This window comes from Streptomyces sp. NPDC054794 (assembly GCF_053611585.1).
Genome location: NZ_JBSHAQ010000010.1, coordinates 90489 through 202219, shown reverse-complemented (window position 1 = coordinate 202219; position 111731 = coordinate 90489). Strand labels below are relative to the sequence as shown.

Here is a 111731-nt window from a genome sequence, read left to right as displayed (position 1 = left end):
CGATGTTCTCCACCCCGTCCGACCCTCGCACGGCGGACTACATGGAGGGCCGCTTCGGCTGAGTCGCCCCTACAGGGCCGCGATAGCGGGGCGCAGAAAATCCGTGGCGAGATTCGAGCGCATGAGTTCCCTGCCCGTCTCGGCCCGGGAACGCCGCTCATCGGCATGCTCGATGTAGTGACGACAAGTGTCAGTAATCTTGGCGTAGTCGGTGAAAGCCAGACCCGCAGCGTACTGGGCTTCCTCTTCGGCGTCACAGCCGTGCTCGGACACTACGAACCTGCCGTTGGCCAACAGGTAGGAAACCCTGACGATCTCAAAGATCTTGGCTTCGTAGAAGTGAACGTTCAGCACGACCTTCGCTCTGGCCATCAGCGCATCGCGCGCTTCGCCGTACAGACCGAACAGAGCGACGGCGTTGAGCCCCTCCGAGGCAAGGTGCCGAATCGGAGCGAGGCGTCGTTCGTTCAATGAACCGATGAAGAGCACATCAATGTCCTCCTCGGCCGCTGATCGCACTTGCTCCAACTCCGGAACATAGCCGATGGGGACATGCTGGACGCCGTCCACACCCATCCGCTCCAGTTCGGCGATGTTACGAACGCTGTAGTCCCAGGTTCTATGCTTCCGGAACAAGTCCAGTAGACCCCGCGTGATCCAAGGGGAATCAGGGGAGATCTGATCCAGGTTGTACAGAATATGGTCCTCTGGAAAGAGATCGATCGGGTTCGGGTGATTTGCTAGAAGATTGGATCCAAAAATAATGTGCCTGCGTCCGGGCAGTCGAGGGTCATGGGTCAGTACGCTGTCATGCCCAAGGCGCAACAGTGCCAAATGCACGGTTGTGGCGACCTCTTTGAACGCTTCCCAGTGCTGATACCCGGCCGGGCGAAGAATAGTGACTGCGAATCGCACGAACCGCTCCTTCTAGGTAGCTCCATTTGCAGTGCCAAGCTTCCTATCGGCGGTAAGCCGATCCACCTTGAATGGAGTCCGACGGGGCGAGCCAGTGGCTGACGACCGTCGGCCAGCCACCTCGGAGCCTCTTGCCGCACAAGTGTGGGTCTTTGACGAGGACTTCGCTCGAGTGCTGCTGGTTCATCACCGCTGGCGGGGCGGGGTTCCTCCGAGCGGGCGCGTTGAGCCGGAGCAAACGCCCCGAGAGGGAGCACGCCGCGAGCTCTGCGAGGAGACGGGCGTGGAGGCGGAGCTACTGCCGCAACCTGCGGCGGCGACAGTGCGGTCCTGTCGCCCCGAGTCGTCGGCGACTCTTGGACTGTCGTTCGTTGCGATCGTGGACGCGGGAACGCCTTTGGCGACGGAGTGTGGACAGCCGGCAGCCTGGACAGCCCTGGATGAGGACTGGGCCAGCTACTTCCCCGAGGACGCATCCCGCGTCCGCCGGCATGCGCGATGGCTGGTCTGGCCGGAGGGAGATGAGCCGGCGGCTCGGAACGCGGCGTAGTGGGCGTGGAAGATGTGCCACCACCCCTCTCCATGCGGACCGGCGTGAGGCAGCCCTCTGTCCCGGGGCGACAGGACCCGCCTCCGTTGCTGACCTACCGCCAAACTCGGGTGCCTGTCCCAGCCGACGCTGTTACGGTGCCGCATCGTGAGTACGGACATTCATGGCGGCATCGAGTTTCGTCACCCCGGCGTCGACACCGACTACTACGAGGGCGAGCCGTGGGTGGCCGCCATGGATCTCTGGCCGCTGTACGACGAGACCGACTACGCGGCCTTCGGCTGTCTCTTCGGAGTGCGCAACTACGCGGGCTTTCAACCTCTCGCACCAGACCGTGGCCTTCCCGTCGATCTGTCGAGCGGGATGCGCGAGCACTTGGGGAGCTGCGTTGCAGAGGGCAGCCTGTACGGCGCGAGCTGGGTCAGCTGGGCGGAGCTGGCATCGATGGATCTCGCGGCCGTGTCGCCCACGGATCTGCACAGCGTGACGGAACGCGTGGAGCGGACCGCCGACGGAGGGATGTGCACGTACGAACCGCGGACCGTCGGTGCTGTCCTGGGTCCTGGAACGGACTGGCCGCACGTCTTCGCCGTGATGAAGGCTCTGGCGGGCCGCTTCGGTGACGACGGCGTCCGCCTGGTCGTGGCGTTCGACTGACCGGACAGAGCCTCCTCATTTCACCCAACGCCCTGGGTGACCGCCGGGGCTGGGCCCGGCGGTCACGTGGGACGCCGTACGCGGACCGGGTCAGGCCTGCCGTCAGGCTCTCAGCCGCTCCCGGTCCCCCATCACCACGACGGGGTGAAGGCGGGGATCAAGGGTGTGCAGCAGGGTCTTCATCGCGGACTCGGGAACGGTGACACAGGCAGACGTGCCGTCGCCGTGGTCCAGGTGCAGCCATATGCCGCCACCCTTCTCCACTCCCTGGGGACGGCTCCAGTCGAACGGCGGGACACCCTTGAGCCGGTTGTAGTCGATGGCGATGACGTAGTCGAAGTCGTGGGCGTGCTCGTCGCCCTCCTCCGTCATGGACGCGAAGGCGTTGTCGTCGTACCAGTAGGGCAAGCGGCTGCCCGGATCCCTGAGAGACCCTCCCGCATCCGTCAGTGAGAACGCACCGACGGGACTGCGCTCGTCGTCCATGCGATGGTCGGTCGTCCAGCCCAGCCTGCCGTTGTGCGCGGGCCAACTGCCCGCACGTTTCCAGGCAGTGCCCTTCTTCTCGTAGAGCACGACGGTGCTCTCGGCAGAGTTCCGGCCATCGCCATAGACGACCACCGCCTGGCGGGTGTCGGCCGGTACGCGCTTCCACATGCGGCTTCCGACACCCGGAACGCGCGGGCCCGCTTCCGGGCCGGGGGAGCCGGGTGCCGCCGGGTTGTTGACACCCGGTGCGCCGACGCGGCTCGTGTGCTCGTCGGATCCGGCGCATGCCGAGGTGCCGGCCAGCAGGACACCGCAGGCAAGAGCCGCAGAAAGGGCATGACGCGCGCCGCCGCGCCGCGCCGCCAGAGGACAGGGCCGTATGAGAGTAGATATCCGCATGATCAGGATCCTGTGGCGGGACGGCCCCGGCACGCATCCGGAGACGGCAACCGGCCTAACGGCCGCGCTGTGCCCGGCGCCATCGCCTCGGGGGCGACGTGGTCGGCCATTTCGCGGGTCGTGCGATGATCTGGATCGTGACCTTTGGCGCGGGATCGGGTGCTGTGGCCCGCGGTGGCGAAGGTCCTGGTGGGGCCGGGGTGGTGGTTCGTCAGGCGCTGTTCGATCGGCTCCAGGGGTCGGCTCGGGTCACGGTGGTGTCCGCGCCCGCAGGGGGTGGCAAGACGGTGCTGCTGCGGTCCTGGGCAGGACAGGTGAACCTGGCGGGGCGAGCCGCGTGGGTCGCGGTGGGGGCCGATGAGCGGGATCCGCAGCGGTACTGGTTGTCAGCGGTCGGCGCGCTGAGGCGAACGGGTCCGGGAGCGCTGTTGGTGCGAGCGGTGTCGGCGGCACCAGACCTCGACGGCTGGGCCATGGCAGAGCGCCTGCTGATGGACCTGGCGTCGCTGGAAGACCGCGTCTGGCTGGTCATCGACGACATCCACGAGCTGGGCCCGGAGGTGCTGCGGCAGCTTGAGCTGCTGGTGCTGCGAGCGCCGCCGCAGCTGCGGTTCGTCCTGGCGTCCCGGCACGACGTGCGGCTGGGGCTGCACCGGCTGCGGCTCGAAGGCGAGCTGTCCGAAATACGCACGGCCGACCTGCAGTTCAGCCTGGCCGAGACACGGCAGCTGTTCGCGACGGCGGGGGTGGAGTTGCCGGAAGCGGCGGCGGAGCTGGTGCTGGAGCGAACGGAGAGGTGGGCCGCAGGGCTGCGGCTGGCGGCGCTGTCGCTGACCGGGAGCCCGACTCCGGGGCAGCTCGCCATCTCCGGCAGCGAGCGGACGGTCGCCGAGTACCTGCTGGCCGAAGTGCTGGAACGGCAGAGCGCACAGGTGCGGCGGCTGCTGCTGCGCACCAGCGTCCTTGAACGGGTGAACGGGGAACTCGCCGACCTTCTGCGGCTGGAGCTTCGGCGGACCTGGCCGACTGAGGTCACCGGCCTGCATCGCACCGCCGCCGGCTGGTTCGCAGGGCACGGTTACCCCGTTCAGGCGATCCGGCACGCCCAAGCCGCCCAGGACTGGGACCTTCCGATCGGCCCATCGGACCCCAGCAATCTGATCGCCGCTTCCGCGGTGGCCTCGTCCACATCACCGTAGGACGTCTCGCGGATCGCCGCGTGACTGCCTGCGTCGCCGGTGTCGAGGCGTACGGCCCCGACGACCAACGGGTCGGCCACGAGAAGAGACGAGCTGGTCTCGCCCTCGTTCTCAGGGCTGGCCGAATACGCGGCGGCCGCACCCTGGACGGGGGCGAAGGCGCTTACGTACATGAGATGGGCGAACAACGACGGCTCCAGTTCAGCGGCTGCGGTGGCGACAGCACCGCCCATGCTGTGCGCCACCACGACGCAGGGCTCACCGCCGCCGATGACCCCGGATCTGCTCGACGAGCGTCGCCGCGGCGGACGAAGCCGTGATGGCGGACGTGCCGGACGGCTCAGCGGCGAAAGCGGCCGGATCGAACGGCCGACGCCAGCGCGACGCGGGCGACGCGGCCTTTCAGCCCGTGACCGTCCAGATCGACGGCCACCGACGCGATGCCCCTCGCGGCAAGCTGTTCCGCGACCAGGCTCCAGCACCAGCTTCCGTGCCAGAAACCGTGGACGAGAATGACAGTGGGCGTCTGATGACTCCTGAGGGTCAGCGCTGGGGACGGCGTCTCGGGCGACAGCCTGCAAGCGCCCCATGTGACTGGGCCATCGCATAGTTCAGGTGGTGCCGCCAAGTGCCGGACCTCACATCGCCCTGCCTGCCACGGCAGAACTCCGCGACGGACGGCATGAAGTCCACGCCGCGGTCGCATCTGACCCGCCAGACCGCCGTCGTGGCCGGTGCCCTCAGCCGATGCGTGCTCCCGTGCCGCTGACGCGAACGCGCGGGTCGCCCGTGCGCAGTGTCACCGTGAGTTCTCCGGGGCGGCCCAGGTCCTCGCCCTGGTGCAGGGTGAGGACGGCGTCCTGGGGGACCAGGCCGAGATCGCGGGTGTACGCACCGAACGCGGCGGCCGCGGCGCCGGTCGCCGGGTCTTCGACGACGCCGCCGACGGGGAACGGGTCACGGACATGGAAGACGGTGGCCGACTCCCGCCACACCAACTGGACCGTGGTCAGGTCCAAGCGATGCATGAGGGCTTCGAGACGCGCGAAGTCGTACGCGAGATCCGCCAGGCGCGCGCGTGTTGCCGCCGCGAGAACGAGGTGGCGGGCGCCGGCGAACGCGATACGGGGCGGGTAGGCGGGGTCGAGGTCGGTGGCCGGCCAGTCGAGCGCGGCGAGCGCCTCTGCGAGGTCGGCGTCGGCGATGTCCTCGATGTGCGGCTCGACACTGGTGAGGGTGGCCTTGACCGTCCCGCCTTCCTCGACCACCTCCACCGGCACGGTGCCGACGGGCGTCGCGAACAGCAGCTTGCCGGGACCTGTCCGCTCGGCGAGCGCGACGGCGGTGGCGACGGTGGCGTGCCCGCAGAACGGCACCTCGGCCTTGGGGCTGAAGTAGCGAATGCTGTAAGCCCGTTCCTCCTGGCCGCCGAGGCCCTCCGGGGGCGCGGTCAGGAACGCTGACTCCGAGTATCCGAGGTCGGCGGCGATGGCCAGCATGTCGCTGTCGTCCAGGTCGGTGGCGTCCAGCACGACGCCGGCGGGATTTCCGCCGTCGGGGGTGCTGGAGAAGGCGGTGTATCGGAGAACCTCGGGCCGCGGTGCGTTCGTCGTCATGATCGCGGTAACGCGGGGCGGCCGCGAGGCTATTCCGTGACGTCGACGGAGCCTGTGGGCGTGACGAGCACGCTGATCGAGGGCAGCCCGCCCGGCTGGGTGTCTCGCGGTCGTTCCCGGCCGGGCGGTCACTCTTCGCCAGCGGTCAGCTGACCGTGTCGAAGTACCAGTTCTGGTTGGGGTTGTAGTAGCAGTCCCAGAGCCGGGCAGGGGCGCCGTTGTCCGTGCGCCAGTCGGCGATCTCCAGGCACTTGTTCGCGGCGTAGGACCACTCCGGGTGGATCAGCCTCGGGGAGCCGGCGTTCGCGACCCAGGTCTGATTGGCGCCGTAGTGGCAGTCCCACTGCCGGGCGGGGGCGCCGTTGTCCGTGCGCCAATCGGCGATCTCAAGGCACTTGTCGCTCCACACGTTCTTGAGCCAGTAGACGTCGGAACGGTTGGTGTCATACACGTACCTCCACTGCTGGTTGGGCTGGCCCGTGCAGGGCCACTGGCGCACCGGTGCGCCGTTGTCCTTGCGCCAGTCCGCCACCTCCAGACACATGCCTTGGGCGTGCGCTGGTCTGATCTGGTAGACCGAGTTCGAGTCGTAGTAGGCCTGGGCCGGCGCCACGGACAGGCCGAACAGCGCGGCGAACGCGGTGACGAGTACGGCGAGGTAGCGGCGCACGGATGTGCGTGAGTGCAGCGACATGTTTCCTCGGTGGATGACGAGCCGTGTCATACGACCGGTTTCGTATGATCATTTTCCGACGCCGCATGATCGCATGCCGGGGCGCGTGTGGTGATGCCTTTTGATCAGCGCGGTGTGGCTCAACGACCCGCGAAATTAGGCGTGTTGGCGGAACTGTTCCCTCCGGGGCTTGCACACTGCCTCAATTCCCTGGTCCGGCCTATGGCGAGGGCTTTCTGTTCGGGACCGAAGGGACGTTCATGTAGACGTCCTTTCGCTTCGGGTGGTGCGGGTTGCCCGTGGAGCGACCTTGGGAGTGCGGTGGCGCCGAGTGAAGTGGCGCGATGTCGGTGCCCTCGTCCCGCGGTGCGCGGGATGAGGGTGGTATCCAGGAGTGAGCATGAGACGCCCCGCTGTCAGGGTGATCATGACCGGTCACCCTGGGTGGAAGGTCGCGGAACGTCGACGATCCCGCCCGAAATCGGGCAGGATCGGCAGTGTTCGGCTCGCCTTTGCACGTTGGCTGCGGGCGTGGCGTCGGCGGGCGTCGGCGCTCCACTGTTTCAGCGGGAGCCCTCGGGTATGGCCGGCCACCCGGTCGCCGGCGTGAGTGTTCTGCGTTCGCCTCACCCGAACCGCGTAATCAAATGCAGCCGGTTTCGGTTGCAAGGTGTGGGATGGGCAGTGCAGGCAGACATGGCCTGCGCGGCCGTCCAGGCCGCAGCGTTTTCAGCATGGAGGATTGAAGCGTGGCGCAGGGAACAGTGAAGTGGTTCAACGCGGAGAAGGGCTACGGCTTTATCGCCCAGGACGGTGAGGGCCCGGACGTGTTCGTGCACTTCTCGGAGATCGAGGGAACCGGGTACCGGGGCCTGGAGGACAACCAGAGAGTGGAGTTCGAGATCACGCAGGGCCAGAAGGGTCCGCAGGCGTCACGGGTCCGGGTGATCTGATACGCGCTCTTTCTGTTGCCGCGTCGGCGCAGACTGCGAGGTCCCCTCATCACGGTTGTGGTGAGGGGACCTCGGTGCGACGGGTCGGAGGTGGCTAATCGTTCGACGTGAGGCCTGGGTTGGGGGAGGATGCCCCGGATGACTGAACGAACTGATACGCCTCCCACGTGGGACGAGCGCACACAGCTGACGACGTTTCTCGACTATGCCCGTGACACGGCGCGGGCCAAGTGTGAGGGGGTGTCCGCGGAGGACGCCCGCAAGGCCCCGTTGCCTGATTCACCGCTGATGACGATCTGTGGCCTGATCAGCCATCTGCGCTGGGTCGAGCATCACTGGGTGCAGGTGATGTTCTTGGGGGAGGAGCCTGTGGGGCCTCTCACCGAGGCGACGGACGCGGATCCGGATCCTGAGATGCGGCAGGCGGTCGACATTCCGTTGCCCCGTCTTCTTGCCGAGTACGAGGAGCAGAGTGCCCACTACCGGCGCTTGCTGGCCGAGCGCGACCTGAACGCGACAGCGAGCCGTCCCATCAGCGACGGCCGGCATGTGGATCTCCGCTGGATCATGCTGCACCTCATCGAGGAGATCTCGCGTCACAACGGGCACCTCGACATCGTGCGCGAGCTCGTCGATGGGGAGACCGGCGTCTAGGCGTTCCATGGGGACTTCGCCGTTCCCGCTGGGCAGAGGCCGAGGCATGGCTTCGAGCCCAGCGGGCTGACGGTAGGTCAGGGGTCGCCCTCGGGGGAGGGTCTTCCGTTGCGCATCGGGGCGTCGGCGTGAACGGCGAGCGGACCGTGAGGCCGGCGGCGCGTGCCGACGCTCCCGCGCCCGCGCCGGGCAGACGTAGCCCCCAAAGGTCACCGCGGCCGCCAGCACGGCCGGCGCCCCCCGGTCGCACCCACCGGCTCGGCACGGCGAACGCCGCCGCCACGGCGTACGGCCCCCCCCGTCGGCACGATCCGGGTACCGGCGCTCCCCAGGTCGACGTCCCTGCCACGAGTACTCGTACTCGGCCCACCGGCCCGTCGCCCGTGCCGGATGTCACTGAGAACCGCTGAAGCTTGCTGCGAGTGGTCTGCGTCACTGTCGGGCTCGACACCGGATCTACCCGCCAGGCCGCCATCAGCGCCACCCTGCCCGCCAACGGCTACCTGACTGGACGTCAGCTGGAGCCTGCGGAGCCACCCTGAGGGCCCCCTCCTTTGGCTGCGGTGTGTGCCGTGTCACGGCCTGAAAGTGCTGTCCAAGTTGTCTTGGTCACAGCGCAAATGTCCCTTTGGCGTCCATGCTCGGTCCACCCACTTCCGAAGTGGAGCTCATCGGCATTCTCTTGGGCGCGAAGTCCCAAGTGGCCCAGGACACAGCACTCGTGCCGTCCTCCTAGCTCCCCCAAGAAAGGTGCGCATTATGGCCGCTTACCTCTGTCCTCCTGCCGTGATACACGGCAAGCATGCGGTGGAGACCAGCCAGATCGTGGCGGAGGTGCGTGACCGGCACCCGGACGCGGCGTGGGCGCCGCGGATCGACGGCATCGCGGCCAGTACGGGCATCCAGAGCCGTGGGTGGATGCTGCCGCTGGAGACCGTCGTCGCGCCGGGCAAGGGCTGCGGCCTGCGGGATGTCGGCGCCGGGCCGGCCCAAGAGGCGCTGGCGCGCGAGGGGTTCACCCAGCAGGACGTGGACCGTGTGATAGCCACCCTTGAGGCGATACCCGCGCCGCAGACCGTCCAGGAGCGCACCGCGCCTGCCTGGGAGGCCGTGCAGTCCTACGGGGAGCAGGCGGCGCGCGGGGCCCTGCAGATCGCCGGGCTGGACGTCGCGGACGTCGACTGCCTGATCACCAGTCACTCCACCACCCCGGCGCTGCCGGGCCTGGACGTCGCCCTGGCCAACAGGCTTTCGCTCCGCAACGACGTGATGATGCTGCCGGCCACGCAGTGGGCCTGCATCGCGGGGACCCGCTCCCTGGCGCTGGCGGCGGAACTCGTGGCCGCGGACCCCGACCGGGTGGTCCTGGTCGTGATCTCGGAGGCGCTGAGCACGACCTACCAGCCCGCGGACGACACCCTTGAGTCCCTGATCGTGCGGTTGCTGTTCGCGGACACCGCGGTCGCCATGGTGGTCACGGGCCGCCAGAGGCGCGAGTCGGTGCTGCGACTGGACTCCGCCTGGCACCACACCCTGCCCGGCACCCAGGACCTGCACCGCCTGGAGACGCGGTCGGACGGCACCCACTTCGTGATGGACCGGCGCGGGCCGCGCGCCGTACAGGAGACGGTCACCGCGATGTGGGAATGGCTGCGCGTCCGTTACCAGGACGACCCCGAGTCCTGGCACCCTGACGTGCTGCTCGCGCACCCCGGTGGCACCCGGGTGCTGGAGTACATGGAGCAGACGATGCCCGATGCGTGGCCGTCTGGGCTGCTGAACTACAGCCGGGACAGCTATACCACCGGTAACCGCGGAGGCGCCGCCGTGTTCGACATCATGCGGAGGGCACACGACGCCGGGCAGAAGTCAGGCAGCCGCGCCGTCCTGTACGCGGCGGCACCGGGCCTCAGTGCCACCGCCCTGGAGGGGGAGTGGCTCTAGTACGAGGCCGTCTCACCCGTACCGGCAAACCGCGCTGCTGATCCGGCAAACCAGCCGCCCGCATCACCGGACACGACACCCGTACCGCTGAGGGCGCCGTCGGTGGCGCCGGCCGACGGGCGTGCCGCCCGTACCCTCGCCGTGCTCCCACGCGTCGGCGAGGGCCCGCCCCGCGGCCGCGTCACCTCGCGACTTCCGCCCAGACCACCTTGCCGGTATCGGTCCACCGCACCCCCCACCGGGTGGTGAGCCTGTGCACGATGTACAGGCCACGACCGCGGTCGTCGAGGAGGTTGCCCCGGCTCAGGCGCGGCCTGCCGTTACCGGTGTCGCCCACCTCGCACAGCAGGCCGTGACCGGCCCTGATCAGCCGTACCGTGACAGGACCGGTGGCGAAGCTCACCGCGTTGGTGACCAGCTCGCTGATCAGCAGCGACACGTTGTCCACGGTGTCGTCCCTGGTGTGCCATTGCCGCAGCAGCGCGGAGACCAGCGCGCGTGCACGGGCGGGTGCGTCGTCGCGGGCGGGCAGCCGCCAGGTCGCGGTGTCCTCCTTGCGATAACCGATCATGCGCGCGAGCAGCAGGGTCACGTCGTCGCGCTGGTGCACGGGCGCCAGCGTGGAGACGACGCGCCGTGCGGCCTGCTGCAGGGTGTCCCAGGGGTGCACCGCGGACACGGCGTCCGCCAGCCTCCCGATGCCCTCGTCGATCGACTCGGCCGGATCCTCCACCAGGCCGTCGGTGTAGAGGGCGAGCAGGGAGCCCGGGGGTGCGTCGAACCTGTGCACGTCGAACGGCTCCCGCAGCGCGAACTCGGCGCCCAGGCCGGGATGAGGGCGGACCGCGAGCGGCCTGGCGTGCCCGTCCGGAGACACCAGGACCGGCGGGAGGTGGCCGGCGCTGGACAGCGCCACGTGGTGGCTGACCGGGTCGTACAGGGCGATGCAGCAGGTCGACCCGAGGGCGCTGTAGCCGGCCGCCAGCCCGGACTCCGCGTCGTCCAGCAGCGTCACGGTCTCGTCCAGGTGCTGCAGCACCTCGTCGGGCGCCAGCCCCGCGGACAGCAGCGCGCGGGCCTCCATGCTCAGCTGGCCCATGGTCGCCGAGGCTCCCAGGCCGTGCCCGACGACGTCACCGACCACCAGAGCGGTACGGCCGTCCGGCAGCGGAAAGCTGTTCACCCAGTCGCCGCCGACGCCCGCGCTGTCGGGGGTGGCGGGCTGGTAGACGCTGGCGATCTCGATGGTGTCGCCGCCGGTGCGGGGCAGCAGCCGACGCTGCAGTGCCAGCACCTGCGTGTGCTCGCGCTGGTGCTGACGGGCCAGGTCGACGTGATGCACGGTCCTGGCCACCAGTTCCTGCAGGTCGTACAGCTCGCTGTCGCGGAAGGGGTGGTCCGCCCGCCGCCAGACCTCCGCCACGCCCAGCACGACGGGCGGCGGGCCGTCCAGGACCAGCGGTATGCACGCCACACCCGCCGACCGGTCACCGGGCACCAGGGCACGTACCACCCGAGGACTGCCGAGCACTCGCTCGACCGCCTCCCGGTCGGGCATCACGATGGCCTGCGGGGCATCGTCCCGCCGTACCGCCTGCGACAGCATGCGACTCGCGTCGCTGGGAAGATCGTCGCCCGGAGTCACGTAGCCCTCGGGCCACGCCCGGTCCGGCACCAGGGCCGCCCGCCGTAGCCGGATGCGCCCCAGCGTCTGCTCGGTGACTCCCTCGCCCGTCCACACGGCGAAGTCGAGGTCGACGGCGGCCACGTCTCCCCAGGCCAGCAGGGACTCCGCCAGCGACTGCGCGGTCTCGCCGATGTCCAGCGAAGTGCCGATCGCGGTCTCGGCGGCGTACAGGTGCAGCCTCTTGGCCATGGCGATCACGGAGACGGTCAGGCCCTCCTGAGGCACCGCGGCGGGCAGGATGCTCAGCGAGACCACCAGCTCCGACCCGTCTCTGCGCCGCAGGCGCTGGATCCGGGCGACGTGCGCCTCACCGGTCTCCAGGACCTGCCGCAACCGCCGGGTGATCGTCGGTACGTCCCCGGGAGGCAGGAGATCGACGAACGGGCTCCCGATCTTGGCGTCCAGACCCGCGAACACGGGGGCGTCCAGATTGCAGCGGGTGATTCTCAGATCCCGGTCCAGGTTGACCGCGCCGAGAATCTGCTCCTGACGGCCCGCCGCCGGGTCGGGTACGCGTGGACCGGTGGTGCGGTCGCCCTCCGCGCCTGCGGGGCCGGCGGCCGCTGCCGCTTTGCCGCTCGGGATGTAGCGCCCCAGAGCGCCGCTCACCAGCTCGAACGGCGAAGAAGACGAAGGGGAGGGTGTGGAGTCCATGCGGCTCTCTCAGCAATCCCGGGCGCAGCGCCGGGGCCGTGCCCGGACCCGTCCGACGGGCCCGAGATCCCTGACGACACACCTCATTGAATAACACCGGGAGTCGCTTCGCCCACATCAGCGGATCACGCGGCGAACGCGGACTGTGAGGGACGCCGGGAACGTCGGGGGCGCCTTCGGCTCCGGTGAGGTCCCGGCACGTTCCCGGACCCGGTGTCCGGGCCTTCGCTCTCTCCGCATGAGTGCCGGCGGTGATGTCTGGACGGCCCGACTCCCGCCGCTGGATAGGGTCGGGACGTGGACCGCAGCAGCAGAGAGCCGGACGACCCGTTCGCCGCGGAAGCGCGGGGCGAGCTCTCGCCCCGGGTGGCCCGGGCGCTGTGGTGGGGGTCGGCCGGTCTGGTGCTCGCCGTCCTGGGCACCTCGGTGCTCGTCGCCGGCACGGACCAGGGCCGGCGCCTGCCCGTGGCCCTGGCCCTGGTCCTCGCGCAGGTCTGCGCTCTGAGGTGGCAGGCGCGCGCCCCGGTCGCCGTACTCGCCGCGAACGTGGCGACGGGGCTCGCGGTGTGGGCGCTGCTGCCCGTGGTGACCTTGACGGGGGCGCTGCTCGCGGCGCAGGTCACGTTGTGCGTGCTGTCGGCCACCAGACCGCGACGGGTGTCGGCGCGGGCGCTCGCGGCGATGTGCCTGCCGGCGCCGCTCGCATTCGTGGCAGGTGGTCCCGCGCGTCTGGCGGTCTATCTGCTGACGGTGGTCCTGGCATGGACCGCGGGGCAGTGGCGCAGGGCGCAGCAGGCACGTACGAGGGCTGAGACGCGCCGGGCCGTGGTGGAGGAGCGCGCGCGGATCGCGCGCGAGGTCCACGACGTCGTGGCGCACACCCTCTCGGTGGTGGTCATCCAGGCGGGCGCCGCCGACGACGTGTTCACCGAACGGCCGGAACAGGCCCGTCAGGCGCTGCGGGCCATCGAGACGGGCGCCCGCTCCGCGCTCGGTGAACTGCGCCTGCTGCTGCGCGCGTTCCGGCCCGACACGGAGGAGGACGGGACAGGGGAGACGCGCGAGCCAGGGCCCTCCCTCGTGCGTCTGGACGAGCTGGCCGACACCGTGCGCGCGACCGGGATGACCGTGCACGTGCACCGCCAGGGCGACACCGACGGGCTGCCGGCCGCAGTGGATCTGGCGGCTTACCGGATCGTCCAGGAGGCCCTCACCAACACACTGCGCCACGCGGCAGGCGCCGACGAGGTGAGCGTGCGCGTGACGACGGAGGAGGACTGCGTGCAGGTCACGGTGATCGACAACGGGCTGGCGTCCCAGGGCCGTTCGGCCGTGGCGGGATCGGGACGCGGGCTGGTGGGGATGAAGGAGCGCACACGGCTCGTGGGCGGCAGCCTGCGCGCTGGTCCGCTGCCCGGAGGCGGGTTCGAGGTGGCGGCGCGGCTGCCGGTGGAGCGCGCGTCATGACGCTGCGCGTGGTGGTGGCCGACGACCAGGCCCTCGTCCGTACCGGATTCCGCATGATCATCGACGCCCGGGACGACCTCGAAGTGGTCGGTGAGGCGTCCGACGGCCAGGAGGCGGTGCGGCTGACGCGTGAACTGGCTCCCGACGTGGTGCTGATGGACGTACGCATGCCCGTCCTGGACGGCATCGAGGCGACCCGGCAGATCGCGGAGTGCGGCGGTCGGGCCCGGGTGCTCGTGCTGACCACCTGGGACGTGGACGCGCACGTCGTCGCCGCCCTACGGGCCGGGGCGAGCGGCTTCCTGCTGAAGGACATGCGCCCCGCCGGACTCGTCGACGCGATCCGCCTCACCGCGCGCGGCGACGCGCTGCTGGCGCCGACCGTGCTGAGCCGTGTCCTCGACCGGTTCCTGCGCACCGCACCCGACCCTGCACCGCCGCCCTCCTTGCAGGACCTCTCCGGCCGTGAGCGGGAGGTGCTCACCCTCATCGGGCAGGCGCTGTCGAACGCGGAGATCGCCGAGCGGCTGCGCCTGTCGGAGGCCACCGTCAAGAACCACGTCACCGCCGTGCTGCGCAAACTGGGCCTGCGCGACCGCGTCCAGGCGGTCGTCGCCGCCTACGACCACGGCCTCGTACAACCACGCCGCCCCTGACTTCCACCGCCTCCTCCTCAAGGAGGAGGCCGGGCCTCGATCCTCCTGTGCTCCCAGCGCCGGACCGCTCCCGCGGCCGATCCGCGGCCGGGATGGCCGGCCCTAGCGTCGAGGTGTGAACGACGACCTCGCCTGCCTGATGTATCTGCTCGCCCACGACGACGCGGCCGAAGGCCCGTACGACCGTTCCCGCGCGGAGCTGCTGATCCGCGCTGCCGCTCTGGTCGACCTCGCGTTGCGCGGCCGGCTGGGGGAGGACGGCGGCACGGTCACCGTGTCCGACACCCGGCCGACCGGCGACCCCGTCCTGGACGGCGTGCTGCGCGACGCCGCCGCCGGGCACGGTTGGAAGCACCTCATGCGCAGCCACCGCAAGCGGACCCTGACGGAGGTGGAGGACCGGCTCGCCGCGGCGGGCCTCCTCACCGTGAAGGCTCCCCGCACCCGCTTCGGCAAACGGCGGCTGACCGTGACGGACCGCGCCGTTCCCGCTTCCCTGCACGCGCGCGTGTACGCGGCGCTGAACGGGGACGCCCCCGTTCAGGAGATTCCCCCCGCCGACGCGGCACTGCTCGCGCTGGCCGCCGCGGGCGGCGTCCACTCGGTCGTCTCCCGGCAGGACCACAAGACCTTCCGGGCCCGCATCGACGCCTGCACGGGGATTCTCGCCGCCCTCGGGCCCGGCCTGGAGAAGGCTGTACGCGCGCTGCCGACCACCATGATCGCCGCGCAGGGCGGCATGGGCGGCAGCTGACCGAACGGGGAGACGATGACCACGCACCGCGTCCTGACCACCCTGGGCTGCGCCCTGACCGCCGTACTCGCCACGGCCTGGTCCACAGCCGCCCCACCTGCACAGCCAGCCGTCCGACCGGTTCGGTCCGCAGTACCACAGCCCGCCCGGTCGACCGCAGCCACGACCGTACGCACCCACGACGGCCTGGTGCGCGGCGCCGCCCACGACGGCTACCGCACCTTCGAGGGCATCCCCTACGCGGCACCCCCGGTCGGCAGGCTGCGCTGGGCACCGCCCCACCGCGCCACCCCCTGGTCCGGGGTGCGCGACGCGACCCGGCCCGCGAGCGCCTGCCCACAGCCGGCCGGCGAGGTACCCGGCGGCAGCATCGACGAGGACTGCCTCCACCTGAACATCACGACGCCCGCAGGCGCGGCACCGGCACACCCCCGGCCGGTGATCGTGTGGCTGCACGGCGGCGGCTTCACCACCGGGGCGGGCAGCTCGTACGACGCCCACCGCATGGCCACCCGCGGCGACGTCGTGGTCGTCACCGTCAACTACCGCCTCGGGGCGCTCGGCTTCCTCGCACACAGCGGGCTGCCCGGCTCCGGCACCTTCGGCCTGGCCGATCAGCAGGCGGCGCTGCGTTGGGTCCGCGCCGAGATCGGCGCCTTCGGCGGCGACGCGCACCATGTGACGCTGGCCGGTGAGTCGGCGGGCGGTTACAGCGTCTGCGCCCAGCTCGCCTCACCCGCGGCCGCGGGCCTCTTCGACCGGGCGATCATCGAGAGCGGTCCGTGCACCGGCCGCCCCGACCGTCCGTTCGCCCCGTCCTCCGTCCCGCTCTCCACGGCGCGGGACGCGGGCGCGGATCTCGCGAAAAAGGTCGGCTGCGGCTCCGCCCATCACCCGATGGCCTGCCTGCGCCGCGTGCACGTCTCCCGTCTGCTCGCCGCCCAGGACACCGGTCAACAGCCCGCATACGCAACCCCGTTGCTGCCCAACGACCCAGCAGCGGCGATTACCGTCGGCCGCTTCCACCGCGTTCCTGCACTCATCGGCAACAACCACGACGAGGGCAACGGCTGGGCCGCCGGAATCATCCAGGCCGGCCAACCCGTCACCCCCGACTCCTGGCCCGACGTCGCGGCCACCTTCTTCCCCTCCCCAGGACAGGCCAAGGCGATCGTCCGCGAGTACCCGCTGCACCGCACCGACGGCGGCCCGGTGTTCGGCGCGGTCATCGGCGACGCGAACTTCGCCTGCCCGACGGGGCGCACCGAAAGCCTGCTCGCCGCCCAAGGCCCCGTCTGGAGCTACGAGTTCGCCGACGAACACGCTCCGCCGCTCACCCCGGGCACGCCACCGTTCCCGCTCGGCGCACCGCACGCGAGCGAACTGCCCTACCTGTTCGACCTGGGCCGCCGCCCTCGCGACCTGACCGCGGCACAACGCCGGCTCGCCGACACCATGATCGACTACTGGACCGGCTTCGCCCGCACCGCCGACCCGAACGGCCCTTCCCTGCCGCACTGGACCCGGCAATCGGCACTGTCCCTGGCGCCGGACCACATCGTCCCCACGCGCACGGCGCAGTCCCGCCACCACTGCACGTTCTGGGATGCGATCGGGTGACGGCGGGCGCAGGTCGGCCTGCCTGAACCCGGTCATGTGACCGCCAGTCCCGGTGGCCCGTCCGGGTGGCGGACTGCCCCGGACGGCAGAGTCACCGACGCCGCACAATTGTGATCATGAAGTCACCATGAACCACTTACTGCATGATCAGACACACGATGCGTACACTCTGCGCCGCCGCCCTCGTGGCCGCACCCCTCGCCCTGACCGCGACGCCTGCCCAAGCCCTGACCTCATGTACGGTCAACGGCAGTCCCGTGTCCGGTACGACCGTCAGTGGTACTGCCGGTGCCGACTACATCAGCTGCGGCGCCCTCGCCGTGGGCGACAGCGTCAACGGCTTGGGCGGCACCGACTACATCGTCATCAACGGCACCGTTGCCGGCACCGTCGACGGTGGCGCCGGCAGCGACTCCATCACGGCCCACGCCGGTACCACGGCGAACGGCAGCATCCTCGGCGGCGCCGAAGGGGACTTCATCTCCGTCGGCCCGAACGCCGGCACCGTCGACGGCGGACTCGGGTCGGACTTCTGCCGAGTCGCTTCCGGGAACCCGCCCATCAACTGCTGACCGACAGCGGCGCGTTGGTTCGGCCCCTGCCGCTACGAGGAGTTCGACGGTATCGGGATGGGGCCCGTTGTTCGCCCAGTCCAGTGGGGACCAACCTGTGCCGTGTTCTTCGCACAGGTTGGGGTCGGCGCCGTGTGCCAACAGTTCCCGGACAGTGTCGGTGTGTCCCCAGCAAGCGGCTGCGCACAATGGTGTGCCCTCCGAGCAGGCGCCGGCCTCCATGAGCAAGCGGGCTACTTCGGCTGCTCCCTGTACCGATGCCAGGTATAGAGGGGTGGTGCCGTAGTCGGCGAGGCTAGTTGTGGTGTCAGCGCCCGAACCACTCGCGCACATCCCGCAGTCGAGGACGATCCGGTAGTCGCTCCCGGCGGTCCAGCTGATGGGCGGTTGGCCGCCGAGCGCTGCGCGCGGCCGCTCGTGGTCAGTGGTTCAGGAACTCCGCGAGTGCGACGCGGCGTTCATGCGCGGTTGTGTAGTCGCGGACGTACGCCCACTCGCGGGTGAGCGTCCCGTAATACCTTTCCACCTTCCCGTTCGTGCGCGGCGTGTATGGCCTGGTCCGCTTGTGCTTCGTACCGGTCGCGGCGAGGGAGTCAGCCCAGGTCGTAGACCGGTAGGAGGCGCCGTTGTCGGTGAGGCAGCGGCGGTCGGTGTGATGCCGTGGGTGGCGAAGAAGGCAACGGCCCGGTGCCAGAAGGCGACCGCGGTGACGGCCTTCTCATCGTCCGGGGCCCCGGTGTGGGCGAGCCGGGAGTGGTCGTCGAGCGCCGAATGCAGGTACGTGTATCCGACCTTGCCGGTGCCGGGACCGGTGCGTCTGGAGGCGCGGGGCTTGGTCTGCCGCCGCAGCGCCTCCACCAGGTCGGCGATGTCCTCGGGCTGGTGGCGGGGCGGGAGGAGTGGTCGAGCAGTCCGTTCTCTCCGTGCGCGCGCCAGCGGGCGTACCACTTGGCCAGACAGCGGCGGGAGATCCCGGCTCCCGCAGCGACGTGCGCGATCGGACGTCCGGCGCCGATCCGCAGACACAAGCGCAGCCGTCCTTCGGGAGTCAGCGGTGCGTTCCGATGCCCCCTGCTGGTGGCGCTCCGGGACTCGGCCGCCGCGTCACGGGAGCCCTGGGATCTCAGGGCTCCCGCGTGAGCGGCTGCAGCGACGTGTCAGCGTGCGAACCTTTCGATGGCCGCCGGGGTGACGGGGGTGAAGAAGTTGACCAGGTTGCCGTCGGGGTCGCGGAACAGCAGCGACCGGTTGCCCCAGGGCATCGTGGTGGGTCCGGTGACGAAGTCGGTGACGACGCCGGTCAGGTTCTGGTGAACGCGGTCCACGTCGTCGACGAGGAACTCGGTGATCACGCTGTGGTTGTCAGCCGGGCGGGCAGAGCCCGGGGCGAACAGCGGGACCGTGCGGGTGCCGGCGATCGCGAGGGTGGCGCCCGCGGTCCTGAGTTCGGCGAAGTCCTCGGTGGCCCACGTCGCCCGCGCCCCTGTGGCTCGCTCGTAGAAGTCGACGAGGCGCGCTACGTCGCCGGTGATGATGCGGATCGAGACGAAGTCCATGGGAATCTCCTTGGCCGTGCTGGAGGCGTGCACGTCGCAGGCTAGGAGAAATAGTGGACAGAATCGGTCCTGTATTCGCGTTAGGCTGCGGACATGCCTCGACCCACCGGCCGCGTGCTGACACTCCTGGAGCTGCTGCAGTCGGGCGGCACCCGGACGATGGCCGAACTCGCCGACCGGCTCGGCGTCGAAGGGCGCACCGTGCGCCGGTATGTGGACCAGCTGATCGACCTCGGCGTGCCCGTGGAATCGGTGCGCGGCCGCTACGGCGGGTACCGGCTCGCCCCGGGGTACCGCTTGCCTCCGCTCATGCTCAGCGACGACGAGGCGCTGGCCGTGCTGCTCGGCCTGGTCGCCGGCCGCCGAGCAGGGTTGACGACGACGGAGCACACGGCAAGCGAGACGGCATCGGCGAAGATCCGGCGGGTGCTGCCCCAGCACATCGCCCGTCGGCTCGACACCCTCCTGGAAGCTCTCGCCTTCACGGATCAGCCCGGCGAGTTCGCCACCCCGGACGCCGGGCTCCTGCTCACCATCGCCGATGCCGTGCGCCACCACCGCCCGGTCTCGATCCGCTACACCGACCGTGACGGACGGCGTAGCGAACGCACGCTGCACGCGTACGGGATCGTCGCCCATGCGGGCCGGTGGTACGTCACGGGCAAGGACGCCCAGATCGGCGAGGACCGAACCTTCCGCCTCGATCGCATCGCAGACGCGCGGACCCTGCCCGGCTCGTTCGAAGCGCCCGTGGGTCCCGCTCCGGCGCAGCGCGTGTTGTCAGGATTCGCCACGGCCGAGTACCGGCATGAGGTGACCTTGCGGATCCACGGGACGGTCGGGCAGATCCGCGCCCACCTTCCCGCCGGCGTCGCGAGCCTGGAGGAGTACGCGCCCGCGGCGGGCGAGGACCGGGCGACCGAGCGCTGGTTTCGCGTCGAGCTGCGCGCGGAGAGGCTCGACTGGTTGCCTCCGGTACTCGCGGCACTCGACCGGCCGTTCGTCATCGAGCGCCCCGATGAGCTGCGCGAACTCGTCATCGCGCTCGCCGATCGCCTCACGTCCTATGCCCGCCGAGCCTGACAACGAGGAACCAATGTCATGAGATGGCCCAGCTAGCGCTCTGACCTAGAAGGCTCGCCGGGATCAAGCAGTCGGACGCGGGCCTGCGCCGGTGACCGTGCCGGTCCACCAGTCCGGTCGATCGGATTCGCGCCACAGGACCCCGAGTTGTCTGCGGGTGAGTTCCTCTGTCGTCCGGAGGAGGGCTGCCTGCGCCGTACTCGGCTCGGACGAGGAAACGGGATCGGCGAGTGCGCCGTCGGTGATACCGGCCGGTTCGGTGAAGTAGACGGCGTACCGCCATCTGTCTGCGGTCCGGTACAGGACGAGGGTCGTCGGTGTCCCGAGGGTGCGCCAGTACGGCCGCCGCTTCCTTGCCATGCCGGCACGGTACTTGAACGCGATCGTGAGCAGTGCCGTGATCACCGGCAGGTGTTGGACTTACGGGCCGCGGGGGCGCCGAACGACACGCCTCGACAGCACGAGACCGCTGCGGTCAGCGGACCAGAGGCAGGAACACCGTGTCGACGATCTCTACGAGGACGTGGTCGGGCACGGGGGCGAAGGTCGTGAGGAATTCGTGGCGCAACAGGTCGAAGGGGAGGGACTTGATGCGTTCGGTGAGGAGCTCCGTCTTGATCTCGCCGCGGTCGACGGCGCGGTCGAAGATCCTGTCGAGGGCTTCCTTGCGCCCCGTCGCGAGGGGGTCGCGCAGATCACCGGTGCTGGCGCCGGTCTCCTGGTGGTAGCCGGCCAGGTGCACGCTCATGACGGTGACGAGTTGGACGCGGGTGGCGTTGATCGCCCGCATCAGGGTGAGGACGTCCTCCCGCAGGCTTCCCGTGTCGGGAACGTCGAGGCGGTGCTCCTTCAGGGTGTGCACGATGGCTGCCCGGACGAGTTCGTCGCGGTCCGACCAACGGCGGTAGAGAACGGGCGGGCTGGTGCCCGCGCGCCGAACGACGGCGTCCATGGTGAACCTGGCGTAGCCGGTCTCCGTGAGTTCTTCCCATGCCGCGTCGAGGAGAGCCTTCTCCAGTGCCGCTCCGCGGCGTCGCTCGGGCATCCGCCCCTCCATAGATAGACTTGCCTTTCTTATTCTAGCGCCCTAGTCTGCCGACCGTAAGATAGACCGCTATATCTTAAGGTGGCACTTCGTGAGCACTCCGAAAGGGACCGGATCCGCGCCCGTGGCAGCGGACCCCGACCGTGTGGACCCCGCCGTGTGGCGTCTGGCGATCACCGTCATCGTGGGCGCCCTTGCCGTCGTCTTCGACACCACCATCGTCAGCGTCGCCCTCAACGACCTGGCGAAGGAACTCGACGCCCCGCTGTCCACCATCCAGTGGGTGAGCACCGGCTACCTGCTGGCGGTGTTCGTCACCATCCCGCTCGCCGGATGGGCCCAGTCACGGCTGGGCGGCAAACGTCTGTGGATCGCGTCCCTGGGCGTATTCCTGCTCGGCTCGATCCTGAGCGCGCTGGCGTGGAACGCGGCCGGCCTCATCGCCTTCCGCATCATCCAGGGCATCGGAGGCGGCATCATGATGCCGCTCACGGCCACGTTGATCATGCAGGCCGCCAAGGGCCGCAACATCGGCAGGGTCATGGCCATCATCACCGTGCCCACCGCGCTCGGTCCGATCCTCGGTCCGGTCCTGGGCGGCCTCATCCTGCATCTGGCCGACTGGCGCTGGCTGTTCTTCGTCAACATCCCCTTCTGCGTCGTCGGCGGCCGGCTCGCCTGGCGCAACCTGCCCGACGACCGACCCGCACCCGACAGCCCCCGCGCCCGCCTGGACGTCATCGGCGTGCTCCTGCTCTCGCCGGGCGTCGCCGCCCTCATCTACGGACTTTCCCGGGTCGAGGGAAGCGCGGGGTTCGCCAGCGCCACGGTCCTCATCCCGCTGATCGGCGGCCTCGCCCTGGTCGGCGGCTTCACCGCCCGGGCACTGACGCGCACCACCGGCGCCCTGGTCAACCTGCGGCTCTTCCGCCACCGCGCGGTGGCCTCGTCCTCCACCTTGCTCTTCCTGGGCGGCATCTCCCTGTACGGGGCGATGATGCTGCTGCCCCTGTACTTTCAGCAGGTCCGCGGCGAGGACGCCCTCGGCGCCGGACTGCTGCTCATACCGCAGGGCGTCGGCGCGCTCCTCGCACGCGGCCTGGCAGGCAAGTACACCGACCGCGTCGGCCCCCGCTGGGTGGCCCTCGTCGCCTTCGCCGTCGTCGCCGCGGCCAGCGTCCCGTTCGCCTTCGTCACCGCCGAGACCAGCGAGGTCCTGCTCATGGCCGCGCTGCTCGTCCGGGGTATCGGCTTGGGCGCCGCCATGATCGCGCTCAGCGGCGCCGCCTATGTCGGCCTGGAACACGAGGAGATCCCCGACGCCAGCATCATCACCCGCGTCGCCCAGCAACTCGGCGGCTCGGTGGGCATCGCCGTCCTCGCCGTCGTCCTCCAGCAGAGCACCGGCGACGCCCGCACTCCGGGCGCCCTGGCCGCCGGTTTCGACGACGCCTTCTGGTGGGCGGTGGCCTTCACCGCCGTCGCCGTCCCACTCAGCCTGCTCCTGCCCGGACGCCCCGGGCCAGTGGCCCCCGCCGACAAGGCCGAAGCCGAAGCCGCCGTTGAGGTCTAGTTCCTCCGACTGCCTGTGTGCCGCGCCAGGGGCACACAGGCAGGCCGAGAAGGACGGCCACCAAGCCGCCCTACTCCTTGGGCGGCTCCTGTTAGCCAGTCGTGGCTATCCGCCGTCGTCCTTGTCAGGTGGGGTTCACCGCCCACCAGAGGGACCTGACGTGCTGCACGGCGACGTGATTGCCAGCCGCAGCGACCGGCGCGTGCGCGGTTCCGGCAGCGACAACCCCCATACCGCCACCGCGACCGCCAGCACCCACCCCCAGCGCTCGTGGGCCGCGGCCCACCGCGGGTCGGCCGGCCAGACGAACAGCGCCCAGCGGCTGGGCTGCATCACGGGCACGAGGATGGCGGCGGTGACGAGGCCGACGGCCACGGTGCGACCGGGGTCCGTCCTGTCCGTGTGGCGTACGGCGACCGTCGCCGCTGCCACGGCGACGGCGAAGGCCGTCGCGGCCTCCAGGGTCAGGTCCCCGGCCGGAGGCCCGGCCGGGCCGGTGACCAGGAGGAGCGCTGCCGTCCACCACAGGGCGGCGACGGGCAGCACCAGCACCACCCGCAGCACGGTGCGGGCAGCCCGTCCCGTCGGGACCGGGGCCGTCGTGTGCCGGGCCGTGTCGTCCAGGAGGAAGGCGGCGCCCAGGGCGAGGGCGAGCGCGGCGAACCTCAGCAGGCTCAGAGCGGACGAGCCGCCGGGTTCGGCGCCGAGCAGGCGGCAGAGCGCGGCCGGCAGCAGACCCACCGTCCCTGTCGCGCCCAACGTCCGCCACGGCAGGGTGCGCCAGACCGCGGGCGCCAGCACCAGGGCCACCCGGCGTGTCATCACCGGCCTCATGCGTCGCACCTGTCCGGCCCGATGTGGGCGGGCACGTCCAGCAGTTCGGCCGCACGGGCCGTCGTGACCCCCCGCGATGTCAGCTCGGTCCAGTGCGCCTTCACCTTCGCGGCGACGCTGAAGAAGGGCTGGTGGAGCAGCGCGCGCACGACCTTGGTCTGACCCGCCGTCATGGTCAAGGGCTCGGTCCGGGAGATGACGACCGCGGAGCCGGACAGGCTGTCGTCGAGGCGGACGTGGCGGAGGACGGACTCCGGGCTGGGCTGCCAGGCGAGGGACAGCCACATGATGGTGACCATCCGGCCGTCGCAAAGGCGACTCGCCGCCTTCTCGTTGCCCGCGACCAGCACCGAGGCCACGGCCGTGGAGAACTCGGGGACGCGGTTGCCGCCCCAGGCGGTGCCCACGGTCACCTGGTACGGGTTGGTGGACGGGGCGAGCGCGGCGTCGTCGAAGAGGCCGTACCGTGCCTCCACCCGCTGCCTTACGAGGAGGTGCTGCCCACGCGCGCTGCCTCCTGTGAGGGACTGGACCCGTTCGGCGACCCGCGCCCAGTCGCCGATGCGCGGTGTCCACTCGGGGAAGGCGCAGTAGTCCGAGCGGCCGCGCAGCACACACGTCTGGTCCCGTTCCGGGGTGAGCGAGGCGCGTATCCGGGCCGCGGTCGTCACCGCGGGGATGCCGCCGGTCTGGGCGACCCCGCCCAGCACGGTCAGGGCCAGCGCGCCGGCGAGGGCGGCCCGGAGGGTCCGGGCACGGCCGCCCCCGGCGACCAGGACGGCGAGCACGGCCGCCGTCAGGGCGAGGCCGGCGAGGTAGAGGGCATGCCAACCGGCCGGGCGGCCCAGCAGGGCGGAGGGGAGGGATTGGGCGCCGGTCCCGCTGACCACCGGTGCCAGCCAGGCGGTTCCGGTCTCCCGCCCGGCGGAGGGGTACATGCCGCCCACGAACAGCAGGAAGAACACCCCGACGAGCAGCGGCGCCGCCACGGCCGAGGACACCAGCCGCGCGAGCAGCACCCCGATCGCCCCGAACACCAGCACCGTCAGTGGCCCGGCCAACAACTCGGCGACCGAACCCCGCCCGACCACACCGGGCTTGAGGGCCTCCCAGCCGAACTGGGCGGCCACAGCGACCGCGGTGAGCAGCGCGAGCGGTACGACAGCCAGCGCATGCGCCGCCGTGCGGTGTGCGGGGGAGAGCACCAGCACTCCGAAGTGGCGTTCGGTGTCCCGGCGCAGGGAGCGCAGCGCAGCCTGGTTCGCGCACAGCAGCGCGACGAGGCCGACGAACAGCGGACCGCCCTGGGTGGCGCGGTCGACGTCCTGCAGGGCGGGGTAGTCGTCCTGGGGCTGCAGGGTGCGCCACCCGATCCAGGCGCCGTATCCGACGAGGGCGACGACGACCGGGACACGCAACAGCAGCCTGCGGGTCTCGAAGCAGGCCAGGGCGAACACGGCCGCCCGGGAGCCCCGGGACGCGGAGCGCGTGGCGGCTGCCGGGGTGGCCTTCGTTGCGACCAGCGCTGTCACGCCGTCACCTCCGCGCGGTCGCCGTCGAGGGTGAGTACATAGCCGTCCTCCAGGGTCGGTTCGAGGAGGTCGGCTCCCTCGGGTGGGTCGCCGACGTTGCGGAACGCGCCCGTCCCAGTGCGCCAGCCCGCCTTCGCGCCGGGATCGCGTTCGCTACTGCTCCACACCCGTCCGGCGGCCCGTGCGCTGAGCTCGGCGGGGGTGCCGTCGAAGCGGATGCGGCCGCCGGCCATGACCAGTACGCGGTGGCAGAGCATGGCCACGTCCTCGGTCTGGTGGGTGGACAGCAGCACCGTGCGGCTCTCGCCGGCGGCGGCGATCAACTCCCGGAAACGCATGCGCTGTTCGGGGTCAAGCCCGACGGTCGGCTCGTCCAGCACCAGGAATCCCGGGTCGCCGACCAGGGCCGCGGCGAGCGCCACCCGCTGCCGCATACCACCGGACAGCTTCTTGATGCGCTTGCCGCGCACGTCGGCGAGGTCGACCTCGCCGAGCACCCGCCGTACCTCCTGGTGCCGTGCGGCCCGGTCGGTCAGCTCCTTGAGGATCGCCACGTAGTCGACGAACTCGAAGGGCGTGAAGTCGAGGTGGAGGCCCGGGGTTTGCGGCAGGTAGCCGAGCCGGCGCCGTACCTCCTGCCGGCCCCGCGCGGTGGCCGGGTCGTGCCCGAGCACGGTGAAGGCGCCCCGGTCGGCCGGCAGGGCGGTGGCGAGGACCCGCAGCAGGGTCGTCTTGCCCGCGCCGTTGGGTCCGAGGAGCCCGGTGACCCCTCGGGTCAGCCGGAGTGACACGTCGTCGAGGGCACGGGTGCCGCCGTAGCGCAGACTGAGTCCGGAGGCGGAGACGGAGACAGGGGCCGAGGCGGTCACAGGGTACTCCCGGGGAACGGACGGAACAGAGGCAGAAGAAGCCGGAGACGGGGAACGGCCGCGGTCATCGGACACCGCTCGGGGACAGGTCGAAACGGTCACGGACCAGGAGGAGCAGCCCGGCGGCGAGTACGGCAACCGCCGCCGCCACGCCCTGTCCGGCCGCCGTGAACGGCACGAGCACTTGGTCGGCGCCGGTTCGGTACGCATGCGCCCCCAGCAGCAGCGCGACCCACGCGCCGCCGGTCACGGACGGCGCGAGGACCGGGCCGAGCCTGGGGGTCAGCGCGAGCCCGGTCGCGCTGAGCGCGAGGGCCGGCAGCAGCCATCCGAGGGCATCCAAACCGTACGCGGGCAGGGCGAGGGCCGCCGCACCGCTCAGGCCCAGCACGGCGACGAGCACGGCGACCGTCCGGATCATCAGCAGGCGAAATCCGTGCATGGGCGAGACGACCGCCATCTCGTGGGTGGGATCGAGCACGGGCCCGTACGACAGGGCGACCCCGGCGAGCGGCAGCAGCGGGGCGACGGCAAGGAAGGCCGTGGTCGAATGACAGGAACGGGCGGTCAGTACCGACACCGCCAGCAGCGAGACCACCGCCGTCAGCCACGAGCGGCGCAGCACCGGCGTCGCGGCCAGCAGCCGCGCCGTGTGGTCCGCCATCCCGAGCCGTACCAGGAGCCGTTCGAACAGGCTCGGCCGTGGCGCGTCCAGTTCGGCGTCCAGCCGCTCCCAGGCCGCGTCCAGCGCAACGGGGTCCCAGGCCTCGGCCAGCAGCGCCCGGCAGTCCGCGCACGCGGCCAGGTGGGTGTCGGCGGACCACAGCAGCGGCGGCGCCAACTCCCCGCGCACATAGGCACGCAGGTCGTCCTCGGCGACATGCCATGTCATGCCGGCACCCCCCGCTTCTCCTCGGCGGCCCGCATCGGCCGCACACCCGACATCGGCCGCACGCCCTCGGCGCGCACGAACCCCGTCATGCCAGTGCCTCCCGCAGTTGCTTTCGGGCGCGCATCGCCCGCGTCTTGACCGTGCCCGGCGGAATACCGAGCAGGACGCCCGCCTCCCGGGTCGTCAGCCCGTCGATGACCGTCGCCTGGAGCACCGCCCGCAGCTCCGGAGAGAGCCGGACGAGCGCGCCCGCCAGGTCCCCGTGCTCCACCCCCGCGAGCACGCGATCCTCGGCGGACGCCTCGTCGCGATGCCGCAGCCGGGCCAGCGCGTGTCGCAGCCGTCCTCGTGCTCCGTCGCCGCGCAGCGCGTCGACCAGCCGACGCGAGGCGATGCGCCACAGCCACCCGGCCACGTCGCCGTCCTCGCGGTAACGCGCTCCGCCCCGCCAGATCGCGAGGAACGTCTCCTGGACGACGTCGTCGACGACCCCGGCGTCGGCGCAGCGGCCGCGCAGGCGTGTGGTCAGCCAGGGGGCGTGGCGCCGGTACAGCTCCTCGAAGGCGCGCCGGTCCCGGTCCGCCGCGATGGCCCGCAGCAGGTCCCCGTCGATTCTCGTCTCGCTCACATCTCTTCATCGGACGGGCGCCGCCGATCGGTTCACGCATTCGCGTCCAATTTTCCGGCCGCTTTCCACCCGACCCTCGATCATGCCGCTGACCTGGGGCTCTGTGATGTCCTGTGTGGAACCGCGCCCGTCCCGCGCCCCTCAAGCACGGGGCACCCACCACCCACGAAGGGGAGGAGACACCTGCGAGCCGCGAGTGCCCTCACCGAGCTTGGTGATCCGAGGCCGTAAGGGGTGGTGCGCTGATCGGACGAGAGGCTTGTGGACGTTGAGAGGGTGGGTTCCTGCACGGACGAAGTCTTGCCCCCAATGCGGTAGATGTGTCGTTCTGGACTGCCGGCGAACGGGACATCGGCCGTCTGGGGCCAAGGGCGGGGTTTCACACGTTGCAGAGGGGGCTTCGTGGTCTTCAATTTGGTGTCGCTGGTCCTGTCCATCGTCGCCGTGGTGGCATCCACGTGGGGAATCTCCCGCCAAGTGGCGCGTGCCAGAGCAGACAGCGATTTGTCCATGACCACCGAGCTGCTGCTCACCCATGTCAGGGACGCTGCTTTCCAGCAGGACCAGTTGTGGGTGCTGAGCGAGCTTCCGCACGAGTACGGCCCTGAGAACGGGATCGAGGGGTTGCCCTATCCAGCCAACTACCGCCTGTGGAACGTCGGCATCGTCTATGAATCAGTGGCGATCATGCTGCGATTCGATCTCACCAACCCCGTCATCCTGCTCAGCCTCGCGCAACACCGTCTGATCAAGACCTGGGAGACGATGCAGCCCTACATCGAGGCCGAACGCGCCAAGCGCGGCCGTGTCGTCTTCCCCTTCTTCGAAGACGCCTACGTCTTTGCCAAAGAGGTCGACGCCAACGTCCTCTACCGGGAGATCGCGCTTCGGCATGCAGACGGATCCCTGCGTAGTGCGGTGCCCGGGGCAGCGGGACCAGGACGGCAATTCGCCCGGCAGTGGCGTCGTTGGGCAGGCCGACGCGAACCGCGCATGGCACGCGCCGTCCGGCGTCTTCGGACAATGGACCCTCGGCAGTGATCGGGACGATCTTCAGCGATCACGGTTCATCCGGCACGATCCACGGTGACGTTCAGCCGCGGAGGTTGCCGCCGAAGCCGTTTCGCCTCTGGCTCTCATTCCGGTGGCTGAAGCAGATCGCCGACATGGGTCGGGCCCGCCTCTGATCGCCTCGTCACCGGCTGACGGCCGCTCCGGAGCCGACGCACCGTGGTGGCGTCCTGGTAGCCGACCCGCTGTGCGATGTCTGCCACCGGCAACGCGGTGGTGGCTCGGAGGTGTTCCGCCCGCTCCGCCCGCAGCGACCTGATGAATGCGTAGGGAGACGTACTCAGTTGGTCCCGGACATGACGTTCCAGAGTGCGCCGGGTGACCCCGAGGGCCAGTGCCGCGTCGGCCACTCCGACGGGGCTGTGCAGATGCGCACGTACCCATGCTTCGAAGTCGCTGACCAACTGATCGTGCCCGTGGAGATAGTCGGCCACCGCCCCCGTGCTCGGTGTCGGCCGCTCGTCGATGAGCAGGGCACCCGCGGTCTCGGCGGCGAGCCGGGGGCTGACTCGCGCGACGATGCTGAGAGCCAGATCGATGTGCGCAAACGCCGCGCCCGCTGTGACGACGCTCCCGTCACGTATCACCATCCGCGACATGTCCAGGTGCACAGCGGGATAGCGACGCCGGAAGATATCGCGCAGCCACCATGTGGTGGTGGCCTGCCGCTGATCCAGCAGCCCCGCCTCGGCGAGAACAAAAGTTCCCGTGCAGGCCGCCGCAAGTGCGCCTCCACCGTCCGCCCAACGCCGCAGTGCCGTGCCCACAGCCCGGATGTCCTGCCTCATCAGGGCATCGACCATGGTCGCGGGACTCTGCGCGGCCAGCGCGGGAACAAGGATCAGGTCCAGGTCTTTGGTGGCCACACACTCGTCGATCGAACGGCCCGCGGGTATCAGCAGCCCGCCCGCCGTGCGGACCGCCTCGTCCGTCGCAGTGACAACCACGCACTCCAGCGCAGGGATGGTGGCATCGACGCGTGTCCGGGCAGCATCGGCCGTCCGCAGCACATCAAGCACAGCAGTCACTCCTGAGTCCCAGCATCCGCCGAGTGCCACCACACCGATCTTCATGTCGCAAACTCCCCTGCCTGCGTCGCATTCGGCACTACCGCCCTACCTACGGTGAACCACATGGCACCCACACAGCAGGCAGCCGGCGGCCCGCACACCGACACCGCCAAGGTACTGGTCGAACGGGACGGTCCCCTTCTGCGCATCGCGCTCAACCGGCCCGAAAAGGCCAATGCCCTCGACGCGGACATGATCACCGGTCTGTCCCATGCCCTGACCCGGCTCACGGACGACACTGCCCTGCGTGTCGCGGTCATCCACGGCAACGGCAAGCACTTCACCGGAGGACTCGATCTCGCTTCCCTCGCCCCGAGGCTGGCCGTCGGCGATGACGGCATCATCCCCGAGGGCGGACGCGATCCATGGGGCCTCTACCGGGAGCCCCCCACCAAGCCGGTCATCACGGCCGTCCACGGCCGCTGCTTCACCGCCGGCCTGGAACTCGCCCTCAACAGCGAAATATGCATCGCGGCGGACGACACGGTCTTCGGTCAGCAGGAGGTCACACGCGGCATCGTCGCACTTGGCGGGGCAACGATACGCCTGCCGCACCGCGCCGGCTGGGGCAACGCCATGCGCTACCTCCTCACCGGCGACCCGTTCGACGCCCAGGAAGCCTGGCGCATGGGCATCGTGCAGGAAGTGGTACCGGCAGGCCACGAACTGGACCGCGCCCTGGAGTTGGCGCACCGTATCGCCGCCCAGGCCCCGCTTGCCGTGCAGGCCACCCTGGCCGACGCGCGCAGTGTGCTGGCACCGCACATCGCGGCTTCTGCCGCCGGCCTGCGCAACGACGTGGGCCCACGACTGTTCGCGACGGCCGATGCCGCTGAAGGCATTGCCTCCTTGATCGAGCGGCGGGTTCCCACTTACGAGGGCATCTGACAGTGCCGCGACAGGCCCATCAACCGGACGCAGCGGGTCGCTGCGCCGACCACGCAGAAGCCGAGGATCTCATGCACACACTCATAGGGGACCAGCCGCGACACTACGAGCGGTTGAGTCTCATTCCAGGTGTCATCCAGCCCTGGGAAGAGGGACTACGTACTGACCCCGCAGCCGGAACGTTCGAATGGTGGTACTGCGACGCCCACCTGGAGGACGGCTCCACACTGACGGTGGAGTTCCACACCAAGCCTCCCTTCATCTCACCCAAGTCCCCCCTCACACCCTTCGTCCTGCTCACACTCACCCGCCCCGACGGCATGAGGACAGACAAGACCTGCACCGCGGAGCCCAGTGCGTTCTCCGCCTCCTCCGAGCGCTGCGACGTCGTCATCGGTGGCAATACCTTCCGTGGAGAACAGGGCAAGTACCTCGTCCACGTCGAGATCGACGACATCGTCCTCGACCTGGAACTGACCGCGCAGGTACCGCCGTGGCGCCCAGCCACCGGCCACGCCTTCTTCGGCGCTCAGGAGCAGTACTACATCGCCTGGCTGCCTGTTGTGGCCCGGGGATCCGTGCTCGCCACGCTGACCGCCGATGGCACCACCCGAACCCTCACCGGCAGTGGGTACCACGACCACAACTGGGGCAACATCGCCCCGCGCAAGGTACTCGACCACTGGTACTGGGGCCGTGCCAGGATCGGCGCCTACACCGTCGTCACCCTCATGTTCGTAAGCCACGAGCAGTACGACAAGGCGAAGCTGCCCGCTGTACTGGTCGCTCACGACGACGAGATCCTGGTCTCCGCGGTCGGTGACGAAGCGGTCACGTTCACCGAGCGCGACGTCCGGGTCCATCCGACCACCCACGTCCCCGTCGGCGCTCACCTCGAATACCAGGTGGCGGACGACGCCCACACTTACACCGTTTCCTTCCAGCACGAGCAGGACACCTTCCTGCTCGACTTCGGCACGGCCGGCGCCTACCACAGGTTCCTGGGGACCGTGTCGTTGAGGCGCAGGGGAGCCGGCAGCACCGACACGCTCCAGGACCGGGCCCTTTGGGAGCTGTTGCACTTCGCACCCAAGAAGCCGACCGACGAGGCCGATCCACTGAGCGAATCGGGGCACATCCCGCCCATCGGACACCAGGCCTGAACATCGCCGTGAGGTTGGTCGGGTCGATCGTTCTTCCCCGGGAAGTGGTGAACACGTGTCCGCTGCGTTGCCACGAGGTGCCTGCGGCCTCCTGCTCGCGCTGCTGCTGTTCGCGGTAGCGCTTCAGTGACTTGAGGCAGGGGGTGGGGAGGGCGATGAGGCGTTCGGAGGCGCGGGTCTTGGTGGGGAGCGTGGTGAGCCCGCCGGTGCTGGTGCGTTCAAGTGTGCGGCGTATAGCGGCGGTGCCTGCGTCGAGGTAGAGGTCTTCCCCGTGCAGGCCGAGGAGTTCGCCCTTGCGGAGTCCGGTGGGACGGCGAGTTCGAACAGGGCGTGCAGCCGATGATTTTGTGCGCTGGTGAGGAGCTGGCGGGCTTCGTCGGCCGTGAGGGGTTCGAAGCGTCGGGGGCGGGGTGTGCCGGTGCGGACGTGGCGGGCGACGTTGCGGGGGATCTCTTCTTCGCGGACGGCGTGCTCCAGGGCGGACTTGAGGGCGGAGTGGATGTAGGTCAGCGTCAGTGGGAGGAGCAGCTTGGAGCAGCAGGTTCCGGCGGCGCGGCAACGGGGCTGAGCGGGCGGCGTCGATGCCTCGGGCACAGCATTGGCAGGTGGTGCGGAGCTGGTTGAGCCAGGTGCGCACGTCCTTGGCGGTGAGCTTGGTGAGCTTCTTCTTGCCGAGGCCGAGGCTGAGATAGCGGTTGACGCAGGCGGTGTAGCCCGGCGTGGGTGTTCTCGCGGAGCTGGTGGACGGCGACGGCCTCCAGCCAATCGGTCAGGTACGTGACCACGCTGCCATGCGTGGAGGGGATGGGGAGGCCCACGGTTGCTGGTGGCGATCTTCGCGGTGAGCTTGGCCAGGGCTTTCTTCCGGGCGGGGTCGACGCAGGTGGGCGGTGAAGCGGCGCCACAGCGGGCCATGCCCTGGGGGCACCGTCAGCAGCTCCGTCGCCCTGCTCGGCTCCTGGCTGTGTGCGGTAGCTCAGTGCTTGATCGTCAAGGTACGTCGTCGGAGAGCTTGCCGCTCAGTCGGACTGCCGAATCGAGTTTCCCCTCCATGATCAGTCTCTCGACGTCGGCTGGCGCAAGTCCCCAATCCTTCAGCGCCCGTGTCCACGCGCCAGGCGTTCTCCCCGTCGGCCTGTATCCGCATCCTCTTCCCGCTGCTGCGGCAGACGGTCCGGCTCCTGATTGCTGCCCGGTCATGACGAACACCTCAGGCAGGCGCGGACTTCGCGGCCGCTGCGTGTCTGGTGGATCTCCGTTGACTGGGCGAGGTACTGGACGATGCCGGTGCCGCGACCGTGTTCGTCGGGGGCGTCGCTGGGGTGATGGCGGTCCACGGCCAAGCCGAAGTCACTGACCACAATGTGCAGAGTGTCGTGCTCGAGTTCGAGCAGCAGGGTCATACGCTCGCGGCCGTACTGGGCCGCGTTGGCCGCGAGTTCGCCGACGATGAGAACGGCGGAGTCCCGCTCGCTCACGGGCACACTCCAGGTCTCCAGCAGATCGGCCGCGAAGTGACGAGCGGCGGAGACGTGCGCCTCCTGCGCTGGCAGCGTCAACAGCGCGTGGCCGCGGCAGGGCTGGTCGAGCAGTGAAGTCGGGCTGGGGGAATCGGTCACAAACATGGTCTTCTGGCTCTTCTGTGGATGTACGGAGACCGGAACGGAGTGCCTGCCGACGAGTTCGGGGGCGTTCGGTAGGCCGGATCCTGCATAGGCGTGCTCATTCAGTTCCACGGACGACGCATGCCGGACGGTTCGAGTTATTGGCACTTTCTGTCCGAATTTCTGGCCATTCATGTCTATGTCGGCGGCCTGGCTGGGCTCGGTCGCCTCTGCCAAGAGCTTGCTGCCGTCTCACCCATCAAGTCGGTTGAGGGCTGGGCCGGTTCGCCGGAGCCGGGGGCGAGGGTGACCAGAGCCCGGAAACCGTCCGCGCGCTGACGGGAAGGGTCAAAGCCCACGAGCGAGCTGCAGAACTGCCCTGGTGCCGACACGGACCCCCGATGACGGCTTGTGCAGGCGAAGCAGCCGTACTACGTGACTGGCCCCGCGATGTGTGGCACCACAACCGAGGCCGTCGCGCTCATCGGCCCGGTGCCCGGGTCGGACAGTCGTGCCGATCCCGGACTCGTGCGGTGTGGTGGCATCGGCCGACGCCGGTCATCACGATCATGCCTTTGCGGCCGATGTCGCGAGCAGATTCGCCCGTGATGGCCATCGGCTGGAGATCCTGGGCGGTCAGGCGCCTCCGTGCCATGACCACCCTGTCATCGCCTCACGCCCGCATGGTCACCAGCTTCTGACCGTTCCCTGCGAGGATCTCAAAGTGCTCGATGGCCCCCGGCGACAAGGCAACCGCCCCCGGGATCGTAGTGCCGGGAGGGTACTCGCCTGCGCGCCAGGAAGCGCCGTCCTTTCTGACCCCGCCGGGCCCGACCGCCTGCAGCCGGCAGGTGATTCCGGCGGGTGCCCCGCCGGCGGAGACCTGCAGGGTGCTGCCCCAGGCGGTGGGCGAGACCTTCACCGAGGCGGTGACGCCGGTGGTGGGATCGCTTCCGGAGAAGGTGCGCCAGGCGGCGGGCGCGGTCGGACCGGGCGGCGTCGCCTGACTGCCCACGGATCCGACGGTGGCCAACCAGGTGCCGCCGACCGCTGCCGCGATGAGCGTCAGCGAGGCAGCGGCGCCGGCCAGTTGCAGACGCCAGGTTCGGCGGCGCCGGGCCACGGCCTGCTGGAGCAGCTTCTCCAGTACTCCCTCTTCCGGCGCCTTGGGCACCGCAGGCGCGGCGGGCCGCTCAGGCAGAGAGGCCTGCGCGCTCTCGGCTGCCCGTGCCACCAGCCGGTCGGCCGCGTCGCCGTCGGCCGTCGGCACCGTCTGGCCCGAGGCTTCGGCTTCGGTCACCGTCGCCAGCAGCGCGGGCAATCCTGCCAGCTGGGTGTGTTCGGCCCGGCATTCGGCGCATTCTTCGAGATGGAGGCGCACGCGTTCCATTTCCGCCGAAGGCAGAGTGCCCAGGACGTATGCTCCGAGCGCCAGCCGGAGGGCGTCGTGTTCCGCGTTCATGGTCGCCACCTCCTGCCCGCAACGGTCATGGCGTGATCCCCCGTTCCTGCAGCGCCAGTCGCAGGGCGTGCAGGGCGTAGTACGTGCGCGACTTCACGGTGCCCAGTGGGATGCCCAGCTCCTGTGCGGCCTCCGTCATGGTCTTGCCCCGGTAGTAGGTCTCCAGCAGGACGGCGCGGTGGTCCGGGGACAGTGACCGGACGGCGTCGGCGACCGCCCAGCTCTGCAGTGCCTGCTCGATCTCGTCTTCGCCCGGTTTCTGCTCGGCGGCTCGCTCCAGCGCATCGCCGCCGACCTCTGTCGGCCTGGCCTGCCGGGCCCGGTGGGCGTCGATGACCAGGTGCCGGGCGACCGTGCACAGCCATGCCCGGGCCGGGCCGCGTGCGGGGTCGAACGCGGCGGGATGCTGCCACGCTCGCAGCAGTGTTTCCTGCACCACGTCCTCCGCCCATTGCCGATCTCCTGAGGTCAGTCGCAGCGCGTAGTGGAGTAGGGCTCCTGCGTGATCCGTGTACAGAGTGCGCAGCAGTTCCTCGTCTGCGTTCGAAAGGGTCCCTTCACCAGAGACACGGTGCACGGAGCGATCCGGATCGGTCCGTGGACCACGTTTTCGGGAACCCCAGGGCATAAGTCGATCATCGCGCATATGTACTGCTTTGTCCTGTAACCCGCGGCATGGCCCAGGTGACACTCCGCGAGCGGTGTCGCGGGCCCGCGTCCCCGTCAAGCCTCAGGGCGCCATCAGGGCCAGCCTCGGACACCGCCAGGGTCAATCGTGCGCAGCGCCCGGGGGAGGTCAGCTGATCTGCGGCGATACCAAGAAGTCCCACAAAAGTGCAGATCTGCCGAACCGTGGGACCCCTGCCATCCGTGGAGCCGGACAAGAGCCCAATTCGGGGCAATTCCTCAGCGAATCCCATTCAGTGAAGGATGGATCAGAGGTGACCCACATCCACCACGCGAGGCATACGTTCCCGCCGCCGACCACGCTCCGCCGCCCCCGTACATCGAGGTCGGCGCCACCGCGCAGCGCCGGCCCGTGCCCAGCCCACATCGCGACGACGGTGCTACGCACACAGCGATCGAGGGCTGCGCAACCACCGGGGGAGATCTCCATTCGGACCGGTGTGCGCACCATCCGTACGGGGCGACACCGACCTGCTGCCCCGAGTCACTCGCGGCTCCCCGCGCGACGAACTGCCGTATGCCGCCTGCGTCTTCGCGGTGCGCATGGGTGGGTGCGCGGCGCGGGACACGTCGAGCCGAGTGGTCGGCACGGGGTGATATCCATGCCCGCTCGCCGGGTCCGCGCGGGCCATGCCCCCCTGAACAAGGCATCCACCACACATCCCTGCGGTTGCGTGCGCCCGGTCGGCGCAGTTCCCGTCTCCGCCTGAGCCGTGAGGAACGGACACCATGTATGTGAACTTTCGCCTGCCAGGTCGGCGATCACGCGGCGCGGCCGGGCTTGCTGTCGTCACCATAGCCACCGCCGGCGCGCTGGGGCTCCTCAGCTCATGCGGCCCGGCCTCGCATGCCTCGTCCACCGCGGCCGACGCCATCACACCCGGTCCGGAGCAGCACCAGATGGCAGGGATGCCCGGTGATACGGGGCCGGGAAACAGGGAGGGCACCGCTCTCGGCGCCTCGCCGATGCCCAGCAGGGCCATGCCCATGAGTCCCTCAAGCACACGGGCGGCGGATGTGCCGGTGAGCGGGAACACCGTGGCGATCAAGAACTTCGCATTCTCCCCGGCCACGCTGAAGGTGAAAGCGGGCACGACGGTGACCTGGACCAACCAGGACAGCGACGCCCACACCGTCACCAGCGCCGGATCGGGCGGCCCCTTGCATTCGGCTGCCCTGGCCACCCACGCCACCTACAGCTACACGTTCACCAAGCCCGGCACCTACGCCTACCTCTGCACCATCCATCCGTTCATGACCGCCACCGTGGAGGTGACCTGATGTCCGACTACTACGACAGTCACGACGCGCTCCCGGCCGACGACACCGGCCAGCCCCAAACCGAGCACGGTATGACTCGACGTCAACTCATGCGGCACGCGGGATGGTTCGGCGGTGCGGTGGTGCTGACCGTGGCCGGCGGAGAGGTGATCAGTCACATCGCGGACTCCCGGGACCTCAATGCCGGGACCGCCGCCGCAGCCGCCGGGGCCGCCGCAGAGGCAAGCGGAGCGCTGCGGTTCGTGCAGGTCTCGGACAGCCATATCGGGTTCCAGGGCCCGGCGAACATGGACGTGGCCGGCTCGTTCACCGAAGCGATCAACCAGGTCAACTCACTCGGATTCAGGCCGGACTTCGTCATGCACAGCGGCGACCTGACCCACCTTTCCACGGCCGGGCAGTTCGACCAGGTCAAGCAGATGATGACCGGAATGAAGACGGACCGCGTCTTCACCGTACCGGGCGAGCACGACTCCATCGGCGATGCGGGCCGCGCCTACCGGCGGACCTTCGGCATGGGCACGCTCGGCGATGGCTGGTACAGCTTCGACACCCATGGCGTGCACTTCATCGCCCTGGTCAACACCCTGAGCCTGGAGAAGCTCGGCCACCTCGGCAACGCGCAGATCGACTTCGTGCGCAAGGACCTCGCCGGGCTGTCGTCGGACACCCCCATCGTGGTCTTCAGCCACATCCCGCTGTTCGCCATGTACCCGAAGTGGGGCTGGAGCACGGACGACGCCCTCAAGGTCATCGCCCTCCTGCGCCGCTTCTCCTCCGTCACCTGCCTCAACGGGCATGTCCACCAGCTGTTCACCAAGACCGACGGCAACATCACCTTCCACTCCGCCACCACCACGGCCTACCCCCTGCCCAAGCCGGGCCGGGCCCCCGCCCCCACCCCCCAGGTCGTGCCTGCCCGGCAGCTCAAAGACGCACTCGGCATCCGCAGCGTCGGATACCGCCAAGGCGACCGCGAACTGGCCATCAAGGACCAGAGACTGGCATGAGCACCCAAAGACTCCTCGCCCCCGCCTTGCGGTCGGCGACCGCCGCAACCCTCGCCGCCAGCGGATACATCCACGCCCAGCTCTACGCCGACGGGTACCGCTCCATCCACATCATCGGCCCCCTGTTCCTGCTCCAGGCCAGCGCGTCCCTCGCCCTCGCTGCCCTGTTGCTGTTCGGGACACCACCCCTGCTGCAGAGGATCGCCGCGGCAGGCGTTGCGCTCGGCGCTCTCGGCGGCTTCACCGCTTCGCGCACCGTAGGCGTTTTCGGATTCACCGAGCACGGTCTGCAGCCAGCACCGCAAGCCGCCCTCAGCGTCCTCGCCGAAACGGGCACGCTCCTGCTCCTCGCCATCTGGCAGGTGACTGTGACCAGACAACACCGCGCGGTCCGACCACCCTTCAGTACACCCACCCGGGACCGGGCGCGCCTCAAACGGGGGTCGCCCAGCTGCTGACGTCCTTCAACCGCTGGGAGCCAGAGGGCCGGTGCACGCTGTACGCGCATGCCTGGTTCAGTTCCACGCGACCGCGGCTACTCGATGTCACGACATTGTCAGTGTTTGAAGGAGTCCTTGGACCTCTCTTTCGCGCCCCGCATCTTGCCCCGCGCTTCGAGAGCGGCACCCTTTGCCGCGAGGGTGTCCTTGTGCACCGCGTGAGCCATCTTCCGCACGATCTTCCCTACAACCTGCTCGGCCTCTGCTTTGGCCTTCTCTCCGGTACTCATCTCAGCACCTCCGCACTCAGGGGCCGAGTGCCCTTGAGGCAGGGGGGAAACCCTGTGAGCGGATCGTCGGGCGGCAACGCTGGGCACACCAGCCGATACTCCCGGTGAACACCTACTTCGCCGCCCGGCCTCCGGTCCTCACATCCCGGCCATACCGCCACCAGTGAGGCCCGGAGCCAGCTCCGGGACCCAGAAGACGGCGACGGCCAGGGCGATCGATACGATCCCCACGGCACGGGCCACAAGGTGGCCGGCCGGAGCCAGCTTCTCGGCGGTGATCACGCCGGTCAGGATCACCATGGCCCACAGGTTCATCACGCCGAACGCCGCCAGCAGCACCATCAGCGACCAACAGCAGCCCAGGCAGAACGACCCGTGGTGGGCTCCGGCACGCAGATCGCGCGAGGGTCCCGGGTACGAGCCGTAGCGCAGCATCATCCCGATCGGCGAGCGGCACCTAGCCAGGCAGCGGTCTTTGAGGGGCGTGAGCTGGTAGACGCCGTTGAGGGCGAAGATGGCCGCGGCCACTGCGGTCCCCGCTACGGAGGGAAGTCCGGCAGCCCGGCCCAGCCCGGCGGCCAGCGCGTAAGCCGGCAGCCCGGCCGCGGCCCAGACAAGCAGGTAGGCGATGGTGAAAACGACCATGCGCGGCGCCCGGTGCACCGTGATGGTGCGTGCGTACAGCGCGGCGACGGGCGCCGTGGCGGGCAGCATCATCGCAGCGATCATCAGCGTCCACACGGCCAGGAAAGCGGGCAGGGCCAGGCCCATGGTGCCAGGCATCCCCGGCATGCTGCCGCGGCGCGTCACCAACCAGACCCAGGCGGCGGCCGCCGCGACCAGCAGCAGTCCGGCGGGGCCGGCCGTGCGGCGGACCGTGACCAGCCGACTGGTCACGTGGACCACGTAAAGGGCGCAGAGTGTCCATTGCCGCCGGAGAAGTCCCAGGACCTGCCGTACACGCCGTCGCCCGTCGCCCGGATGGACCTCGCAATGGTCAGCGTGCTGTTCACCGGGTGGAACATGCCGGTCAGGCCCATGACCGGGCCGTCCTCGCCGAACTGCGGGGCAACCTGGTCCTCGATCTCGATGTCGATGGCATCGCCCACCCGCACCGCGTGATGGCGGCCGTCATCGCGGTAGTCGATGGGGACGCGCTCCACGCCGAGGACCTCGCCGATGAGCGGAGTGAGCGCCGCCATCGGCCCGCCGGCTTGGCCGGAGAAGACCTTGCCCAGCGCCTCGGCCTGGCCGTCGTCGGCCGAAGCGTCGACGTACAGCGCCACCTGCCAGCCGCCGTCGGCCATCACCCGGGGCGCGTCGATGAAGACGGCGACGCTGCGGTCGGAGACGTCCACGCCGTCCACGTTCCCGCTGTCCACGTGGAACGCGAAGGTCACCTGGCAGCGCTCGTGGTCGGCCGGTGCGGTGAGGCCCGAGGTGGTGCAGGGGCACACCACATCGCAGTTGCAGCTCTCCAGATACGTGCCGCTCAGATTCCAGGGCATGGCTCTTCGCCTCCCTCTTCTACGTCCCCCTCGCTGAAGGGAGTGCATCGGGAGAGTCCGTTCCGTCCCGGTGCCGCTCCTGTCCAGGCTATTCCCGATGACCCCCGTCGCGCAGATCCGCTGCCGGCAGCGCTCACCGTCCTATCGAGCGGAAGGCCGGACCGGTGGTCAGATCTTCGGAGCGAGGCGGTACCGATTTGGATGAGCATGAAGTCGCGGTGAGGTGAGAGCCAGGGCTCGGTTGTCGCGTCCGGCGGCCATGTGGTCGAGCCATCGTTCGTACCAGGCCAGGAAGTCCGGGGCTGAGGAGACGTTCGGGCCCCAGAAGCCGTCGGCGTTGCCGATGAGTATGCGCCCGGTGAGAGGGCCGGTCACACCTATGAGAACGAGATCGCTGCAGCCACGTTCGATGACGTGCAGGAAGAGGTGACCCTCACGTGTGGGGCGGTAGGCCCGGTTGAATCCTCTCGTGCCGGTGCCGGCAGCTCCGGGGTGCATCGTGAACAGGGTGCAGCCTTCCAACGGGATCAGTCCGTAGTACGGGGACGCGCCACTGCCGCCCATGTTCGTGACGAAGTCTCGATAAGGCTGTGGGAGTTCCACGTCATGCTCGGCTGCGAAGGCGTCTGCCCGCTGTGTGGGCAGTTGGGGGCCGAGAGAATTCGTGCCGCTCTTCGCCGAAGGAATGGCTTCGGCTGGGCGCGTAGGGGATGCGTGCCAGCTTGCGTCACAGCCGCGGGATGCGGGAGTCCATGCGAGCTCTTCTCTCGTGTTGCCCGTAACCTATCGCGCGGCGCGGGAGATCAACCTGCGAGTGGGACTCGCTGGGAACCTCTGGCCTGGGGAACCTTTCGCGCCGGGCCCACGTCTTCCTGCGCGACCACAACCACACGCCCCAGGAGAACAGACCGTGGCCGACCAGGACGTTGAGCAGACCGACGAGCGGGCTTACGTCCCAGAGCACTGGTGGGCGGACCTCGGGACGTGGGGGGCTGTCCTAGTGATCGCCCTCGGGGGTCTCGCGGCAGTGTGGGCCTATTTCCGGCTGCCCGGCACCCCGGACGAGCTGGCGTCCGGCTACTACGGCGCCGCTAAGCTCATCGCCATCGGCCTGGTGACTGTGGGATGCACCTTGCTGGGCCGCCGTCGCGCCCGGGCCGCGGCCATCGAGGAGACGAAGGAGCGGGAACGCGTCTGACACCACCGGCTGGTGAGCAACGTCAGATGGCGGCGACTTCCTGAACCCCGCAAGGGCTCTCGTACGTTCATGATGCCCGGCTCTGACATGACAGCCGGGTTCCCGAAACGGCCCCGTGTCCCGCTTCGTACGCCGTGCGGGGCCCGTTTCGCCAAAACGTGGACACGGCCACCTTCGCCAACACGTGGGCACGGCCACCGAGCATCGCTCGGGACGGGACGGCCGCGCCGCTTCTTCCAGGTGGGCCTGCCACGTCATGCCAGGATCCGCCACCCGGGATCTGCCTCAGCGCGGGCCACCTCCGCGTCGTACTCGTTGGCGTCGAAGTCGAATTCCGGCAGTCGGCCATCCCCGTGAGGAACCTGCCAGCCCGACCACTGGACGACATTCCCCATCCGCTGCACGGCCACGGAGAGGAAGCCGCAGCACTCCCCGGTGCACTCCGGCTCGCCCAACTGCACACGGCGCGGCTCCGACGTCGCCCGCAGCGGGCTTGGGAGCTCGATGGGCAACGCTTCGGCTGCCAGTGGCCCACGGCCCCCGGCGCCTACCGCCTGCTCCACCACGTCCTCGCCGTTGACCCAGAAACGCAGTTGGGCAGGGAAACGCGGTCCCGGCGGCAGCACCGTGATCTCCAACCGATCGAACACCAAGCCACCTTATGGCCACCCGTTGAACATCCTGACAGTGAGGGCGCCGGCGCCCACTGCCACCACGGTGCCATGCGTGTCTCCCTGGCGATGGTGTGGGACCACACCGCCCGATGATCCGGTCATCTGCGATCCCGAAAAGAATCCCCAGTCCGATGCAACCTGGCTCCGCGCCCGTGCGTAGAGGAGGCGATGACCACACTTATCTTGAGAGGGGAAGTCATGTACGTGGAGTGTTCTGCCAGTTCGACCGCTGGCCGTCTCAGCGCCGCTGTTGCGGCACGTGTTGCCCGTGACTCCGCAGTCGGGAGGCCGGCATGAGCGGGATTTCGGTCCGGGGTTTCGCGGTGGCCTCGGCCACGGCGGTCACCGCTGTGGGCGCCGTTACTGGTGTCGCCTCAAGCAACACCGGCCAGCCCGGAAGCGAGGCCGAGGCGACGGCAGGGGACACGACGCTTCTCGCTGACATTCCGGCGGGTCAGCAGGCTCAGGTGCAGACCGCGTCCCTGACACAGCAGGCCGACGTACAGGCCATCGCCGCCGACGCGAGCGCCAAGAAGGTCGCTGAGGAGTCGGCTCGCAAGCAGGCCGCCGCCGATGCGGTGGCCAAGCAGAATGTCGCGCGGAAGGCTGCGCAAAAGGCCGAAGAGGAAGCCAAGGAGCGCAAGCAGCGTCAGGTGGGCCGGGAGACGGCTAGCCGCTCCACCTCACGCGAGACCTCCGGCTTCCCGGTCCGCAGCTCCTACACCGTCGCGCAGGTCCAGGCGATGGCGCGTCAGATCGTCGGCGCGGGCCAGTTCCAGTGTTTCAGCAACATCGTGGACCACGAGTCCACCTGGAACTATCGGGCGGCCAACCCGTTGGGCGCCTACGGTCTCGTCCAGGCATACCCCGCCTCCAAGATGTCGAGTGTGGGCGCCGACTGGCGGACCAACCCGGCCACGCAGATCAAGTGGGGCCTGAACTACATGAACCAGAAGTACGGCAGCCCCTGCGGGGCGTGGGCGTACTGGCAGGTGCATCACTCGTACTGAGTTGTCCGTCAGTTCGAGCGCGACCGCTCATCCTCTCGGAGCCCCGCACCGTCTTTGTGGTGAGGGGCTCCGATGGGTGCGCCCGGTTGAAGTCGATATTGCTGCCAGGGAACGCATGACGGGACCGGTCTCGCTTGAGGCCTGGCCTGACTGGGGCGGAGTTCTCAGCCGCTGTGAGGGTCACAGCGTGTCAGGCGGTGGATCGCGGGTGGACAAGGTGAGGGTGATGGACGGGCCTCATGAGAAAGGGGCGAGAAATGCCTGAAGTCACGACCGCGTACCCGACCGGCACGCCGTGTTGGGTCGATCTGATGGCGAAGGACCAGCAGGCCGCGCTGGACTTCTACCGTGACCTGCTCGGCTGGCAGGGCCAGCCAGGTCCGGCCGAGTTCGGCGGGTACGCGGTCTGCGAACTGCAGGGAAAGGCGGTGGCCGGCATCGGTCCGGCGATGGCCCCCGAGGGGATGCCGGAACCGCCGACCGTCTGGACCAGCTACCTGGCCAGCACCGACGCCCAGGCCACCCAGGACCAGATCGTCAGCGCGGGCGGCACCCTGCTGGCCCCGGTCATGGACGTCGGCAACCTCGGCCGGATGCTCATCGCCTCCGACCCCCAGGGCGCGGTGTTCGGTGTCTGGCAGCCCGGCGAGTTCTTCGGCGCGCGATTGGTCAATGAGGCGGGGGCGCTGACCTGGAACGAGCTGCACACCAGCGACGTGCCCGCCGCCACCGCCTTCTACGGCGAGGCGTTCGGCATCGAGATCGAGCCGCTGGAAGGCGCGGACTCGTACTGGGAGTTGCGGGTCGGCGGCCGCGCGGTCGGCGGCGTCACGCTGCTCGCCAACGACCCGCCGGGCACCCCGGCGCACTGGCTGACCTACTTCGCGGTCGACGACGTCGACCCCACCGTGGACGCCCTGGTCAAGCGCAACGGCTCGGTCCATGCCCCGCCGTTCGACATGATGGCCGGCCGCATGACGGTGGTCGCCGACCCGCAGGGTGCCCCGTTCGCGATGATCAAACCGACCCCGCTGTAGACCGCACAGCACCGCAGTATGTCCCGCCGGCCGGGGCATCCCGAGCGGGCACGCACACGCGAGGTTTGCTCACCCCTAATCCACCATGCGTTCCGCGTCGTCCGGAACCCAGGCAAAGGGGACTTGGGGCCATCGTGCGGAGGCCCACGCGTCGACATCGACAGCGAGAACAGCATCGATGAAGGCCTGCGGCGGCTGATAGCCGTGGGTGGTGATGTAGTGAGTGATGAGGAACGGAGCGGCGTAGGCGATGCCGGACTCACCCGGGATCCGTACCTCGCCGTTCCCCTCGGGACCCTCTCCCTCTGGACACAGGTCGCACTCGTGTACCCCCAGGCACACGTTCATCCACTGGACTCGCTGAACAGCGTTCAGCTTCTCCATGAATCCCGCGGGTACCACTCCCGCCGTGAATGGCTTGCCGGCCTCCAGCCACCCGATGTTCAGGCGGGTGTACGCCGGGCGGTACCAGAGCCCGTAGAAGCCCGACTCCATGTCGGTGAACGAGTCATTGTCCAGGTAGTCGTACTCGCTGAGATCTTCGTAGAACATCCGCACATCATCGCCCCACCCAGTCGAAGATCGACCCGAGAGGAGTTGGCCGACCTGTGGACGACTCTCGAAGAGGGGCGACGCTTCCGGTGCCAGCGCACGGTGAGAATCAACCTGTTCAGGTGGTTTCGCCTTATGGCCGGCGTTTCGCCTGGCTTTGGCTGTCACCCTTGGCGTAACGGGACTTCTCTCCGGCTCGGGGGCCGACATGACACTCACGGTTGTCTTCGTAGGGACAAAGCCCATCACCACACCCGGTCTGGGGGAGGGGTACGCCGTCTGGTCGTACACCGTCCAGCCGGGCACCCCGCTGGAGCTACCGGTGGGCGAACGCCTCGCGTTCGCCCTGCCCTCCGGGCTCGACCTCAAGGACCCCCGGCTGTTCCCCGGTGTTCCGGAGCTGGCGGACATGTTCTTACAGGTGGACGCGGCCGCCAGCCGTCAGTACGCGGGGCGGGTGATCGCCCAGCCCGGGCCGCAGTCCGTGGCGTTCGTCGGTCCGGACGTGCGGGGAACGTGCGAGGCGATGCTCGTCCGGCGCGCGGCCGCGGCCACCTCGTGGACAGCGCTGACGTTCGCGGTCGGCCCGCCGCCTGTCGGCCCGGCCAACATCGTCCAGATCATCACCTCGCCGCCGCTCCGCACCGGGCCGCCGGTGACCAACGGTCGCCCCGTGACGGACTTCGCCGGCACGCTGCCGTACGCCACCGAGCTGTTCGGGGTGTACCAGCCGCTGGCCGGCTGGCTGGGCCGCAGCAGCGCCCAGGTCCGGCCGGCCCTGGAGTCCGCACCCCGGGAACTGCTTCCAGCCGCCGCCGGGCTGCTGTCACCGGTCGGCCTGGTGAATCTGTTCCGGGAGTACTTCTTCGAGTTCGACACCTTCCTGGGAGCTCCGGCCGGGCACATCTGGATCAGTCCCGGGGGCACGGTCGAGGTCGTCGAGAGCAGCACCCGGCGGACCCTGGTGGAGCGGACGGCCGAGCAGTCGCAGGAGGACTCCCGCAAGGTGGAGGAGAGCCTCACCCAGCAGGACGACGTGGCCGACGCCGTCAAGGAGGACAACGCCAACGACACCAAGCTCGGCGTCACCGCGAGCGGCGGCGGCAGCCTGGGGGTCTACCACGCCGAGGCCAGTGCGAGCTTCAGCACCCAGAGCACGCGCAAGACCTCGGCGGAGACCACGCACAAGCGCTCCCGCATCCAGACCTCCAAGGTCACCAGCGAGATCAAGCGGAACTTCAAGACCACCTTCAAGACGGTGACCGAGACCACCGACACGACCAGCCGCCGCTATGTCGTGCAGAACACCACCAGTCAGCTCGTCAACTACGAACTGCGTCGCAAGATGCGCAAGGTCGGGGTCCAGCTGCAGCACATCGGCACCCGGCTGAGCTGGCAGGTGTTCCTGGAGGCGCCGGGTCGTGAGCTGGGGCTGGGCGATCTCGTCCATGTCATCCCGCCGCCGGACCTGACCTCGGTCCAGAAGCCGGACGTCGTCCCCTACCCGGCGGCGCGGCAGGAGACGTACCACCTGTCGGTGCCCTTCGTCCTGTACCAGGGCGCCGACCACGACGCGAACAACACCTACCAGACCTCCGACGAGAACCAGGACCACGGCATCTTCCGGCCGGACGTCGGCGCCAACGACATCGTCCAGTTCAGGTTCGACTACCCGCTGCCGCCACCTCCGGACGGCTTCCGGCTCAGCCGGATCGGCGCCCTGGACTTCCACGGCGCTCAGGTCCGCTACCTCACCGACTCACCCGATCTGGGCACCAACCCCGACCCCGTGGCCAACAAGCTCGCCCTGCGCCTGACCTACGCGAACTGGGGCGGCCAGCGCTCCATGCCCTTCGACGCGGTCATGGTCTACGAACCGACCAGCGAGGCCAAGGCCGCCATCGACCAGGCCAACGCCCAAGCCCAGGGCGCCTACCAGAACCAGCTCACCGCGCTGCGCCGGCAGGCCTACGGCAACGCCGTACGCGAGCGGCTCAAGCTGGCCGCCGGGATCGGACCGCGCCCTTCGGACGACCTGCGCGCCGAGGAACGGCAGACGGTGTACGGGAAGCTGGTGCGCCGACTGGAGCTGACCACCGATCCGCACCTGGACTCCGAGCTGATCCGGCAGATCTTCGACGTGGACGAGATGCTCTACTTCGCCGTGCCGGAGTACTGGCGTCAGCTACCCGCGGGCACCGACCCCGACACCGCCACCACCCCCGGCGAGTTCTCCCTGGGGCGCTATCCCGTACCACCGGCGCCCGATCCCTCGGCGGCCACCGACCCGGCGCACCCGCTCGCAGGGCAGACCGTCGCGAGCTGGTACAGCAACACCGACACGGACAACGCCTGGGACGCGCGGCACCACGCCACGCCCGAGTGGCGGGTCGACTACCTGATCACCGAGGACACCCGGCCCGCCCCGATGGGCAGTTCGCTGGGCTGGCTGATCCAGCTGGACGGCGACGAACGCCGCAACGAGTTCCTCAACGCCGCCTGGGCCAAGGCGGTGCTGCCCGTCCGGCCGGGTCATGAACTCGACGCCCTGGCCTGGCTCGCCCAGGCCCAGGTCGAGGGCGAGGCGGGGCTGGACCAGCCGTATCCCTTCCAGCCGGGAGACCCTGCCGAGTACCAGGGCAAGACGCTGGGCCAGGTCCTGACCCTGCTGGCCAAGGAACTGGAGACGAGCAACGGCGACATCGCCAACGCCCTCGCGACCGAGAGGGTCTTCGAGCACGGCTTCGACCCGCTCGACGGCGGCTTCCGGCCCGCCCAGCCCTATCAGATCTTCGACCAGTGGACCGAGGTCCTGCCGACCGACCAGGTCGTCGCCGTGCAGGTGCAGTACGACCCGCGAACCGGCCAGCAACTGCCGCAGGCGTAGGGCGGCCGGGCGCATGGGCTGGCAGATCGTCGTCAAGGGCCGGGATGTGCTCGGCCATCCGGTGAACATCACCTCGGTGAAGGCCGCCTTCACCCCGGACGAGAAGGCGCCGCAACTGACGCCGCCGCACTTCGAGATGCTCAGGGGCTGGGTCGTCGACGCGGACGTCACCACCCCGCGGGACGGCATTCCGACCGACGGGGGAGGCTTCGGCCGGATCGAACTGACGCTGACCGCCACCGGTTTCGCCCCGGTGTCGGTGAGCCTGGCACCGCAGACCTTCCCCGACCCGTGGCAGTGGAACAACGGGGCGTGCATGGCCGTTTCCGGCCTGAGCATCGTCGATCTGACCGCCACCTTCATCCGGATCAGCGCCGCGCCGCCCGCCACCGTGTCCGACGGCGAACTGCTCAACGCCGCCCGGAACCGCAAGACCCGTGCCGTCACAGGGGTCCGTCCCCGCGGCTGGCTGGGCGAGCTGCCACCCCGTGGCGAACCCCAGCCGCGGCGCCGGAGGCTCACCGGCCTCCAGCACATCCACCTGCCGGAGCCGCACCTGCTCGGGGACCCCGGTGGCAAGGCCTTCGACCGGTTCCGTACCGTCCCCAAGGACGGCGACCCGGGGAAGTCGGGGCGCTTTCTGTGGGTGGAATGGGGAGATTCGGACGCCCGTGCCTTCGCCGAGCGCCGCCGCTTTCTGGCCGCCGTGTGGGCGCCCTTTCCCCGGCTCGCGGGAAAGGGTCTGCCGGTGGAGACCGACTTCGTCCTCTGGTTCGCGCCGACCACGGCCAAAGCGCCCTTCACCGCCGCCGACTATCCCTACGGCGTGTTGATCGACGACACCGACCTGCCGTTTCAGCCGTACGCCGATCTGGCCTACCGTCATCTGTTCAGCCAGCACCACTTGGCCGCCCAACTCCTGGCCGCGGGCCGGCAGGCCGTCCTGGTCATGCCGATCGCCGCCGCCGGCGACCTCGGCCCGTTCGCGTCCACCAGCGGCTGGCAGCGTTTCCTGCTGGAGCTGTCCACGCACCTCGCGACCACGCAGATCTTCCCCCAGGACATGCCCATCAAGCAGCCGCAGCCACCCGGCGTCGGCCGCATCGTGGTCGCCGCCTTCAGCAGCAGCGGCTCCATCGCCACGATGCTCCTGACCCACGGGACGAAACTGCCAGACAAGCTCCCCGACACGGCTTGGGGCGCCGGGCCCGGGGCCGACACGGACTTCCACACCCATTTCGCCGAGTTCTGGGACCTGGACACCTCTTTCACCGACCTCCCGAAAGGCGCGTTCGAGAAGCGCCGTGGCACCGAGGCGGCCTGGCTCGCCGACGGCGGCGGCCGCAGGCGGCTGCGCTTCTACCACTCGGTGACCACCATCGGCGGCTGGCTTCCGGACTCCTCGACCGAGGCCGATCCCGGCTTCCGCAAGCTCCTCGAATCGGGCGGACGTGTCGGCTCCAGGGCCGTGACACCACGCGGCGACTGGGCCGAGCAATGGGAGGACGGCTCCCGCAACTGGACGATCGTCCTGTTCTCCGACAACAACGACGCCGTCACCGCCACCACCGGCTACCTCGGTGGCCCCGGCGGCATCGACCCCCCGTCCGGAGCCGGCCACGAGGTCATTCCCCAGCTCGCCTTCGGCCACGCCGCCTCACTGAGCACGCTGGCCGCACCCAGCCCTCCCTCAAACTGAAGCGACAGCGTCCCGGGACAACACGCCTGGCGCGCCACGCGGTAGCCGAGGTAGACGACTCTTGAGCTGAACGTGCGGGTCTCGACGAGTTCGAGATCCACGCGGCGCTCGTGCTGGGGAAAGAACGGGATGCCACCGCCGACCAGCACCGGGTAGACCCGGGCCAGGTACTCGTCGATCAGACCCAACGCGGCCGCCTCGGCGGCGAGGGTCGCGCCGCCGATCGCGATCTCGCCCTCACCCGGCTCGCTCGCAACCGTTCGATCTCCTCCGCCAGGCCGCCGGAAGCCAGGCGGGCGTTGCCCTGTACGGCCGTCAGCGTGGTGGAGAACACCACCTTTGGGAGGGGCTTCCAGAGTGCGGCCCACTCGAGCATGGAGTCGTCGAGCGATGGATCCTGGTCGACTTCTCGGATCTCGTCGGTGACGAAGCGAAAGACCTCCTCGTCGGGCGCGGTCCAGGCGGAGCCGCCGTCCGGCCCGACGATGTAGCCGTCGAGTGAGACGCCCCTCGAATAGGTCACGCTGCGCATCAGAAGTCCTCCTCGGCATTGGGCTCGACAGCAAGACCGCCGGATGCCGTAGAACTCATCGCGACTCGCGGAATTGCTGGTCGGAGCCTTACCGTCGCGCGCTGTGCTGCCGGCCGGCGGCTGATGCGTCAGCTGTCGGCCTCGTCCTGCGGTTCGGGCGCGTCGCCGATGGCGATGCGCAGGTCATGGATGCCTTGCAGGATGTCGATGAGGGCTTCTTCCGCCCCACTCAGTGCGTGTCGGGTTCCCACCGTATCGCCGCGTTCCGCGTGCAACTGGGCGCTGAGGGTGTACACCGCCGTCATGACGGCGGCGAAGGCGGCCTCCTTGCCGGGTGGCAGTTCTTCGCCGGGTGGCAGTTCTTCCGCCTCGGGTTCGGAGACCTGCACCGCCGTGCGCTGGAGCCGGTTCGTCAGGACGTTGACCGCGAGGCCGGGATCCTCTCCCACCTGCTCCTTCCAGCCGAGCAACGTCTCAAGGACGTCCTCGATCTCCCCTTCCTCGGTCAGGCGGGTCGCCACGGTGATCTCGAGTTCCGTCTTCGCCAGCAGACTGCCCAGCAGGCGCAGGCGGTCTTCTTCCCCCGGCCCCTCGGATCGCTTCTCTGGCTCTGCCACCGGCCCAGCCGCCAGAGCGGCCAACGCTGCGGAGATCTGCTCAGCACTGACCTGGCGCTCGCTACGGTTGCTCACATCCTCAGCTTCACCCAGCGAAGCCGTACCCGCCTGTCCAGTACGCGCGAGCCCCGGGCGAGTTCCTCCACGCAGACCAGCGCGTGGCCGAGCAGATAGAAGAAGCTCGGCGATCGTCCATTGGTGAGTCTGCGGCGACTCCGCCACAAGACGCGGCACGAAGGGACACCCATCCCGACGCGGTTCCACCTGGTCGGGATCGGAGTCCTGGCTGTCGGCATGCCCGTCCCCGGGGGCCATCTCAAGTGGCCCGGCCGAGGCGGTCGCCTTCATGGCTGACTGGATTTGGACAGAGAATCGGATGTCCGGGTGGCGGTGCAGTCACGGGTATTGAGAAACGGAAGGGCCCTGATCGGTGTTCCCTCGCCCGGCTCACCGACGACTCTCCCGAGGACTGGCTGACCGTGGCCTGGAACAACTGTCCCGTCGCCGAACGCTACGTCCTGGACCTCGCGTACAGCCGAGGGTGACGGGGATCGCTAGCGTTCGCCATCAGTCGCGCTCAGGGGGCGGCGCGCGGGTCAGAGGCGCAGGACGACCAGGGCGATGTCGTCGCGGGCGCCACTGCTGACACCGAGCTGCGCGAGCAGGGCGTCGGCGAGGCGTTCGGGGCTGCGACGGGCGTGGCGGGCGAGTGCGTTGGTGAGGCGTTGCAGGCCGGCGTCGATGTCCTCGTCACGGCGTTCGATGAGGCCGTCTGTGTAGAGCACGAGGGTGTCGCCGGGGGTGTAGGGCAGGTCGGCCTGGGGACGGGGGAGGGGTTCGGGGCGGGCCCCCAGTGGAGGATCGGTGGCCTGGTCGAGCAATTCGCCGGTGCCGTCCTGGTGGAGCAGCACGGGCGGCGGGTGACCGGCACTGCTGTATGTAATGCGGCGGGCGCGGGTGTCGACGACCGCTTGCACGACAGTGGTGGCCATCGCACCTTCCACATAGCGGGCGTACAGGCCCAGGATGTCCAGGGCCCCCGCGGGCTCTCCGACGGCCCGAACGGAGGCGGAGAGCGCGCTGCGGAGCATGCCCATGACGGCGGCGGCCTCCAGGCCGTGGCCGACGACGTCGCCCACCGAGACGGCGAACCTGTTCTCGGGCAGGTCGACCACCTCGTACCAGTCGCCGCACACGTTCAGTGACCCGGCGGCGGGCAAGTAGCGCACCGCGGTGTCCCGATGCCGGGCCAAATGGGGCGAGTGGAGCATGGCCTCCTGCAGGGTGACGGCGACCTGGCGCTCCCGGGCGTGGGCCTGGCGCAGTTCCTCGTTCACTCGCCTGAGCTCGCGTGCCCGCGCGTACAGTTCGACCTCCATCGCCTCCGCGTCGCTGAGCGCTGTGCCCTCTCGCGGGGGACGCTGGGACAGGATGAACGCGGTCACATCCTCCCCCCGGTGGATGATCCACATCACCTGCCCGTCCGGCCCGAGGACCGGGGTATTGATCGCGGACCACCAGCGTTCCTCGAACACGCCGGGCTGATCGGCCACGGGAATGTCGTACTTCTGCGGCGCCATCGTGTCCGGTTCCTTCGAGCGCAGGACCCACTGCAAGGAAGCGCGCAGATTTCGTACCCCTTCAGCACCCGGGTCCGCCGGATTCTCAGGGAAGGCGTCAAAGAGGTACTGACCGAGCAGGTCCTCCCGGGTACGCCCGGTCACCCGGCAAGCCGCCTCGTTGACGTCGGCGATCACCAGGTCCGGGCCGAGCACCATGTACGGGCTCGGGGTGACAGCGAACAACGCCTGGTAGTCGATCCCTGACCTCGTCACGCGCTGCGGCCGTGCATCCTCGTCAGGGAAGTTCCCGTCCCTCACCCCTACGTTCTACCGTGCATGAGCGTCCTCGGCACTCTCGCACAACGCCTGCCTGCGACCCGTCTCACCCTGTGATGTGACCCCCAGGACGACAACCTCCAGGGAGCGCGTAGCCGCCAGCGCAACCGTGTCGAAACCGGGCGCTTGCCGGGCAGGATCATCCGCCGAGCGTGGTCGGGCCGAGCCCGGAAGGCAGGTGACGTACTGCCGCCGCCACGGCCTATCTATTGCGCCGTGGCGAGTCGTGGCCGCCGATGACCCTGCCCACCTACCTGTCGCCGCTGTTCGCGTTCAGGCACGGTCCGACGACGGTCGGGTCCGGGCGGGTGGTGGTGGAGAAGCGCAGCCTTCAGCCTCGGCCCGGAGTGCTGTGACGAGACTGCCGTCGGCCGTGCGATCGGGGCAGGGGACGGCGGGATCAGGCGGAGTGGGGACAGCCCTGATCCTTGCACTGGCCGATTCGCCGGCGGTCGAGGTGATCGAACTCGGCGGGCGGCTGCGGTACTCGAAGAAGGCGTTCCTGGGCAGCGCCGCCTGGCAGCAGTTGCCGTCGATCACGCCGAATGTGGGTTTCCTCGCCGCGGACCGACTCGTCGCCGGGCGTGGCCTTGGGCGCCGACGCTGGAGCAGGCGCGACTGAGACACGTGCTGCCGTACGCGGGCACGGACCGCGATGGTGCCGACCGACCACTCAAGCTCGGCCATACACCCTGGCCGTGGATGAGCAGGCGGATCCGGCGGCGGTGGCGCCGGTCCGGCCCGACGGCGGCACGGTGCTGTTCGTGCCTGTCACTTCCGCTCCAGCGCGGCCAGCCGCAGCTCAAGCTGGTCAACCCGGTGCCGTAGCAGGGTGACCTGGGCTTCCAGGCTGACTTCTCGCTCCGCCCTGCGCTGAATGCGCGGTGACGCGGCGGCGCGGTCGATCACCGCGTCCAGCCGGACCAGGCGCTGCGGCCCGTTCGGGCCGTCCACCAACCGGGACTGGATCTCGCCGTTGCGGTACCAGGACCGCAGGGCCGAGCGGGAAACGCCGGTCTCGGCTTCTGCCTTGGCCAGCGTGACCCAGGGCGTCTCGTCCAGCTGCTCGAACAGCTCCAGCTCATTCCGCCAGCGCGCGAGCCGGTCCTCCCACTCCGACGGTGTCCCCATCACACCCTCCCTGCAGCACGGTGACCCTGTCAATAACAGTGTATTGACATGGTTGAGAGCATGGAACCATGACTTTTGAACGGTTCACGGTGAAAGCCCGCCAGGCGGTCGTCGCGGCCCAGGAGCAGGCGAGGCTGCTCAAGCACCACCACATCGGCACGGAGCACATCCTGTTGGGGCTGCTCGACGTGCCGGACAGCACGGCGGCGAAAGTGCTGCACCGGCTCGGGTACGACAAGGAGACGGCGCGGGTCGACATCGCCGCGGTGGTCAAACCGGGCACGGAGGCGCTGAGCGGTCATATCCCGTTCGCGGCGCCCGCGAAGAAGACGCTGGATCTCGCCCTGCGCGAGGCGCAGCAACTGCACCACAACGACATCGGTACGGAACACATCCTGCTCGCCCTGGTCAGGGAGGGTGAGGGCGTCGGCGCGAAGGTGCTTGCCGAGCGGATCAATCCGATCAGCAAGGTCCGTGCCGCAGTGCTGGCATCAATGGAGGGATCTCAGGACGTCGCGGCCGGCCCATGGCCGGTCGGCACACCCGCCACCGAGGACACCATGTCCACCGCCACCGCACTGGCCGGCGGCGCACCGGTCGGAAGTCATCACCTGCTTGAGGCGATGCTCCGGGCGGAGAACAGCATGGCGGCCAGGGCGCTGCGCGAACTCGGGGTCGACCCGGACGCGGTAAGCGCCAAGATCGACGAACTGGATCCCGAGACGACCACGGACGCGAACCCGGAGGAGGCCGCCGCGCGCAAGATGGAGATCCGGCTGGTCGACGATGAGGTGCACCTGATCCTGCGGGACCCGACAACGGTCACGATCGCCAAGAAGGTCACCGAGCTGTCCAATGGCCCGATCCAGGGCGTCGGGCCGGTCGCCGGCATGTTCGTCCCGCTCTGGCGGTCGACCAACCAACTGCTGGGGCAGATCCAAGGCACGCTGGGACCGGAGCCCGAAGAAGACGACGGCTCCGCAGCGAGCAAGGCGGCCAAGACCGTACGCACGGTGCTCGCGTCCCGGCTCCGCCGGTGAACCGGCTGATGAGCGGACCGGAACCCGTCAGTGGGACAGACGGGGACGGGGGCTTGGTGAGCGCAACCATCACCGTCGTCGGAGCCGGCTTGGGCGGCCTGGCCCTTGCCCGTGTGCTGCACATGAACGGCATCGACGCCGTCGTGTACGAACGTGAGTCGTCGCGGGACGCGCGCGGTCAGGGCGGCATGCTTGATCTGCACTCCGGGACCGGGCAGCGGGCGCTGCGCGAGGCCGGCCTGATCGACCAGTTCCACGCGATCGCCCGTCGGGAAGGCCAGGACCTGCGTCTTCTCCAGCCGGACGGCACCCTGCTGCTCCAGGAGGACACGCCCGACGACGCCCCGCTTGAGCGCCCTGAGGTCGACCGCGCCGATCTGCGCAACCTGCTGCTGGACTCTCTCCCGGAACGTGGGGTGCGCTGGGGGCGCGCGTTCGAATCCGCCGACGACGGCCTGCTGCACTTCGCCGACGGCAGCAGTGCGACGTATGACCTGCTGGTCGGCGCCGACGGCGCGGACTCCCGGGTCCGCGCGCTGCTCACCGACGCCCGACCGGCGCACACCGGCCAGAACGTCGTTGAGCTCGGCATTTCCGACGTCGACCGCACCCACCCCGATCTCGCGGCGATGGTGGGGCGTGGCAACTACTGGGTGCTCGGCAACGGACAATCCCTGTCGGCGCAGCGCAACGGCGACGGCCGCGTACGCATCTACCTCAGCTTCAACACCGCCGAGGACTGGTTCGCGACCAGTGGGATCCCGTTCGGCGACCCAGCTGCCGCCCGGGCGCGACTGATCGACCTGTTCTCCGGCTGGGACTCACGGTTCACCGCACTGATCGCAGCCTGCGACGACACGGTCCTGCCACGGTCGATCACCGCTCTCCCGGTCGGCCTGACCTGGCCGTCGAGACCAGGCGTCACGTTGCTCGGCGACGCCGCGCACCTGATGCCGCCGGTGGGGCAAGGCGCCAACATGGCGCTGCTCGACGGCGCCCTGCTCGGCCTCGCGCTGGCCGCGCACCCGGACGACTTTCCCGCCGCCGTCAAGGAATACGAACGCGAGATGTTCGCTCGGACCAGCGCCGTCGGCCGGCAGTCCGCGTACGTCCGGGAAATCCTGACGTCGCCTGATGCCAGCCGGAAAATGCTCGCCTTCTTCCAACCGGGCTGAAGGCGACGTGCGCTGTGGTGGTAGAGCGTGCGGATACCGGGGCTTCGGTCCGCCGGGGCGACGTGTGGCGACGCAGCGCGAAATTCGGCCTGTGTATACGTGGGTTGCTCAGGTGGTCGGATACGGGTCGTAACAGTCAAGTGCCGGGTGATAGAGCACCTGCCAGGTACGGCCCTCGATGACACCGCTCGGCGGCAGGCCGTGACAGCCCTGGATCCACTGGATCTTCCTCAGCATGACGGAGTCGAAGACCCCATTGAGGACGAGCTTGGGGGGCTGACCTCCCCACACGTTGCTCAGGCATTGCGCCTGCCTGACTGCCCGACCGGTATCACCGTACGTAACCGCGGGCCGATACGTCGAGGGCGCGTAGGAACAGCTGGCGGGGGCGGCTACGGCCACACATGGCACGGCCAAGCCGATTGTTGCGGCTGCGGACAACGCCGTGCCCAGGGCGACCCATCTGCTCTTTCTCATGCCGCTCCTTCCGGTCCGGCCAGTTGCTGGGGAACACGACGTCCGGAAGCTGAGAATATCTCCATTTTCATGCAGATTGGGCAAGGTGCGCGAGTTGTGCTCCGGCAGATCGTGGATGACTGACGGTTCACATGAAGTGACAACCGGGCCGACTACGACCTCCCCAGCGTCGCCGAAGCCAACCTCCACCGGCTCAAGCAGTGCGCATACCAGAACGTCCGCGACCCGACACTGAAGAACTGACGGCTCGCCAGGGGCGGGGAGCGCGAGTGCGGCGGCGGGGTCGGGCGCGGGCTCGTGCCGCTACTGGTACGACGCGGCCTCTGGGTGGGGCTGCCGGGCCTAGGTGGCAGGGCGGGCGGCGGGGGCGGCGGTATGACGGATTTGGTGGAGGTGGAGTCTCACACCGTGGCCTGCTCCGGCGGGTTGAATCGGGCCGGTTGTTGTGCCGCGGTGCACGGTGCCGTTGGCGTGAGCGCCTGTTGGCACCGTGCATCGTGTGTGGCGTCGGGTCAGGCGGGGGTGATGTTCTCCGCCTGGGGGCCCTTCTGGCCCTGGGTGATGTCGAAGGTGACGGCCTGGCCTTCCTGGAGCTCGCGGAAGCCGCTGGCGTTGATGTTGGAGTAGTGGGCGAAGACGTCGGGGCCGCCTCCGTCCTGCGCGATGAAGCCGAAGCCCTTTTCGGCGTTGAACCACTTGACGGTACCGCTGGCCATGTCTGTGCCTTCCAATCGATGGCGGGTCCGCACCGCGCGGACCCGGAGGTGGTCGTCCTGGTCCTCGGGCACTGCACAGCAAAACGCCCGCGCAGTAGCGCGGGCAGGTCCTGCGAACCACGACATCTGAGGGCGACGTTACACTGCGACTCGGGTCCGTTACCAGTGAGTAAGTGCCACTGGATCAGTCAGTGTCGCGCCGTGGGCTGAGCAGGTCCGGTCGCCGAGCCGGCCCGCCGTACAGGAATGCCCCAAGAGCGTGTGCTGTCCTGGGGCACCCCTTGGCATGGGACTAACCCATACGGTGGGCCTACTCCTGGCCCGCGAAGTCGGCTGCCCGGTAGCCGATCATCATCGTGGCGAGGTTGGTGTGGGCACGTGGAATGGTCGGCATGATGGAGGCGTCGGCCACCGTCAGCTGGTCAACGCCCCTCACCCGCAGGTGTTCGTCCACGACGCTGTCACTGTCGTGGCCCATCCGGCAGGTGCCCACCGCGTGGTGGTAGGGCAGGACGTGTGCGCGACAGACGTGTGGAGCTCGGGAGACAGGCCGATGCGGCAGTGCACGTCGACACCGCGGGACAGCAGCGGGGTCAGCTTGGGCAGTACATGGACCGAGAGCAGATCGCTCGGCGCACCCAGCAGTACTGGGGCAGTGGCGCCGGGTGGAGGCAGCAGGAGTGCGTGTCAGGCCCGGCAGCGAAGGGACCGCGGCACAGACCCTGGACGCGCTGGGCAACCACCACGTCGGCTCGGTGATCCTCCTGGGACCGAATGGCGCCGGCGTCTCGGCGATCAAGGCCGGGACAGGGCGTGTGGGCCTGCTCGCCCAGACCGTCGGAGACGATCGCATCGCCCCTCTGATCTCGACGGACCAGGAAGGCGGCCAGGTGCAGCCGCTGCGAGGACCAGGCTTCACCGACATTCCGAGTGCTCTGGACCAAGGCAGCTGGAGCGAGCAACGACTGCGCCGGCGGGCGGCAGCTTGGGCGGCCGAACTGCGCGGAGCAGGCATCAACCTCGACCTGGCCCCGGTCGCCGACGTCGTCTCCTCGGACATGGGGCGGGCCAATGGCCCCATCGGTCGCCACGACCGCCAGTTCGGGTACACCGCCGAAGCCGTTTCCAGCCACAGTGCCGCGTTCATCGAGGGATTCCAGCAGGCGGGCGTGCTGACCACCCTCAAGCACTTTCCCGGCCTTGGCAGTGTCCGGGGCAACACCGACACGACTCCGCAGGTCACGGATACCGTGGTGGGCCGCGATTCCCGAGACCTCACCGTCTTTCGAGAGGGCATCGCGGCCGGCGCCCGGTTCGTCATGGTCTCCCTGGCGACGTACACCCGTATCGACCCCGCGCGCCAGGCGGTCTTCTCGCCCGTCGTCATCGAAGGTGCGCTGCGCAGGGACCTCGGATTCGACGGGGTCGTCATCTCGGACGACCTGGGGAACGCGGCCGCCGTGCAGTCCATGCCTCCGACCCAGCGCGCTCTGGCCTTCCTCCGCGCGGGCGGGGACCTCGTGCTCACCGTGAATGCCGACCACATCCCCGCGATGACCTCGGCGGTCCTCGACGCCGAACGCGATCAGCCGGCGCTCCGGGCGCACGTCGAGGCGAGCGTACGGCGGATCCTGGCAGCCAAGAGGGCGGCCGACCTCGTTCACTGCGCGCACTGAACCCGCGGCCCATGGTGGCGCCGACGGCTTCCGGCCATTCCGTCCCTTGCGGAGAACCATCGTTCTCGCTAGTGTGCCGGAAGCGGGGAACGTACGTTCTCGCGAGGTGGTGGCTCCGTCGTTCGGCCGGGGCGCCGCCGCGGAAGTGGCAGTCGCTCATGGCGTGAACCTGAGCCTGACCGAAGGAAATGACATGACACACGAACCGCGCCGTCCGTTCCCCCCGTTCACCCGTGAGTCCGCGGTGGAGAAGGTCCGGCTGGCGGAGGACGGCTGGAACTCCCGAGACCCGGAAAAGGTCGCCCTCGCCTACACGGTGGACTCTCAGTGGCGAAACCGCGCGGAGTTCGCCACCGGCTACGACGAGATCGTCTCCTTCCTCACCCGGAAGTGGAATCGGGAGCTCGACTACCGCCTCATCAAGGAGCTGTGGGCCTTCGGTGGCAGCCGCATCGCGGTGCGGTTCGCCTACGAGTACCACGACGACTCGGGCAACTGGTTTCGCGCGTACGGCAATGAGAACTGGGAATTCGGTGATGACGGGCTGATGCACCACCGTTACGCCTGCATCAACGAACTGCCCATCAAGGAGTCGGAGCGCTTGTTCCACTGGCCCCTGGGTCGTCGCCCCGATGGCCACCCGGGCTTGAGTGACCTGGGTCTGTAGAGTCTCGTCGCCGAAGTCGGCCGGCGCTGCGGGTCGACCACTCGGTGGCTGTGGCGCGGAGAATCGCCGTTGAACAGCCCTGAGAACGATGATTCTCTGCGCCCCGGCTGGGCCCTGGCGTCGTCGTCCAGGGGCACCGTAAAGCAGTCGCACGACGTGAGCCGGTCCCGCTCAGGGGCCTGTAGTTCCGCGGGGCACTCTCATGATCCTCTCGTAAGCCACTGTGCCACTCTTCCTTCACCCTCGGATTGCCCGGCACGGCATGATCGCCCTCCCGGCCGAAGACCGCTGGGTCTGCGCGGCCCGCCACTTCGCGACGGCACTGCTGATGCACTGGGGCGTCTCCGAGGACGACCGGGACTCCATCCTGTTGATCGTCGGTGAACTTGCGGCCAATGCGGCCCGGCACGGGCGCGCCGACATGACCGTCGGCCTCACGCTGGAGGAGCGGAGCGTGCGCATAGAGGTCGCCGACTGTGGAGCCGGTCCTGCTCCTGTACGTTCCCGGCGCTTCGGTACCTGTGAGGAGCACGGCCGCGGCCTGGACATCGTCGAGTGTCTGGCGGAGTGGTCCGAGACGCGCAGGGGACGAGACGGATGGCAGACCCGCGCCGGTTTCCCTCTCGCCTCCACCGACGTCGCGATGCCAGGCCGTACGGGGATGCCACGCGGTACGGGCGAGAGCGAGTCCGTCCCGGCTGCGCACGCGGTATCGTAGGAGAACGATAGTTCCCCCGGAGGATGTGACTGAAGTGGAACGCGAAGAGGCCGAGCAGCGAGTTCTTGACGCAGCCGAGGAGCTGTTCTACGGCCAGGGCATCCGGGCTGTGGGGATGGATGCGATACGGTCCGCCTCCGCCGTCCCGCTCAAGCGCCTCTACCAGCTCTTCCCCTCCAAGGACTCTCTGATCGAGGCCTACCTGCGACGGCGGGACGCGCGTTGGTTGAGTGAGCTGGCCCAGTACGTGGAGACCGCCGAATCGCCTACACAACGCATCCTGGCGGTGTTCGACTGGCTGTACGGCTGGTTCAGCGAGCCGGACTTCCGCGGCTGCGGTTTCATCAACTCGTTTGGGGAGATGGGGGCGACATCGCCCGCCGTGGCCGACATCGCAAAGGCTCACAAGCAGGCGTTCCGGCAGTACGTCGCCGACTTGGTGGCTGCTGCGGAAGCGCCCAACTGGCTCACCGACCACCTCGTTCTTCTCGCCGAGGGCGCGATGACCACGGCAGCCATCTACGGTTCCCCCGAGCCGGCCCGCCAGGCCAAAGATGCTGCGCGCACCCTGCTGCAGGCCTCTCGTGCGGGGGCCGACATCCCTGCCTGAGGCCTGTGGCCGACGAGACCTCCACGTTCGAGTCATGGCTCGTGCATGGGGCGAGCCTTCGATGTCCGAGGGGGCAGGCACGAAGGCACGAACAGGCACTGGGGACCGCAGAGTGTCGTGCCCTGCGTGGGTCCCGGCATCACCTTGACCGTCGTGGAGGCGCCGCAGGACCGTATCGAGGCCGATCTGCTCGTCGACGATCTCGACCTCGGTATCGCCTTCAGCGGCAGTCACCCGTCCGGCATCAACGCCACCCCACTGTTCGCCGAGGCCCTCATTCTCGTCGCCGCAGCCCGGCATACCGCCACCGCCGACAAGGATCCCGTACCGGTCCAGGCTCTTAGCGGGCAACAACTTGCTCTGCTCAACGGTGACTTCGCCACGCGTCGCCACGTCGACGCGTACTTCTCCAGGCATCGTGTCCGCCCGCGCATCACCGTGGAGGCCAACTCCGTGCACGCCCTTGCCGAGATCGTTCAGCGCACCCCCCTGGCCACCGTCCTGCCCCACGCCATCGCCTATGACCACGCCCGTCCCGTCTCCATCCCCCTCGACCCGCCACTGCCGACCCGCACGGTCACCCTGCTGACCCGGGCGGACGCCTACCAATCCGCAGCCGCTCGCGCCTTGACCCATCTCATCCACGGCCATGTAAGGGCCCGCGCTTACGATCCCGGCTGGGCACCTGCGTAGCCGGTTCTGTTTGATGTCTCGGTCCAAGACCGTGAAGGGGAGGAGGAACGGCTCACGGGCCTGGACGAGACAGTCGACCCCCGGATGCGAAGGGCGTGAGGGCCGACGAGGTTGCCCAGCCCTTCCGGACTCCACTCCCTGCGCCAGGTGCTTGCGCGCTTCCAGAAGCGTGCCCAGCAGGGGTGTCCTTGCTGATGTCCACGCCCTTCGGCGCGGCGTCCGGGCCAGGGCTGCACTGAGGTGACCGCGCTGCTCTTCCGCCTTCCGCCGCCTGCGCGGCACTGCCCGCCCGAGTTGCTCGTCAGGCGTCGTTGCTCAGGTGAACTCCGCCCGCGGCCGTGTCGAAGACACGCCGGTAGGCCTGCCATTGCGCGTTCGGTGCGGAGAGGTAGATCACGTACTGGGTGTCGTCCGCGGTGGCGAAGGCCAACTCGGCTGCCCGGTACTTGCGTGCTCGGCCGTCGAAGGTGAACTCCCAATACCCGGCCGGTCGTCCGCGGAAGGTCGTTGCGGCCATCCTCACTCGCTCATAGCCGGGGTTGTCACGTCGGGTCTGGTCCTCTTCCGTTTCACGCCAGTGCCGCAGCGGATCGGAGCCCGCGAACCGGACGACGTTGATCCTCAGCCCCACCAGGCCGGATGGATCAATGTAGGCGACCTCACCACCGGGCAGCGTCTTGCTCGTCCAGCCGTCCGGCACGGGCACCAGGATGCCGCTGTCCGCCTTCTTGAGGTGGTATCCGTCCGGGACCGGCGGCAGGGTGGGGCTGGCAGCCGGGGTGGAGACGGAGGGGGATCCGGCGGCATGGCGACTCGGTGTGCCGGCAGGGTCCTTGAGCCACCACAGTGCCCCGCCTGCCACGGAGGTGACGAGTGCCGCCGCCACGGCCGATCGCAATACTGCGCGACGGCGGTTGCCGCCGGCCTTTGGTTCGGCAGGCATGAGGTCGCCGATACGGGCGGGCCGCGTGGGGGAGTCGACGGGAGCGGTTCGGGTACCGGTGATCACATCATCCAGGCGGCGTTCGACCTCGTGTACGTCCAAGCGCTCGTCCGGGTCTTTGACGAGCAGGCCCTCGATCACCGGGGCCAGGTCCCCAGCATTGCGCAGCGGTTCGTACGGTTCGGTGGCGATGGCGTAGGCGATCTCGATCGGGGTGTCACGCAGGAACGGGTGCCGTCCCTCGACCGCCTGGTAGAGCATCGCGCCGACGGACCACAGGTCACTGGCTGGTCCTGGCCCGGTATTTCCGCTTTTGAGGCGTTCGGGCGCAAGGTAACGGATGCTACCGATCAACTCACCGGACTTTGTCAGTGAGGACGTTCCCGACTCAAGGGCGATCCCGAAGTCGGTGAGGACGATCCGCCCGTCGTCGCCCAGCAGAACGTTGGCGGGTTTGACGTCCCGATGCAGCACCCCGGAGTCGTGGGCGGCGCGCAAGGCGGCTGCCACGGCACGGCCGATCCGGGCGGCTTCCTCGGGTGGCAGCGCACCCCGACGCTTGAGAACGTCACCCAGCGTGAGTGACGGTATGTACTCCATGACGATGCAGGGCAGGCCCTCGTCATCGACGACGTCGTGCACCACGATCACGTTGGGGTGGGCGATTCGGGCGGCACTGCGGGCCTCGCGCCGGGTGCGTTCGTGGAGCGTCTGGACCTGGTCGTCGTGCAAGTGCGGCGGGACGCGCAGCTTCTTCACGGCGACATGACGGCCGAGCACCTGGTCCTCGGCACGCCACACGGTGCCCATGCCACCGCTACCCACCCGCTCCACGAGCAGGTACCGGCCGGCGACGAGCCGCCCAAGATCGGACACCGGGTCTCCTTCTATGCTTCCCATTCGCGAATGGGACAGGTCGGCGAAGCACGATAACCCATTCGACTCAATCGCGCAGGGCCCGAAACGCCTTCCTTGTTGCGGGTGCCGACAGCTGGCTGCAGTCACCGGTGACTCGCGGGAGCAGACCACTTCCATTTCATCCGGAAATCGGTCGATACGTGGTACTGGCAGCAACCAGAGGCTCGCACCGGCTTGTGTAGGTGACTCACCTGATGGCGCGTCAGGGGTTGTTTGACCGGACCACCATTCCAACGAGTGGAGTGAGAACTGGCAGGACTCCTGCCCGGGCCCCTCGGGTGCGCAGTGCCAGTATTCCGGTATTCCGGACTGCCTGGTGTACCAAGAGCCGACCCCAGCCGTGCCGACCACCGCTCAGGAGTACGGCCAGTTACTTGCCTTGACGGTCGCTGTGTTGGAAGCCCGACGCCGGGCCCTATTCGTAATTGGTGTGAGTACTATCCAGTAACGCAATGGCAGGTGATTCCGGCAGGGAGGGCCAACGTGGCTGACATTCAGGACGACATCGCCAATCTCAAGCCGCTGTATGCGGCGCGGTTGGCGGAGGACTTGGAGCGCAACGCTCTGGAGCAGGAGCGGTTGGTCAGTGAGGTGGCTGCTCTGCAGGAGCGGTTAGAGACCTTGAGGGGTAACCAGGTCCTGTTGGTCAATATGCAGCAGGCGCTTGGTGAAGTGGAGGGATCCGGCGGGACGTTGTCGCAGGCCAGCCCCTCGGAGGTGGATCGGATCGAGCAGTCAACGTCCGAGCGGGCGGTGTCCTCGGCGGTATCTGCCGTCGTCGCTCCGGGTGGGAGGAGTACTCCGACTCTGCGTGATCTCGTGGTTGGGTATCTCAGTGAGCAGGGGCGGCCCTGTTCGGCTCTTGTTGTCACTGATGCTTTGAGTGATGCGTATCGGGATCGGGGTATCAAGATCACGGTTGTGCGCAGCACGCTTGAGGCGATGGTGGCCAAGGGGCAGGTCCGGCGCAGGAAGCAGGGCAAGTCTGTGTTCTATACCGCGGTTGCCGCTACGGCGACGGACAAGGACCTTGTCGCCACCTGATCGTGCCCGCCGTGTGGCGTGGGGCCCGACCGTAGTAGGGAAGACCCTGGTGCATGGGCGTCGATGCACTGCACCTGACGCTTTGCCATACAACCCTGCATCGCGCCGTGGGATCTGACTGACGGTGCGCGGCGCCAGCTGCCATGCGTGGCGCGTAAGCACGCACCGCCGTCTTCGGCGTGGCTGCCACTCAGTTGCGAAGTGACTGCCCTCGCACGTCCAGACAGTTCTCTGCACGGTGAAGCCCTCGCGGATTCCGTTGCGCCGAATTGCAGCCGTTGCGGCAGGTGCCGCGGGTTCACCTGGACGCCACCGAGCACGACGCAGCCTCAACTGGCCCTGCGCATTGCGGAGTTCTTACCGGCGTGACGCCGGAAGAGTTCACCCTGTACTGCAACCGTTGCTCGTGTCCGTGCCCGATCGATGGGTGACGCGTTGGTGTGCCGATCAACGCCGTGACGCACTGGGGTCGTTCGCGGTGCCGTTCCTGGCCCGCGAGGCAGTACGCGGGGATCACCGGGCAGATCGAGAACTACCAGGTCGCCGTGTTCCGCGCGTACGCCACCGACACCGGGCGGGCATTGATCGACGGTGAGCTGAACCTGCCCGGTGACCAAACCTGAGCTCGCCCCGGTCGACGAGACCGTGCACACCCAGGCCAAGGGACCGCGCTCCTACGACCGGGCGCCGGCCGAAGTAACCTGGCCCGGCGGCGCCGAGAACGGCCCGAGCCACGGCTACGTCCATCTCCTGCTCGTGCGCCGCTCGATCACCGACCCCACCCAGATCACCTACTTCGCCGTGCACGGCAAGGCCGGCACCCCGATCGGCGAGCTCGTCCGCGTGATGGGCTTGCGCCGGAGCATCGAGGACTGTTTCGAGACCGCGCAGTCCGACTGCGGCCTGGACCACTACGAGGTCCGCACCTGGGACGCCTGGCACCGCCACATCACCCTGTCCATGGCCGCCCTCGCCTTCCTGACCCTCACCGCCACCCGCACCCGCAACTTCGAAGATGGCTGTAGTACTGGGAACGCTCCGCTCCGACTCCCTTGCTGTCCGGCACATCATCAGCGGGAGCGGCACGCGGATTCGGTGGAGGTGGAGTCTCACACCGCGGCCTGCTCCGGCGGGTTGAATCGGGCCGGTTGTTGTGCCGCGGTGCACGGTGCCGTTGGCGTGAGCGCCTGTTGGCACCGTGCATCGTGTGTGGCGTCGGGTCAGGCGGGGGTGATGTTCTCCGCCTGGGGGCCCTTCTGGCCCTGGGTGATGTCGAAGGTGACGGCCTGGCCTTCCTGGAGCTCGCGGAAGCCGCTGGCGTTGATGTTGGAGTAGTGCGCGAAGACGTCGGGGCCGCCTCCGTCCTGCGCGATGAAGCCGAAGCCCTTTTCGGCGTTGAACCACTTGACGGTACCGCTGGCCATGTCTGTGCCTTCCAATCGATGGCGGGTCCGCACCGCGCGGACCCGGAGGTGGTCGTCCTGGTCCTCGGGCACTGCACAGCAAAACGCCCGCGCAGTAGCGCGGGCAGGTACTGCGAACCACGACATCTGAGGGTGACGTTACACTGCGACTCTGCTCTGTCACCAGTGAGTAGGCATCATCGGACCAGGCAGTGTCGCGATTTGCGGTGAGCCGTGCGGCACGGACAGCGGACAGTCCCCGGGCTGCTGCTGGTGGGACGAGAGCGGCTGGAAGAGGGGGACGCTGCCGATCGACCGCGGTCCGTGTGTCCCGATCGCTCCCACCTGCTCGTCAGGCATTGCCCCTGCGGTACCGGCCCGGTGCCACCCCGTACTCCCGCTTGAACGCCTTGGCGAAGGCGAACTCCGAGGTGTAGCCGGTGCGTTCGGCGACCTGGCGGAGCGAGAGGTCGTCGTGGCGCAGGAGCCGGCCGGCCGTGGTCATGCGCCACCACGTCAGGTACGTCAGCGGCGGCTCGCCCACCATGGCGGTGAACCGGCGGGCGAAGGCCGCGCGGGACAGGCCGCCGGTGGCACCGAGCTCCTCCACCGTCCACGGGTGTGTAGGGTCGCTGTGGATCGCGCGCAGCGCCGCCGAGACCGCCGGGTCGGCCAGGGCGGCCGCCCAGCCCCGCGGGCGCCCGGCCTCGCGCTCGCTCTGCCACCAGGCACGCAGGATGTAGAGCAGCAGGGTGTCGAGGAGCGAGGTGACGATCGCGTCCGCACCCGGCTGGTTCTCCTCCAGTTCCATGCCCAGCAGCTCCACCGCGGCGCGCAGCGAGCGGTGCGTGCCGACCCGTGCGGGAAGATGCACGACCTCGGGCAGTTCGGCCAGCAGACGGCCGGCGCGGGACCGGTCGAGCCGGTAGGTGCCGCACAGTGTGACGGTGTCGGGGCAGCCCGAGGACGGTCCGGCGGCCGGTCCGCTCGGCGGTGACTCGCTCCAGCTGCCGTCCGGCAGGAGCCGTACCTCCCGCAGTGGTACGTCGAGACCGCTGGCCAGCGAGTGCCCGTGCCCGTGCGCCAGGAACACCACGTCGCCCGGTGCCAGGGCCACCGGCTCGCCCTCTGCCGGGATCAGCCAGGCCGACCCGCGCAGCACCACATGGAACCCGGCCTCGTCCGCCGCGGCGAACCGCAGACCCCAGGGCGCGTACTTGTCCCTGCGCGCGGAGTGCGGTCGGCCGGTGCGCATCGCGGCGACGACGTCGCTGAGCACGTCCATGCTCCCACCGTAGCGCTGGAGTCCGAGATGGAAGACGTACGGACATGAAATCGAGCTCGATGGACATGGATCGTCCTCGGCCCACTGCGTAGCGTCGACGGCATGTCAACTTCCGCACGTGCAGTGCTCTTTCATGAACTCGGCGGCCCCGACGTCCTGACCGTCGAGGAGGTCGAACTGGCCGTGCCCGGACCCGGCGAGGTGCTCGTCAGGGTCGAGGCGGTCGGACTCAACCGCGCCGAGGCGCTCTTCCGCTCGGGCGGCTACTACTACCAGCCGACCCTGCCGGGCTCGCGCAACGGCTACGAGGCCGCGGGCGAGGTCGAGGAGGTGGGGGAGGGCGTGACGGCGTTCGCGCCGGGAGACCCCGTCATCGCCGCTGCCAACTTCGAACTCAGCGCCCACGGGGTGTACGGCGACCGGGTCGTCCTGCCCGTGAGCGCGCTCGTCCCGCGCCCGGCCGGGACCGACGCCGTCACCGCGGCCGCCGTCTGGCTGACCTACACGACGGCCTACGGCGCCCTGGTGGAACGGGCGGGGCTGGTCCCCGGCCACCGGGTGCTGATCACCGGCGCGTCCAGCGGTGTGGGCACGGCCGCGATCCAGGTCGTCCGCCGGGCCGGTGCCGTACCGATCGTCACCACCCGCACGGCGGACAAACGGCGGCGGCTGCTCGACCTCGGCGCCGAGCATGTCATCGTCAGCGGGGAGGAGGACGTGGTCGAGGAGACGAAGCGGCTGACCGGCGGGGACGGTGTGCACATCGTCCTCGACGCGATCGGTGGCTCCGGCTTCGCCGAGCTGGGCGGGGCGACCGTCCAGGACGGCACCCTGGTCAGCTACGGCTGGCTGGACGAGCAGCCCATCCTGCTCCCCAGGCAGTGGCCACTCACCGTGCACGGGTACGCCAATGTCGTACTCACGGGGAATCCGGAGGGCCGGCGCCGGGCCTCCCACTACCTCGCCTCCGGACTCGCCGACGGCGCCCTCAGCCCTGTCGTGGCGGAGGTCTTCGACGGCCTGGACCGCGTCCGGGACGCGCACCGCCTGATGGAGTCCGGCCGGCACACAGGCAAGATCGTCGTACGGGTCTGACGGCACCCCCCGGTTGCCGACGGCGATGCTGGAGGTCGAGGAGCGCGCCGTGAACGGGCAGCGGCAGCTCCTGGACGTCGGCGAAGACGGTCCCGCGCCGCGTCGGCTCCTGCCAGGGTGTGCTCAGGAATACGACACCGGATGGGCGCCCTATCCCGCCCGCGCATGCTGACGAGCGCGCCATGCTGGAGGCGTGGCTGGACTTTCACCGTGCGACTCTCGCTCTCAAATGCACGGGCCTGGAAGACGTTCAATTACGGCTTGCCGCGGCGTCGCCGTCGTCGATGACACTGCTTGGTCTCGTCCAGCACATGGCTGAGGTCGAACGCAACTGGTTCCAGCGTGTCTTCGCCGGCCAGGACGTGCCGGCGGTCTTCGGGCAGAGCAATCCCGATGGATTCGCCCTTGAGTCGGGCCGTGGCCTCGACGAGGCGATGGCTGCCTGGCAAGCGGAGGTTGCTCGCGGCCGCGAGCTGATTGCCGAAGCGTCGCTCGACCACTCCTGCAGCTTGTTCGAACAGGAAGCGGGTCACGTGGGGGATCAGGGAGTCTCCCTGCGCTGGATCATGGTGCACATGATCGAGGAATACGCACGTCACAACGGTCATGCCGATCTCATCCGCGAGCAGATCGACGGAGTCACCGGAGCGTGAGCCGCGTCGCATCGGAGTGAGCCAGGCTTGCTATGCAACGAGTTGCATAGAAGGATCAGCGGCATGGCGCTCGAACACGCGATTTTGGTGTCGCTCTTGGAGAAACCTGGTTCCGGCTATGAGCTGGCCCGGCGTTTCGAGCGGTCCATCGGCTACTTCTGGACCGCGACCCACCAGCAGATCTATCGCGTGCTCAAGCGCATGGACAACGACGGTTGGGTCGAGGTCCGGGACGTCCCGCAGCAGGGCCGGCCGGACAAGAAGGAGTACTCCGTCGCCGACCTCGGCCGGGCCGCGCTGTCGTCCTGGTTGCACGATCCGATCGAGCCGGAGAGCGTCCGCCACGACCTGGCCGTCAAGATCCGGGGCGCCGCCTTCGACGACCCGGCCGCCCTGATCCGCGAGGTGGAGCGACACCGGCAGGTGCACCGGGGCCGGCTGGCGCACTATCTCGCCGGAGAGGCAAGGGACTTCACGGTGCCCGAAGCGAGCACGGCCGGTCCGCAGGCACCGCTCGACGCCGAGCGGGAGCTCCAGCACGTCGTACTGCGCGGGGGCATCGCCTACGAGCGCATGATGATCGACTGGCTGGACGACGTGCTGGCCACGCTGTCCCGGTTCGGTCCAGGCCGCTGACCCGCGCCGCCCCCGGCCGATCCTCCCGATCCGGCCCGCCCAGTCGTCAGACGTCCCGATTCCCACCCGTCCACCAGCCGAAAGGTGACAGCCCCATGGCCGACCAGCCGCTGTTCAACCCGCGCACCTATGACCCCGCGCACTTCGACCCCGAGACGCGCCGCTTGCTGCGTGCCACCGTCGACTGGTTCGAGGAGCGCGGGAAGAAGCAGCTGATCGACGACTACCGGACCCGCGCGTGGCTCGGCGACTTCCTCGCCTTCGCGGCGAAGGAGAACCTGTTCGCCACGTTCCTGACTCCGTCGTCCGCCGCGGGAGCGGGGGAACCGGACAAGCGGTGGGACACCGCCCGGATCGCCGCGCTCAACGAGATACTGGGCTTCTACGGCCTCGACTACTGGTACGCCTGGCAGGTCACGATCCTCGGCCTCGGTCCGGTCTGGCAGAGCGACAACGCCGCCGCCCGCGCCCGCGCCGCGGAACTCCTCGCCCAAGGTGAGGTGTTCGCGTTCGGCCTGTCCGAAAAGACGCACGGCGCCGACATCTACTCCACCGACATGCTGCTGGAGCCCGACGGCAACGGCGGCTTCCGCGCCACGGGCTCCAAGTACTACATCGGCAACGGAAACGCCGCCGGACTCGTCTCCGTCTTCGGCCGCCGTACCGACGTCGAGGGCCCCGACGGCTACGTATTCTTCGCCGCCGACAGCCGTCACCCGGCCTATCACCTGGTCAAGAACGTCGTCGACTCTTCGAAGTTCGTCAGCGAGTTCCGCCTGGAGGACTATCCCGTAACGGCCGAGGATGTCCTGCACACCGGCCGCGCCGCCTTCGATGCCGCCCTCAACACCGTCAACATCGGCAAGTTCAACCTGTGCACCGCCTCGATCGGCATCTGCGAGCACGCGATGTACGAGGCCGTCACCCACGCCCACAACCGCATCCTCTACGGCCGTCCCGTCACCAGCTTCCCGCACGTGCGGCGCGAGTTGACCGACGCGTACGTCAGGCTCGTCGGCATGAAGTCCTTCAGCGAGCGCGCCGTCGACTACTTCCGTTCCGCCGGCCCGGACGACCGCCGCTACCTGCTCTTCAACCCGATGACGAAGATGAAGGTGACGACGGAGGGCGAGAAGGTCATCGACCTGATGTGGGACGTCATCGCCGCCAAGGGTTTCGAGAAGGACAACTACTTCGGTCAGGCCGCCGTGGAGATCCGCGGTCTGCCGAAGCTGGAGGGCACGGTCCACGTCAACCTGGCCCTGATCCTGAAGTTCATGCGCAGCCACCTCCTCGACCCGACCGAGTACCCCGGCGTGCCGACACGTCTCGACGCGGCCGACGACGACTTCCTGTTCCGGCAGGGGCCGGCCCGCGGCCTCGGCTCGGTGCGCTTCCACGACTGGCGACCCGCCTTCGACTCGTACGCGCACCTGCCCAACGTGGCCCGCTTCCGCGAACAGGCGGATGCGCTCTGCGAGTTCGTGGCCACGGCCGCCCCCGACGCTGACCAGAGCCGCGACCTCGACCTCGTCCTCGCGGTCGGGCAGCTCTTCGCCCTCGTCGTGCACGGGCAACTCGTCCTGGAGCAGGCCGCCCTGAACGGACTCGACGAGGACGTGCTCGACGAACTCTTCGCCGTCCTCGTACGGGACTTCACCGCACACGCCGTCGAGCTGCACGGCAAGGATTCTGCGACCGAGCAGCAGCAGGAATGGGCGCTGAGTGCGATCCGGCGGCCGGTCGTCGACGAGGCACGTACGGAGCGGGTCTGGGAGCGGGTCGAGGCGCTGTCCGGCGCGTACGAGATGGCTCCGTAGGCGCGTCCACGCATCACCGGTGGGGCGGGCCCCCCCGGGGGGGCCGCCCCGGGGGGCGGGGGTGGGGGGGGGGGGGGGGCGGGGCGCTCCCGTCTGGTCCCCTTGCGCCCCCCCCCCACCCCGGGGGCCCCCCCCCCGCGGGGCCCCCCCCACCGGTGGGTCAGGGTTCGGCTCTGGGTCGACTCCCGTCGGTTATGTGGGCACCCCGACGTCACGCCGCCGGCGAGGCTGGAGTTGCCGCAGCCCGGCTTCGGAGGTCAGCCGGGATGGGTGGGCCGGGCCCTCGGCCGAGGCACCGGCGGGGTGGACTTGTACAACCGGCCTTCGACACCGCACTGTTGGCCGGTAGTCGTCCACAGGATCAGGAGTCCCGGCTTGTCCTCCCACACCCCCGCGCCCGCCCACGTCGTCGACCCCGCCGGCGGCTGTCCGCACGCCCTGAACGCCGACCTGCGGGCCCGGGGGCCCGTCGCGGACATCGTCCTGCCCGGCGGGGTACCCGCGGCGGTCGTCCTGGGGCACGACACGCTCAAGGAGTTCCTCTCCCACCCCGACGTGGCCAAGGACGCCCGCCACTGCCCGGCCCTGAACGACGGCACGATCCCAGCGGACTGGCCGCTGCGGGTCTTCGCCAATGCCCAGGGCATGCACACTGCCGACGGCGCCGACCACCGCCGGCTGCGCTCCCTCGTCGGCAACGCCTTCACCGCCCGCCAGGTGGAGCGGCTGCGGCCGCGCATCGAGGAACTCACCGCCGGCCTCCTCGACGACCTCGGCCGGGCCGCCGACGAGGACCCGGACGGTATCGCGGACCTGCGCACGCACTTCGCTCTCCCGCTCCCGCTGAGCGTCATCTGCGAGCTGCTCGGTGTGGACGACGAGCACCGCGGCCGACTGCACGACCTCACCTACACGGTGATCATCGCCACCGACACCACTCCGGCCGAGGTGATGGCCGCCGTACGCGAGCTCGTCGAGCTGCTCGGTACGATCGCGGCCGCCCGCCGGGCCGCCCCCGGCGACGACCTGACCAGCGCCCTGATAGCGGCCCGCGAGGACGGCGGCGACCGGCTCAGCGAGGCCGAACTCATCGGCACGATGCGCCTGATGCTGGTCGCCGGCCATGAGACCACCCTCAACCTGATCAGCAATGCCGTCCGGGCGCTGTGCACCCACCGCGACCAGCTGGCGCTGGTCCTGGAGGGCAAGGCCACCTGGTCGGACGTGGTGGACGAGACGCTGCGCTGGGACGGCCCGGTCAGCTGGTTCCCCTTCCGCTATCCCACCCGCGACCTGGCCCTCGGCGGCACCGTGATCCCGCAGGGCACCCCGGTCCTCGCCGGCTACACCGCCGCCGGGCGCGACGAGGCCTTCCACGGCCCGGACGCCGACCGCTTCGACGTCACCCGATCCGGCGCGTCTCGGCACCTCTCCTTCGGCCAGGGCGCGCACTACTGCGTGGGCGCCCCACTCGCCCGCCTGGAAGCCACGATCGCGCTGGAACGGCTCTTCACCCGTTTCCCGGACCTCGACCTCGCCGTCCCCGAGGCCGAACTGCCCCGTCAGCGCAGCTTCATCGGCAACAGCGTCGAAGCGCTCCCGGTCCGCCCGGTACGGCGCTGAGACGCATTGGCTGCTCAGGGAGTCTCTGTTCGCGGCGCCCCGCAGGCGGCAGCGCCTCGGTGTTTGCCGTCGCACTCTCTCCTCTACCCCCGCTTTCACCGATCCTGCCCGCGCACCCACCCCACCGGATGGCGCCGTCCAGCCCCTACCCAGGGCCATGTGGTCCGACATGCGTTCCCAGAAGGTCCTGGCAGGGCGGCGCAGCCTGCACGTTCATCGCGTTCGGCCGTACGCCCACCCGCACCGGCCCGGCAGGACATCCCGTCGGGCGGCTGCTCGACGACGGCGGTGTGTGGCAGGATGCGAGCGACGGTGCGGAGGAACTCCGGTGCGGGCCCGATGGCCCAATTCCGGGGCGGGCCCGCCACTGTGACCGGGGAGCTGCCTCCCGCAGATGGCCACTGGCAGCCGGTGCGAGCCGGCCGCTGGGAAGGCCGGGAGTCGGCGCCGGTACCCGTGCTGTACGAGCCGGGTGCCGAGATCCGGGAGCCAGGATATTCCGGCCGTCCCGTAGCCAGGCACTACCCGCCCGGGCGCGGCCCGTTCACGGTGGCGTGGAGAACCGCCGACATGGGAAGGACTTCCCTCATGGTGCCCTCGTCCGGCTCCGATCCAACCCCTCGGCCTGCCGCCGACCCCGCCGTCGGCCTGCGGCTGGAGCGCACCCTGGCCGCCATCGCTCCCGCGGACGCCGGCGCCGGCGCCGCGGCCCGTGACCGCCAGAACCACCTGACAAAACCGCCCGGCTCGCTGGGTCTGCTGGAGGACGTGTCGGTCCGGCTCGCGGGTCTGGCGGGCAGCTGCCCGCCGCCGATGCCGGAGCCGGCCGCGGTGGCCGTCTTCGCGGCCGACCACGGTGTCCATGCCCAGGGCGTCAGCGTCTGGCCGCAGGAGGTGACGACTCAGATGGTCGCCAACTTCCTGGCCTCCGGCGCCGCGGTGAACGCCCTGGCCGCTCAGACCGGAGCCAGGGTGGTCGTGGTGGACGTGGGCGTAGCGACTCCGGTGCCAGGCTCGGACACGACTCCGGGCATGCTGCTGCGACACCGGGTCCGGGCGGGAACCGCGGACATGACCCGCGCTCCGGCCATGACACGTCAGGAGGCCGTCCAGGCCATCGAAGTGGGCATCGGCGTCGCCGCGGAACTCGTCGACAACGGCTCCCGCTGCCTGCTCACCGGCGATATGGGCATCGCCAATACCACCGCGTCCGCGGCGCTGATCGCCGCGTTCACCGGTGCGGACCCGGACGACGTGACCGGTCACGGAGCGGGAGTCGACGACACGACCCGACGGCACAAGGTGGGGGTGGTACGTAAGGCTCTGGAGCTGCACCGCCCGGACCGGCATGACCCGATCGGGACGGTGGCGGCGGTCGGCGGCCTGGAACACGCCGCGATCGCCGGGTTCGTGCTGGGCGCCGCCGCGCACCGGGTCCCGGTGATCCTGGACGGGGTGATCGCCTCGTCGGCGGCTCTGGTTGCGGCCGGGCTGTCCCCGGATGCCCTGGCCGCCTGTGTGGCCGGACACCGCTCGGTCGAGCCCGGGCACACCATCGCCCTGCGGCACCTCGGCCTGCATCCCCTGGTCGACCTGGGGCTACGGCTCGGTGAGGGCACCGGTGCCCTGTTGGCTCTGCCGCTCGTCCAGGCGGCGGTGCGTGCCTTGCGCGACATGGCCACATTCGACTCCGCCGAGGTCTCGGACAAGCACCGCTGAATCAGCCTGCCGGACTCGGGCGCCGCCTGGGCACCGTCCGGCCGGCCTGTTCTGCCGGGTGGTGCGGTCAACCGATCTGGGCGCCCGCACCACCCACGCGAAGTTCACCGTCCTGGGCGGGGAGTTGTACCGAACCAGGGGGTGGATGGCGCGACGTCTGGTTACGGAACCGTACGTAGGTGTTCCGGACCCGGCTACCATCCTTGCGAGGACCCATGAGCACACCCCGGACCAGGACCGACCTGCCCTGGCTGCTCCAAGGCGGAATGGGGGTGGGTGTGTCCGGCTGGCGCCTGGCTCGTGCCGTCGCGCGTACCGGGCAGTTGGGTGTCGTGTCCGGTACCGCCCTGGACACCCTGCTGATACGGGTGCTGCAGGGCGGTGACCCAGGGGGCCACCTGAGGCTGGCGCTGGCCGGCTTCCCCGTACCGGAACTTGCCGATTCCATACGGGAGCGCTACTTCGTCGAGGGCGGGATCGGCGTCGGCGAGCGATTCGCGGCACCGCCCGGCTGACCGCTGACGAAGCGTGCCCGGCCCGGTCGCTGACCGTCGTGGCCAACTTCTGGGAGGTATGGCTCGCCCGGGAAGGCCACGAAGGACCGGTCGGCATCAGCTATCTGGAGAAGGTCGAACTCGCAACGGTCGCCGCCATGTTCGGCGCGATCCTGGCCGGCGTGGACTATGTGCTGGTCGGTGCGGGCATTCCCGCACAGATCCCGGGCATCGCGACCCGGCTCGCCCAACTGCAGCCCGTCACCGCGCGATTGGACGTCGAGGGTGACGACAAGCCCGTAGAGCTGCGCTTCGACCCGGCCTCAGTGCTGTGCGGAGCGCAGCCGGAGCCCCCGCACCGACCCGACGTCCTGGCCATCGTCTCGCTGCCGGCCCTGGCTTCGTATCTCAACCGTTCCGCGCAGACCACCCCGGACGGCTTCATCGTCGAAGGCCACCGCGCCGGCGGGCACAGCGCGCCGCCGCGCGGACCGATGCGCCTGGACGAGCAGGGCGATCCCCTCTACGGCCCCCGGGACACCCTTGATTTCGCGAAGATGGCCGCCCTCGGCCTGCCCTTCCGGATCGCCGGCGGCCAATGCGGACCGGACCAGCTCCGCCGGGCGCGGGCAGCGGGCGCGGTCGGCGTCCAACTCGGCAGTGTCTTCGCGCTCTGCGAGGAGACCGGCCTCGATCCGCGGTTGCGGCGGGAACTGGTCGAGCGCGAGCTTCGCTCCGCGCTGACCGTGCGCAACGATCCTGCGGCCTCTCCGACCACCTTTCCGTTCAAGGTCGCCGACCTGCCGGGCACGTTGGCCACCCCCGAGTGAGCTCGGCGCGCCCCCGGGTCTGCGGCGCCGTCGGCTATCGCTGCCCGGCGGAGCCCGGCGCGATGTACGTCCGCAAGGGCCGCGCTGCCGAGCAGACCGATGGACGGCAGTGCCTGTGCAACGGGCTGCTGTCCGCGGTCGGGTTCGGACAGCGCCGTCCGCACGGCATGGTGGAACCCCCCATCGTCACCATCGGCCAGGACCTCGGCTTCCTGCGGCACATCGCCCCCCAAGAGCGGCCGTACGGCGCGGAGTCGGTGGTGCGATGGCTGTCCGCGGGCCTGACCGAAGCGCCCGTGTGAGCGGTGCTCCGGACGCGCCGTCCCGGGAGAGCGGCCGAAACAGGGTGGCCTGACAGCAGGCCAGGTCGCTCGGTCCCGGGAGGCGCGCGGACTAGCGAAGTCCGGCGAAGAGGTCGTTCTCCGGTACCGCCGCGCTGGTGGTGTCCTGGACACGTACGAAGGTCTCGACGCCCATCAACTCGGTGAACCTTTGCTGGCCCATCTTGAGGAAGAAGATGTTCTCGCCCTGGCTCGCGTGCGCGGCCAGGGCATCGAACTTCTGAGGGCCGAAAGCGGTGGTGTCCACCCAGGTGGTGATCTCCTCGTCGGGGAGTCCGATCTCGGCCATCGCGGCGGCCTCCGCGGGATCCGGCTCCTCCCAGTCCGCACCGAACTCGCGCATGACCTCCCCGAACCGCTGCATCATTGAGCGGGGCGCCGTCGTCCAGTACACCTTCGGCGTCGGCGTGGTCATCGCCAGCGCCGCCATCGTGATGCGATGTGCCTGGATGTGGTCGGGGTGGCCGTAGAAGCCGTTCTCGTCGTAGGTGACGACCACATCCGGTTGGTAGCGGCGCAAGAGCTCCGCGAGTCGGGCGGCACCCTCCTCCACGGGTGTCTGCCAGAAGGATCCGGGGGCGTCGTTGCTCGACCAGCCCATCATCCCGGAGTCGCCGTAGTCCAGCATCTCCAGATGACTGACCTTCAGGATGTCGCAGCTTGCCTCAAGTTCTCGGCGCCGCATCAGGGCGACGGCCGCCGGATCGTGGCCGGGATCGCCCGGCTTGACACCTCCCGGTCCGTCACCGCAACTGCCGTCGGTACACGTCACGAGGACCGTGCGGATGCCCTCCGCCGCGTACCGTGCGAGGACACCTCCCGTTCCAGTGGCCTCATCGTCGGGGTGGGCGTGCACGGCCATGAGCGTCAAGGGCCGGTCATTCATGAAGCGATCCTCCTGTGTGCAAAGGTCTCGGTCCGAGTCTGCGGCAGGCGTATGAGGAGTCGCCCCGACATCGGGTGACCGGGCATACCGCGGACCCGGGGGCCCGGATCACGTCGTGGCGGACGAGTCTTGTGTCCCGCGATGTTCCGCCCCGCGCGGCGCCGGCCCCTCGGCTGGTGTAACGGTGCCGGCCGGGTCGGCTGTTCCCGCCGCGCCGAACAATGGGGGGCAGCGGCCAGGAGTCCTGGATCATCGCGGGCATTTTGCGGGCCGCCCGCGACCAGCCTGCCAGGATCGTCAGCGCAGCATGCCGCGGAGGGCGAGGGCTACTGCCGGACGCTGAGCGGGACCTCGATGGCCACGCCGCATGTGGCCGGAGCCGCCGTCCCGCTCGCCGAGACCACCCGGACTGGACCGGGCGGCAGCGGCCGGCTGGGCGTCGCCGACGCCGTCAAGGGCAAACGTTGCTTGATGCGGCACTAGATGGGGCGCGGGCGCCGGGCGGTTGTGTCGCTCGGCAACCGGCTGATGGTGGTGTGCGTGAATCGGTCGGCGCCGAAACGTCGGCTCACTGCCGGTCGAGCGATTCCAGCGCGTCGCGCAGCCCGGCGCGCGAGGTGATGCCGAGCTTCGGGAAGAGCTGGTAGAGGTGAGTGGAGACCGTCCGCGGGGAGAGGAAGAGATTCTCCCCGATCTGCTTGTTGGTCAGCAGCACCTTCGGACGAAGCGCGCCAGCGCAGGGAACGGCTCGGCGCGCGGCAACCAGCAGTTACCGGGCAGCCTTTGGAGTGTGTCTGTGAAGTGGATCAAGTAGTGATGTGCGGACCCAGCAGGGCCGTATGCTGCACTCGCATGAAGGATCTTGGTAGTCAGATCGCCTACTGGGACGGCGTCGGCGCAACGAAGACGTTCACCCACCCGGTGCATCTCAGCTGGCTGACGGGGGTGGATCCGGACGCTCGGGTTCTGGACTACGGCTGTGGATACGGTCGTGTCATGGCCGAGCTGAGCGAGCACGGCTTCCGTGACGTGTCCGGCGTGGACCTGTCTCCCGCGCTGATCAAGCGGGGCCGTCAGCTGTGGCCTGACCTGCGCTTTGCCGTCCTGGAGTCTCCACCGGACCTGATTGGCGCCGCGGAGAGCTTCGACGTCGTCCTGCTGTTCGCAGTGCTTACGTGTATCCCCGACGCCGATGCTCAGCGGGCGCTGGTCGACGAGCTGAACCGCGTTCTCGCACCTGGCGGGCTGCTCTACGTCAGTGACATGGTCTTGCAGGACGACGAACGAAACCACAGCCGCTACGCCGCCTACGCTCGACAATTCGGCACACCGTACGGAGTGTTCGCCACGGACGACGGTGCGGTGTGCCGGCACCACGACGTTGAGGAGCTGCGCGCTTTGTTGTCGGACTTCGACCTGGTGGACGAGCGCGGCATCGAGGTCGCCACCATGAACGGCCACCGGTCGCAGGCGGTGCAGCTGCTCGCCCGCAAGCGGTAGCCGTTACAGCCACTCGTTAATGGCCGCGGACTCCACCACATGGCCGGATCAGGCACGATTCGAGGAGCGGGCCAGAGGAAACTGCCTCCAGGCTCGCGTTCCGTTCGACGAGACAATCGCCTTTCCTACAGGGCCGAACGCCGCTATGGGGTGACGGGGGATGCTCCGTCGCCGGTGTCCATGACGAGACCGGAGCTGACGGGAGCCTCATCGTTGACAAGACTGAGCCGGTTCCCGGCCCAGCGGTCGAGATGGGTGCAGGCCCCTGCTGAGTCATACGCTGCGGTGGGCAACTGGGGTACGCGCCTCCGGCCCGTGTTCCGATCCTCAGGTACTGGGCGATCTCCGCCCAGGAACTGCCCCGCTCGCGCTCGCAGATTGCGGCCGAGACCAAAGCGCGCTCCGCGAGCTCGATGAGCTGGAATGCCTGGCTGACCCGGCCCCCGGGACCTGTGTCGGGGTCGTTCTCGGTGGCGACCAAGCCTGCGGCGCGGTCGGCGACGTCCACGGCGTGATCACAGAGAACCAGACGTGCCAGCGCCTGGCGGGTAAATCGGGCACGGTCGGAGTCGTAGGGGTCCTCTCAGTCACCTGCACAACCTCCCAGGCAGTCTCCGCATCGGATAGCCGATTTTCGCTGCAGACCGTCCTCCACTGGACGGCATAGCTGCATGATGTGTCCTGCCTTCTGCTAGAGCCGGATCCGGGCCGGGATCGATGCGGGCAAAGGGCACCCTCACTGCGTGGTCATCAACGGTGAGGACGACAAGCTCCTCTCGCCCCGGGTGGTGAATGACGCGCCTGAAGTGCTGGAAGGCATCGCGGAAGTGCTCGGTCTGGCGGACTAAGGTCACTTGGGCGATCGACCTGCCCGACGGCTATGCCGGTCCTGCCCGGCGCCGCGCGTACGTCCAGGCCGGCAGCCAGCCCCGACCACGCCCGCAACCCCGCCGGGGAACCCTCCGACAACCCGGCCTCCGCGCCCTGCGTCGGCGTCGCGTTGCTGTGGCGAAGTCACTCGCCGTACCGGAGGCGGCGTGGTTCAAGGCATGGGGGACTGGCGCATGTCGAGGTAGCAGCGGAGCCGGACTCCGTGGTGCCCGGGATCCCGGCTCGTGCGTTCGACAGTGGTGATGGCCCACATCGCGGCTAGTGCGGCGTGAAAGGCGAATGCCGTCTGGTCATCGGCGGCCGCGATGTCGAGCACCACCAGGCCCGGCTCCGACACGCTCACGTCGTGAATCACGTCCATGACCGGAACGACGCCGTCCGGGTCGCAGCGGGTTCGTCCGGAGCTCACCTTTCACCCGGTTGGACGTCCCAGCCGAGCCTTGATCCGCCCGTGCTCAGCGCAAGACGTCGCGTCGGGCGCGAGCGCAACGCCGCAACTTCGCACGGGCTGCCTCGACGGGCTGACCCGCCCACTGATGGAGGCGCACATGGACGATGCTGCATTCCCGGACTCGGTGAGCTGCCTCGCCGTCCACCTGCAGCCGGCCCGATCTCGGGGAGCGGCCGCATCGCGTACGTCATCGCGGCGCCGGCGTTCGCCCGCTCCACTGAAGCCGACTGGTAACGCGGCACGCGGGTCCGTCGATCCCGCCGTGGCTCAGGGGCGGAGAGCCGCGCCTTCGTCCACGGGCAGCGCAACGGGCTCCTCCGGCGGTCGTGCGCCTGTCTCCTGAGCTACGGAGTCGGCCGCACGCGTCCCACGTCCCCTGCGCGCGGCCGTCGCCCGGTTCATGCGGCGCAGCACCAGATGAAGTACCGGTATCAGCACGCAGGTGACCGCGGCGGACTGCCACAGCAGTGCGTCCAGTCGGCCGGCGGCCAGATACGCGCCTGCGGCGACGGCGGCCAGCGCACACACCCCGCGGTCCACGATGCTCTCCACCGACAGCAAAGTGGCGCGCGGCGCGGATTTGGGGATGGCGTCGTTGATGAGCTTGCGCTGCACGGGATAGGCGAAGCCGGTGATCGAGGCGAACGCGCACAACAGACCGACCACGGCCCAGGGACCGCCGACGGTGGTGCCCGCGAGGGCGGCGGCGAGCGCGACGCTCAGCAGGGACACCCATGCCGTGGGCGACAGCCGGGGGCTCAGCCACTGCGGGCGCGCGGAGGCCACCGCCTCGGCCACCGTCATCGCCGCGAGGACGCCGCCGTGGGTGCTCTCTCCTATGCCGTGCTCCAGCAGTACCGGCTGGAAGAGATTGACCTGGCAGATCCGCGACAGCGTGAAGACCGCCACACCCTGGACCATGAGCAGGACCAGCCACGGTGAGGAGCGCAGGGCGCGCAGGGCGGCGCCCGTGTCGCGCAGCAGAGTGCCGCCCCGTCGGCCCTGGGCGCGCGGCCCGGAGTCCGTGTCGAGCGTGGCGAGCCGTGGTAGGGCGAGGGCGCAGCCCAGGGAGCCGGCCGCGCTCGCCGCGCTGAGCACGTACGGGGTCTGCGGGGCCAGGGACATGAGCGGTCCGACGAGCGGCCAGCACACGACCTTGGCGGCGAGCCCGAGTGCGCGCGCCGTCCCCTCCGCCCTGAGGTAGTGGTCGTCCGCTCCTTCGGCGCGCAGCCCGTCGTACAGGCAGGCGCTCGCCGCGCCCGATGTGAGGGAGCGTCCGGCGGCGATGGCGAGGAAGTGGACGAGGAAGCCCGTGTACGACGGGGCCAGCACCGGCACCATGTTCGCCGCCGTCATGACCAGCGCGCCCGCGCGCAGGCAGTTACGGGCACCGATGCGGTCGGCGACGACGCCGGTGGGTATCTCGAACAGACAGAAGGCGATGTAGTAGATGCTCTGGATGCCGAAGATCTGGCCGTCGGACAGGCCCGCGTCGCGCTGGTAGGCGTAGAACACGGGCATCCACCACAGCAGGTTGAACAACAGCTGGAACCCGTTGTTGAGGTGGATGACGCGGCGTGCGGTCGGGGTCAGATCGGGTCGGGGAGCGCGGTGCCACGGGGCGGGCATACGACGCCTCACCGGGCGTAGGGGCGGACCTGGACCAGCTGGAACGTCCCGCCCGCGGTCATGAGCCACTCGATGTCCAGGGCGTCATCGGGGTCGTCCTCGCTGAAGTGGGACTGCAACAGGCGCCCCACCAGGGCCAGCCGCGCCAGTGACGCGCGTGTGTCCCCCGGGAGGTCCGCGCCCGTAGAACCGACGGCCACCGTGCGCCCGCCGCCCTCGACCGTGTTGTACAGGTACTGGTGCGGCAGCACCGTGCCGTCGACCACGTGTTCGGGCGAGCCGGACGAGCAGTTGAGGTACACGTTGCGGAAGTCCTCGCGACGGGTCGGGTTGCAGGTCACCAGCACACCCCCGAGGTCGGCCGGCTCATACTTCTGGATGATCACTCCCATGTAGGTGTCGTCCAGGGAGATGCCGACCTGGTGCCGCAGGCGCACGCTGCGCGGTGACAGCAACGACGCCCACACCTGCCGTACGGCGTCCATCAGCTGTTCCGGGCCACGCACCGTCGTCACCGAGTCGTAGATCCCGGCCGCGGAGAACCCCGGCAGATCCTCGGCGTTGGAGGAGGAGCGCACCACCAGCCGCGATGCGTCGGCCAGTAGTTCCGGCACCGAGCCGGTGATGGCGCGGGCCACCTCGTCGGGCATCGGAGTGCTGTGCATCAGGTGCTGGAGGTCCAGGGACAGCGAGTCGATCACGTCGAGTGCGTCGAGTTCGAGGGCCATCTTCAGCTTGCCGATGCCCTGTTGCAGCGCCGGCGAGGAGGCCAGGAACAGATCGTGCAGGCGGAACGGCAGCGCCACGCCCTCGGGTGCCCGGACCGTCTGCGCGACGCGTTCGGCCGCCTTGGCGCGAAGCCGTTCCACGGGCGCTCCCGGCTCGCCGAGCCGGGAGGCGAGGTGCGTGAGCAGGTCGGGCCGCGGCGGGCGCGGGCGCGTGTAGTACGTGGTCAGGTCGGCGGTACGGCTGTCCAGGACGTGGTGCAGTTCGCCGAGGTTGGCCGCCTTGGTGCCGTAACTGTCGCGGTCGGCCCGCCGCAGTCGGTGCAGAGCCATGACCGGTGTGTCCCCCAGGCGGGGTGTGTCGAGGCGGATGCGCTGCTGGTGCCAGACGGGCCTGCGTAGTTCGGGCGGGGAGGACAACCTCTCCAGCGTGACGGCGTCCTCCCGCACGCTGTAGCGGACCCACGCGCCGTCCAGTCCTTCGCGCCGTACGACGGTGTCCAGGTCGCGGACGATGGCGTTCGGGATGCCCCATCCCGAAGCGAGCACGTTGGTGTGCGAAAGCGGCGTGGTGGAGGCCGTGTTGACGAACCCGGCGACGCGGGGCACGTCATCGGGCAGGCAGGACATCGCGACGATGTCGGCCCAGCCGAGTTCCGCGGCGGCGCTGCGGTATTCCTCCCGGCTGCGGAAGTATCGCAGTCGCCCTTCGGCCTCGCCCGGGTTGAGGCAGGTGCGGGTCCGGTTGCCGAACAGCTCCTGGCCGAGAATGCGGGGGACGCGTGCCTCGCTGATGGACGCCAGTTCGTGCTCCTGGCCGTGGTTCGCGGGCTTCAGCAGCAGTGGGAGGCGTCCGTCCAACCGGCCGCGGACGAAATGGTGGAACTCCTCCAGCAGCGCACCGTGCATGGTGTCCGCCTCGGTCGTCTCCAGGACCAGGAAGGGCCGCTCGGAGCCGTCGGCCTCCTCGTCGCTGTGCAGAGACAGCACTCCCAGCAGGAAGCGGCGGTCCGGCGCCATGTACACGGATGCGTTGAACGCGTCGAGATCCGCGTCGAGTTCGTCCGACGTCATGCCGAGGATGCGGGTCGCGATGTAGTCGGCGTGGAAGGGGTGCACGCGGGTGTCGAGCAGATGCCACGTGCCCTCGGCCCGGTCGACCACGACCTTCAGGTACGGGTGTCCGGCGAGCACGCCGGACAGCGTGCGGAACAACGGCAGCGACAGGTTGGCGCCGACGACCGTCCGATCGGCCGCGGCGTCGGGGAGGCCCGTCTCGTCGAATGCGAGAGTCATGCGCGTGCCTCCTCGGCGACGTCCGTGGGCAGGATGCGCGGCAGCGCGTCGATCAGGGCGGTGAAGTCGCGGACCACGGCCTGCGGCCGGTCGGCCGACAACACGCACAGGCCCGCCATCGTGTTGGCGCCGGCGGCAGGGTCGTAGACCGGTACGAGCGCTCCGTCCGGCAGCGAGCTCTCGCGTACGACGGAAAGCGCGCTGCCCGCGCCGACCGGGGCCGATCGGACGACCGCTGAGGAGTCCCAGCGGTGGCGGCGGGACCAGGGGGTGCCGTTCCGGTGCACCGCCAGGACCACCAGGGATCCGGCCGCACCCGCGGCATCCTCGGGCGTCAACGCTCGCGCTGGCCAGGCAGGTGAACCACCGAGGAGCTGATCGGTGAACATGCCGATCATGTCAAGGCCGAAGACCTCCTCGATCTGCGGCACCGTCATCGCGCCGCCGAATCGTGCGGCCGTCTCGATGACCCACATACGACCGTCCCGGCCCAGCTTGATCTCCGTGTGGGTGCCGCAGTTCTCCAGTCCCAGCGCGTTCACCGCGTGCCGGGCGAGCTCCACGATCACGCGCTGAGCCGTGCTCCCTACGGCGGCCGGGGTGATCCCCGCGCGCTCGGTGAACGGCACCACCGTGGGCATGCGCCCGCTCAGGCAGACCGGGCGGAAGACTCCGTCGGCGACCACGCCCTCGACGCTGACGTAGTCACCCCAGCCGGGGTCGTCGTACCACTCCTCGGCACATCCGCTGACGATCTCCTCGACGATGAAGTCCTCCGACGCGCCGCGAACGTGCAGTTCGGCGAAGCCGAGTTGTGCGGACTCCGCCATGACCGCGCGCGAGCGCTGCCAGGCGTCCTGGGCGTCTGCGGGCCTGTCGATGATCTGGTGGGCGGTCGAGCCGGCGCTCCAGGCCGACTTGAATAGTAATGGGCATGACAATTCCATGGCCGCCCGACTCAGTTCGGCGACGCCGGTGACGGCGCGGAACCGGGGCTGCGGTATGCCGCCACGCTCCCACGCGGCGCGCATCAGGCGTTTGTCGCGGGCGAGTGCGGCGGCGGGCCCGGCACCCTTCAGTCCGAGTTGCCGGGCAGCCTCGGCGACCGCGACCACCGCGTACTCCGAGAACGTGAGGACGGCGTCCGCACCCACCTCGCGCGCACGGGCCGTGATGAGCTCGACCAGGTCACCACCCGGTGCGTCCACGGGGGTGACGACCGAGGCGCACAGCTTCGCGGTGTCAGCGGCCACGGCGACCGGCAGGTCGCTGAGTGCCAGTAGGTGCACCGCGGACCTCGCGGCCACCCGCGTCAGGGCGTACCCCACTGGAGGTCCGCCCTTGGCATGCACGTACAGCACCTTGCTCACGGAATCCCAACTCCTTCCAAAACACCGGGCGGGGGACTTCCCGCGCCCGTACGGCGGCCGGCGGGCATGTGGGCGCATCGGCCGTCACCGCGCCGTCTCGTTCAAGCGAACCAGCCCCCACTCGCCTCCAGCAGGCCGTGAAGCCCGAACCACTCAGGCAAATGCCCTACTGCTTCTACTGATTGGCGCCATGTGAAGGTTTGGTGATGCGCTAGCGCCTCGCCGGTGCGAAGAAGAGGGGCGCCCATCTTTCCCGCATGCCCCCGGATGTCACGGGTAACGCATGGGATGTCACCGAAAGTGATGTAGTGCAGGGTTGAAGGAGTTGGGTCGTGGACGAGGCCGATTTCAAGACGTTACTGGCGTCCCTTCCGGTGTCCTGGTGGGAGGCCGACAGCGGACTGAGTGTGGTCGACAGCGGGGGCGGTGCGTTCGACGACGAGCGCACCGCCCGCCGTTTCCTCGAAACCCTCCGTACCGACCACGGCAGTCCGTCCGGCGCACCGGGCGCCGGCCCCTATCAGGCGCGGTTCGAGGGCCGGACCTTCGATGTGAACTGGCCGGTCCGCGGCGACGGGCCGGGGCTGCGCGGCAGCAGGGGAGTGGCGATCGAGGTCAGCGGCCGGTCGGACGGCGGTCCCTACGCCTCGTTCGCGGATCTCGCCCCGGCTGCGGCGTTCGTACGCGACGCCACCGGCCACTACCTATGGGCCAATTACGCCTACGCCCACCTGTACGGCACCACACGTGACGCCCTGGTCGGCCGCCACCTCTCCGACGTAGACGCACCCGACGACGTCGTCAGGTTCCTCGCCCTGGACCAGGAGGTGCTGACCCGAGGCCGTCCTGTCAGACACACCCTCACCTACCGGCGCGCCGACGGCTGCTCCGGACACGCGGCTGGCTATCGCTTCCCCGTCCGTTGGGGCGCGGCGCGTTGTGTCGCCGGTATCTACGTCGACGTCACCGACTACACCCGGGTGCTGGATCAACGGCGCCGGGCCGAGGCTGACTTGCACGCCCTGCGCGACCGCAGTGGGCTGCTGTGCGTTCGCCTGACCGCCGACGGGCGGGTGAGCGAGGCCGGCGCCGCGGTCGCCGACGCCCTGCGCGTCCGCCTCTCGGACCTGATAGGCCTGTCGGCCGACACCCTGCTCGCCGAGACGCCCGAACGGGCTGCCCTGCACCGGATCTGGGACGACCTGATCAGCGGCCGGCGCAGAAGCGCCCACACCTACGCCGTACTCGTCGACCGTGACGGCTGGCAGCGCCGGGCCCGGATCCATCTGAGCACCGTGTGCGGCACGACACCCGACGTTTCCGGTGTGTGGGCCGTCGGCAGCCACCTCGGCCTGCGTCATCGTGCCCAACCGTCCCTGACCGCGGCCCATGTACGCATACTCGCCCTGCTGGCGGCCGGGCGCAGCAACGCCGATATCGCGGGGACGCTGCACCTCTCACGGCAGACGGTCGACTACCACATCAGCCGCCTGCGCGTCCTCCTCGGTGCCGCGACCCGTCCCGCTCTGGTCGCCCGGGCCTATGTCCTCGGCATCCTCTCCGCACAGAGCTGGCCGCCGCGGCCGGCAACGGCGGCGTACCCCGACGGCCTGGTCTGATCCATCGAAGCCGTACGGCCGGGCCGGAAGTCCTGCGGCCGCGTCCGGCGCGGCCGATACGTACCTTCCACCCCGCTGCCCGACCGCTCCGCCCAAAGTGGTGACCGGCGGCGCGGGGTGTCCGACACTCTGCCGACGAGGAGGTCGCCTCCTCGTCACCGGTGTGCCCACTTGGCCGGCGAGACCTCGTCCCGGCGTCGCCTACGGGGCCGGCGATGACATCGCTGTCGTCGTCGTCCGTCTTTGACCCGGCACATGCGCTGACCGCGAGGCGCCAGGCCGGCGCAGCGAACACGTCCGAATGATCTTCCGGGGAACCGTCCAGCGGCCGTTCTGCTTGATGTTGCTCGGGCTGGTCCTGAGGTGTGTATCGCATGTCAGCCCCCGGCCCCGTCAGGCTGCTTTCGCGTCCTCACCAGCCAGGAACGGATGCAGCAGCGTGAGGAGGGCGCGCGGCCGGTGCAGCGGGATGATGTGGCCGCAGTCTTCGATGACGTGTCCGGTGAGATGGTCGGTGACCGGGCGGAGTTGGCGTTCCAGCGCAGCACCGACGGGCCGGGCGCCCAGCGCCATCGTCGGCACCGTCAGGCGGGCGGTGGTGACCGCCTGCTCGATCTGTACCGCGCTCTCGGGCAGGGCTCGGTAGTACGAGAACGCGCAGCTCAACGCATGGCGGCCGGTGTATGCGCGGACGAAGGCGTCGCGGACGTCGGGGCGCACCCCGTCGCCGAGCGTGCCGGCGCGCAGGAACCAGTCGATGTAGGCGGCCTCGTGGCCCTCCAGCACGGTCTCGGCGAGGCCGGGCGCGGCGGAATGGAAGCCGAACCACCACGGCGGCCCGTCGGCGAGGAAGTCCTCGGCGCCGGGCAGCCTGCCCAGCAGGGACTCCATGACGACCAGGCGCCGGACGAGTCCGGGGTGGCGCAGGGCGAGGAGGAAGGCCGGCGGGGTTCCCGCGTCGATGCCCACCACGGCGGCCGAGGACACGCCGAGCGCGGCGAGAAGCGCCGCGGCGTCCTCGGCCAGGGTGCCCGCGTCGTATCCGGAGGCGGCCCGGCTGCTCGCGCCGAACCCGCGCAGGTCCGGCGCGATGACGCGGTAGCGGCCGGACAGGTCGGCCATGACGTCCGTCCACAGCTCCCAGGTGTGCGGGAAGCCGTGCAGCAGCAGGACGGCCGGGCCCGATCCGGCGAGGGCGACGTTCAGTTCGACGCCGTTGACGGGGACGCGGCGTAGCTCGGGCATGGAAGGACTCCAGGAGCGGTGAGGAATGGTGACAAGGTCACGCTAGGGATCTAGCCTGGTGCGTCCAAGACGGCACTTTCCCTTCAGGTGGTGAGCTCGCGGTGACCACGTCGAGGCCCGGCGGACCTGGCATGCGGCCCGGTGAGCGCGGTGATCTGCTGGATCCGCGCTGCCCGACCCGCCAGTTGCTCGACCGCATCGGCACCAAGTGGACGTCGATGGCGGTCAAGGTGCTGGCCGAGGAGGCTCCGGGAGAGCTCCGCTTCGCGGAACTGCGGCGCCGTGTCCCGGGCATCTCACAGAAGATGCTGTCCGTCACCCTGCAGAGTTTGGTCCGCGACGGCTTGGTCGCGCGCCGCGTGGAACCCACCGTGCCGCCCGCCGTCCACTACCGGCTCACCGAGCTGGGCCTGTCCCTCGAAATCCCGCTCTCCGCCCTGCGGGTCTGGGCCGAGACGCATATGCCGGAGATCAACCGCAGCAACCAGCTCGCCGAGGAATCACCCCCCAACTAGGCCGTGAATCGGGAGTGGATCGTGCGCATAAGGGGTCGGCAGGGCACTGAGGTTCTCTCAGTGAGGGTCATTTCCAGTGCCCGTTGAGAACAAGTGCGGCGCTGGTTCCTCGGTCCAGCGTGTCCGGGGTGGAACCCGGCCAGCCGGTCGCAGGCGGTCAGCGTGCCGTCCAGCACCACATGTGTCATCGCCTGGGCGCGGCGGAGGTCCAACACCTCGTGCAGATCAGGAGCTTGGGCGGCCGGCAACCAGGCGAGGAACTCCACGATGCGGCGTGGGACGTCGAGCGCGGCAGCATAGGTGACCAACGTGCCCCAGGTCTTGCCGACCGGTTCCTTGATGGTGTGGTTGATCCGGTTGACGATGTTGGTCGGCGCGATCTCCAGGTCGATCGCGCCGATCTGTCGACCCGGCCAACCTCGCGCTCGTGGACCTGCCGACCCCGGTGTGACTCCGTGCCGGCGAAGGACGCGCATACGCGAAGTGGTCCACGCCTGATCTCGCAGAGACGTTGAACTTACTGGAATTGAAGCCGTGATGTCGGCGGTGGTGCTCCTGCGGCCTTCGCCGACATCACGTGGAGGCCGTCGGGGTCGGTGTCAGTGGACCGGTTCGAGATGGTCGGCGTCCGGGCGCCCGGCGCTCAGGTGGGCGGTGAGGAAGCGGGCGGCGCGGTCGAGTGCGGCGTCCGCCTCGTCGAGGCGGCCGTAGTGGTGTTGGAAGACGTGGGGGAGGCCGGGGCCGACTTCGAGTGTGACCTCGACGCCGTCGGCGCCCGCGCGGCCGGCCAGCCGGACCGCGTCGTCGAGGAGCACCTCGTTCGTCCCGACCTGCACGAGGAGTGGGGGCAGGCCGGTGAGGTCGGCGAACAGCGGACTGGCCAGGGGATGCGCCCTGTCGCCTGCGCCGACGTAGAGATCGGCGTAGGCGCGCACGTCGGCCTCTGTGAAAATGGGGTCGGCGCGCTCCTTGGAACGGATGCTTCCGCCTGCGAGGGTGAGGTCGGCCCAGGGGGAGAAGACGACCACGGCGGCTGGTTGCGGCAGCCCGGCCTCCCGGGCGGCGAGCAGCGTGGCGATGCTCAATCCGCCTCCGGCGGAGTCACCGGCCATGACGAGGTCCCGTGGGTCGGTGCCCGACGCCAGCAGTTCGCGGTAGGCCGCGAGCCCGTCGTCGACAGCCGCGGGGAAAGGGTGCTCGGGCGCCAGCCGGTAATCCACCGACGTCGCGCGCAGCCCTGCGCGGCGGGCCAGTTCACCGACCAGCCCTGCGTGGGTGTGCGGTGAGCCGATGACGTAGCCGCCGCCGTGCAGGTAGAGCAGTCGGCCGCGGCCGGAGGTTTCGGCCGGCTCCAGCTCCAGTGCCGGCCGCCCGCCCAGGACGGTCCCGCGGGTGACCACGCCCTCCGGCGCGGGGCGGGCGACAGCCGCGGCGAAGCCGCTGCGCTGCTCCTCGGGAGTGGGCCGCACCTTGCTGCGAGGGGCGGAACGGAGTACGGCGTCCAGGGCGTCGCGCTGCTGTCGGGACATGCGGGGCCTCCATGGGTCGGGGTGCGAGGATGGATTCCTTGGAATCCACCTGCCTGACCCTAACCGGATTCCAAGGAAGATGATTCCTGGGAATCTACTGGAGCTAATGTGAGCCACATCACCCCGATCTTCATCGATCTGGTCCGAGTCGAGACCCGGCTCTACAACGCGGTGAGCGCCCGGTTGCGCGACGAACAAGGGCTGGGGCTGGGACAGTTCGAGCTCTTGGAGATCATCGACCGCGTGCCGGGGTGCCGGGTGCTCGACATCGTCGGCGAACTGGCGATCACCGTGGGGGCCGTCAGTAAGGCGGTCGACCGGCTGGTGGCTGCGGGCTGGTGCCTGCGGGTCGCGCACCCCCAGGACCGCCGCTCGTCTGTCCTCCGCCTCACACCCGCGGGTGAGAAGCAGTTGTCCGCTTCCCGCCCCATTGTCGAAAGCGAGCTCATCTCGCTGACCGCGGCGGTTCCCCCCGACGACCTGGCCCGCATCGCTTCAATTTTGGCCACCCTGCGCGCAACCCTCGAGACGGGCTCCCACGGCCAGCCGGGATGAGGGGACGTGACCCGCGATTGGTCCGCCCTCACTGTGGTCTGGTTCCAGACCGTCTTGGATGTCCCGTCGGGCGAGGACGGCGATTCTGTCCTTCGCGGCATTCGCTGGGAGGAGCTGGCCCAGGACTACGTGCTCTAGCCACGGGTGCCGATCACAGTTCACTCGTTGGTGGTCGCGATGGGTACGGTCGCCTCGTATCGGACCGCCAGTTTGTCGTATCTTGCGGCGACCGGGCACTTGGTCTCTGTGGCGAAGTACCGGCGCGGCGTATTCAACGACGAGATGCTGACGCGCTGCGAAGAGATCATGCGCAAGGTCTGCGAGGACCTCGAAGTGGAGCCGAAGGAGTTCAACGGGGAACGCGATCACCGGCTACTTGCGTCACCAGGTTCGGCAGACGGGGCGGCAACCGCCACTCACACGCGCTCAACCGTCCCCGCCTAGAGGAGTAGGGCAGCGCCCGCGGCCTTCCGCAACACCCTTTGGGCCTGGGCGCCGGAGGACGAGGTGCGCCACGCCTACGCCGTGCCCGGCGCACCCGTGGTGCCGAGCAGTCTGTCCACGAGGAGTTCCGGGTAGCCGGAGGCCGGCGGGTCGATGCCGAAGATCGCCCGCAGGTAGAGCGGTGCGATGAGCTGGTCGAGGATCTGCTCCACGGGCGGGGGGTTCTCGCCGCGGGCTGCGGCCCGCTCGCGGATGCGCTCGATGGAGTGGAGTCGGCGCTGGAAGTGCTGTGCGCGTTCCGCCTGCATATGGCCGCTGCTCGGCATGGACAGGGCGACGGCTCGTACGAGGAGGCGGCCTTCGGGTGTGCGGATGCTCGCCACCCCCGCTTCCGCCCAGGCGGTGAGGTCCCCGCGCAGGGTGCCGGTGTCGTTCAGTGGCCAGTTCCTTTCGAGGCGGGTGGTGACCACGTCGGCCAGGAGCGCCTCGCGACTGCCCCAACGCCGGTAAATGCTCGTGTGGTTGACCCCGGCGTGTTGAGCGATCGCGGGGATGGTGAGCTCCGCGCCCCCGGGGGCGGACAGCAGGTCGATGACCGCCTGATGGACGGCCGAGCGGACCTGCTCGGGGCTCTTGCGGATGCGTGGGGTCGGCTGTTTCGAGGTCACCTCCCCATCGTAAGCACAGATGTTTGCTTCGTCGTGCTCGCGGGTCTACAGTTCCTCCATAAGCACAGATCCGTGCTTAACGCCTGAGGAGAGTGTGTGATGAAGCAGCTGCTGTTCCCGAACAACATCCAGTTCTGGTACGAGAGCCTGCGGTCGATGAGTCACATCGCCTATGGCGGTGCGGACTTCGGTGAGGTCGTCTCCACCGCGGAGCGGATCACCGAGGGTGACTACGACAGCTGGTACGTCGAGTGGCTGGCCACCGCCGACCGCGTGTCCCAGGAGGCCGGGAAGGCGCTGGCGGCCGGGCACCAGGTCTCCGCCCGGGACGGGTTTTTGCGGGCGTCGAACTACTACCGGTCGGCGGAGTTCTTCCTGCACGGTCAACCCTGCGACCCGCGCCACGACCAGGCCTACGACCGCTCCGTGGAGTGCTTCAGGGCCGCCGTGGCCCTCTACACCACCCCGCGCATCGAGCCGGTCCGCATCCCGTACGAGGACACCACCCTGCCGGGATACCTGTACCGGGTCGACGACTCCGGGACACCGAGGCCGACGCTGATCATGCACAACGGCTTCGACGGCACCGCCGAGGAACTGCACTTCTTCGGGGCGATGGCCGGCGTGGAGCGCGGCTACACCGTGCTGGTCTTCGACGGCCCCGGCATGCCCGGCCCGCGCCACCACGAGGACCTGGTCTTCCGCCCGGACTGGGAGAACGTCATCACCCCCGTCGTGGACTTCGCCGAGACCCTCCCCGAGGTCGACAACAGCCGTATCGCGCTCCTCGGTATCAGCATGGGCGGCATCCTCGCCCCCCGGGCCGCCGCCTTCGAGCACCGCCTGGCCGCACTGATAGCCGTCGACGGCCTCTACGACCTCGGCCAGACCTCCGTCCGCAACATCCCCGGCACCCGCCGGCAGGCCGAACAGCTCCTGCGCGCCAAGGACGCACCCGAACTCGACGCCACCTTCGAACAGATCATGACCAGCGACCCGATCGCCCGCTGGGCGATCAACCACGGCATGTACGTCATGGGCGTCGACACCCCCCGCGCCTTCAACGCCTCCTACCTCGACTACACCCTCGCCGACGGCATCGCCGAGCAGATCCAGTGCCCCACCCTCGTCTGCGACGCCACCGAGGACATGTTCTTCAAGGGCCAGCCCGAACAGCTCTACGCCCACCTCACCTGCCCCAAGACCCTGATGGTGTTCACCGCCGAAGAAGGCGCAGGAGCCCACTGCCACCCTGGCGCCATGCGCCTGTCCCAGGCCCGCATCTACGACTGGCTCGACGACACCCTCACCAACACCAGCGCCTGAGGTCCCGACTCACCCGGCACGGCCGCGAATCCCTCTCGTCCGAATCTGCTGGAAGGACCTCTCATGCCCCGCACAGGCATCAAGGCCGCTCTCACCGACCTGCCTCTCCACGAGGCCACCACCTGCGCACGCTCGTCACCGGCGGCGAGATCGAGGTCCACGAAGAGCTGTACGACGGCAGCAAGTACGCCGACCGGCACACCTGCCACATCACGAAGAAGGACGGCACGACCGTGAGCATGGAGGTCTACGTGTTCGCCGACCTCGCCCCCGACGGCCGCTTCCAGCGCATCGAGGAGACCACCCTGATGCTCAAGGGGTCCGACGCCGACCGCGACCTCGGCCGCGCCCGCTGACCACCTCCACGCCGCCAGCGGGCCGCCAGGGCCGGACCTGTCGTGTCCGGCCCAGCGCGGCGCGTGAAACGGAACACCTCGCTCGGGTGCCGTCCGTCCGTGTCGGGGGCCGGGCGGCCGCCGGGGTGCGGGGGCTTCACCTGTCTGCCATTACCGGAAACTGACCACCATCGCGAGCCGACGCCTGCGCAGCCGAGTGCGAACGGCCACTGGCCTGCGTAGTCCCCTCTGGTGATCACTCACCTTGTCTGTGACCGGCAGTCTCAGCGCGTGGCCTGGAGGTACTTCAGGACGGCGAGTACACGTCGGTGGTCATCCGGCGACTGAGGCAGGTTCAGCTTCTGCAGGATCTGCCGGACATGAGCCTCAAGCGTCTTGGGACTCATCGACAGCTTTGCGGCGATGGCTGCGTTCGAACGCCCCTCGGCCATGAGCGCCAGCACCTCGAGTTCCCTCGCGGTGACGTCGGCCAGGGGGACGGGGCCGCGCTGCCGCCGCATCAGCGTGGTCACGATCGTGGGGTCGATGACGCACTCGCCCTCGACGACGCGGCGGAGTGCGTCGACGAGCAGGGCGACGTCCGACACGCGCTCCTTGAGGAGGTACCCGAGGTGTTCGGGCGCGTCGCTGATCAGACGCATCGCGTAGTGCGCCTCAAGGTACTGCGACAGGACGAGCACGCCGATGGACGGATTCATGGATCGCAGCCTGTGGGCCGCGACGATGCCCTCGTCCGTGTACGTCGGGGGCATTTTGATGTCCACGATCACCGCGTCGGGCACGGCAGAGTCGAGCCTGTGCATCAGCGTGGCGGTGTTGTCAGCGGTGGCCACCACCTCGCAGCCGGCCTCCGCGAGCAGTCGCGCCAAGCCGTCGCGGATCAGCATGGAGTCGTCCGCGATCACGATCTTCATCGGACGCCTCCCGTTCACGATCTGCATCGGACGTCCCCCGTTCACGATCTCCATCCGACTCCGCTCCCTCGGCCGGGATCCTGGCCATGAGTAGTGTCCCGCCCGCGGCACCACCGCCGACAGTGATGCTGCCGCCCAGAGCTTCGACCCTGTCCGCGATCCCGCGCAGTCCTGAACCGTTGGCGTCGGCACCGCCGCGGCCGTCGTCGGTCACGCGCACCACGACGTCACCCGCCTCAGCGACGACCTCCACGCTCGCCGATGTGGCGGCCGCGTGCTTGGCGACGTTCGTCAGTGCCTCGGCGCATACGAAGTAGGCGGCCGCCTCGATCGGAGGCGGCAGTCGGCCTACCCCGACCGCCACCGAGACCGGCAGCCCTGCCCGGTCGGCGAGCAGCGGCAGTGCGGCGCCGAGCCCACCGGAGGTGAGGCTCTGCGGCCTGACCCCCTGGGCGAACTGGGCGAGTTCGACCAGGGCGGTCGCCACCTCGTCCAGTACCTCCCGCAGCACGGCGCGCAGTTCCTTGCCTGCCTCGGCATCGAGTGCGGCGAGGTGGAGCCGTGCCTGACCGAGGTGGCGTTGCGCTCCTGTGGCCAACTCCGCCTCCAGCGCCCGCCGCTGGGCGTCCGCCGCCTCCACGATGCGGCGGCGTGACGCGGCGAGCTCAGCCATGCGGGCGCGGGCTTCTGCCCTCATCCGGGCGTTGGCGACGGTCAGGCGTAGCGCCGCGACTGCCCCGCGAACCAGCTGCGGGTCGTCCAGTATTGCGCGGTCGTGGATCAGTACGGCGACGGGCTCCCCGTCGCCCTCGACAGTCGTCGTCACTCGCCCAGCGGCACGCTGGGCGACGTTGAGCGGCTGGCCGGTCTCGTCGAAGTACGCCTGCTGCCACGGCACCCAGTAGCCCAGTGTCAGGCCGGGATCGCCCAACGCCCTTGCCAGTTGGGCCTGGAGCCCTTCGGTGTCCGAGCGGCGACCGAGCTGCGTGACGAGGTCGGAGACGGTGGCCTCGGTCCAGCGCCCGTACAGCAGATCCACCGTCAACCAGCTCACCACCAGGCAGACGGCCGCGTCGTAGACCAGCAGGACGGTGCGGTCCGCGCCCCACTCCAGCAGCACGTTGGCGCTGGCCAGGGCCAGCACGCCGGCGAAGACCAGTGCGGCGGCCAGCGCCGACCGCCCTGCCCTCCGTGCGGGTCCCGACGTCCGGGCGAAGACGTCGAGGGCTGCTGCGACGACGAGAGCCGACAGTCCCACGGTCAGTCCCGGCGTCCGCACGAAACCCTCGTAGATCGCGGCCGCGTAGGCGGCGAGGACCACGACAGCGGCCGGCCGCCGGTGCAGCCGCCCGACCGGATAGGACAGGTGCAGATGGACCAGCGGTCCCCGGTGGAGGAACACCAGGCCGGGAAAGGCGCTGCCCAGGAACCAGCACGCCCCGGCCATCGCCATGAGCAGGCCGACGCGGCTGTGGTGTCTGCCCGTCCATGCCACCGCCCCCGACCCTAGAAGCACCGTACCGACCGCGGCGTCGGCCAAAGACAGCACCCGATCCGGCATGGTGTGCTCACCCCGCCAGCGCCAGGAGTGCGGTGCGCGACAGTTTGTCCTTGGGGATGAATCCGCGAGCGGCACTGTGGTCGAGCCGGCCCGAATACGCCGTGGCGTCGCGGCTGGAGGTGAGGATGACCGCGGGCCGCTCCCGCCCACCTTCGGTCAGGCGCGCGCAGACCTCGAAACCGTCGAGGTCCGGCAGCATGATGTCCAGCAGCACGATCTGGGGGTCCAGCCGCGCGGCCGCGGAAACGGCCGACGCGCCGTCTGCGGCCTCCCCGACCACGTCGAAGCCCTCCGCCTCCAACAGTGCCCTGGCGAAGGTACGGAAGCCTGCGTGATCGTCCACGATCAGAAGCGTCGGCGGCACGGTTCGATGGTGACAGCATGGAGGGCGGCGGCACATCAGGGCTGTCCCCGATGTGCCGCCGCGCCCCCGTGGCGCCCGTTCAACGGGCCACCGGCGCCTTGACCCAGGGCTGTTTGGAGCCGCCGAAGGTCACGGCATAGCCTCCGCAGTCCTCCGTGCAGTCGAAATTGTCGAAGGTGAGCCGGTCGCCGTCGAGGCGGAAGGTGGCGTTGAGCGTGAACGACCCGGCGAGATGGATCCGGTCGCGGAACGTCTGGTAGGGCCACCGCTCGGTCTCGCCGACGGGGTCGGTCTTGGTGAGGATTCCGTTCTCGAAGCTCAGGGTCCACGTGCCGTTCGGCGGACCCTCGGTCCAGGTCTCGTCCCCCGGCCAGTGCCGCCAGTCCCCGTCGGCCATCGTGCGCGTCCATCTCCCCTCGAGCGGGCTGGTCGTGGTGGACGGGCCGGGGCATGAGGCGGTGTCAGGTCCCACACCCGTCGTGTTCTTGAGATACTCGATCTGCTCAAGCCAGTCCGCCGTGCGTGTGTCCTTGCGCAGTCTGGCGTAGACCGGCTCCAGGGCCGACTTCATGGCCTTGAGATCGGCGGAGGACGCCGACGGGATCTTCATGCCCAGCCTGCACAGGGTGGGCGCGGACTCCCGGTCCTCGGCCCGGGCGACATCCACCGCCCGTGTGACCGTCTGCTTGAGGGCCCTGGTGAGGACGGCCCGCTGCCGCGAGGAGAGCCTGTCGTGGGCCGCCTTGCCCATGACGACCACGAGGGTGCGCGGCCACAGATCGACATTGCCAGTCACGTACTTGGCATCGCGGTCGTGATGCCTGCCGACGACCGCGCCGAGCTGCATCTGAATGCCGCCGTAGGACCTGAGATCGGTGCTCGCCGGTGCCGTGACGGGAGTAGCACCCAGGGCGCGCAGGCTTTCGTCCATCAGGGCCGAATCCTGACTGACGATCTTCTTGCCCTTGAGAGCACCCGGGTTCAGCAGGGGTTCGCGGGTACCCACCAGCCGCGACAGGGGGCCCGGCAGCACGCCGATGCCGACGACACCGGGCGTTCGCACTCCGCCGAGCATCTTCGCCGGAATGCCGGCCTCGAACACCTTCGTCTCCAGCTCGTAGCTGTCCACCAGCATGGGCGCCAACAGTGCCTGGAAGTCCGTGACGCCGACCCGGTCGAACGCGCGGGCTCCCACCCAGGCCATGTCGGCCTTGCCCTTGCTGATGTCGTCGAGTGTCGCCACCTCCGGCCGCGCATCTCCTTCGCGCCACTGGTCCCGGAACCTGATCCTGATCGTCCCCTTGGACAGCTGGTCGACACGCTCGGCCCAGGCCACCAACTGCGGTGGCTCAATGGCTCCGCCGGGGTTGGCGAGGGTGAGCACGGTGGCCTCGGCGCCGGCGTGTCCTCCGGCCCTGTCGGTCGACGGAGCCGAGCACCCCTCCGAGACCAGCAGTGCTCCCACAACTGCCGCCGCAGCGGCCCACGTTCCTCGTATCCGCCGTTTCACGGGCACCTCCTGTCGATGCCCATGACGCTAGGGACGTTCCCGGAGCGGGACATCGGGGCTGTCCCGGCGAAACGCCACGACCGGAATCAGGGACAGCCCTCTGCCAAAACAATGCCCGTTCCGGGACCATCGTGCCGACAGAAGAGCGATTCGCCTGCCGGAGACGTGCCGATGCCGATACGCCTGCTGCTGTTCGGGCTGGGAGTTGCTCTCAGTCTGGTCACCGTGGTGATCGCCCGGGCGGAACGGGGCTTCTCGATGGCGCTCACGACATCGCACGGCCTGACCGCCCTGCTGGGCGCCGGCTGGGCCCTGCTGATCGGCGCTCTCGCTCTCGGCCGGAGAACTTCCGCCGGACGGAGGGGACTGCTGCTGTTCCTCGCCGCATACGCCTGGTTCCTGCCGGAGTGGGACAACCCGGGGACGACCTCGTCGGTCGTGTTCTCCCTCGGTCTCGCCCTCAACGCGGCCTGCCCGGCAGCGGTGGGCCACGTTGCGCTGGCCTACCCCGGCGGCCGCCTCGGGTCATGGCCCGCCCGCGTGCTCGCGGTGGCAGGCTACGCGATCACCGTGGGCGTACAAGGCGTGGGCACGGCCGCGTACTTCCGACCTCAAGCGCAAGGCTGCTCGGAGTGCCCGCGGAACTGGTGGTCAATCGCCGACGCCCCGGCGCGCGCACAGAGCATCGCGTCGCTGGGCGTACAGGCGGGCACGGTCTGGCTCCTGGTGCTCATCATCTTCCTCGCCTGGCGCCCGCTCACCTCAAGTCCGGCCGCACGGCGGTCCACAGGCCTGCCGACGCTGTGCGCCCTCGGCTACTTCACCGCCGTGTCCGTCTCCTACGTCCGCAGCCTGGACCGTGGCTTCCTCGGCTCCGACGCCCGTGATGGCGAGCTGTGGCAGGTGCAGGCCGGGGCGCTGTGCCTGCTGGTGACCGCGTTGATCATGGAGGTCGTCCGCGCCGGACTGAGACAGCGTGAGCTGACCCGTCTGGTGATCGACCTGGGTGGCACGGCCACCGCGAGCGGATTGCGCGACGCGATCGCCGAACGACTCGGCGACCCGGACCTGCAGATCGCCTACCCGGTCGGCGTCGACAACCGCCATGTCGACGCAGCCGCCAACCCGGTCGCGCTGCCTCCGCCGAACGGCAGAACTGCCACCACGCTCCGCCGTGGCGACTCCCACGTCGCCACCTTGATTCACTCTCCCGGCCTGCTGGACAGCCCGAGTGCGGTGGAAGACCTCCTGTCCGGCACTCATATGGCCCTGGAGCACGAGCGCCTCCACGCGGAAAGCCTCGCCCAACTGGCCGCCCTGCGCGCCTCGGGCGCCCGCATCGTCACAGCCGGCGACGAGGAGCGGCGCCGCCTGGAGCGCGACCTGCACGACGGCGCCCAGCAACGCCTTGTGGGCCTGGCCTTGGGGCTGCGGCTGCTCCGCATGCGCGCGACGACTCCTGCACGCCAGCTGGACCTCGCCGAGGCGGAGCTCGAACAGGCCGTCTCCGAGCTCAGACGACTGGCGCGCGGACTCCACCCTGTCTTGCTGAAGGAGGCCGGCCTTGCCGTCGCCCTCGAAGCACTGGGTCAAACCCGCGACCTTCATGTCGAAGATGTCCCGGGCGTGCGCTACTCCGACGTCCTGGAATCCACGGTGTACCTGTTGGTGGCTCGGATGAGCAAGAACAGGCAGACGAGGGTATCCGTCGACAGTCGCGACGGACAACTGATCGCCCACGTCACGGTGACGGGCGACATGCCGGACCTCGCTGACCTGGCCGACCGGATCACCACACTCGACGGGGTGCTCGTCTCCCGCACCGAGCATGGCGAGACTCGGGTGACCGCCCAGCTTCCACTGCGTGGTACGGGCCAGATCGCCGTCGCCGATTCATAGTCGGCCCGGCTCGTTGGCGACGGCCTCGGGCTGGGTGCGTGGGGAGGGGACTCCGCCGCGGCGAGTTCGGGATCGGCATCGGCGGCTGATGTTCCCGCGGCGGTGGCCGACCCGCTCCGCCGGATGCCGCTCACCGTGAAAGGACAATTGCGGGAGTCGCTCGCGGCCGAGAGCTGCGCCTTCGCCAGATAACCAGCCGCCGCCGAGCGGGTGATCAGTCCGCCGAACTCGTCGGCCTCGCGCACCGAACTCAGCACGATCACCGCGTCGGCCGCCACCTAGGCACGTAAAGGGCGGCTCGGCAGGCGGGGTCGTCGTCCACGATCAACACGCTGCCGCCGATGGCCTCATGCCGGCGGATCGCGCGGGCGAGGGCATCAGGGCCAGCACTGAGAACACCGCTCCTGAGACCAGTGGCTGCCCCGAAGACCCGGACCCGCTGCGCTTCCACACTGGTCGGACAGCCCATGGGGCGCGGGCGCAATCGGGTGTCCACCGGCCGGCGCGCGACCCACGGATCGGGATTCATTTTCGGGGGATCATATGCGGGGTATCACGGCGAGGCTGCTCGCTCCGATACTGCTTGCGGCGGTGCTGGCAACCGGTTGCAAGGATCCGACAGGAGGTACGCGGGTTTCTGTCAAACCCGCTTTCCTGCCTGTGACGTTCACGATCGACTCGTCGGGAAACGTCAGCATCTCCGCGGACGCGAAGATCGTCACGCCGCTGGGCGAGGTATCGGTGTCGGGATTCCAGCACGAGCTGGGCAACCCCAAGCCGTACCTCGTAGCGGCCATCCGGCATCTCAAGCGGGGCACGGTATCCGGCCGGAGCACGGCAGTGGACCGGAACACGGCGCCGGTCCACTCGTCGTACGCGGAGTTCAAGGAGGAGAGCGCGAGCCCGGTCTACTCCTTGTACAGGATCGAGGCCGCGGGCCGTCACGTCCGGCCCGCGCTGAACGGACAGCCCCTTGCCCTGGCGCAGAGCGGCACGATCGTGGTCGACGCCACGCACACGCAGCCCGGCAGGGTCACCCAGCTGCAGATCGCCGACGCCCCGGAGCAGCAGGACTCGCCTGTGCCGACCAGCACGGCGTCCTCCTGCGCCGGAACCGACGGCATCGACGTCACCCTGCCCGAGGTGTCCGCGGGAGCCGATGTCACCGACACCGTCACGAAGTTGACGGCCGACTGTCTGCAGGTCCAGTACGCGACGGAGCCGACGGACGGTGCGGCGGAGGGCACTGTCTCCAGGGTCGTCATCCCGGCTGACGGCTCGGGCGACCCGGTGCAGCTGCCTCCGGTCGACACGAGTGCCCCGGGGCCGGGAGACCGGGTGACGGTGAGCCGCCGATCGCCGGCCACGGTGTATGTCGCGGCGACGGCGCCTTCGCCCTCGCAGACCGGCACCGACGAACCCTCCGACGAGCCTTCCGACCAGCCCTCCGAGACCGCCGCGCCGGGGACCACGCCGGTGGAAGGCGCCGCGTACGCGCCCGTACGGACCAGCAGCGGCACGGCCGGGGAACAGACCAGTCACATCGAGCCGGGAGGCCGGTACCAGGCACTGTGCATGACGCACGGCGAGACAGTGCAGGCCCACGGCTACACGAGCGACCTGTGGGCCGAGTTGCTCCTCGGCAGCGGCGGAACCGGCTGGGTCACGGCCACGGCGCTCACCGGCGGCCCTGACGGTCTGTCGCTCCCCGACTGCCCGGACCCCGGAGCCGCGTCCGACGCTCCGCCGGCGACGTCCTCGGGTTCCGTACCGACCAGCTGAAGGCTGATGACCATGGCGAAGAGAAGAGTCGGGGAAATCCGCATTGCCAAGCGGATCGTCATCATCGGACACCAGACCTATCCGCTGGCCAACATCTCCCGGGTGCAGACCCTGCGAGTGGTCTGGCGCGGCAAGCTCGCGACGTTCTACCCGCTCCGGGAGATCGTGCTTCTTCTGCCGGCGCTGGCGGCGCTCGTTCTGGTGCTGCCCCAAGTGGATCTCCGCTTCGACTACGTCGAAACGGTGCGGCGGATCGCCGACGCCGCCGCGGCCCTGATAGCGGTCCGGGTCACGTACCTGGTGTGCGTGCTGCTGTACCGGCTGCTGATCAGGCGGACCCGCTACGCGCTGCTCATCGAGACGGCGGGTACCCAGTACACCGCGCTGTCCGGTACGGATCGCGGCGAGATCCACCGAATCCAGGCCGAGATCGTTGCCGCGATCGAGGATCCACCGTCCACGGAGCGGATCCTGCACGTCCGCGGTGATCTCGTGATGGGCGACAAGGTCGGCAGGGACAAGAACGTCCAGAACAGGGCGGGGTCCGCTCCCGCCGGATGACGAGAGAGAAGGAACGCGGATGTCCGACTACGTCTACGGGGACAAGATCGGCAGGGACAAGAACGTCCAGAACGGCAGTAACAACAACTTCACTGTCAACAACTCACAGGGCCTCCCCGCACCGGAACTGGACGCCGCGATCAGCGAACTGCGCTCCTTCGTGGCCCAGTTGACCCGCGACGGTGTCGTAGCGGTGGACGGCAGCGTCACCGATCCGGGTGCGGTCGTCGCCGCGGTGCAGTCCCAGCCCGGCCGGTTGCAGGCAGTCGGCCGGGCAGTCGCCAGCGGTGCCGGGGAGGCCTTGCTGTCGGCGGTCAAGGGCGGCGTCGCTGCGCTGATCGCGGCTCTCGTGGGGAGGGCGTGACCGGTCGCAGCGTACGTCTCCTTCGGGCGGCGGGCCGAGGACCCAGGTGCCGGGGGAAGATCCAGAGGGGTTCGTTCGGGGTGAATGAGAGGTGCTCCGCAACGGCCTGAGACGCAAGCTCTCGAAGGGCCCGGCCTATCGGGACCGGGCCCCCGGAGCTGACCGCGTCTCTCTGGTAACTCGTCGCGTCCGGGACCTGAGTGAGTACCGGTCGCCGGCTTTGGTGGCACGACGGGCGTGCGGGTGGAGCACCGCCAGCGTGGGTGGGGCCCAGCGCTCTACCACGGCGCGCGGCGCACCGCGGGGTTTCCCGGGGTTCTCGCGTGACCCGCCGTCCGCGTGGGAATACTCGTCCAGCACGGTGGGAGGCCTCTCTCCGGTCCGCGGCCCGATTCCGTCGCGGCGGCCGTCCGGGGCCGTGCCGACGCGGAACACGGACACAGGGGGATCACAGTGGGGAACCTTGGGCTTGCCGAGACCATCGCCGCCTTGCGGGAGGAACTGGCCGAAGCCGTCGCCGCCGGCTCGGACGAGGACCTCCGCTTCGGCGTCGGCGAGGTGCAATTGGAGCTGAGTGTCGGGGTCACACGGCAGGCGACGGGTACGGGCCGCGCCAAGTTCTGGGTGCTGGAACTCGGCGGCGACGGTCAGTACCGCCGGGAGGAGATCCAGCGGGTTCTGATCAGGCTGGAGGCGCCGACCGACCGTACGGGACAGACGGTGCGCGTCACGCGTGACTCCCTCGTCAAGCCCTGACCCGGACACCCTGGACGACCGAGGTGACCGCCGTCATCGAGCGCGCGGTGGAAGTCCTCCGCAGACGCCGGACGGGCCCCTGGAGCGTGGGCTCCGGGTGCCTGGTCGGCGGCCGGCTGGTCCTGACCGCTGCGCACAACGTCCTTACCGACGGCTCCGTGGACGACGTGATCAGCGTGCGGCGCGGGGACCGGTTCGAACTCACGGCGGAGGTCCTCGCCGCGGACCCAGTACAGGACCTCGCCGTCCTGCGGGTCGCCGACCACCCCTCCCTCACGGACATGCCCGCCGTCCGGTACGCCAGGATCGACCGCCGACGGACCGCGTTGGTCGAGTGCTGGGCCATGGGCTACCCCGGCTGGAACGAGCACCCGCAGTCCGGCACCGACGGCCCCCTGCGCGACAGCTCCCAGATCAACGGAGTCATCCCGCCGGGCTCCCATCTGCGGCGCGGCCTGCTGGAGTTCCGTACCCAGTCGACGCCCGAAGGGACGCCCGGCAGGAACGGCTCCCAGTGGCGTGGCATGTCCGGGGCGGTGGTGTTCAGTGACGACCCTCAGCTGGGCGAGCTGGCCGTGGGTGTCATCAGCGAGCACCACCTTCCCGAGGGGGCGTCCACCCTGACCGTGGTACCCCTGACGGGATTGATCGAGCTGGGGCGTGGGACGCCGTGGTGGTGGGACCTGCAGGCGGACAACTGGGTCGCCCTGCCGCGGATCCCCGCCGGCGCCCTGCCGCGCACCACCCGGCACATGAACCTGGGCCGGGCCCGCGCGAACTTCACCGACCGCGAGCGGGCCATCGTGAAGGCGACCGGCTTGCTCGTCGACCAACTCGACGACAGCGCCCCGGTGGTGGTCCTCCACGGCATGGCGGGCGTCGGCAAGACCGAACTCGCTACCCAGATCGCCCACCGCCTGGCGCCCACCTTCTGGCACGCCCGCATCCGGATCGACCTCGGCGGCGAGGGCTTCGAGGTGTCGACCGAGGCGGCCATGATCGAGCTCCTGCAGGCGTTCGGACAGTCCGGCGACAGCCTTCCCGCCGACGCGCGGGCGCGGCGGCAGCACCTCCAGGACCATCTGCGAGCCGGTCCGAGTCTCCTCGTCCTCGACAACGTGGCCGACGCGGCCCGCGTCGTCCCTCTTCTGCCCGCGGCACCGGGTAGCGCCGCGATCCTCACCAGCCGCTCGGCCCTGCCCTCCGTCCAGGGCGCGGACCGGGTGGAGGTCGAACCGCTGCCCGACACGGAGGCGCTGCGGCTGTTCGAACGCATCGTCGGCGCCGAGCGCGTCGCCCGCGAGCGCGACGCCGCGGGCACCATCGTTACCCTCTTGGGAGGGCTGCCCCTGGCCATCTGCATCACCGGAGGGAACCTCATCGCCCCCTCCCAGCGCAGACGGCCACTGAGCGAGCACGCCGGACTGCTCGCCGACGAACGGCGGCGCATCTCGCGGCTGGAGGGCCAACTGGACGGCGAGGACGCTGGAGTACGCAGCAGCTTCGAGATCAGCTACCGGGCGCTGCGTGAGGACACCCGCCGGCTGTTCCGTTATCTCGGCCTGCTCGCCGGAGCCGATTTCGTGCCCGGGCTGGCCGCGCGCTGCGCCGGCATCGGGGAGGAGGAGGCCGGACGTCTCCTCGGCGAGCTCGCCGACCGGCAGTTGGTGGAGGTGGACGGCCCCGACGGCGAGCGCTACCGGCTGCACGACCTGTTGCGCCTGTATGCCAGGGAGCACGCCGAGCGCACCGAACCGGAGACCGAGTGGGGCGAGGCCTTCCGGCGCTCCCTGGACTGGTACGCGACCCGGCTGGAGACCTGGATGAGCCGCCCGGGAGCACACGAGAATCTGCCCGCTGAGGCGATCGACTGGTTCGCGGCGGAACACCTCAACGTCCAGGCCAATATCCGCCGTGCGTACGAGAGCCATGAGTGGGAGCTGCTGCTGCGCCTGGTGGCGCCGCTGTACGGGCTCCTCTTCTACCGTAGCCAGTGGGAGGAGATGGAAGCGGTCAAGGCCATGGCGGTCGAGGCGGCCCGAACGCGGCACGACGAGTTCGCCGAACTGGGGTCGCTCATCCATCTCGCCGAGGCACGGCGCATCCTGGGACGCCGCGAGGAGACGACCGGGCTGTACGAGCGCGCGCTGGAGATCGCTCGCGCGCGGGGCGACGAGGGCAAGCAGGGCTGGATCCTGACCCATTTCGGAGACCTCCAGTGCGACCTGGAGCGTCCCGGCGACGCACTGCGCCGGTACGCCGAGGCCCGGGCCATCTACCGGCAGCGGGGCGACAAGGGGGCCGAGATCTGGCTCTCCGCCCACATGGCCGACGCGTACCGGCAGTTGGACCGGCCGCAGGACGCCGCACGCGTGTTGACGGATGCCCTGGAGGAGAGCCGGCGACGGGGCGACCCCGCCGAGATTGTCTGGTGCCAGTGGCATCTGGCCCTGGCGTACGACCAGATGGGCCGGTACGCCGAGGCGGAGGAGACCCTCGCGCCGGCCACCGAGTTCCACCGGCGCCGCGGCGACCAGGCAGGGCTGGCGACGATGCTGACGATCCAGGGCGACATCCACCTCCACGCCGGCCGGCCTGCCCTCGCCCGGCAGGCGTACGGCGAGGCGCTGGAGCTGGTCCGCTCCCTCGACATCCCACGGCGGGTGGGGGAACTTGAGGCGGCCCTGGAGCGTGCTTCCGGCTGAGGCAGTCCTCTAGGCAGTTTCGCTTGGATCAGATGGACATTGGCCCGGGTGTGCCATTGACGACTGATGCGCACTGGGCGCGGATCGAGCCGTTGCTCCCGGACCGGACGCCGAGGCGGGGTGCGCCCGTGCGCCGGGCAGGAAGTAGCGTGGCAGCGGAAGCTCTTGGACCGTCAGTTCTCGATGCTCAGGGGAAGGTCGGCGGTGATGGTGGCGCCCTGGGGACTGCTGTGGATGGTGAGGTTGCCGCCGATCTCCTCGACACGCTCGTGCATGGAACGGATGCCCACACCCGGTGTCCATGCCTGCGTGCACTGACCGCCGTCTTCGACGGTCACCCGCAGGTGTGTGCCGTCCTGGATCGTCAGGCTGAGAGAAGCAGTGGTGACAGGGGCGTGGCGGGCGATGTTGGTGACCGCCTCCACCGCGACACGGTAGGCGGCGACCTCGACGGCCGCGGGGAGCGGCGGCAGTTGGGCCGGAGCGTCCACGCTGACCGTGAGGGCTCGGCCGTCGGCGGCGCGCAGCGGGGCGATGCGCTGGCGGATGGCGTCGACGAGGCCGAGTTCGTCCAGGGCGCGGGGGCGCAGGCCGTAGACGATGCGGCGGATCTCGGTGATCGTGTCGCCCAGGTCGGCGCGCAGGCCGCGCAGTGTCTCGACGGCACGGCCGGGGTCGATGGCGATGAGGTTGACGGCCGCGTCCGCGGTGTAGGCGATGCCGGTGAGGGCGGGGCCCAGCCCGTCGTGCAGATCGCGCCGCATACGGCGCCGCTCCTCCTCCAGCGCGGTCACCACGCGGCCGCGGGACAGCCGGAGTTGTTCACTGAGCCGAGCGGCGTGCAGGGCCTGCGCGAGCGGTGCCGCCACCAGCTCGATCACCGCGGCCGCCGCGCGGGGCAGCCGCAGATGCCCCGGCGGCAGACCCACGACGAGATCGCCCACTTCCTCATCGCCCGCCCGCAGGGCGGTGATCTGTGTCTGGTGCGCGTCGACGGTCCCGGCCGTGGCGATGGTCGTGTTCTCCTGGCGCAGTTCGATCCCGGGCACGCCGAGCGTGGAGCGCAGGGTGTGCAGCCACAGCGGCGGCGGAGCACCCGCGGTCAGGTCCGTGCCGAGGCGGGTGAGTGTCTCCACCGGATCGGCCGATCTGCCGAACAGCATCTCGTCCATGACCGCCTCGATGCGCAGCCGGACCGGCTGGTATCCGGCGGCGATCCCGGCCGCCAGCAGTGCCGGCACCCCCTTGCCGGGGCGCGTGCCCACCGCCATCTGCCACACCGCTGCGATGCCCTCGTACACAGAGGCACTCAGCGCCAGCATGACGATGAGGACGGCCGCGCGGCGCATCACCGCCCGCACATCGGCCCTGCGGGGCAGGACGAGGGCGACGGCGATGGCGCCCGGCAGCAGGGCCGACAGCACACCGAGCACGATGACCTCGGCCAGGGGGCCCATCGGCAGCGAGTTCTCCGCCGCGAAGAGCAGCATGCCGCCGAGCGTCGTCGCGGCGCCGCCCACCACCAGCCACAGGACGCGGCGCCGGTCATCGCCGGACGTGACCTCGAAGAGCACCCAGGCGGCGGCGCACATCGTGGTCGCGGAGGCGACGGTGGTCGCGATCAATGCGGCCTCGTTGTCCAGTACCGACGCGGTCGCGCATCCGGCACCGGTGGCGACCACCGACACCTCCGCCCAGCACAGCAGACGCGAAGCCGGGCGCTCCTCGACGACGCGGAGGGCGGCCAGCGGCATGACGGCCGTCGACGCCAGGACGGCCAGGCCGACGGCGAGCTCGGGGAGACCCGCGGCGAGCGCGAGCGGGGCGGCGAACAGCGCCAGCGCGGCCGCCCGAAGGAGCCGGGCCGCGACCGAGGCCCGCTGCCGGGGAGTGACCGAGCCCCGCTGCCGGGGAGTGACGAGCACGGCCACCCCCGCCAGCCAGACGCCGGCCATGATGGCCCACACCACCCAGTACTGCGACGAGGAGGGCGGCGCGAACCACAGTGACGCGACCGATGCGCCGGCCGTCAGAGCCGTCCCCGCCCAGGGCAGGACGGAGCGGTACCGTGCGCTCATGAACCAGGGCCGGCGCTGTTGTTGTCGGACGTCTCGCCGCCCAGTCCCCGCTCGCGGGCGAGGAGGATGGCCTCGGCCCGGTCACTCACCCCCAACTTCGTGATGAGGGCGGAGACATGGTTCGCGACCGTCTTGCTCGCAAGCCGCAGCTCGGTCGCGACACGGGCGTTGCCGTAGCCGCGTGCGATCCGGTCGAGGACCTCGCGCTCGCGCGCGGTCAACTCGGGGAAGGGGTCGGCCGGGTGGGGCGTGGGATCCAGATGCCCGACCAAGCGGGGTCCGACGCTGCGACCCATGACGAACTGTCCGGCCGCGACCGACCGGATGGTGGTGAGGATCTCGTCCTGCTGCGCCCCTTTGAGGAGATAGCCGCGGGCCCCGGCGCGCAGCGCGGACACCACGGTCTCGTCGTCCTCGTACATGGTCACCACCAGCACCGCGACGTCGGGCAGCAGCGAGGCCAGCCGACGGGTCGCCTCCACTCCGTCCATCGTCGGCATCTGGATGTCCATCACCACGACATCGGGACGGTTCAACTGGGCTTCGCGCAGCGCCTCTTCGCCGGTGGCCGCCTCCGCGACCACCTCGACTCCGTCCAGCGAGCCGAGCAGCGCGCTCATCCCGCGCCGTACGACGGGATGATCGTCGGCGATGAGCACCCGGACGGGGCGGGTCGTGGAGGTCATGTCCCGATGATGGCCGACATCGCTTCCCGGCGTAGGAGTTCGTCGCCCGGGACGTAGGGGAAATCCTCCCGGCGCACCGGGAGCAACGACCGATGCGCGCCAAGGGGCCGCTGACGCATGCTCACTGCAGCGGGTCGCCGCAGGGCGCGCCGCCAATTCCCGGACAGAGGAACAGAGATGAGTGAGAACAACGGGACGGACGTTGTCCCCCTCACCCGCAAGAACAAGGTGGGTCTCGTCCTCGCGGGCCTTCTCGGCCTGCTCGACACGACCAATTTCTTCAGCATCCCGGCCCAGGAACCGGACACTCCGGGCCCGCCGACGGCGATTCTCGTCGCCGACGGAGTCCTCGGCGTCATCACGGTGATCGCGGTCGTCTACACCTGGCGCACGCTCAATCGCGCCGGCTCCCGCGTCGTGGCGGGCTCTCGGATCCTGTCGGTGATCACCGCCCTCCCGGCACTGTTCGTGGGCGGCGTTCCCGCCTGGGTCGTGCTGGTGGTGGCGGTGTTCACGATCCTGAGCGTCGTCGTCATCGCGCTCGTTCTCACTCGCCCGGCCCCTGAGGCCGCGGTGCGCTGACCGGTCCGAAGCAGGTCGTGCATCGGGTGTCCATCGGGGGCCCACCATTCGAACACGCTGAATCTCGGGGGAGTTTCATGGCTCGTCGAATATTTTCGGTACCCGTACGTCGCATCACGACAATCTGGCTGGCGCTGGCTCTCGGCCTGGGACTGATGACGGAGGGGTGCGTGGCCGCCAGGGCGGTCCCAGTCGCCGCAGAGGCCGTGGGATATGCCGCACGGACGGATTTCATGAGGGGAGCGCTCGCCTACGGAGAACGAACCCTGGCCCGTTCCACCCTGGCCAATGGCGGGGAGTACATCGGCAGCAGGGCCGGTCTGTACGGCGGAAGTCTGAAGACGTCCAGCTGCAACGTCCGCCGGCTCCTGTCCTTCCTACGGAATCCGGCCAACCGCAAGAAGGCGGAGGCCTGGGCCCAGATCCTGGGACTGGACCCCAGCAGTATCGGGCACTACCTGCTGCACGAGGTGACACCGGTACTGCTGGGCAACGACACGCTGGTCCGTAACCACGGCTACGAGAAGGGGAAGGCCACCGCATACGACTCGGTTCTGCAGGGCGGCATGGCCGTGCTCGTCGACATCCATGGCGTACCGGCCGTGAAATGCAACTGCGGCAATCCGTTGACGTCCGCGTCGACCGACATCCACGCCCGGATCAAGGTCGAATTCAAGGGCGGGAAGTGGGACTTCAAGAAGAAGCGGGTCGTGAAGGTGACTGCCGCCAAGAAGCCGCGCAAGGCCCTCGTGCTGGCGGACGTGCACAACCCGGACAAGGACATCCAGCGTCCGGTGGGTGCCGACGGCGCGGAAGAGGACCAACCGGTCGAGGGCACCGACCCCCAGACTGTCACCGTGCCCGACCTTGCGGGGGAGTCGGAGGAGGAAGCACGCGCACAACTGGAGTCACTCGGGCTGCAGGCCGTCACTGATAGCGTCCCCGACTCCGGACAGGAGCAGGGCACCGTCATCTCGACCGAACCGGGCGCGAACAGCTCGGTCAGCCCCGACTCGACGGTCACGCTCAAGGTCGCGGGACCGGATACGGCGACATCGAGCGGCACCGACGAGACCACCTCGGACCCGGACGGTTCCCCCACGGATAGTTCGACCCCGACGGGCGACGGCGGGGTCGGCGACGACGGCGGGGTCGGCGACGACGGTGGGGTCGGCGACGGTGGGACAGGCACTCCCGTGCCCGGAGACACCGACTCCGCGAACATCTTCGGTGGTACGGACGACACGGCCTGAGCTCCGCGTTCGACCGAACCACTTCGGCACAGCCCGCCCCTGGTCACCACGTCCAGGGGCGGGCTGCTGGGCGTCAGATGCAGTAGGGCTCTGGCCGCGGTTCCGTGAATGGGGAGGCCGGCGATGGGAAGAAGCCATCCACCCCTGGGTGTTCGTACCGTCGCGATTACTGTGCTCGGGAACGCGGGGACAGTGGTGGGCTCTTGTGCGATGATCGTCGGTTCGGCCGCTTCATGCCTGGAACTCGGTGAGGTCGATGGTGTGAACGCGCAGCGGGTAGCCGTACACCGGGTGTGCCGTCTCCCGCTCGGGCACCATGCCGAGCTTGCGGATGACGTTCTCGGAGGCGTTGTCACCCACCCGGTTGATGCTGATGACGCGGTCCAGGCCGCGGTCCTGGAGAGCGAACTCCAGTGTGGCGTGGGCGGCTTCGGACGCGTATCCCTGGCCCCAGAACTGTGAGCCGATGCGCCAGCTGATCGCCACGGCGGGCAGCACCTCCGGCAAGAACTCGGGGATGGACAGTCCTGTGAAGCCGATCAGTTCGCCCGAGGCCAGCAGCTCGACGGCGAACAGTCCGAAGCCCTCCTCGTCCCACTCCTCCTCCCACCGCTCGATGTCCTCGGTCGTGTGGTCCAGGTCGCGCACCGAGCCGTCATCGATCCAGCGCATGACGCGCGGGTCGGCGTTGATGTCAGCCATCGGCGCGAGGTCGTCGTCGTGCCAGGTACGGAGGAGGAGGCGGGGCGTGCGGATCTCGGTCATGCGCCCATCCTGCCGAAGGCAGGGGCCTCATCCGTAATCCGACGCTCGCTCGGGCTGCGGCTGCGGAACCGCGAGGCGTCAAGCCGCCTGCACCGCACACTGCGACGGGTGAAACATCGGGCTGACGGTCGGGCAGATGGTCGGGCAGACGACGTGTCACTTCGGCAGCGCGGTCGAGGGGTGAGCCCGATTTGGCGGCAGCCTGCCGCAGCGCCGAGATCATTCACGGATTGGTGGGCAGAGCCGTCTTCATGGCTTCGTCCGCGATTTCGTGACGGCCCTGGCCGGGGCACACTGTGGCGGTGGACATGAGCAGCCGTTTCTCGGCCGAGCGGTCACCTTTGCCTCCCAGGCCGATCTTCCCTGACACGGCTGCAGCGCGACGACGCGGTTCGGCCGACGCCGTCGATGCCCAGTGGCAGCGCCTTGTCCTGAAGTGGCGGTGGCTGCGCGAGGTGCACGAGATCCGCAGGCCAGGCAGGGCCTATCCGGACATGCCGCACCTGCTTGTGGCAGCCGGCGCGGCACCCCGACTTCGGCGCCTGTACCCGTTCACGAGCCACTTCACGCTGTGCTTCAGCAGTCGCACCAGCTACCCCTGGGCCGTGCAGGGCGGCTCCATAGAAGCCCTGCCCACTGGGGGATTCAAGGTTTACCGGCACGACCCCTACGCCATGGTCGACGAGGCTTGCACTGCTGAGGAGGCAGTGGTGCTGGCCGTCGGCCTACTGCCGTCCAGGGCTGATCCGGTCATCATCGGCTCCACTGGCGAATGCCCGTGACCCTTCACGAAACCGCGGCCAGAGCTGATTCAAAGATCCCCAGTCACCGTCGTGGCTTCAGCGGGACCCGCGTCCCTTCGAGGCGCGGTGAGACGAGACGTGGACGTGTTGTCGCAGCCCAGCACCACTGCCGCCCGCCAGGCACCGACTCGTGCGGCACCGTCTCCAGAATGGCGCGGCCACGACCGTCAGGTCGCCTGCCGCCAACGCGCGCACCCGGCCGCGTCCTCCCGGTCAGGCACCGCCGTCTGCGGCCCGACCGTCCGCGTCGGGCAAGCGCCTCCGAGACGGGTCGTACGTGGAGATCGTGACCCCGGTGGATGGAGCAGCAGAAGTTCGCGGCAGACTCTGCGTATTGCAGCCCATCATGAAGAGGATGAACGCATGATCACGCTCACCAAGGAAGAC

Annotated in this window: 107 protein-coding genes, 10 pseudogenes and 1 riboswitch (2 of these 118 cut by a window edge); of the genes and pseudogenes, 63 read left to right on the top strand and 54 right to left on the bottom strand. The window is 69.5% G+C overall.

Going from position 1 to position 111731, the window contains the following annotated elements; translation table 11 throughout:
- Positions 1-62, top strand: a pseudogene (locus ACWGKT_RS13680) (phosphate ABC transporter ATP-binding protein) (it extends 704 nt beyond the left edge of the window).
- A 7-nt stretch (positions 63-69) separates the two neighbouring features.
- Here the strand turns inward: ACWGKT_RS13680 and ACWGKT_RS13675 are convergent.
- Positions 70-915: a hypothetical protein gene (locus ACWGKT_RS13675; protein ID WP_453273718.1), complete on the bottom strand. Its 846-nt coding sequence runs from the start codon at positions 913-915 to the stop codon at positions 70-72.
- A 31-nt stretch (positions 916-946) separates the two neighbouring features.
- Here ACWGKT_RS13675 and ACWGKT_RS13670 point away from each other — a divergent pair, with 31 nt between their 5' ends.
- Positions 947-1465, top strand: a complete 519-nt coding sequence (locus ACWGKT_RS13670) for an NUDIX hydrolase (RefSeq protein WP_453273717.1) — start codon at positions 947-949, stop codon at positions 1463-1465.
- Between the two features lie 147 nt (positions 1466-1612).
- Positions 1613-2122 (top strand): hypothetical protein, encoded by a 510-nt coding sequence (locus ACWGKT_RS13665; protein ID WP_453273716.1) that lies wholly within the window; start codon positions 1613-1615, stop codon positions 2120-2122.
- Positions 2123-2224: 102 nt separating this feature from the next.
- Here ACWGKT_RS13665 and ACWGKT_RS13660 read toward each other — a convergent pair whose 3' ends face one another.
- Positions 2225-2779, bottom strand: coding sequence for a L,D-transpeptidase family protein (locus tag ACWGKT_RS13660; RefSeq protein ID WP_356152886.1), 555 nt, complete (start codon positions 2777-2779; stop codon positions 2225-2227).
- Between the two features lie 356 nt (positions 2780-3135).
- Between ACWGKT_RS13660 and ACWGKT_RS13655 the strand changes: the two genes are divergently transcribed.
- The gene (locus tag ACWGKT_RS13655; protein ID WP_453273715.1) at positions 3136-4209 is read left to right on the top strand and encodes a hypothetical protein; all 1074 of its coding nucleotides are present in this window, start codon (positions 3136-3138) and stop codon (positions 4207-4209) included.
- Between the two features lie 340 nt (positions 4210-4549).
- Here the strand turns inward: ACWGKT_RS13655 and ACWGKT_RS13650 are convergent, their stop codons facing one another.
- The 3 genes from ACWGKT_RS13650 to ACWGKT_RS13640 form a co-directional block, all read right to left on the bottom strand.
- A complete protein-coding gene (locus ACWGKT_RS13650; protein WP_453273714.1) occupies positions 4550-4915 on the bottom strand; it encodes an alpha/beta fold hydrolase in 366 nt (121 codons plus the stop codon).
- A 34-nt stretch (positions 4916-4949) separates the two neighbouring features.
- Positions 4950-5825 (bottom strand): PhzF family phenazine biosynthesis isomerase, encoded by an 876-nt coding sequence (locus ACWGKT_RS13645; protein WP_453273713.1) that lies wholly within the window; start codon positions 5823-5825, stop codon positions 4950-4952.
- Between the two features lie 145 nt (positions 5826-5970).
- Positions 5971-6519, bottom strand: coding sequence for an RICIN domain-containing protein (locus ACWGKT_RS13640; protein WP_453273712.1), 549 nt, complete (start codon positions 6517-6519; stop codon positions 5971-5973).
- Between the two features lie 728 nt (positions 6520-7247).
- Here ACWGKT_RS13640 and ACWGKT_RS13635 point away from each other — a divergent pair.
- From ACWGKT_RS13635 to ACWGKT_RS13625, 3 genes are all read left to right on the top strand, one after another.
- The gene (locus ACWGKT_RS13635; protein ID WP_235457021.1) at positions 7248-7451 is read left to right on the top strand and encodes a cold-shock protein; all 204 of its coding nucleotides are present in this window, start codon (positions 7248-7250) and stop codon (positions 7449-7451) included.
- A gap of 138 nt (positions 7452-7589) precedes the next feature.
- Positions 7590-8105, top strand: coding sequence for a DinB family protein (locus ACWGKT_RS13630; protein WP_453273711.1), 516 nt, complete (start codon positions 7590-7592; stop codon positions 8103-8105).
- Positions 8106-8864: 759 nt separating this feature from the next.
- On the top strand, positions 8865-10049 hold the full coding sequence (locus ACWGKT_RS13625) for a type III polyketide synthase (protein ID WP_453273710.1): 1185 nt from the start codon (positions 8865-8867) through the stop codon (positions 10047-10049).
- 181 nt (positions 10050-10230) lie between these two features.
- Here the strand turns inward: ACWGKT_RS13625 and ACWGKT_RS13620 are convergent, their stop codons facing one another.
- Positions 10231-12390, bottom strand: a complete 2160-nt coding sequence (locus tag ACWGKT_RS13620; protein WP_453273709.1) for a SpoIIE family protein phosphatase — start codon at positions 12388-12390, stop codon at positions 10231-10233.
- Between the two features lie 297 nt (positions 12391-12687).
- On the opposite strand from ACWGKT_RS13620, the gene ACWGKT_RS13615 reads away from it, so the two are divergent.
- From ACWGKT_RS13615 to ACWGKT_RS13595, 5 genes are all read left to right on the top strand, one after another.
- Positions 12688-13857, top strand: a complete 1170-nt coding sequence (locus ACWGKT_RS13615; protein ID WP_453273708.1) for a sensor histidine kinase — start codon at positions 12688-12690, stop codon at positions 13855-13857.
- On the top strand, positions 13854-14513 hold the full coding sequence (locus tag ACWGKT_RS13610; protein WP_453273707.1) for a response regulator: 660 nt from the start codon (positions 13854-13856) through the stop codon (positions 14511-14513). The genes ACWGKT_RS13615 and ACWGKT_RS13610 overlap by 4 nt, the downstream gene beginning before the upstream one ends.
- 115 nt (positions 14514-14628) lie before the next feature.
- Entirely contained in the window at positions 14629-15267 is a 639-nt protein-coding gene (locus ACWGKT_RS13605) for a GOLPH3/VPS74 family protein (RefSeq protein WP_453273706.1), read from the top strand.
- Between the two features lie 15 nt (positions 15268-15282).
- Entirely contained in the window at positions 15283-16887 is a 1605-nt protein-coding gene (locus ACWGKT_RS13600; RefSeq protein WP_453273705.1) for a carboxylesterase/lipase family protein, read from the top strand.
- A 158-nt stretch (positions 16888-17045) separates the two neighbouring features.
- The gene (locus ACWGKT_RS13595; protein WP_356152857.1) at positions 17046-17459 is read left to right on the top strand and encodes a hypothetical protein; all 414 of its coding nucleotides are present in this window, start codon (positions 17046-17048) and stop codon (positions 17457-17459) included.
- Positions 17460-17474: 15 nt separating this feature from the next.
- On the opposite strand, the pseudogene ACWGKT_RS13590 reads toward ACWGKT_RS13595, so the two are convergent.
- From ACWGKT_RS13590 to ACWGKT_RS13580, 3 genes and pseudogenes are all read right to left on the bottom strand, one after another.
- Positions 17475-17792 (bottom strand): annotated as a pseudogene (locus tag ACWGKT_RS13590) (ankyrin repeat domain-containing protein); the annotation flags it as partial.
- 36 nt (positions 17793-17828) lie between these two features.
- Positions 17829-18586: pseudogene (locus ACWGKT_RS13585) on the bottom strand (integrase core domain-containing protein); the annotation flags it as partial.
- 30 nt (positions 18587-18616) lie between these two features.
- Positions 18617-19015 carry a VOC family protein gene (locus tag ACWGKT_RS13580; RefSeq protein WP_453273704.1) on the bottom strand — a complete coding sequence of 133 codons (399 nt, stop codon included), beginning with the start codon at positions 19013-19015 and terminating at the stop codon, positions 18617-18619.
- Between the two features lie 93 nt (positions 19016-19108).
- Between ACWGKT_RS13580 and ACWGKT_RS13575 the strand changes: the two genes are divergently transcribed.
- Positions 19109-20098: a helix-turn-helix transcriptional regulator gene (locus ACWGKT_RS13575; protein WP_453273703.1), complete on the top strand. Its 990-nt coding sequence runs from the start codon at positions 19109-19111 to the stop codon at positions 20096-20098.
- A gap of 63 nt (positions 20099-20161) precedes the next feature.
- On the opposite strand, the gene ACWGKT_RS13570 is transcribed toward ACWGKT_RS13575, so the two are convergent.
- Complete coding sequence (locus tag ACWGKT_RS13570) at positions 20162-20458, bottom strand: hypothetical protein (RefSeq protein WP_453273702.1); 297 nt, start codon at positions 20456-20458, stop codon at positions 20162-20164.
- 115 nt (positions 20459-20573) lie between these two features.
- Entirely contained in the window at positions 20574-21143 is a 570-nt protein-coding gene (locus tag ACWGKT_RS13565) for a TetR/AcrR family transcriptional regulator (RefSeq protein ID WP_453273701.1), read from the bottom strand.
- Between the two features lie 91 nt (positions 21144-21234).
- Here ACWGKT_RS13565 and ACWGKT_RS13560 point away from each other — a divergent pair, with 91 nt between their 5' ends.
- Complete coding sequence (locus ACWGKT_RS13560) at positions 21235-22716, top strand: MDR family MFS transporter (protein WP_453273700.1); 1482 nt, start codon at positions 21235-21237, stop codon at positions 22714-22716.
- 135 nt (positions 22717-22851) lie between these two features.
- Here the strand turns inward: ACWGKT_RS13560 and ACWGKT_RS13555 are convergent, their stop codons facing one another.
- The 5 genes from ACWGKT_RS13555 to ACWGKT_RS13535 all read right to left on the bottom strand — a co-directional run bounded on the left by ACWGKT_RS13555 (position 22852) and on the right by ACWGKT_RS13535 (position 27471).
- A complete protein-coding gene (locus ACWGKT_RS13555) occupies positions 22852-23550 on the bottom strand; it encodes an ABC transporter (protein ID WP_356152845.1) in 699 nt (232 codons plus the stop codon).
- Positions 23547-25082, bottom strand: coding sequence for an ABC transporter permease (locus ACWGKT_RS13550; protein ID WP_453273699.1), 1536 nt, complete (start codon positions 25080-25082; stop codon positions 23547-23549). Before ACWGKT_RS13550 ends, ACWGKT_RS13555 begins: the two co-directional genes overlap by 4 nt.
- Positions 25079-25951, bottom strand: coding sequence for an ABC transporter ATP-binding protein (locus ACWGKT_RS13545; RefSeq protein WP_356152843.1), 873 nt, complete (start codon positions 25949-25951; stop codon positions 25079-25081). Before ACWGKT_RS13545 ends, ACWGKT_RS13550 begins: the two co-directional genes overlap by 4 nt.
- A gap of 64 nt (positions 25952-26015) precedes the next feature.
- On the bottom strand, positions 26016-26843 hold the full coding sequence (locus tag ACWGKT_RS13540) for an anti-sigma factor family protein (protein ID WP_453273698.1): 828 nt from the start codon (positions 26841-26843) through the stop codon (positions 26016-26018).
- An 85-nt stretch (positions 26844-26928) separates the two neighbouring features.
- Positions 26929-27471 (bottom strand): RNA polymerase sigma factor, encoded by a 543-nt coding sequence (locus ACWGKT_RS13535; protein WP_453273697.1) that lies wholly within the window; start codon positions 27469-27471, stop codon positions 26929-26931.
- A gap of 402 nt (positions 27472-27873) precedes the next feature.
- Between ACWGKT_RS13535 and ACWGKT_RS13530 the strand changes: the two genes are divergently transcribed.
- The gene (locus ACWGKT_RS13530; RefSeq protein WP_453273696.1) at positions 27874-28512 is read left to right on the top strand and encodes a hypothetical protein; all 639 of its coding nucleotides are present in this window, start codon (positions 27874-27876) and stop codon (positions 28510-28512) included.
- A gap of 95 nt (positions 28513-28607) precedes the next feature.
- On the opposite strand, the gene ACWGKT_RS13525 is transcribed toward ACWGKT_RS13530, so the two are convergent.
- Positions 28608-29615 carry a GlxA family transcriptional regulator gene (locus ACWGKT_RS13525; RefSeq protein ID WP_453273695.1) on the bottom strand — a complete coding sequence of 336 codons (1008 nt, stop codon included), beginning with the start codon at positions 29613-29615 and terminating at the stop codon, positions 28608-28610.
- 60 nt (positions 29616-29675) lie between these two features.
- Here ACWGKT_RS13525 and ACWGKT_RS13520 point away from each other — a divergent pair, with 60 nt between their 5' ends.
- Positions 29676-30500, top strand: coding sequence for a crotonase/enoyl-CoA hydratase family protein (locus ACWGKT_RS13520; RefSeq protein ID WP_453273694.1), 825 nt, complete (start codon positions 29676-29678; stop codon positions 30498-30500).
- Between the two features lie 71 nt (positions 30501-30571).
- Positions 30572-31663: a lipocalin-like domain-containing protein gene (locus ACWGKT_RS13515; RefSeq protein ID WP_453273693.1), complete on the top strand. Its 1092-nt coding sequence runs from the start codon at positions 30572-30574 to the stop codon at positions 31661-31663.
- Here the strand turns inward: ACWGKT_RS13515 and ACWGKT_RS13510 are convergent.
- The 4 genes and pseudogenes from ACWGKT_RS13510 to ACWGKT_RS13495 all read right to left on the bottom strand — a co-directional run.
- Positions 31593-32530: pseudogene (locus ACWGKT_RS13510) on the bottom strand (tyrosine-type recombinase/integrase); the annotation flags it as partial. The gene ACWGKT_RS13515 and the pseudogene ACWGKT_RS13510 overlap by 71 nt on opposite strands.
- 329 nt (positions 32531-32859) lie before the next feature.
- Complete coding sequence (locus ACWGKT_RS13505) at positions 32860-33504, bottom strand: ATP-binding protein (RefSeq protein WP_453273692.1); 645 nt, start codon at positions 33502-33504, stop codon at positions 32860-32862.
- Between the two features lie 436 nt (positions 33505-33940).
- A complete protein-coding gene (locus tag ACWGKT_RS13500) occupies positions 33941-34729 on the bottom strand; it encodes a zf-HC2 domain-containing protein (protein WP_453273691.1) in 789 nt (262 codons plus the stop codon).
- A 25-nt stretch (positions 34730-34754) separates the two neighbouring features.
- The gene (locus ACWGKT_RS13495) at positions 34755-35357 is read right to left on the bottom strand and encodes a sigma-70 family RNA polymerase sigma factor (RefSeq protein ID WP_453273690.1); all 603 of its coding nucleotides are present in this window, start codon (positions 35355-35357) and stop codon (positions 34755-34757) included.
- Positions 35358-35854: 497 nt separating this feature from the next.
- On the opposite strand from ACWGKT_RS13495, the gene ACWGKT_RS13490 reads away from it, so the two are divergent.
- The 4 genes from ACWGKT_RS13490 to ACWGKT_RS13475 all read left to right on the top strand — a co-directional run bounded on the left by ACWGKT_RS13490 (position 35855) and on the right by ACWGKT_RS13475 (position 38165).
- Positions 35855-36013, top strand: a complete 159-nt coding sequence (locus ACWGKT_RS13490) for a hypothetical protein (protein WP_453273689.1) — start codon at positions 35855-35857, stop codon at positions 36011-36013.
- Positions 36014-36382: 369 nt separating this feature from the next.
- A complete protein-coding gene (locus tag ACWGKT_RS13485; RefSeq protein WP_453273732.1) occupies positions 36383-36697 on the top strand; it encodes a cupredoxin domain-containing protein in 315 nt (104 codons plus the stop codon).
- Positions 36697-37707: a metallophosphoesterase family protein gene (locus ACWGKT_RS13480; RefSeq protein WP_453273688.1), complete on the top strand. Its 1011-nt coding sequence runs from the start codon at positions 36697-36699 to the stop codon at positions 37705-37707. Before ACWGKT_RS13485 ends, ACWGKT_RS13480 begins: the two co-directional genes overlap by 1 nt.
- Positions 37704-38165, top strand: a complete 462-nt coding sequence (locus ACWGKT_RS13475; RefSeq protein WP_453273687.1) for a hypothetical protein — start codon at positions 37704-37706, stop codon at positions 38163-38165. The genes ACWGKT_RS13480 and ACWGKT_RS13475 overlap by 4 nt, the downstream gene beginning before the upstream one ends.
- A gap of 98 nt (positions 38166-38263) precedes the next feature.
- Here the strand turns inward: ACWGKT_RS13475 and ACWGKT_RS13470 are convergent, their stop codons facing one another.
- The 4 genes and pseudogenes from ACWGKT_RS13470 to ACWGKT_RS13455 all read right to left on the bottom strand — a co-directional run bounded on the left by ACWGKT_RS13470 (position 38264) and on the right by ACWGKT_RS13455 (position 40666).
- A complete protein-coding gene (locus ACWGKT_RS13470; RefSeq protein WP_356152829.1) occupies positions 38264-38437 on the bottom strand; it encodes a hypothetical protein in 174 nt (57 codons plus the stop codon).
- Positions 38438-38575: 138 nt separating this feature from the next.
- Positions 38576-39334, bottom strand: a complete 759-nt coding sequence (locus ACWGKT_RS13465) for a DUF2182 domain-containing protein (protein WP_356152827.1) — start codon at positions 39332-39334, stop codon at positions 38576-38578.
- A complete protein-coding gene (locus tag ACWGKT_RS13460) occupies positions 39331-39945 on the bottom strand; it encodes a DUF1326 domain-containing protein (RefSeq protein ID WP_453273686.1) in 615 nt (204 codons plus the stop codon). The genes ACWGKT_RS13465 and ACWGKT_RS13460 overlap by 4 nt, the downstream gene beginning before the upstream one ends.
- Before the next feature lie 168 nt (positions 39946-40113).
- Positions 40114-40666, bottom strand: a pseudogene (locus ACWGKT_RS13455) (SMI1/KNR4 family protein).
- 189 nt (positions 40667-40855) lie between these two features.
- On the opposite strand from ACWGKT_RS13455, the gene ACWGKT_RS13450 reads away from it, so the two are divergent.
- A complete protein-coding gene (locus tag ACWGKT_RS13450; RefSeq protein ID WP_453273685.1) occupies positions 40856-41143 on the top strand; it encodes a hypothetical protein in 288 nt (95 codons plus the stop codon).
- Positions 41144-41397: 254 nt separating this feature from the next.
- Here ACWGKT_RS13450 and ACWGKT_RS13445 read toward each other — a convergent pair whose 3' ends face one another.
- Positions 41398-41793 (bottom strand): hypothetical protein, encoded by a 396-nt coding sequence (locus ACWGKT_RS13445; RefSeq protein ID WP_453273684.1) that lies wholly within the window; start codon positions 41791-41793, stop codon positions 41398-41400.
- A 317-nt stretch (positions 41794-42110) separates the two neighbouring features.
- Here ACWGKT_RS13445 and ACWGKT_RS13440 point away from each other — a divergent pair, with 317 nt between their 5' ends.
- Both ACWGKT_RS13440 and ACWGKT_RS13435 read left to right on the top strand, forming a co-directional pair.
- Positions 42111-42827 (top strand): aggregation-promoting factor C-terminal-like domain-containing protein, encoded by a 717-nt coding sequence (locus ACWGKT_RS13440; RefSeq protein ID WP_453273683.1) that lies wholly within the window; start codon positions 42111-42113, stop codon positions 42825-42827.
- 257 nt (positions 42828-43084) lie between these two features.
- A complete protein-coding gene (locus ACWGKT_RS13435; RefSeq protein WP_453273682.1) occupies positions 43085-43864 on the top strand; it encodes a VOC family protein in 780 nt (259 codons plus the stop codon).
- A 75-nt stretch (positions 43865-43939) separates the two neighbouring features.
- Here the strand turns inward: ACWGKT_RS13435 and ACWGKT_RS13430 are convergent, their stop codons facing one another.
- Positions 43940-44416: a DUF7919 family protein gene (locus ACWGKT_RS13430; protein ID WP_453273681.1), complete on the bottom strand. Its 477-nt coding sequence runs from the start codon at positions 44414-44416 to the stop codon at positions 43940-43942.
- Between the two features lie 208 nt (positions 44417-44624).
- Between ACWGKT_RS13430 and ACWGKT_RS13425 the strand changes: the two genes are divergently transcribed.
- Together ACWGKT_RS13425 and ACWGKT_RS13420 are read left to right on the top strand one after the other, a co-directional pair.
- The gene (locus ACWGKT_RS13425; protein WP_453273680.1) at positions 44625-47303 is read left to right on the top strand and encodes a hypothetical protein; all 2679 of its coding nucleotides are present in this window, start codon (positions 44625-44627) and stop codon (positions 47301-47303) included.
- Positions 47304-47316: 13 nt separating this feature from the next.
- A complete protein-coding gene (locus ACWGKT_RS13420; RefSeq protein WP_453273679.1) occupies positions 47317-49002 on the top strand; it encodes a hypothetical protein in 1686 nt (561 codons plus the stop codon).
- Between the two features lie 29 nt (positions 49003-49031).
- Here ACWGKT_RS13420 and ACWGKT_RS13415 read toward each other — a convergent pair.
- From ACWGKT_RS13415 to ACWGKT_RS13405, 3 genes and pseudogenes are all read right to left on the bottom strand, one after another.
- A pseudogene (locus ACWGKT_RS13415) lies at positions 49032-49534 on the bottom strand (dihydrofolate reductase family protein); the annotation flags it as partial.
- Positions 49535-49662: 128 nt separating this feature from the next.
- Positions 49663-50226 (bottom strand): hypothetical protein, encoded by a 564-nt coding sequence (locus ACWGKT_RS13410; RefSeq protein WP_453273678.1) that lies wholly within the window; start codon positions 50224-50226, stop codon positions 49663-49665.
- 521 nt (positions 50227-50747) lie between these two features.
- Positions 50748-51929, bottom strand: a complete 1182-nt coding sequence (locus ACWGKT_RS13405) for a PP2C family protein-serine/threonine phosphatase (RefSeq protein ID WP_453273731.1) — start codon at positions 51927-51929, stop codon at positions 50748-50750.
- 529 nt (positions 51930-52458) lie between these two features.
- Here ACWGKT_RS13405 and ACWGKT_RS13400 point away from each other — a divergent pair.
- Positions 52459-52671: a hypothetical protein gene (locus tag ACWGKT_RS13400; RefSeq protein ID WP_453273677.1), complete on the top strand. Its 213-nt coding sequence runs from the start codon at positions 52459-52461 to the stop codon at positions 52669-52671.
- A 149-nt stretch (positions 52672-52820) separates the two neighbouring features.
- Here ACWGKT_RS13400 and ACWGKT_RS13395 read toward each other — a convergent pair whose 3' ends face one another.
- A complete protein-coding gene (locus tag ACWGKT_RS13395) occupies positions 52821-53180 on the bottom strand; it encodes an excisionase (protein WP_453273676.1) in 360 nt (119 codons plus the stop codon).
- Positions 53181-53248: 68 nt separating this feature from the next.
- Between ACWGKT_RS13395 and ACWGKT_RS13390 the strand changes: the two genes are divergently transcribed.
- The gene (locus ACWGKT_RS13390; RefSeq protein WP_453273675.1) at positions 53249-54220 is read left to right on the top strand and encodes a Clp protease N-terminal domain-containing protein; all 972 of its coding nucleotides are present in this window, start codon (positions 53249-53251) and stop codon (positions 54218-54220) included.
- A gap of 8 nt (positions 54221-54228) precedes the next feature.
- On the top strand, positions 54229-55395 hold the full coding sequence (locus ACWGKT_RS13385) for an FAD-dependent oxidoreductase (RefSeq protein WP_453273674.1): 1167 nt from the start codon (positions 54229-54231) through the stop codon (positions 55393-55395).
- A 108-nt stretch (positions 55396-55503) separates the two neighbouring features.
- Here ACWGKT_RS13385 and ACWGKT_RS13380 read toward each other — a convergent pair whose 3' ends face one another.
- The 3 genes from ACWGKT_RS13380 to ACWGKT_RS13370 all read right to left on the bottom strand — a co-directional run bounded on the left by ACWGKT_RS13380 (position 55504) and on the right by ACWGKT_RS13370 (position 57327).
- Positions 55504-55632, bottom strand: coding sequence for a hypothetical protein (locus ACWGKT_RS13380; RefSeq protein WP_268835265.1), 129 nt, complete (start codon positions 55630-55632; stop codon positions 55504-55506).
- 752 nt (positions 55633-56384) lie between these two features.
- Positions 56385-56588 (bottom strand): cold-shock protein, encoded by a 204-nt coding sequence (locus ACWGKT_RS13375; protein ID WP_037751662.1) that lies wholly within the window; start codon positions 56586-56588, stop codon positions 56385-56387.
- A gap of 310 nt (positions 56589-56898) precedes the next feature.
- Positions 56899-57327 carry a GMC oxidoreductase gene (locus tag ACWGKT_RS13370; RefSeq protein ID WP_453273673.1) on the bottom strand — a complete coding sequence of 143 codons (429 nt, stop codon included), beginning with the start codon at positions 57325-57327 and terminating at the stop codon, positions 56899-56901.
- Here ACWGKT_RS13370 and ACWGKT_RS13365 point away from each other — a divergent pair.
- From ACWGKT_RS13365 to ACWGKT_RS13345, 5 genes are all read left to right on the top strand, one after another.
- Positions 57269-58264 (top strand): glycoside hydrolase family 3 N-terminal domain-containing protein, encoded by a 996-nt coding sequence (locus ACWGKT_RS13365; protein WP_453273672.1) that lies wholly within the window; start codon positions 57269-57271, stop codon positions 58262-58264. The genes ACWGKT_RS13370 and ACWGKT_RS13365 overlap by 59 nt on opposite strands.
- Positions 58265-58457: 193 nt before the next feature.
- Complete coding sequence (locus ACWGKT_RS13360) at positions 58458-58931, top strand: nuclear transport factor 2 family protein (RefSeq protein ID WP_356158659.1); 474 nt, start codon at positions 58458-58460, stop codon at positions 58929-58931.
- A 262-nt stretch (positions 58932-59193) separates the two neighbouring features.
- Complete coding sequence (locus tag ACWGKT_RS13355; RefSeq protein ID WP_453273671.1) at positions 59194-59649, top strand: ATP-binding protein; 456 nt, start codon at positions 59194-59196, stop codon at positions 59647-59649.
- Between the two features lie 34 nt (positions 59650-59683).
- Positions 59684-60259, top strand: coding sequence for a TetR/AcrR family transcriptional regulator (locus tag ACWGKT_RS13350; protein ID WP_453273670.1), 576 nt, complete (start codon positions 59684-59686; stop codon positions 60257-60259).
- A gap of 126 nt (positions 60260-60385) precedes the next feature.
- Positions 60386-60952, top strand: coding sequence for a LysR substrate-binding domain-containing protein (locus ACWGKT_RS13345; RefSeq protein WP_453273669.1), 567 nt, complete (start codon positions 60386-60388; stop codon positions 60950-60952).
- A 301-nt stretch (positions 60953-61253) separates the two neighbouring features.
- Here the strand turns inward: ACWGKT_RS13345 and ACWGKT_RS13340 are convergent, their stop codons facing one another.
- Positions 61254-62771 (bottom strand): serine/threonine-protein kinase, encoded by a 1518-nt coding sequence (locus ACWGKT_RS13340; RefSeq protein ID WP_453273668.1) that lies wholly within the window; start codon positions 62769-62771, stop codon positions 61254-61256.
- A gap of 525 nt (positions 62772-63296) precedes the next feature.
- Between ACWGKT_RS13340 and ACWGKT_RS13335 the strand changes: the two genes are divergently transcribed.
- Positions 63297-63857, top strand: coding sequence for a hypothetical protein (locus ACWGKT_RS13335; RefSeq protein WP_453273667.1), 561 nt, complete (start codon positions 63297-63299; stop codon positions 63855-63857).
- A 440-nt stretch (positions 63858-64297) separates the two neighbouring features.
- Positions 64298-64480 carry a hypothetical protein gene (locus ACWGKT_RS13330; RefSeq protein WP_453273666.1) on the top strand — a complete coding sequence of 61 codons (183 nt, stop codon included), beginning with the start codon at positions 64298-64300 and terminating at the stop codon, positions 64478-64480.
- A 597-nt stretch (positions 64481-65077) separates the two neighbouring features.
- Here ACWGKT_RS13330 and ACWGKT_RS13325 read toward each other — a convergent pair.
- Both ACWGKT_RS13325 and ACWGKT_RS13320 read right to left on the bottom strand, forming a co-directional pair.
- Positions 65078-65281 carry a cold-shock protein gene (locus ACWGKT_RS13325; RefSeq protein ID WP_037751662.1) on the bottom strand — a complete coding sequence of 68 codons (204 nt, stop codon included), beginning with the start codon at positions 65279-65281 and terminating at the stop codon, positions 65078-65080.
- Between the two features lie 331 nt (positions 65282-65612).
- Positions 65613-66545 carry an AraC family transcriptional regulator gene (locus ACWGKT_RS13320; RefSeq protein WP_453273665.1) on the bottom strand — a complete coding sequence of 311 codons (933 nt, stop codon included), beginning with the start codon at positions 66543-66545 and terminating at the stop codon, positions 65613-65615.
- 102 nt (positions 66546-66647) lie between these two features.
- Between ACWGKT_RS13320 and ACWGKT_RS13315 the strand changes: the two genes are divergently transcribed.
- The 9 genes from ACWGKT_RS13315 to ACWGKT_RS13275 all read left to right on the top strand — a co-directional run bounded on the left by ACWGKT_RS13315 (position 66648) and on the right by ACWGKT_RS13275 (position 75717).
- A complete protein-coding gene (locus tag ACWGKT_RS13315; RefSeq protein ID WP_453273664.1) occupies positions 66648-67640 on the top strand; it encodes a zinc-dependent alcohol dehydrogenase family protein in 993 nt (330 codons plus the stop codon).
- A 182-nt stretch (positions 67641-67822) separates the two neighbouring features.
- Positions 67823-68293: a DinB family protein gene (locus ACWGKT_RS13310; protein ID WP_453273663.1), complete on the top strand. Its 471-nt coding sequence runs from the start codon at positions 67823-67825 to the stop codon at positions 68291-68293.
- Positions 68294-68356: 63 nt separating this feature from the next.
- Positions 68357-68929: a PadR family transcriptional regulator gene (locus ACWGKT_RS13305; RefSeq protein ID WP_356151083.1), complete on the top strand. Its 573-nt coding sequence runs from the start codon at positions 68357-68359 to the stop codon at positions 68927-68929.
- A 95-nt stretch (positions 68930-69024) separates the two neighbouring features.
- Positions 69025-70749 carry an acyl-CoA dehydrogenase family protein gene (locus ACWGKT_RS13300; protein ID WP_453273662.1) on the top strand — a complete coding sequence of 575 codons (1725 nt, stop codon included), beginning with the start codon at positions 69025-69027 and terminating at the stop codon, positions 70747-70749.
- Between the two features lie 375 nt (positions 70750-71124).
- A complete protein-coding gene (locus tag ACWGKT_RS13295; RefSeq protein WP_356151079.1) occupies positions 71125-72372 on the top strand; it encodes a cytochrome P450 family protein in 1248 nt (415 codons plus the stop codon).
- A 318-nt stretch (positions 72373-72690) separates the two neighbouring features.
- A riboswitch (cobalamin riboswitch) is annotated at positions 72691-72871 on the top strand.
- A gap of 71 nt (positions 72872-72942) precedes the next feature.
- On the top strand, positions 72943-74091 hold the full coding sequence (gene cobT, locus ACWGKT_RS13290) for a nicotinate-nucleotide--dimethylbenzimidazole phosphoribosyltransferase (protein ID WP_453273661.1): 1149 nt from the start codon (positions 72943-72945) through the stop codon (positions 74089-74091).
- Positions 74092-74306: 215 nt separating this feature from the next.
- A complete protein-coding gene (locus ACWGKT_RS13285; RefSeq protein ID WP_453273660.1) occupies positions 74307-74606 on the top strand; it encodes a hypothetical protein in 300 nt (99 codons plus the stop codon).
- A 38-nt stretch (positions 74607-74644) separates the two neighbouring features.
- Positions 74645-75415 carry a nitronate monooxygenase gene (locus ACWGKT_RS13280; RefSeq protein WP_453273659.1) on the top strand — a complete coding sequence of 257 codons (771 nt, stop codon included), beginning with the start codon at positions 74645-74647 and terminating at the stop codon, positions 75413-75415.
- Positions 75412-75717 carry a hypothetical protein gene (locus ACWGKT_RS13275; protein ID WP_453273658.1) on the top strand — a complete coding sequence of 102 codons (306 nt, stop codon included), beginning with the start codon at positions 75412-75414 and terminating at the stop codon, positions 75715-75717. Before ACWGKT_RS13280 ends, ACWGKT_RS13275 begins: the two co-directional genes overlap by 4 nt.
- Positions 75718-75808: 91 nt before the next feature.
- Here the strand turns inward: ACWGKT_RS13275 and ACWGKT_RS13270 are convergent, their stop codons facing one another.
- Positions 75809-76642 (bottom strand): PIG-L family deacetylase, encoded by an 834-nt coding sequence (locus ACWGKT_RS13270; protein ID WP_453273657.1) that lies wholly within the window; start codon positions 76640-76642, stop codon positions 75809-75811.
- A 312-nt stretch (positions 76643-76954) separates the two neighbouring features.
- On the opposite strand from ACWGKT_RS13270, the pseudogene ACWGKT_RS13265 reads away from it, so the two are divergent.
- Positions 76955-77067 (top strand): annotated as a pseudogene (locus ACWGKT_RS13265) (S8 family serine peptidase); the annotation flags it as partial.
- A 143-nt stretch (positions 77068-77210) separates the two neighbouring features.
- Here ACWGKT_RS13265 and ACWGKT_RS13260 read toward each other — a convergent pair.
- Positions 77211-77351, bottom strand: a pseudogene (locus ACWGKT_RS13260) (helix-turn-helix domain-containing protein); the annotation flags it as partial.
- Between the two features lie 107 nt (positions 77352-77458).
- On the opposite strand from ACWGKT_RS13260, the gene ACWGKT_RS13255 reads away from it, so the two are divergent.
- A complete protein-coding gene (locus tag ACWGKT_RS13255; protein ID WP_453273656.1) occupies positions 77459-78142 on the top strand; it encodes a class I SAM-dependent methyltransferase in 684 nt (227 codons plus the stop codon).
- Between the two features lie 1042 nt (positions 78143-79184).
- Here ACWGKT_RS13255 and ACWGKT_RS13250 read toward each other — a convergent pair.
- The 4 genes from ACWGKT_RS13250 to ACWGKT_RS13235 form a co-directional block, all read right to left on the bottom strand.
- Positions 79185-79394: a DUF6207 family protein gene (locus ACWGKT_RS13250; RefSeq protein ID WP_453273655.1), complete on the bottom strand. Its 210-nt coding sequence runs from the start codon at positions 79392-79394 to the stop codon at positions 79185-79187.
- A gap of 357 nt (positions 79395-79751) precedes the next feature.
- Positions 79752-81113: an MFS transporter gene (locus ACWGKT_RS13245; protein ID WP_453273654.1), complete on the bottom strand. Its 1362-nt coding sequence runs from the start codon at positions 81111-81113 to the stop codon at positions 79752-79754.
- A gap of 8 nt (positions 81114-81121) precedes the next feature.
- Positions 81122-83134, bottom strand: coding sequence for a PEP/pyruvate-binding domain-containing protein (locus ACWGKT_RS13240; protein ID WP_356151064.1), 2013 nt, complete (start codon positions 83132-83134; stop codon positions 81122-81124).
- The gene (locus ACWGKT_RS13235) at positions 83131-84504 is read right to left on the bottom strand and encodes an ATP-grasp domain-containing protein (RefSeq protein WP_453273653.1); all 1374 of its coding nucleotides are present in this window, start codon (positions 84502-84504) and stop codon (positions 83131-83133) included. Before ACWGKT_RS13235 ends, ACWGKT_RS13240 begins: the two co-directional genes overlap by 4 nt.
- 332 nt (positions 84505-84836) lie before the next feature.
- Between ACWGKT_RS13235 and ACWGKT_RS13230 the strand changes: the two genes are divergently transcribed.
- Positions 84837-86123 carry a PAS domain-containing protein gene (locus ACWGKT_RS13230; protein ID WP_453273652.1) on the top strand — a complete coding sequence of 429 codons (1287 nt, stop codon included), beginning with the start codon at positions 84837-84839 and terminating at the stop codon, positions 86121-86123.
- Between the two features lie 393 nt (positions 86124-86516).
- Here the strand turns inward: ACWGKT_RS13230 and ACWGKT_RS13225 are convergent, their stop codons facing one another.
- Positions 86517-87368 (bottom strand): alpha/beta fold hydrolase, encoded by an 852-nt coding sequence (locus ACWGKT_RS13225; protein ID WP_356151058.1) that lies wholly within the window; start codon positions 87366-87368, stop codon positions 86517-86519.
- Between the two features lie 131 nt (positions 87369-87499).
- Between ACWGKT_RS13225 and ACWGKT_RS13220 the strand changes: the two genes are divergently transcribed.
- The gene (locus ACWGKT_RS13220; RefSeq protein ID WP_453273730.1) at positions 87500-87883 is read left to right on the top strand and encodes a winged helix-turn-helix transcriptional regulator; all 384 of its coding nucleotides are present in this window, start codon (positions 87500-87502) and stop codon (positions 87881-87883) included.
- On the opposite strand, the gene ACWGKT_RS13215 is transcribed toward ACWGKT_RS13220, so the two are convergent.
- Both ACWGKT_RS13215 and ACWGKT_RS13210 read right to left on the bottom strand, forming a co-directional pair.
- Positions 87880-88359: a hypothetical protein gene (locus ACWGKT_RS13215; protein ID WP_453273651.1), complete on the bottom strand. Its 480-nt coding sequence runs from the start codon at positions 88357-88359 to the stop codon at positions 87880-87882. The two genes, ACWGKT_RS13220 and ACWGKT_RS13215, sit on opposite strands and share 4 nt — an antisense overlap.
- A 123-nt stretch (positions 88360-88482) precedes the next feature.
- Complete coding sequence (locus tag ACWGKT_RS13210) at positions 88483-89412, bottom strand: alpha/beta hydrolase (RefSeq protein ID WP_453273650.1); 930 nt, start codon at positions 89410-89412, stop codon at positions 88483-88485.
- A 108-nt stretch (positions 89413-89520) separates the two neighbouring features.
- Here ACWGKT_RS13210 and ACWGKT_RS13205 point away from each other — a divergent pair, with 108 nt between their 5' ends.
- Complete coding sequence (locus ACWGKT_RS13205; RefSeq protein WP_453273649.1) at positions 89521-89967, top strand: MarR family winged helix-turn-helix transcriptional regulator; 447 nt, start codon at positions 89521-89523, stop codon at positions 89965-89967.
- Positions 89968-90144: 177 nt separating this feature from the next.
- Positions 90145-90336: pseudogene (locus tag ACWGKT_RS13200) on the top strand (IS200/IS605 family transposase); the annotation flags it as partial.
- 149 nt (positions 90337-90485) lie between these two features.
- Here the strand turns inward: ACWGKT_RS13200 and ACWGKT_RS13195 are convergent.
- Entirely contained in the window at positions 90486-91079 is a 594-nt protein-coding gene (locus ACWGKT_RS13195) for a TetR/AcrR family transcriptional regulator (RefSeq protein ID WP_453273648.1), read from the bottom strand.
- A gap of 99 nt (positions 91080-91178) precedes the next feature.
- Between ACWGKT_RS13195 and ACWGKT_RS13190 the strand changes: the two genes are divergently transcribed.
- Entirely contained in the window at positions 91179-92405 is a 1227-nt protein-coding gene (locus ACWGKT_RS13190) for an alpha/beta hydrolase family protein (RefSeq protein WP_453273647.1), read from the top strand.
- Between the two features lie 119 nt (positions 92406-92524).
- Positions 92525-92761 (top strand): annotated as a pseudogene (locus ACWGKT_RS13185) (nuclear transport factor 2 family protein); the annotation flags it as partial.
- Between the two features lie 263 nt (positions 92762-93024).
- On the opposite strand, the gene ACWGKT_RS13180 reads toward ACWGKT_RS13185, so the two are convergent.
- The 4 genes from ACWGKT_RS13180 to ACWGKT_RS13165 form a co-directional block, all read right to left on the bottom strand.
- The gene (locus ACWGKT_RS13180; RefSeq protein WP_453273646.1) at positions 93025-93675 is read right to left on the bottom strand and encodes a response regulator transcription factor; all 651 of its coding nucleotides are present in this window, start codon (positions 93673-93675) and stop codon (positions 93025-93027) included.
- A complete protein-coding gene (locus ACWGKT_RS13175; RefSeq protein WP_453273645.1) occupies positions 93581-95170 on the bottom strand; it encodes a sensor histidine kinase in 1590 nt (529 codons plus the stop codon). The genes ACWGKT_RS13180 and ACWGKT_RS13175 overlap by 95 nt, the downstream gene beginning before the upstream one ends.
- A gap of 73 nt (positions 95171-95243) precedes the next feature.
- Positions 95244-95579 (bottom strand): response regulator, encoded by a 336-nt coding sequence (locus ACWGKT_RS13170; protein ID WP_453273644.1) that lies wholly within the window; start codon positions 95577-95579, stop codon positions 95244-95246.
- A 100-nt stretch (positions 95580-95679) separates the two neighbouring features.
- Positions 95680-97110, bottom strand: coding sequence for a TRAP transporter substrate-binding protein (locus ACWGKT_RS13165; RefSeq protein WP_453273643.1), 1431 nt, complete (start codon positions 97108-97110; stop codon positions 95680-95682).
- A 171-nt stretch (positions 97111-97281) separates the two neighbouring features.
- Between ACWGKT_RS13165 and ACWGKT_RS13160 the strand changes: the two genes are divergently transcribed.
- The 6 genes from ACWGKT_RS13160 (at position 97282) to ACWGKT_RS13135 (ending at position 105177) form a co-directional block, all read left to right on the top strand.
- Complete coding sequence (locus tag ACWGKT_RS13160) at positions 97282-99009, top strand: sensor histidine kinase (protein WP_453273642.1); 1728 nt, start codon at positions 97282-97284, stop codon at positions 99007-99009.
- Positions 99010-99669: 660 nt separating this feature from the next.
- Positions 99670-100791, top strand: coding sequence for a hypothetical protein (locus tag ACWGKT_RS13155; protein WP_453273641.1), 1122 nt, complete (start codon positions 99670-99672; stop codon positions 100789-100791).
- A gap of 12 nt (positions 100792-100803) precedes the next feature.
- Positions 100804-101352 (top strand): DUF6232 family protein, encoded by a 549-nt coding sequence (locus ACWGKT_RS13150; RefSeq protein ID WP_453273640.1) that lies wholly within the window; start codon positions 100804-100806, stop codon positions 101350-101352.
- 19 nt (positions 101353-101371) lie between these two features.
- The gene (locus ACWGKT_RS13145; protein WP_453273639.1) at positions 101372-101716 is read left to right on the top strand and encodes a hypothetical protein; all 345 of its coding nucleotides are present in this window, start codon (positions 101372-101374) and stop codon (positions 101714-101716) included.
- Positions 101717-102169: 453 nt separating this feature from the next.
- On the top strand, positions 102170-102472 hold the full coding sequence (locus ACWGKT_RS13140) for a trypco2 family protein (protein WP_356151046.1): 303 nt from the start codon (positions 102170-102172) through the stop codon (positions 102470-102472).
- A gap of 23 nt (positions 102473-102495) precedes the next feature.
- Positions 102496-105177: a tetratricopeptide repeat protein gene (locus ACWGKT_RS13135; protein ID WP_453273638.1), complete on the top strand. Its 2682-nt coding sequence runs from the start codon at positions 102496-102498 to the stop codon at positions 105175-105177.
- Positions 105178-105350: 173 nt separating this feature from the next.
- On the opposite strand, the gene ACWGKT_RS13130 is transcribed toward ACWGKT_RS13135, so the two are convergent.
- Both ACWGKT_RS13130 and ACWGKT_RS13125 read right to left on the bottom strand, forming a co-directional pair.
- The gene (locus tag ACWGKT_RS13130; protein ID WP_453273637.1) at positions 105351-107255 is read right to left on the bottom strand and encodes a sensor histidine kinase; all 1905 of its coding nucleotides are present in this window, start codon (positions 107253-107255) and stop codon (positions 105351-105353) included.
- Positions 107252-107941, bottom strand: coding sequence for a response regulator (locus ACWGKT_RS13125; RefSeq protein ID WP_453273636.1), 690 nt, complete (start codon positions 107939-107941; stop codon positions 107252-107254). The genes ACWGKT_RS13130 and ACWGKT_RS13125 overlap by 4 nt, the downstream gene beginning before the upstream one ends.
- A gap of 177 nt (positions 107942-108118) precedes the next feature.
- Between ACWGKT_RS13125 and ACWGKT_RS13120 the strand changes: the two genes are divergently transcribed.
- Together ACWGKT_RS13120 and ACWGKT_RS13115 are read left to right on the top strand one after the other, a co-directional pair.
- A complete protein-coding gene (locus tag ACWGKT_RS13120) occupies positions 108119-108523 on the top strand; it encodes a hypothetical protein (protein ID WP_235458406.1) in 405 nt (134 codons plus the stop codon).
- A 233-nt stretch (positions 108524-108756) separates the two neighbouring features.
- The gene (locus tag ACWGKT_RS13115) at positions 108757-109776 is read left to right on the top strand and encodes a DUF6777 domain-containing protein (RefSeq protein WP_453273635.1); all 1020 of its coding nucleotides are present in this window, start codon (positions 108757-108759) and stop codon (positions 109774-109776) included.
- 231 nt (positions 109777-110007) lie between these two features.
- On the opposite strand, the gene ACWGKT_RS13110 is transcribed toward ACWGKT_RS13115, so the two are convergent.
- Positions 110008-110541: a GNAT family N-acetyltransferase gene (locus ACWGKT_RS13110; protein ID WP_453273634.1), complete on the bottom strand. Its 534-nt coding sequence runs from the start codon at positions 110539-110541 to the stop codon at positions 110008-110010.
- Positions 110542-110849: 308 nt separating this feature from the next.
- Here ACWGKT_RS13110 and ACWGKT_RS13105 point away from each other — a divergent pair, with 308 nt between their 5' ends.
- Positions 110850-111323, top strand: coding sequence for a DUF6193 family natural product biosynthesis protein (locus tag ACWGKT_RS13105; protein WP_453273729.1), 474 nt, complete (start codon positions 110850-110852; stop codon positions 111321-111323).
- Positions 111324-111707: 384 nt separating this feature from the next.
- On the top strand, positions 111708-111731 hold the 5' end (the start) of the coding sequence (locus tag ACWGKT_RS13100) for a TerD family protein (protein ID WP_453273633.1). The gene runs 561 nt beyond the window's last position; 24 of the gene's 585 nt are visible here — the first part of the coding sequence; it begins with the start codon at positions 111708-111710; its stop codon lies off the right edge, out of view.

Coding starts and splice junctions, on each gene's coding strand:
- ACWGKT_RS13145 (WP_453273639.1), top strand. CDS start 101,372: ATGTCCGACTACGTCTACGGGGACAAGATCGGCAGGGACAAGAACGTC.
- ACWGKT_RS13525 (WP_453273695.1), bottom strand. CDS start 29,615: ATGAAGATCGGTGTGGTGGCACTCGGCGGATGCTGGGACTCAGGAGTG.
- ACWGKT_RS13580 (WP_453273704.1), bottom strand. CDS start 19,015: ATGGACTTCGTCTCGATCCGCATCATCACCGGCGACGTAGCGCGCCTC.
- ACWGKT_RS13425 (WP_453273680.1), top strand. CDS start 44,625: ATGACACTCACGGTTGTCTTCGTAGGGACAAAGCCCATCACCACACCC.
- ACWGKT_RS13245 (WP_453273654.1), bottom strand. CDS start 81,113: ATGCCCGCCCCGTGGCACCGCGCTCCCCGACCCGATCTGACCCCGACC.
- ACWGKT_RS13285 (WP_453273660.1), top strand. CDS start 74,307: ATGAGCACACCCCGGACCAGGACCGACCTGCCCTGGCTGCTCCAAGGC.
- ACWGKT_RS13150 (WP_453273640.1), top strand. CDS start 100,804: ATGGCGAAGAGAAGAGTCGGGGAAATCCGCATTGCCAAGCGGATCGTC.
- ACWGKT_RS13130 (WP_453273637.1), bottom strand. CDS start 107,255: ATGAGCGCACGGTACCGCTCCGTCCTGCCCTGGGCGGGGACGGCTCTG.
- ACWGKT_RS13475 (WP_453273687.1), top strand. CDS start 37,704: ATGAGCACCCAAAGACTCCTCGCCCCCGCCTTGCGGTCGGCGACCGCC.
- ACWGKT_RS13310 (WP_453273663.1), top strand. CDS start 67,823: ATGCTGGAGGCGTGGCTGGACTTTCACCGTGCGACTCTCGCTCTCAAA.
- ACWGKT_RS13435 (WP_453273682.1), top strand. CDS start 43,085: ATGCCTGAAGTCACGACCGCGTACCCGACCGGCACGCCGTGTTGGGTC.
- ACWGKT_RS13515 (WP_453273693.1), top strand. CDS start 30,572: ATGCACACACTCATAGGGGACCAGCCGCGACACTACGAGCGGTTGAGT.
- ACWGKT_RS13300 (WP_453273662.1), top strand. CDS start 69,025: ATGGCCGACCAGCCGCTGTTCAACCCGCGCACCTATGACCCCGCGCAC.
- ACWGKT_RS13390 (WP_453273675.1), top strand. CDS start 53,249: ATGACTTTTGAACGGTTCACGGTGAAAGCCCGCCAGGCGGTCGTCGCG.
- ACWGKT_RS13380 (WP_268835265.1), bottom strand. CDS start 55,632: ATGCTGAGGAAGATCCAGTGGATCCAGGGCTGTCACGGCCTGCCGCCG.
- ACWGKT_RS13320 (WP_453273665.1), bottom strand. CDS start 66,545: ATGGACGTGCTCAGCGACGTCGTCGCCGCGATGCGCACCGGCCGACCG.
- ACWGKT_RS13565 (WP_453273701.1), bottom strand. CDS start 21,143: ATGCCCGAGCGACGCCGCGGAGCGGCACTGGAGAAGGCTCTCCTCGAC.
- ACWGKT_RS13315 (WP_453273664.1), top strand. CDS start 66,648: ATGTCAACTTCCGCACGTGCAGTGCTCTTTCATGAACTCGGCGGCCCC.
- ACWGKT_RS13190 (WP_453273647.1), top strand. CDS start 91,179: ATGAAGCAGCTGCTGTTCCCGAACAACATCCAGTTCTGGTACGAGAGC.
- ACWGKT_RS13440 (WP_453273683.1), top strand. CDS start 42,111: ATGAGCGGGATTTCGGTCCGGGGTTTCGCGGTGGCCTCGGCCACGGCG.
- ACWGKT_RS13470 (WP_356152829.1), bottom strand. CDS start 38,437: ATGAGTACCGGAGAGAAGGCCAAAGCAGAGGCCGAGCAGGTTGTAGGG.
- cobT (WP_453273661.1), top strand. CDS start 72,943: ATGGGAAGGACTTCCCTCATGGTGCCCTCGTCCGGCTCCGATCCAACC.
- ACWGKT_RS13485 (WP_453273732.1), top strand. CDS start 36,383: ATGCCCAGCAGGGCCATGCCCATGAGTCCCTCAAGCACACGGGCGGCG.
- ACWGKT_RS13160 (WP_453273642.1), top strand. CDS start 97,282: ATGCCGATACGCCTGCTGCTGTTCGGGCTGGGAGTTGCTCTCAGTCTG.
- ACWGKT_RS13460 (WP_453273686.1), bottom strand. CDS start 39,945: ATGCCCTGGAATCTGAGCGGCACGTATCTGGAGAGCTGCAACTGCGAT.
- ACWGKT_RS13405 (WP_453273731.1), bottom strand. CDS start 51,929: ATGGTGCTCGGCCCGGACCTGGTGATCGCCGACGTCAACGAGGCGGCT.
- ACWGKT_RS13420 (WP_453273679.1), top strand. CDS start 47,317: ATGGGCTGGCAGATCGTCGTCAAGGGCCGGGATGTGCTCGGCCATCCG.
- ACWGKT_RS13105 (WP_453273729.1), top strand. CDS start 110,850: ATGAGCAGCCGTTTCTCGGCCGAGCGGTCACCTTTGCCTCCCAGGCCG.
- ACWGKT_RS13385 (WP_453273674.1), top strand. CDS start 54,229: ATGAGCGGACCGGAACCCGTCAGTGGGACAGACGGGGACGGGGGCTTG.
- ACWGKT_RS13120 (WP_235458406.1), top strand. CDS start 108,119: ATGAGTGAGAACAACGGGACGGACGTTGTCCCCCTCACCCGCAAGAAC.
- ACWGKT_RS13600 (WP_453273705.1), top strand. CDS start 15,283: ATGACCACGCACCGCGTCCTGACCACCCTGGGCTGCGCCCTGACCGCC.
- ACWGKT_RS13325 (WP_037751662.1), bottom strand. CDS start 65,281: ATGGCCAGCGGTACCGTCAAGTGGTTCAACGCCGAAAAGGGCTTCGGC.
- ACWGKT_RS13115 (WP_453273635.1), top strand. CDS start 108,757: ATGAGGGGAGCGCTCGCCTACGGAGAACGAACCCTGGCCCGTTCCACC.
- ACWGKT_RS13430 (WP_453273681.1), bottom strand. CDS start 44,416: ATGTTCTACGAAGATCTCAGCGAGTACGACTACCTGGACAATGACTCG.
- ACWGKT_RS13555 (WP_356152845.1), bottom strand. CDS start 23,550: ATGAGGCCGGTGATGACACGCCGGGTGGCCCTGGTGCTGGCGCCCGCG.
- ACWGKT_RS13650 (WP_453273714.1), bottom strand. CDS start 4,915: ATGCGACCGCGGCGTGGACTTCATGCCGTCCGTCGCGGAGTTCTGCCG.
- ACWGKT_RS13540 (WP_453273698.1), bottom strand. CDS start 26,843: ATGACATGGCATGTCGCCGAGGACGACCTGCGTGCCTATGTGCGCGGG.
- ACWGKT_RS13225 (WP_356151058.1), bottom strand. CDS start 87,368: ATGCCCGAGCTACGCCGCGTCCCCGTCAACGGCGTCGAACTGAACGTC.
- ACWGKT_RS13520 (WP_453273694.1), top strand. CDS start 29,676: ATGGCACCCACACAGCAGGCAGCCGGCGGCCCGCACACCGACACCGCC.
- ACWGKT_RS13655 (WP_453273715.1), top strand. CDS start 3,136: ATGATCTGGATCGTGACCTTTGGCGCGGGATCGGGTGCTGTGGCCCGC.
- ACWGKT_RS13250 (WP_453273655.1), bottom strand. CDS start 79,394: ATGGACGTGATTCACGACGTGAGCGTGTCGGAGCCGGGCCTGGTGGTG.
- ACWGKT_RS13220 (WP_453273730.1), top strand. CDS start 87,500: ATGCGGCCCGGTGAGCGCGGTGATCTGCTGGATCCGCGCTGCCCGACC.
- ACWGKT_RS13215 (WP_453273651.1), bottom strand. CDS start 88,359: ATGCGCGTCCTTCGCCGGCACGGAGTCACACCGGGGTCGGCAGGTCCA.
- ACWGKT_RS13395 (WP_453273676.1), bottom strand. CDS start 53,180: ATGGGGACACCGTCGGAGTGGGAGGACCGGCTCGCGCGCTGGCGGAAT.
- ACWGKT_RS13355 (WP_453273671.1), top strand. CDS start 59,194: ATGATCGCCCTCCCGGCCGAAGACCGCTGGGTCTGCGCGGCCCGCCAC.
- ACWGKT_RS13500 (WP_453273691.1), bottom strand. CDS start 34,729: ATGAACGCGGAACACGACGCCCTCCGGCTGGCGCTCGGAGCATACGTC.
- ACWGKT_RS13630 (WP_453273711.1), top strand. CDS start 7,590: ATGACTGAACGAACTGATACGCCTCCCACGTGGGACGAGCGCACACAG.
- ACWGKT_RS13305 (WP_356151083.1), top strand. CDS start 68,357: ATGGCGCTCGAACACGCGATTTTGGTGTCGCTCTTGGAGAAACCTGGT.
- ACWGKT_RS13375 (WP_037751662.1), bottom strand. CDS start 56,588: ATGGCCAGCGGTACCGTCAAGTGGTTCAACGCCGAAAAGGGCTTCGGC.
- ACWGKT_RS13270 (WP_453273657.1), bottom strand. CDS start 76,642: ATGAATGACCGGCCCTTGACGCTCATGGCCGTGCACGCCCACCCCGAC.
- ACWGKT_RS13640 (WP_453273712.1), bottom strand. CDS start 6,519: ATGTCGCTGCACTCACGCACATCCGTGCGCCGCTACCTCGCCGTACTC.
- ACWGKT_RS13660 (WP_356152886.1), bottom strand. CDS start 2,779: ATGTGGAAGCGCGTACCGGCCGACACCCGCCAGGCGGTGGTCGTCTAT.
- ACWGKT_RS13240 (WP_356151064.1), bottom strand. CDS start 83,134: ATGACTCTCGCATTCGACGAGACGGGCCTCCCCGACGCCGCGGCCGAT.
- ACWGKT_RS13110 (WP_453273634.1), bottom strand. CDS start 110,541: ATGACCGAGATCCGCACGCCCCGCCTCCTCCTCCGTACCTGGCACGAC.
- ACWGKT_RS13595 (WP_356152857.1), top strand. CDS start 17,046: ATGCGTACACTCTGCGCCGCCGCCCTCGTGGCCGCACCCCTCGCCCTG.
- ACWGKT_RS13645 (WP_453273713.1), bottom strand. CDS start 5,825: ATGACGACGAACGCACCGCGGCCCGAGGTTCTCCGATACACCGCCTTC.
- ACWGKT_RS13610 (WP_453273707.1), top strand. CDS start 13,854: ATGACGCTGCGCGTGGTGGTGGCCGACGACCAGGCCCTCGTCCGTACC.
- ACWGKT_RS13210 (WP_453273650.1), bottom strand. CDS start 89,412: ATGTCCCGACAGCAGCGCGACGCCCTGGACGCCGTACTCCGTTCCGCC.
- ACWGKT_RS13495 (WP_453273690.1), bottom strand. CDS start 35,357: ATGCCCTGGGGTTCCCGAAAACGTGGTCCACGGACCGATCCGGATCGC.
- ACWGKT_RS13575 (WP_453273703.1), top strand. CDS start 19,109: ATGCCTCGACCCACCGGCCGCGTGCTGACACTCCTGGAGCTGCTGCAG.
- ACWGKT_RS13180 (WP_453273646.1), bottom strand. CDS start 93,675: ATGAAGATCGTGATCGCGGACGACTCCATGCTGATCCGCGACGGCTTG.
- ACWGKT_RS13570 (WP_453273702.1), bottom strand. CDS start 20,458: ATGGCAAGGAAGCGGCGGCCGTACTGGCGCACCCTCGGGACACCGACG.
- ACWGKT_RS13125 (WP_453273636.1), bottom strand. CDS start 107,941: ATGACCTCCACGACCCGCCCCGTCCGGGTGCTCATCGCCGACGATCAT.
- ACWGKT_RS13255 (WP_453273656.1), top strand. CDS start 77,459: ATGTGCGGACCCAGCAGGGCCGTATGCTGCACTCGCATGAAGGATCTT.
- ACWGKT_RS13625 (WP_453273710.1), top strand. CDS start 8,865: ATGGCCGCTTACCTCTGTCCTCCTGCCGTGATACACGGCAAGCATGCG.
- ACWGKT_RS13360 (WP_356158659.1), top strand. CDS start 58,458: ATGACACACGAACCGCGCCGTCCGTTCCCCCCGTTCACCCGTGAGTCC.
- ACWGKT_RS13480 (WP_453273688.1), top strand. CDS start 36,697: ATGTCCGACTACTACGACAGTCACGACGCGCTCCCGGCCGACGACACC.
- ACWGKT_RS13620 (WP_453273709.1), bottom strand. CDS start 12,390: ATGGACTCCACACCCTCCCCTTCGTCTTCTTCGCCGTTCGAGCTGGTG.